At 60.6% G+C, this 101,729-nt stretch carries 95 protein-coding genes and 1 pseudogene (1 of these 96 only partly in view); 44 read left to right on the top strand and 52 right to left on the bottom strand.

Annotation, left to right across the window (positions count from 1 at the left end):
* Both C3Y91_RS05585 and C3Y91_RS05590 read left to right on the top strand, forming a co-directional pair.
* Window positions 1-56 carry the 3' end of an FGGY-family carbohydrate kinase gene (locus tag C3Y91_RS05585; protein ID WP_168575124.1) on the top strand. 1,324 nt of this gene lie to the left of the window's left edge, so 56 of the gene's 1,380 nt are visible here — the last part of the coding sequence; the start codon falls outside the window, past its left edge; its stop codon occupies window positions 54-56.
* Between the two features lie 79 nt (window positions 57-135).
* Entirely contained in the window at window positions 136-894 is a 759-nt protein-coding gene (locus C3Y91_RS05590) for a fumarylacetoacetate hydrolase family protein (protein ID WP_168575125.1), read from the top strand.
* Window positions 895-909: 15 nt separating this feature from the next.
* On the opposite strand, the gene mmsB is transcribed toward C3Y91_RS05590, so the two are convergent.
* The 18 genes and pseudogenes from mmsB to C3Y91_RS05680 all read right to left on the bottom strand — a co-directional run.
* A complete protein-coding gene (gene mmsB / locus C3Y91_RS05595) occupies window positions 910-1,791 on the bottom strand; it encodes a 3-hydroxyisobutyrate dehydrogenase (protein WP_130699176.1) in 882 nt (293 codons plus the stop codon).
* Window positions 1,792-1,800: 9 nt separating this feature from the next.
* Window positions 1,801-3,396, bottom strand: coding sequence for a GMC family oxidoreductase (locus C3Y91_RS05600; protein ID WP_168575126.1), 1,596 nt, complete (start codon window positions 3,394-3,396; stop codon window positions 1,801-1,803).
* Between the two features lie 66 nt (window positions 3,397-3,462).
* Window positions 3,463-4,452, bottom strand: a complete 990-nt coding sequence (locus C3Y91_RS05605) for a branched-chain amino acid ABC transporter permease (RefSeq protein ID WP_024320006.1) — start codon at window positions 4,450-4,452, stop codon at window positions 3,463-3,465.
* 1 nt (window position 4,453) lies between these two features.
* A complete protein-coding gene (locus C3Y91_RS05610) occupies window positions 4,454-5,341 on the bottom strand; it encodes a branched-chain amino acid ABC transporter permease (protein ID WP_003547797.1) in 888 nt (295 codons plus the stop codon).
* A gap of 4 nt (window positions 5,342-5,345) precedes the next feature.
* A complete protein-coding gene (locus tag C3Y91_RS05615; protein WP_020397477.1) occupies window positions 5,346-6,047 on the bottom strand; it encodes an ABC transporter ATP-binding protein in 702 nt (233 codons plus the stop codon).
* On the bottom strand, window positions 6,047-6,829 hold the full coding sequence (locus C3Y91_RS05620; RefSeq protein WP_130764212.1) for an ABC transporter ATP-binding protein: 783 nt from the start codon (window positions 6,827-6,829) through the stop codon (window positions 6,047-6,049). Before C3Y91_RS05620 ends, C3Y91_RS05615 begins: the two co-directional genes overlap by 1 nt.
* 5 nt (window positions 6,830-6,834) lie before the next feature.
* On the bottom strand, window positions 6,835-8,040 hold the full coding sequence (locus C3Y91_RS05625) for an ABC transporter substrate-binding protein (protein ID WP_130666301.1): 1,206 nt from the start codon (window positions 8,038-8,040) through the stop codon (window positions 6,835-6,837).
* Between the two features lie 473 nt (window positions 8,041-8,513).
* Window positions 8,514-9,017: a hypothetical protein gene (locus C3Y91_RS05630; RefSeq protein ID WP_020397476.1), complete on the bottom strand. Its 504-nt coding sequence runs from the start codon at window positions 9,015-9,017 to the stop codon at window positions 8,514-8,516.
* Window positions 9,018-9,482: 465 nt separating this feature from the next.
* Window positions 9,483-10,667: a glycoside hydrolase 5 family protein gene (locus C3Y91_RS05635; protein ID WP_168575127.1), complete on the bottom strand. Its 1,185-nt coding sequence runs from the start codon at window positions 10,665-10,667 to the stop codon at window positions 9,483-9,485.
* A 16-nt stretch (window positions 10,668-10,683) separates the two neighbouring features.
* Complete coding sequence (locus tag C3Y91_RS05640; RefSeq protein ID WP_168575128.1) at window positions 10,684-12,063, bottom strand: polysaccharide biosynthesis protein; 1,380 nt, start codon at window positions 12,061-12,063, stop codon at window positions 10,684-10,686.
* 2 nt (window positions 12,064-12,065) lie between these two features.
* On the bottom strand, window positions 12,066-13,067 hold the full coding sequence (locus tag C3Y91_RS05645) for a glycosyltransferase family 2 protein (RefSeq protein WP_168575129.1): 1,002 nt from the start codon (window positions 13,065-13,067) through the stop codon (window positions 12,066-12,068).
* Window positions 13,060-13,890 carry a hypothetical protein gene (locus tag C3Y91_RS05650; protein ID WP_168575130.1) on the bottom strand — a complete coding sequence of 277 codons (831 nt, stop codon included), beginning with the start codon at window positions 13,888-13,890 and terminating at the stop codon, window positions 13,060-13,062. The genes C3Y91_RS05645 and C3Y91_RS05650 overlap by 8 nt, the downstream gene beginning before the upstream one ends.
* Entirely contained in the window at window positions 13,887-14,774 is an 888-nt protein-coding gene (locus tag C3Y91_RS05655) for a DUF6492 family protein (RefSeq protein WP_168575131.1), read from the bottom strand. Before C3Y91_RS05655 ends, C3Y91_RS05650 begins: the two co-directional genes overlap by 4 nt.
* Window positions 14,771-16,867 carry a putative glycosyltransferase family protein gene (locus C3Y91_RS05660; protein WP_168575132.1) on the bottom strand — a complete coding sequence of 699 codons (2,097 nt, stop codon included), beginning with the start codon at window positions 16,865-16,867 and terminating at the stop codon, window positions 14,771-14,773. Before C3Y91_RS05660 ends, C3Y91_RS05655 begins: the two co-directional genes overlap by 4 nt.
* Window positions 16,854-18,014 (bottom strand): glycosyltransferase family 4 protein, encoded by a 1,161-nt coding sequence (locus tag C3Y91_RS05665; protein WP_130726363.1) that lies wholly within the window; start codon window positions 18,012-18,014, stop codon window positions 16,854-16,856. The genes C3Y91_RS05660 and C3Y91_RS05665 overlap by 14 nt, the downstream gene beginning before the upstream one ends.
* A 25-nt stretch (window positions 18,015-18,039) precedes the next feature.
* Complete coding sequence (locus C3Y91_RS05670) at window positions 18,040-18,813, bottom strand: glycosyltransferase (RefSeq protein ID WP_168575150.1); 774 nt, start codon at window positions 18,811-18,813, stop codon at window positions 18,040-18,042.
* Window positions 18,814-18,929: 116 nt separating this feature from the next.
* Window positions 18,930-20,270 carry a polysaccharide biosynthesis/export family protein gene (locus C3Y91_RS05675; protein ID WP_032491765.1) on the bottom strand — a complete coding sequence of 447 codons (1,341 nt, stop codon included), beginning with the start codon at window positions 20,268-20,270 and terminating at the stop codon, window positions 18,930-18,932.
* 138 nt (window positions 20,271-20,408) lie between these two features.
* Window positions 20,409-20,498 (bottom strand): annotated as a pseudogene (locus tag C3Y91_RS05680) (IS5/IS1182 family transposase); the annotation flags it as partial.
* 250 nt (window positions 20,499-20,748) lie between these two features.
* Between C3Y91_RS05680 and C3Y91_RS05685 the strand changes: the two are divergent.
* Window positions 20,749-21,702, top strand: a complete 954-nt coding sequence (locus C3Y91_RS05685; RefSeq protein WP_130699165.1) for a LysR family transcriptional regulator — start codon at window positions 20,749-20,751, stop codon at window positions 21,700-21,702.
* 22 nt (window positions 21,703-21,724) lie between these two features.
* Here C3Y91_RS05685 and C3Y91_RS05690 read toward each other — a convergent pair whose 3' ends face one another.
* On the bottom strand, window positions 21,725-22,063 hold the full coding sequence (locus C3Y91_RS05690) for a cupin domain-containing protein (protein ID WP_130699164.1): 339 nt from the start codon (window positions 22,061-22,063) through the stop codon (window positions 21,725-21,727).
* A 163-nt stretch (window positions 22,064-22,226) separates the two neighbouring features.
* Between C3Y91_RS05690 and C3Y91_RS05695 the strand changes: the two genes are divergently transcribed.
* The 4 genes from C3Y91_RS05695 (at window position 22,227) to C3Y91_RS05710 (ending at window position 25,933) form a co-directional block, all read left to right on the top strand.
* On the top strand, window positions 22,227-23,414 hold the full coding sequence (locus tag C3Y91_RS05695; RefSeq protein ID WP_018071113.1) for an acyl-CoA dehydrogenase: 1,188 nt from the start codon (window positions 22,227-22,229) through the stop codon (window positions 23,412-23,414).
* 90 nt (window positions 23,415-23,504) lie between these two features.
* Window positions 23,505-23,963 carry a DUF4126 domain-containing protein gene (locus C3Y91_RS05700; RefSeq protein WP_168575133.1) on the top strand — a complete coding sequence of 153 codons (459 nt, stop codon included), beginning with the start codon at window positions 23,505-23,507 and terminating at the stop codon, window positions 23,961-23,963.
* A complete protein-coding gene (locus C3Y91_RS05705; RefSeq protein ID WP_168575134.1) occupies window positions 23,960-25,321 on the top strand; it encodes an FAD-containing oxidoreductase in 1,362 nt (453 codons plus the stop codon). The genes C3Y91_RS05700 and C3Y91_RS05705 overlap by 4 nt, the downstream gene beginning before the upstream one ends.
* A 42-nt stretch (window positions 25,322-25,363) precedes the next feature.
* A complete protein-coding gene (locus tag C3Y91_RS05710) occupies window positions 25,364-25,933 on the top strand; it encodes a DedA family protein (RefSeq protein WP_027690227.1) in 570 nt (189 codons plus the stop codon).
* A 125-nt stretch (window positions 25,934-26,058) separates the two neighbouring features.
* Here C3Y91_RS05710 and C3Y91_RS05715 read toward each other — a convergent pair whose 3' ends face one another.
* A complete protein-coding gene (locus tag C3Y91_RS05715; protein ID WP_018071109.1) occupies window positions 26,059-27,102 on the bottom strand; it encodes an NAD(P)-dependent alcohol dehydrogenase in 1,044 nt (347 codons plus the stop codon).
* A 490-nt stretch (window positions 27,103-27,592) separates the two neighbouring features.
* Here C3Y91_RS05715 and C3Y91_RS05720 point away from each other — a divergent pair, with 490 nt between their 5' ends.
* The 8 genes from C3Y91_RS05720 to C3Y91_RS05755 all read left to right on the top strand — a co-directional run bounded on the left by C3Y91_RS05720 (window position 27,593) and on the right by C3Y91_RS05755 (window position 36,362).
* Window positions 27,593-27,682, top strand: a complete 90-nt coding sequence (locus tag C3Y91_RS05720; protein WP_003547774.1) for a K(+)-transporting ATPase subunit F — start codon at window positions 27,593-27,595, stop codon at window positions 27,680-27,682.
* A 69-nt stretch (window positions 27,683-27,751) separates the two neighbouring features.
* A complete protein-coding gene (kdpA, locus tag C3Y91_RS05725; RefSeq protein WP_168575135.1) occupies window positions 27,752-29,455 on the top strand; it encodes a potassium-transporting ATPase subunit KdpA in 1,704 nt (567 codons plus the stop codon).
* A gap of 9 nt (window positions 29,456-29,464) precedes the next feature.
* Complete coding sequence (locus C3Y91_RS05730) at window positions 29,465-29,620, top strand: hypothetical protein (protein ID WP_168575136.1); 156 nt, start codon at window positions 29,465-29,467, stop codon at window positions 29,618-29,620.
* 44 nt (window positions 29,621-29,664) lie between these two features.
* On the top strand, window positions 29,665-31,725 hold the full coding sequence (kdpB, locus tag C3Y91_RS05735) for a potassium-transporting ATPase subunit KdpB (RefSeq protein WP_018483394.1): 2,061 nt from the start codon (window positions 29,665-29,667) through the stop codon (window positions 31,723-31,725).
* 75 nt (window positions 31,726-31,800) lie between these two features.
* Window positions 31,801-32,370 carry a potassium-transporting ATPase subunit KdpC gene (kdpC, locus tag C3Y91_RS05740; protein WP_168575137.1) on the top strand — a complete coding sequence of 190 codons (570 nt, stop codon included), beginning with the start codon at window positions 31,801-31,803 and terminating at the stop codon, window positions 32,368-32,370.
* Window positions 32,371-32,451: 81 nt separating this feature from the next.
* Entirely contained in the window at window positions 32,452-35,160 is a 2,709-nt protein-coding gene (locus C3Y91_RS05745; RefSeq protein WP_168575138.1) for a DUF4118 domain-containing protein, read from the top strand.
* The gene (locus C3Y91_RS05750; RefSeq protein ID WP_075225511.1) at window positions 35,157-35,849 is read left to right on the top strand and encodes a response regulator transcription factor; all 693 of its coding nucleotides are present in this window, start codon (window positions 35,157-35,159) and stop codon (window positions 35,847-35,849) included. Before C3Y91_RS05745 ends, C3Y91_RS05750 begins: the two co-directional genes overlap by 4 nt.
* 57 nt (window positions 35,850-35,906) lie before the next feature.
* A complete protein-coding gene (locus C3Y91_RS05755) occupies window positions 35,907-36,362 on the top strand; it encodes a PTS sugar transporter subunit IIA (RefSeq protein WP_168575139.1) in 456 nt (151 codons plus the stop codon).
* A 68-nt stretch (window positions 36,363-36,430) separates the two neighbouring features.
* Here the strand turns inward: C3Y91_RS05755 and C3Y91_RS05760 are convergent, their stop codons facing one another.
* Complete coding sequence (locus tag C3Y91_RS05760; protein WP_168575140.1) at window positions 36,431-37,447, bottom strand: porin; 1,017 nt, start codon at window positions 37,445-37,447, stop codon at window positions 36,431-36,433.
* A gap of 363 nt (window positions 37,448-37,810) precedes the next feature.
* Here C3Y91_RS05760 and C3Y91_RS05765 point away from each other — a divergent pair, with 363 nt between their 5' ends.
* From C3Y91_RS05765 to C3Y91_RS05785, 5 genes are all read left to right on the top strand, one after another.
* Window positions 37,811-38,836 carry a sulfate ABC transporter substrate-binding protein gene (locus C3Y91_RS05765; RefSeq protein WP_168575141.1) on the top strand — a complete coding sequence of 342 codons (1,026 nt, stop codon included), beginning with the start codon at window positions 37,811-37,813 and terminating at the stop codon, window positions 38,834-38,836.
* Window positions 38,837-38,844: 8 nt separating this feature from the next.
* Complete coding sequence (cysT, locus tag C3Y91_RS05770; protein WP_018071099.1) at window positions 38,845-39,702, top strand: sulfate ABC transporter permease subunit CysT; 858 nt, start codon at window positions 38,845-38,847, stop codon at window positions 39,700-39,702.
* The gene (gene cysW, locus C3Y91_RS05775; protein WP_024319986.1) at window positions 39,692-40,564 is read left to right on the top strand and encodes a sulfate ABC transporter permease subunit CysW; all 873 of its coding nucleotides are present in this window, start codon (window positions 39,692-39,694) and stop codon (window positions 40,562-40,564) included. The genes cysT and cysW overlap by 11 nt, the downstream gene beginning before the upstream one ends.
* Before the next feature lie 10 nt (window positions 40,565-40,574).
* Window positions 40,575-41,615, top strand: coding sequence for a sulfate/molybdate ABC transporter ATP-binding protein (locus tag C3Y91_RS05780; protein ID WP_024319985.1), 1,041 nt, complete (start codon window positions 40,575-40,577; stop codon window positions 41,613-41,615).
* 266 nt (window positions 41,616-41,881) lie between these two features.
* Window positions 41,882-42,718, top strand: coding sequence for a cell wall hydrolase (locus C3Y91_RS05785; protein WP_018071096.1), 837 nt, complete (start codon window positions 41,882-41,884; stop codon window positions 42,716-42,718).
* 146 nt (window positions 42,719-42,864) lie between these two features.
* Here the strand turns inward: C3Y91_RS05785 and pepT are convergent, their stop codons facing one another.
* The 9 genes from pepT to C3Y91_RS05830 all read right to left on the bottom strand — a co-directional run bounded on the left by pepT (window position 42,865) and on the right by C3Y91_RS05830 (window position 52,367).
* Window positions 42,865-44,097, bottom strand: coding sequence for a peptidase T (gene pepT, locus C3Y91_RS05790; RefSeq protein WP_130666295.1), 1,233 nt, complete (start codon window positions 44,095-44,097; stop codon window positions 42,865-42,867).
* Window positions 44,098-44,201: 104 nt separating this feature from the next.
* Complete coding sequence (locus tag C3Y91_RS05795) at window positions 44,202-44,954, bottom strand: metallophosphoesterase (protein ID WP_024319983.1); 753 nt, start codon at window positions 44,952-44,954, stop codon at window positions 44,202-44,204.
* Between the two features lie 72 nt (window positions 44,955-45,026).
* Window positions 45,027-46,085: an ABC transporter ATP-binding protein gene (locus tag C3Y91_RS05800; RefSeq protein ID WP_168575142.1), complete on the bottom strand. Its 1,059-nt coding sequence runs from the start codon at window positions 46,083-46,085 to the stop codon at window positions 45,027-45,029.
* A gap of 4 nt (window positions 46,086-46,089) precedes the next feature.
* Complete coding sequence (locus C3Y91_RS05805) at window positions 46,090-46,920, bottom strand: carbohydrate ABC transporter permease (RefSeq protein ID WP_018071092.1); 831 nt, start codon at window positions 46,918-46,920, stop codon at window positions 46,090-46,092.
* A gap of 4 nt (window positions 46,921-46,924) precedes the next feature.
* Complete coding sequence (locus C3Y91_RS05810) at window positions 46,925-47,860, bottom strand: carbohydrate ABC transporter permease (protein WP_130666294.1); 936 nt, start codon at window positions 47,858-47,860, stop codon at window positions 46,925-46,927.
* Between the two features lie 99 nt (window positions 47,861-47,959).
* A complete protein-coding gene (locus tag C3Y91_RS05815; protein WP_018071090.1) occupies window positions 47,960-49,219 on the bottom strand; it encodes an ABC transporter substrate-binding protein in 1,260 nt (419 codons plus the stop codon).
* A 35-nt stretch (window positions 49,220-49,254) separates the two neighbouring features.
* Window positions 49,255-50,427: a PLP-dependent transferase gene (locus C3Y91_RS05820; protein WP_024319981.1), complete on the bottom strand. Its 1,173-nt coding sequence runs from the start codon at window positions 50,425-50,427 to the stop codon at window positions 49,255-49,257.
* A complete protein-coding gene (locus tag C3Y91_RS05825) occupies window positions 50,424-51,146 on the bottom strand; it encodes a FadR/GntR family transcriptional regulator (RefSeq protein WP_018071088.1) in 723 nt (240 codons plus the stop codon). Before C3Y91_RS05825 ends, C3Y91_RS05820 begins: the two co-directional genes overlap by 4 nt.
* 660 nt (window positions 51,147-51,806) lie before the next feature.
* A complete protein-coding gene (locus C3Y91_RS05830; protein WP_024319980.1) occupies window positions 51,807-52,367 on the bottom strand; it encodes a hypothetical protein in 561 nt (186 codons plus the stop codon).
* Window positions 52,368-52,576: 209 nt separating this feature from the next.
* Between C3Y91_RS05830 and C3Y91_RS05835 the strand changes: the two genes are divergently transcribed.
* Window positions 52,577-52,816, top strand: a complete 240-nt coding sequence (locus C3Y91_RS05835) for a hypothetical protein (protein WP_064246549.1) — start codon at window positions 52,577-52,579, stop codon at window positions 52,814-52,816.
* A 285-nt stretch (window positions 52,817-53,101) separates the two neighbouring features.
* Here C3Y91_RS05835 and C3Y91_RS05840 read toward each other — a convergent pair whose 3' ends face one another.
* The 3 genes from C3Y91_RS05840 to C3Y91_RS05850 form a co-directional block, all read right to left on the bottom strand.
* The gene (locus C3Y91_RS05840) at window positions 53,102-53,296 is read right to left on the bottom strand and encodes a hypothetical protein (RefSeq protein WP_003577126.1); all 195 of its coding nucleotides are present in this window, start codon (window positions 53,294-53,296) and stop codon (window positions 53,102-53,104) included.
* A gap of 1,496 nt (window positions 53,297-54,792) precedes the next feature.
* Window positions 54,793-55,398 (bottom strand): nucleotidyltransferase family protein, encoded by a 606-nt coding sequence (locus tag C3Y91_RS05845; protein WP_024319977.1) that lies wholly within the window; start codon window positions 55,396-55,398, stop codon window positions 54,793-54,795.
* A 51-nt stretch (window positions 55,399-55,449) separates the two neighbouring features.
* Window positions 55,450-56,001 (bottom strand): GrpB family protein, encoded by a 552-nt coding sequence (locus C3Y91_RS05850; RefSeq protein WP_245493632.1) that lies wholly within the window; start codon window positions 55,999-56,001, stop codon window positions 55,450-55,452.
* 399 nt (window positions 56,002-56,400) lie between these two features.
* Here C3Y91_RS05850 and C3Y91_RS05855 point away from each other — a divergent pair, with 399 nt between their 5' ends.
* The 3 genes from C3Y91_RS05855 (at window position 56,401) to C3Y91_RS05865 (ending at window position 61,211) form a co-directional block, all read left to right on the top strand.
* The gene (locus C3Y91_RS05855; RefSeq protein WP_024319975.1) at window positions 56,401-56,667 is read left to right on the top strand and encodes a DUF982 domain-containing protein; all 267 of its coding nucleotides are present in this window, start codon (window positions 56,401-56,403) and stop codon (window positions 56,665-56,667) included.
* A 781-nt stretch (window positions 56,668-57,448) separates the two neighbouring features.
* Window positions 57,449-57,715, top strand: a complete 267-nt coding sequence (locus C3Y91_RS05860; RefSeq protein WP_020397472.1) for a hypothetical protein — start codon at window positions 57,449-57,451, stop codon at window positions 57,713-57,715.
* A 1,324-nt stretch (window positions 57,716-59,039) separates the two neighbouring features.
* Window positions 59,040-61,211 (top strand): adenylate/guanylate cyclase domain-containing protein, encoded by a 2,172-nt coding sequence (locus C3Y91_RS05865; protein ID WP_130666291.1) that lies wholly within the window; start codon window positions 59,040-59,042, stop codon window positions 61,209-61,211.
* An 11-nt stretch (window positions 61,212-61,222) separates the two neighbouring features.
* Here the strand turns inward: C3Y91_RS05865 and C3Y91_RS05870 are convergent, their stop codons facing one another.
* From C3Y91_RS05870 to C3Y91_RS05880, 3 genes are all read right to left on the bottom strand, one after another.
* Window positions 61,223-61,732, bottom strand: a complete 510-nt coding sequence (locus tag C3Y91_RS05870; RefSeq protein WP_024319973.1) for a YHS domain-containing (seleno)protein — start codon at window positions 61,730-61,732, stop codon at window positions 61,223-61,225.
* A gap of 13 nt (window positions 61,733-61,745) precedes the next feature.
* The gene (locus tag C3Y91_RS05875; RefSeq protein ID WP_024319972.1) at window positions 61,746-62,339 is read right to left on the bottom strand and encodes an ankyrin repeat domain-containing protein; all 594 of its coding nucleotides are present in this window, start codon (window positions 62,337-62,339) and stop codon (window positions 61,746-61,748) included.
* A 210-nt stretch (window positions 62,340-62,549) separates the two neighbouring features.
* Entirely contained in the window at window positions 62,550-62,705 is a 156-nt protein-coding gene (locus C3Y91_RS05880) for a hypothetical protein (RefSeq protein ID WP_164034395.1), read from the bottom strand.
* A gap of 138 nt (window positions 62,706-62,843) precedes the next feature.
* On the opposite strand from C3Y91_RS05880, the gene C3Y91_RS05885 reads away from it, so the two are divergent.
* On the top strand, window positions 62,844-63,356 hold the full coding sequence (locus C3Y91_RS05885; protein ID WP_130666364.1) for a GNAT family N-acetyltransferase: 513 nt from the start codon (window positions 62,844-62,846) through the stop codon (window positions 63,354-63,356).
* Between the two features lie 104 nt (window positions 63,357-63,460).
* Here C3Y91_RS05885 and C3Y91_RS05890 read toward each other — a convergent pair whose 3' ends face one another.
* Complete coding sequence (locus C3Y91_RS05890; RefSeq protein ID WP_026170819.1) at window positions 63,461-63,856, bottom strand: hypothetical protein; 396 nt, start codon at window positions 63,854-63,856, stop codon at window positions 63,461-63,463.
* A 957-nt stretch (window positions 63,857-64,813) separates the two neighbouring features.
* Entirely contained in the window at window positions 64,814-65,644 is an 831-nt protein-coding gene (locus tag C3Y91_RS05895; RefSeq protein ID WP_168575143.1) for an SDR family oxidoreductase, read from the bottom strand.
* A gap of 109 nt (window positions 65,645-65,753) precedes the next feature.
* Here C3Y91_RS05895 and C3Y91_RS05900 point away from each other — a divergent pair, with 109 nt between their 5' ends.
* Entirely contained in the window at window positions 65,754-66,659 is a 906-nt protein-coding gene (locus C3Y91_RS05900) for a LysR family transcriptional regulator (RefSeq protein ID WP_018071073.1), read from the top strand.
* A gap of 20 nt (window positions 66,660-66,679) precedes the next feature.
* Here the strand turns inward: C3Y91_RS05900 and C3Y91_RS05905 are convergent, their stop codons facing one another.
* The 3 genes from C3Y91_RS05905 to C3Y91_RS05915 all read right to left on the bottom strand — a co-directional run bounded on the left by C3Y91_RS05905 (window position 66,680) and on the right by C3Y91_RS05915 (window position 70,153).
* On the bottom strand, window positions 66,680-67,570 hold the full coding sequence (locus C3Y91_RS05905; protein WP_130666289.1) for a LysR substrate-binding domain-containing protein: 891 nt from the start codon (window positions 67,568-67,570) through the stop codon (window positions 66,680-66,682).
* Between the two features lie 210 nt (window positions 67,571-67,780).
* Window positions 67,781-68,596: an endonuclease/exonuclease/phosphatase family protein gene (locus tag C3Y91_RS05910; protein ID WP_018071070.1), complete on the bottom strand. Its 816-nt coding sequence runs from the start codon at window positions 68,594-68,596 to the stop codon at window positions 67,781-67,783.
* A 93-nt stretch (window positions 68,597-68,689) separates the two neighbouring features.
* The gene (locus C3Y91_RS05915) at window positions 68,690-70,153 is read right to left on the bottom strand and encodes a phospholipase D-like domain-containing protein (RefSeq protein ID WP_130690590.1); all 1,464 of its coding nucleotides are present in this window, start codon (window positions 70,151-70,153) and stop codon (window positions 68,690-68,692) included.
* A 214-nt stretch (window positions 70,154-70,367) separates the two neighbouring features.
* On the opposite strand from C3Y91_RS05915, the gene C3Y91_RS05920 reads away from it, so the two are divergent.
* The 5 genes from C3Y91_RS05920 to C3Y91_RS05940 all read left to right on the top strand — a co-directional run bounded on the left by C3Y91_RS05920 (window position 70,368) and on the right by C3Y91_RS05940 (window position 74,788).
* Window positions 70,368-71,009 (top strand): UdgX family uracil-DNA binding protein, encoded by a 642-nt coding sequence (locus C3Y91_RS05920; protein WP_168575144.1) that lies wholly within the window; start codon window positions 70,368-70,370, stop codon window positions 71,007-71,009.
* A gap of 142 nt (window positions 71,010-71,151) precedes the next feature.
* Window positions 71,152-71,406 carry a DUF2934 domain-containing protein gene (locus C3Y91_RS05925; RefSeq protein ID WP_024319964.1) on the top strand — a complete coding sequence of 85 codons (255 nt, stop codon included), beginning with the start codon at window positions 71,152-71,154 and terminating at the stop codon, window positions 71,404-71,406.
* Between the two features lie 139 nt (window positions 71,407-71,545).
* Entirely contained in the window at window positions 71,546-71,716 is a 171-nt protein-coding gene (locus C3Y91_RS05930) for a hypothetical protein (protein WP_018071067.1), read from the top strand.
* A gap of 9 nt (window positions 71,717-71,725) precedes the next feature.
* Window positions 71,726-71,899 (top strand): hypothetical protein, encoded by a 174-nt coding sequence (locus C3Y91_RS05935; RefSeq protein ID WP_018071066.1) that lies wholly within the window; start codon window positions 71,726-71,728, stop codon window positions 71,897-71,899.
* Window positions 71,900-72,070: 171 nt separating this feature from the next.
* The gene (locus tag C3Y91_RS05940; RefSeq protein ID WP_130666287.1) at window positions 72,071-74,788 is read left to right on the top strand and encodes a response regulator; all 2,718 of its coding nucleotides are present in this window, start codon (window positions 72,071-72,073) and stop codon (window positions 74,786-74,788) included.
* Window positions 74,789-74,941: 153 nt separating this feature from the next.
* On the opposite strand, the gene C3Y91_RS05945 is transcribed toward C3Y91_RS05940, so the two are convergent.
* On the bottom strand, window positions 74,942-75,331 hold the full coding sequence (locus tag C3Y91_RS05945) for a hypothetical protein (RefSeq protein ID WP_130666285.1): 390 nt from the start codon (window positions 75,329-75,331) through the stop codon (window positions 74,942-74,944).
* A gap of 120 nt (window positions 75,332-75,451) precedes the next feature.
* On the opposite strand from C3Y91_RS05945, the gene C3Y91_RS05950 reads away from it, so the two are divergent.
* The 3 genes from C3Y91_RS05950 to C3Y91_RS05960 are packed head-to-tail and all read left to right on the top strand — an operon-like array spanning window position 75,452 to window position 76,846.
* A complete protein-coding gene (locus C3Y91_RS05950; RefSeq protein WP_011655053.1) occupies window positions 75,452-75,766 on the top strand; it encodes a hypothetical protein in 315 nt (104 codons plus the stop codon).
* 51 nt (window positions 75,767-75,817) lie between these two features.
* Window positions 75,818-76,108 carry a DUF3175 domain-containing protein gene (locus tag C3Y91_RS05955; RefSeq protein ID WP_064250271.1) on the top strand — a complete coding sequence of 97 codons (291 nt, stop codon included), beginning with the start codon at window positions 75,818-75,820 and terminating at the stop codon, window positions 76,106-76,108.
* A gap of 6 nt (window positions 76,109-76,114) precedes the next feature.
* Window positions 76,115-76,846 carry a glutathione S-transferase gene (locus C3Y91_RS05960; RefSeq protein WP_130666283.1) on the top strand — a complete coding sequence of 244 codons (732 nt, stop codon included), beginning with the start codon at window positions 76,115-76,117 and terminating at the stop codon, window positions 76,844-76,846.
* A gap of 12 nt (window positions 76,847-76,858) precedes the next feature.
* Here the strand turns inward: C3Y91_RS05960 and ligD are convergent, their stop codons facing one another.
* The 9 genes from ligD to C3Y91_RS06005 all read right to left on the bottom strand — a co-directional run bounded on the left by ligD (window position 76,859) and on the right by C3Y91_RS06005 (window position 86,550).
* Window positions 76,859-77,737, bottom strand: coding sequence for a non-homologous end-joining DNA ligase (gene ligD, locus C3Y91_RS05965; RefSeq protein WP_130784176.1), 879 nt, complete (start codon window positions 77,735-77,737; stop codon window positions 76,859-76,861).
* A complete protein-coding gene (locus tag C3Y91_RS05970) occupies window positions 77,734-78,741 on the bottom strand; it encodes a DNA topoisomerase IB (protein WP_168575145.1) in 1,008 nt (335 codons plus the stop codon). The genes ligD and C3Y91_RS05970 overlap by 4 nt, the downstream gene beginning before the upstream one ends.
* 15 nt (window positions 78,742-78,756) lie before the next feature.
* A complete protein-coding gene (gene glgX, locus C3Y91_RS05975) occupies window positions 78,757-80,913 on the bottom strand; it encodes a glycogen debranching protein GlgX (RefSeq protein ID WP_018497119.1) in 2,157 nt (718 codons plus the stop codon).
* A gap of 103 nt (window positions 80,914-81,016) precedes the next feature.
* Window positions 81,017-81,811, bottom strand: a complete 795-nt coding sequence (locus tag C3Y91_RS05980; protein ID WP_024319955.1) for an SDR family NAD(P)-dependent oxidoreductase — start codon at window positions 81,809-81,811, stop codon at window positions 81,017-81,019.
* Between the two features lie 199 nt (window positions 81,812-82,010).
* Window positions 82,011-83,225, bottom strand: coding sequence for an MFS transporter (locus C3Y91_RS05985; protein WP_168575146.1), 1,215 nt, complete (start codon window positions 83,223-83,225; stop codon window positions 82,011-82,013).
* 142 nt (window positions 83,226-83,367) lie between these two features.
* Window positions 83,368-83,850, bottom strand: a complete 483-nt coding sequence (locus C3Y91_RS05990; protein WP_024319953.1) for a GNAT family N-acetyltransferase — start codon at window positions 83,848-83,850, stop codon at window positions 83,368-83,370.
* A gap of 76 nt (window positions 83,851-83,926) precedes the next feature.
* Window positions 83,927-85,132, bottom strand: coding sequence for a 3-oxoadipyl-CoA thiolase (gene pcaF, locus C3Y91_RS05995; RefSeq protein ID WP_130724215.1), 1,206 nt, complete (start codon window positions 85,130-85,132; stop codon window positions 83,927-83,929).
* A 9-nt stretch (window positions 85,133-85,141) separates the two neighbouring features.
* Window positions 85,142-85,846 (bottom strand): CoA transferase subunit B, encoded by a 705-nt coding sequence (locus C3Y91_RS06000; RefSeq protein WP_168575147.1) that lies wholly within the window; start codon window positions 85,844-85,846, stop codon window positions 85,142-85,144.
* On the bottom strand, window positions 85,843-86,550 hold the full coding sequence (locus C3Y91_RS06005; protein WP_164034367.1) for a 3-oxoacid CoA-transferase subunit A: 708 nt from the start codon (window positions 86,548-86,550) through the stop codon (window positions 85,843-85,845). The genes C3Y91_RS06000 and C3Y91_RS06005 overlap by 4 nt, the downstream gene beginning before the upstream one ends.
* 159 nt (window positions 86,551-86,709) lie before the next feature.
* Between C3Y91_RS06005 and C3Y91_RS06010 the strand changes: the two genes are divergently transcribed.
* A complete protein-coding gene (locus C3Y91_RS06010; RefSeq protein ID WP_130726378.1) occupies window positions 86,710-87,468 on the top strand; it encodes an IclR family transcriptional regulator in 759 nt (252 codons plus the stop codon).
* A gap of 53 nt (window positions 87,469-87,521) precedes the next feature.
* On the opposite strand, the gene C3Y91_RS06015 is transcribed toward C3Y91_RS06010, so the two are convergent.
* Window positions 87,522-89,066, bottom strand: coding sequence for an acid phosphatase (locus tag C3Y91_RS06015; protein WP_168575148.1), 1,545 nt, complete (start codon window positions 89,064-89,066; stop codon window positions 87,522-87,524).
* 198 nt (window positions 89,067-89,264) lie between these two features.
* On the opposite strand from C3Y91_RS06015, the gene C3Y91_RS06020 reads away from it, so the two are divergent.
* The 9 genes from C3Y91_RS06020 (at window position 89,265) to C3Y91_RS06060 (ending at window position 101,601) form a co-directional block, all read left to right on the top strand.
* Complete coding sequence (locus tag C3Y91_RS06020) at window positions 89,265-90,554, top strand: cytochrome-c peroxidase (protein ID WP_164567644.1); 1,290 nt, start codon at window positions 89,265-89,267, stop codon at window positions 90,552-90,554.
* A 167-nt stretch (window positions 90,555-90,721) separates the two neighbouring features.
* The gene (locus C3Y91_RS06025) at window positions 90,722-91,648 is read left to right on the top strand and encodes an ArsR/SmtB family transcription factor (RefSeq protein WP_011655028.1); all 927 of its coding nucleotides are present in this window, start codon (window positions 90,722-90,724) and stop codon (window positions 91,646-91,648) included.
* Window positions 91,649-91,858: 210 nt separating this feature from the next.
* Entirely contained in the window at window positions 91,859-93,367 is a 1,509-nt protein-coding gene (arfA, locus tag C3Y91_RS06030) for an arabinosylfuranosidase ArfA (RefSeq protein WP_130690563.1), read from the top strand.
* A 200-nt stretch (window positions 93,368-93,567) separates the two neighbouring features.
* Entirely contained in the window at window positions 93,568-95,472 is a 1,905-nt protein-coding gene (locus C3Y91_RS06035) for an ABC transporter substrate-binding protein (RefSeq protein WP_018483352.1), read from the top strand.
* Window positions 95,473-95,585: 113 nt separating this feature from the next.
* Window positions 95,586-96,590 (top strand): ABC transporter permease, encoded by a 1,005-nt coding sequence (locus C3Y91_RS06040; RefSeq protein WP_018071046.1) that lies wholly within the window; start codon window positions 95,586-95,588, stop codon window positions 96,588-96,590.
* Between the two features lie 3 nt (window positions 96,591-96,593).
* Complete coding sequence (locus tag C3Y91_RS06045; RefSeq protein ID WP_018071045.1) at window positions 96,594-97,451, top strand: ABC transporter permease; 858 nt, start codon at window positions 96,594-96,596, stop codon at window positions 97,449-97,451.
* Between the two features lies 1 nt (window position 97,452).
* A complete protein-coding gene (locus C3Y91_RS06050; RefSeq protein ID WP_018071044.1) occupies window positions 97,453-98,442 on the top strand; it encodes an ABC transporter ATP-binding protein in 990 nt (329 codons plus the stop codon).
* Window positions 98,439-99,251, top strand: a complete 813-nt coding sequence (locus C3Y91_RS06055; protein ID WP_018071043.1) for an ABC transporter ATP-binding protein — start codon at window positions 98,439-98,441, stop codon at window positions 99,249-99,251. The genes C3Y91_RS06050 and C3Y91_RS06055 overlap by 4 nt, the downstream gene beginning before the upstream one ends.
* Window positions 99,252-99,357: 106 nt before the next feature.
* A complete protein-coding gene (locus C3Y91_RS06060) occupies window positions 99,358-101,601 on the top strand; it encodes a bifunctional diguanylate cyclase/phosphodiesterase (RefSeq protein WP_130663448.1) in 2,244 nt (747 codons plus the stop codon).
* Window positions 101,602-101,729: the final 128 nt, after the last annotated feature.

A 101,729-nucleotide genomic window follows, 5' to 3' on the forward strand; every position in this document is an offset into this window, starting at 1 on the left:
CCGATATCCCTGGACTGGCCGCCTATCGCACTCGCTGGTACGCGGCGATGGAATAGGAGTCTTTCCAAAAGCGACCTTGTTCGTCCCTGCCTTCTCGTTAGTGTGGCACCTCGAAAATCAGCTCGAGGAGATAACATGACAGAGACATTCGATCCGCGCGCCCTTGCAGCCGGGCTGCACAGCCTGCGCCAGGCCGGCAGGCAGGAGGCAACGGACACTTTCGCGCTCCCAGCCGATCTCCATCAGGCGATGGAGGCGCAGGATTTGCTTGCCGCCGCGGACGGTATTTCGAGGAACGCCTGGAAGGTGACGGTCTCGCCGCAGGGCCAGGCGGTCACCGCTCCGCTGCATCCCTATGTCGAAGTCATCTCGGGGGCTGACATTCCCTGGTATCCGGGCCTGAAATTCGAAACCGAGATCGCCGTCCGTCTTGGCAGTGACCTGCCGGTCCGCACGGGCGTTCCCTACAGCCGCACTGAGGTGGTCGAGGCGATCTCCGCTGTCCATCTCGGCGCCGAGCTGCTGGTGAGCGCTGTCAAGGAAAGCGGCAGCGTTTCGTTTCTGCTGTTCGTCGCCGACCGGCTCGGCAATAGCGGCTATGTGCTCGGCCCGAAGCTCGAAAAAAGCGTCGTCGACACCGTCGGCGGCACGCCGCTCAAGGTCACCCATGCCGCCCGCACGATCTATGATGGTCCAGCACAGCATCCGAAGGGCGACGTTCTCACCTGGCTTGTCGATTACGCCAATGACGGCTTGCGCCCCGAGACATCGCTGAAGGCAGGCGCGCTCATCACCACAGGCACGTTGAGCGGCGCGATCGAACTCACCGAACCCGGCGAGATCGACATCGAACTCGGCAATAGCAGGCTCAGCTTCTCGGTATCGAAGGGTTGATTGGCGCCGCGGTGCTCACGCCTTCTCGCGGAACATCTCGATGATGGCGGAAAAATCCCTTCCGCCATTGCCCTGTTTTTCGAAAAGCGCATAAAGCTGTGCTGCTTCCGCGCCGAGCGGGGTGGAGGCGCCGCTCGCCAGCGCCGCCTCCTGCGAAAGCCTGAGATCCTTCAGCATCAAGGCTGCGGCAAAACCCGGTCTGTAGTCATTATTCGCAGGCGAGGTCGGGACCGGTCCGGGCACCGGGCAATAGGTATTGATCGACCAGCACTGGCCAGACGAGGTCGAGGCGACGTCGAACAGCGCCTGATGCGAGAGACCAAGCTTTTCGGCGAGCACGAAGGCCTCGCAGACGCCCACCATCGAAATGCCGAGGATCATGTTGTTGCAGATCTTTGCTGCCTGGCCGGCGCCGGCCTCGCCGCAATGGACGATCTTCTTTCCCATCGCCTCGAGGATCGGTTTTGCCCTGGCGAAGGCGTCTTCCGAGCCACCGGCCATGAAGGTCAGCGTGCCCGCGGTCGCTCCGCCCGTGCCGCCGGAGACGGGGGCATCGAGCGACAGGCAGCTTGAGGCCTTGGCCATTTCATGCGCCTTGCGGCTGCTTTCGACATCGATGGTCGAGCAATCGATGACCAGCGTGCCCTGTGCCGCGGTCTGCAGGATATCGGTCCAGGCTGTCAGCACGTGTCTGCCCTGCGGCAGCATGGTGATGATGATCTCCGCGTCCTTGACCGCCTGGCTGGCATGGCTTGCCGGTTTGACGCCGCTCTCTTCGGCCGCCTTCAGTACCGAAGCCGCGAGGTCGAAGCCCAAGACCTCGTGGCCTGATTTGACCAGATTGGCGGCCATCGGCCCGCCCATGTTGCCAAGCCCGATGAATGCGATCCTTGCCATGCTCTTCTCCTATCGATTGTCTTCGAGGATCATCGCTGCCGCCTTTTCGGCGATCATGATCGTCGGCGAATTGGTATTGCCCGAGGTGATCGACGGCATCACCGAGGCGTCGGCGATCCTGAGCTTGCCGAGCGCCCGGAATCTCAGCCTCGGATCGACGACGCTGTCCCTGTCGACGCCCATGCGACAGGTGCCGACAGGATGGAAGATCGTCGTGCCGATGTCGCCCGCCGCCCGTTCCAGATCGGCCTCCGTCTGATAGGCAGGCCCCGGCTTGAATTCCTCCGGCCTGAAACGGGCAAATGAAGGCTGCGCGACGATCTTGCGCGTCAACCGTATTGAACGGACAGCTATGTCACGATCGCGCTGCGTCGAGAGGTATTTCGGGCTGATCGTCGGCTGGGCAGCAAAATCCGGGCTTGACAGGTGCACCGAACCCCGGCTTTCCGGCCTCAGATTGCAGACGCTCGCCGTGATCGCCGGGAAAGGATGGACGGGATCGCCGAACTTCTCCAGCGACACCGGCTGCACGTGATATTGCAGGTCCGGCGTTTCGCGGTCCGGGCCTGATCGGGTGAAGATGCCGAGCTGGCTCGGCGCCATCGCCATCGGCCCGGAGCGGCGGACGAGATATTCGAGCCCGATCGCCGCCTTGCCGATCAGCTTGGTCGCCTTCTCGTTCAGTGTCGGAACGCCTGTCACCTTATAGGCCAGACGCAGTTGCAGATGGTCCTGCAGGTTCTCGCCGACACCCTTCACCTCGGTGACGACATCGACGCCCGCTTGGCTGAGAACCTCGCCCCTGCCGATGCCTGACAGTTCGAGGATATGCGGCGAACCGATCGAACCGGCCGAAAGGACGGTTTCTTTCGCGGCATAGGCGCGTTTCGCCACGCCGCCGTGCTGGAACTCGACGCCGGCAACGGCGCCCTCTTCCACCAGCAGCCGCCGGACCTGTGCCTTGATCAGCACAGTCAGGTTGGAGCGTTTCATCGCCGGGCGCAGGAAGGCCTTCGAAGTGTTCCAGCGGATGCCGGAACGCTGATTGACGTCGAAATAGCCGGAACCCTCGTTGCTGCCGCGGTTGAAATCCGCGGTCTCCGGAATGCCGGCTTCCTTGGCCGCCTGTTGGAAGGCATCGAGCACGGCCCAGCGCACGCGCGCCTTCTCGATGCGCCATTCGCCGCCGGCACCATGCATCTCGTCTTCGCCGCGATAAAAATCCTCGGACTGGCGGAAGAAGGGCAGAACATCATCCCAGCCCCAGCCGGTGCAGCCCATCTGCCGCCAGAGATCGTAATCGCGTGCCTGGCCGCGCATGTAGATCATGCCGTTGATCGACGAGGAGCCACCGAGCACCTTGCCGCGCGGATAGCTCAGCGCCCGGCCGTTCAGCCCCGCTTCCGGCGCCGTGGTGAAGCACCAGTCGGTGCGCGGATTGTTGATGCAATAGAGATAACCGACCGGAATGTGGATCCAGTGATAATTATCGCTGCCGCCGGCTTCGAGCAGCAGCACCCGGCTCCTGCCATCGGCCGACAGCCGGTTGGCGAGCACGCAGCCGGCGCTGCCTGCCCCGATGATGATGTAGTCGTAACGATCCATGCCCCGACGAGACTCCAGATGCTTGCCGCTTCCCCCTCCCCGCAGCACGGGGAGAGGTCCGCCCGTTCAGCGGCGATAGACGAAGCCCAGTTTCCGCCCCAGCCGAGAGGCGTAGAATTCGCCGATGATGCCGCGGCGGAAGATCAGCACGCAGACCATGAAGACGATGCCGGTGATGATCGTCACCGGGAATTCCGACGTGGCGAGGTAGTTTTCCAGCGCCACCACCAGCCCGGCGCCGAAGAGCGGACCGATCAGCGTGCCGATGCCGCCAAGCAGCGTCATCAGGATCACCTCGCCCGACATCTGCCAGGCGACGTCGGTCAGCGTTGCAAACTGGAAAACGATCGATTTCACCGCGCCCGCAAGCCCGGCAAGGGCTGCCGACATGACGAAGGCGCCAAGCTTGTAACGCGCCACGGAATAACCGAGCGAGATTGCCCGCTGCTCGTTTTCGCGGATCGATTTCAGGATCATGCCGAAGGGCGAATTGATGAAGCGCCAGATGATCAGCACGCCGATGATGAACACGGCAAGCACGAAATAATACATGTTGGTAGAGCTGTTCAGATCGATGAAGCCGAAGAGATGGCCGCGCGGCACGGACTGGATGCCATCCTCGCCTTCGGTGAACTTCGCCTGCAGGCAGAAGAAGAAGAACATCTGCGACAGCGCCAGCGTGATCATCGCGAAATAGATGCCCTGGCGGCGGATGGCGAAGAAGCCCATGACCAGGCCGAGAAACGCCGCACCCACCACCCCGATCAGAATGCCGAGTTCCGGCGGCAGGCCCCATGCCTTCACCGTATAGGCAGTGAAATAGGCCGCCCCGCCGAAGAAGGTGGCATGGCCGAAGGAAAGCAGGCCGGTATAGCCGAGCAGCAGGTTGAAGGCGCAGGCAAAGAGCGCGAAGCAGAGCAGCTTCATCAGGAAGATCGGATAGAAGAAAAACGGCGCCAGCAGCAGAAGCAGCAGCCCCGCGAGCAGGAAGCCCGCCTGCACCGAAAGGGCGGTGCGGTTTTTTTCCGTTCCGATGGCGTCGGTGATGTCAGCCATGTCAGGCATCCCGTCCAAAGAGGCCCGCGGGCCTGATGAGAAGCACGATCGCCATGATGACGAAGATCACGATGTTGGAAGCCTCGGGATAGAAGACCTTGGTCAGGCCCTCGGCGATGCCGAGCACATAACCGGTGATGATCGCGCCCATGATCGATCCCATGCCGCCGACGACGACCACGGCGAAGACGACGATGATCATGTTCGATCCCATCAGCGGCGAGACCTGGTAGATCGGCGCCGCCAGCACGCCGGCAAAGGCGGCGAGACCGGCGCCCAGCGCATAGGTGAGCGTCAGGAGCACGGGCACGTTGACGCCGAAGACCTGAACCAGCACGGCGTTTTCCGTGGCGGCGCGGAGATAGGCGCCGAGCTTGGTCTTTTCGATCAGCAGCCAGGTGCCGAGGCAGACGACCAGCGAGACGACGACCACCCAGCCGCGATAGATCGGCAGGAACATGAAGCCGAGATTGGCTCCGCCGGCGAGCGCTGCCGGCGTCGCATAGGGCTGGCCGGAGGAGCCGTAGAGGTAGCGGAAGGTGCCCTCGACCGCGAGCGCCAGCCCGAAGGTGAAGAGCAGGCCGTAAAGCGGATCGAGATCATAGAGCCGGCGCAGGAACAGCCGCTCGATGATAGCGCCGGCGAGGCCGACGATAACGGGCGCCAGGATCAGTGATGGCCAGTAGCCGATGCCGGCATAGGTCAGCAGCAGGTAGGCGACGAAGGCGCCGAGCATATATTGCGCGCCATGGGCGAAGTTGATCACCCTAAGCAGGCCGAAGATGATGGCGAGGCCGAGGCTGAGCAGCGCGTAGAACGAGCCATTGATCAGACCGATCAGCAGCTGGCCGAACAGCGCCTGCAGGGGAATGCCGAAGATCATCGTCATCTGGTCACACTCCCAGAACCTTGTGCAGCGTGTCCATGCGCTGCGGCAGCTCACCAACCGGGAATTCCGCCACCATCTGCCCATGATCCATCAGATAGAAGCGATCGGCAATACGACTGGCGAAACGGAAATTCTGCTCGACGAGCAGGATCGTCATGCCGCGCTCCTTCAGCGTCTTCAGCACCTCGCCGATGCGCTGGACGATCACGGGGGCAAGCCCTTCCGTCGGTTCGTCGAGAATGAGCAGCCTGACGCCGGTGCGCAGGATTCGGGCGATCGCCAGCATCTGCTGTTCGCCGCCTGACAGTTTGGTGCCCGGGCTGCCGCGGCGCTCGTAGAGATTGGGGAAGAGCTCGTAGATTTCGTCGAGCGTCATGCCGCCTTCGGCTACGACAGGCGGCAGCAGCAGGTTTTCCGAAACGGTAAGCGTCGAGAAGATGCCGCGCTCCTCCGGCACGAAGCCGATGCCTCGACGCGCCGTCTTGTGCAGCGGCACCTGCATCATATCGCTGCCGGCAAAGCTGATCTTGCCCTTGCGGGTTCGCACGATGCCGGTGATGGTGCGCAGCGTCGTCGTCTTGCCGACGCCGTTGCGGCCGAGAATGGTGATCGTCTCGCCTTCGGCCACACGCATGTCGACGCCATGCAATATGTGGCTTTCGCCGTACCAGGCATTGAGCCCCTGGACTTCGAGGAGAGCGGCCATCAATGCTCCTCCGTGCCCATATAGGCCACACGCACGCGCTCGTCCTGGCTGACGGTGGCATAATCGCCCTCGGCGAGGATCTCGCCGCGCTGCAATACGGTGACATGCTGGCAGATATTGGCGACGACGGACAGATTGTGCTCGACCATCAGCACTGCCCGATCGCGGGCGACCTCGCGGATGATCGAGGAGACGACGCCGACATCCTCCTGCCCCATGCCGGCCATCGGCTCGTCGAGTAGCAGCACCTTCGGATCCAATGCCAGCGTGGTGGCGATCTCCAGCACGCGCTTGCGGCCGTAGGAAAGATCGGCGGCGATGTGATCGCGCTCCTTGGAAAGCCCGACACTGGCGAGCAGTTGCTCGGCGCGCTCGTTCAGCCGATCGAGTGCCGAAAGCGGCCGCCAGAACTGTGTGGAAAGACTGTTCGGCCGTTGCAGCGCCACGCGCACATTGTCGAGAACGGTCAGGTGCGGAAAGACCGCGGAGATCTGGAAAGAGCGCACAAGCCCCATGCGCGCCACTCTGTCAGGCGGTGTCTTGGTAATATCGGTGCCCATCAGCGTGATCGTGCCTGAGGTCGGCTGCAGGAACTTGGTCAGCAGGTTGAAGACCGTCGTCTTGCCGGCGCCGTTCGGGCCGATCAGCGCATGCACGCTTGCATCATGCACGTCGAGATCAACGTTCTTGACGGCCGTGAAGCCGCCGAAATCGCGGCGCAGGCCGCGGGCGGACAACACCACCCGCGGCTTTTCCTGAGTTTCAATTGCGGAAACCGCCATCGTGCTTACTTCACCAGATCGCAACCGCTCTTGGCGGGATCGATATAGGCTTCCTTGCCGGGAATGGTGGCGAGCACGTTGAAGTAATCCCACGGCTCCTTGCTTTCGGCAGGCTTCTTGACCTGCAGCAGGTACATGTCGTGGATCATGCGGCCATTGGCGCCGACCGTACCGCCGCGGCCGAAGACGTCGTCGACCGGCATTTCATGCAGCTGCTTGGCGACGGCTTCCGTCTCGTCGGTGCCGGCCTTCTGCACCGCTTTCAGATATTGCGTCACCGCCGAATAGGTGCCGGTATGGATCATGTTCGGCATCTTGCCGGTGCGGGCAAAGAACTTCTTGGCGAAGGCGCGGCTTTCGTCGTCGCGGTTCCAGTAATAGCCTTCCGTCAGCGTCAATCCCTGTGCCGCCTCGAGGCCGAGTCCGTGGACTTCGGCCAATGTGAAGAGCAGCGCCGCCAGATGCTGGCCGCCCTGGGTGATGCCGAATTCGGCCGCCTGCTTGATGGCGTTCGAGGTGTCGAGGCCGGCATTGGCAAGGCCGATCACCTTGGCGCCGGATGATTGCGCCTGCAGCAGGAAGGACGAGAAGTCCTGGGTCGACAGCGGATGGCGCACGGCGCCGACGACCGTGCCGCCGCTCGCCTTGACATAATCGCTGGTCTGCTGCTCCAGCGAATAGCCGAAGGCATAGTCTGCGGTCAGGAAGAACCAGCTGTCGCCGCCCTGCTTGACGAGCGCGCCGCCGGTGCCGACGGCCAATGCATGCGTGTCATAGGCCCAGTGGAAGCCGTAAGGCGAGCAGGCCTTGCCGGTCAGATCCGTCGTCGCCGCACCGGTGACGATGTCGATCTTCTTCTTCTCCTTGGCGATCGCTTGCACGGCAAGCGCCACCGACGAGGTCGTCAGCTCCATGATCGCATCCACCTGCTCGGTGTCATACCATTGGCGGGCGATGTTGGAGGCGATATCCGCCTTATTCTGGTGGTCGGCATCGACGATCTCGACCGGAACGCCGAGCACCTTGCCGCCGAAATCCTCGACCGCCATCTTGGCGGCTTCGACGGAAGACTTGCCGCCGAAATCGGCATAGACACCCGACTGGTCGTTCAGGATGCCGATCTTGACCTTGCCGTCGGTCGCGCTCTGCGCGAGCACCGCTGTGCTGCTTGCAAGCAGAAATGCAACTGATGCAATGAGATTCTTTCGCATATGATCTCCTCCCAGAGATTGGCCAGATTGCGGATCTGTTCAAATTTGGCCAGCCGCACTCCTCAGAACGGCGGACCCTCACCCTACGATCACGGAAATCCCGCCCTGAGGCAACGGGTGATTTACAACTAATTCCAAACAGCATCTGTGCATTTTTGAACAGAGGGTGAATTAGACAATTCTAGTCGGCGCTCCTAAAAAGCGCGAAATGGTAAGCATTTACCGTTATAACTAGGGCAGTTTCGAAGCTTCGGCAGGCCTGACAGCATTAGACAAAAGACCAATCGCATGAGATCGGGTCTTCCCGTCGTCGAGCGTTTTGCTCGCGTTCTGCGCGAGACCCCGCTCGCAATGGCGTCAAGCCAAGCGACGCAACGACCAGGCGAAGGTCAGATCAACCGCCGGAAGGCGATCGAGCGTGCGATTTGCGGCAGAGCTGATCTGCACCACACAAGCGAGGGTGCAAGCGACAATTATTTCGGCTTACGCAGATCGAGAGATCCAGTCGGAAGAGGAACCACGCTGGCAAGTCGTTTGCCTACCACAGTACCGATTGTCGGGGCCCCGGAAGTATTCCTGGATGCGGACTCGATTTGGCGAAGAAACAGTCCGCTATCATCTGCAAGAGATCCGATGGTAATCATCGGCTCATCGTCGACGAAAAGTATCAATCCAATGCCGGATCCAATCTTATCCTCCACCCTGCATGGCAGGACTCGCAGTACGGTCTCCGCCTTTGTCGAAAACAGGGATTTCACAAGGCCGCCAAGTGCTTCGATTTTATTGACGAACGGCCGCACGACAAGCGTGACCGCTTCTCCTTCAGATAGAGAGAGTTGGACGGAAAACTGAGCCGGCGCAGAACCGGTTGGCAGGCAAGCACTATACAGCTGAAAAATCGCGGCGCGGGCGAAATTCAACCGCGTATCATCGGATTCGGCTTCAGCGATTGATTGAAGAAAGCGTGAAGAGTTCACTGCCGCAATCCCTGTTTTGAATCGGGTAGCCCGATGATCATTCAATTTACAATATCGCATCTGGGAGCGAGCCGTCCGCATTATTCATATTACCAAATGCCGACCTGCGAAAATCTCCGGTTTGTCCCCGATATCCTGGATATACCGCGAATGTTTGGCGAAGCTGGAGACCCAGTTTAGATCGCAGGAAAATATGGAGGCATTTAGATCAATACTCTGACGTGTTGAGACCGCTCTCAGTCGTCAGTTAGTATGCGACGATGTTGCAGACAATGCCCCTGGGGGAAAGAACGCGTAACCATCCCGGTTCGCAGGCGCTTCCGCTCGTCGTTCACGCATATTTTCGTCTTGAGCAACATGCTACATGTTGTTGGCGGCCAGCAATTCGAATGACAACACCCCGTGCTGTACCCCGGTCCACGCCCGAGACGACGAGTGCTGGTCGGCGGAATGGCTCGGTCGGCCCTAATTTTGTAGCTTGAGGGCGGCGTCGCGCAGAGCCTGCCAAGCGGGGCTTCCATCATTATGGATGTCGAATTTGTCGTAGTCGTCCTGGGGATAGAGGCCCGAGTCCTGTGTGCTGACGAGCCGCCAGACCACCCAGCCTCCGCAATCCGACGTGGCGATCGTGTTCAGCCAAGTTCCATAGGCATTTGCCTGATCGGCATCGGATCGCGGAACTCCAAATTCCTCCAGGATTACGGGTTTCCCGACATCTCGTCCGATCGCGCAGTATTCGCGAATGCGGGCATCGAAATCGGAATGGCTCATTTTGGCGTAGGATGGGTAGCCATGCCACGTGCCGAAATCGACGCTCGGAATGTCCATATCCGACAGCTTCTGATCCATATTCCCGTGGCCGGTCGTTACGAGCTGTTTCGGTGCCAGGGATTTGACATAGGCTGACATTTCCGACACCCAGTCATGAAGGAGCGGTTTGGGATGGATGTCAGGTTCGTTGGCCAGATCCCAGGCAAATATGGTGGGGTCATCGGAATAGCGCACACCAGTAATCGTGTTGACGCGCGACAGAACATGCCGAACCCATTCCTTGTAATCGCGTCGGGTTCGCGGATCAGCGGCAAAAAAGGTGTATTTGTCCGAACTCCCGTACCAGGCATTCATCTGCTGGGCACCGCCCGTGTAGGCCCAGAAATCGACGAATGCGAGGATCAGCTTAAGCTTGCGCTTCGCCGCTTCCGCGATGAGGAAATCGACCTTTTGCAGGCCGTCAGGTCCGTCGTTGGGAACCATCTTGTTGGTTATCGGATCCCAACTCATCATGTAGATGCCCTTGGTTCCCAGATTGCTGGAATCGGCCGTGCTTTTTGAATTCCAGATCGTCGGCACCTGGCCGTCAAGCGACCCTATAACCGGTTGCAGGAAGGTGCGCACCACATTGGCACCCATTGCCGTGGCGTCGTCCAACACGCGGGTGACCTCGGCTGAAGAGCCAAATGTCAGATAATGGTTGTTTACGCCGGCCACGCGAAATGGCTTGCCGTCGAGCAGGAAGCTCCCCTCTTTCGTCGTGACGAAAGATTGCTGCGAAGATGACTGGGCGTCCGCAGATCCGAGTTGAGCAGACCAACAAAGCGCCAGCGCCACAGCGCCGACAGCGAAATTCCTAAAACGGTGAATACGTCTCATGCGAAGAAACTCCCTTTCAAGCCCGTGACGCAATTCCGATTTGGTCTGTCTCGTCGAGGGAATTGCCGCATGTCGAGACACCGGCAGCCGCTGGTGGCGCGGTGGTGGACGGCGTCGCAGTGTGCCGTGTGGCCCAATACAATGCCGGGCACAGAAGCAGGCCTTCCAGCGAAACAGCAATGACCCAGAAGTTGGCTGTGCCCGCCATCCCGAATTGCGCACCACCGGCGGCGGCCGCGATCTCCAGCACCGCACCGCCGATCAGAACGAGGGTGGCAAAACCCAGGCGCCGTCGGACACGTTGAACCGCCAGATAATGATACTTCAACGCCATTCCGAAAGCGGCAACGCCCAGAAACTGGAGGCCATTTCCTGCAATCGCAGCATAGGCCGGATTGAATATCCAGAGCATGAAGCGCGACAGGAAGAGGAACGCCAAGGCGGTCGCCGCGCAGACGAGCATCGACAAGCCGAGCGACAGGCGCAGGCGCGCGGAAAATAGCTCCGGCTCCCGCACAGCGATGGCAAACAACACCGAGGCGAGTGACGCAGGGACGAGAAGCGCGACGTTCAGCACCGTCCAGGCGGCATAGAAGGCGGCGTTGATCTCAGCCGACAGCATCACGGTGACGACGACGGGCAGCAGCAGCGCTGGCGCCTGAACAGCCATGCTGAGCGCATGATGGCCAAAAACCTGTCCGAGCACCGGTCGGAAGGCGTGGGTCTCCGGCCGGTGGAAAACGCGCCTGCCCGCATAAACAAGAAGCCCGGCCACGACGACCAGCGAGACAAGCTGCCCGGCAAACCAGGTGGTGAAGATCGCCAGTCCGCTGGTCGCCCGGCCAAGTGTCAGGCCGAGAGCGATCAGCAAAAGAAGCTTGCTGGCGGCAAAGACGACATTCCGGGTCAGTTGAAGGCCGCTGCGCAAAAGGCCAACCAGGGCTTGGTCGAGCACGAGGGTCACGGCCGTCAGAGCGCAACCAGCGACGAAGAAGAGATCGCTCGCGGAGGAACCGACGATCGAGCCAAGCTGCGTCGATGTACGGGCTGCGATAACAAGATAGATCAGCCCGACGACGATGGAGGCGCTGAACGAGGCCAGGAGGGCGCCCGTCAGAAAAGGGCCTGCTCTCTTCTGACGGCCTATCTCGCCCATCAGGAAGGGCCCGAGACCGACTTCACCGAGATTCGCGAGGAGATTCATCAATGATATGGCGGCGGCGGCGAGCCCGACAGCTTCGGCCGAGAAGGATCGCGCAGCAAACCACCAGTAGACGAAGCCGAGAATGGCCGTCATCAACGTTCCAAGGCCCAGCATGCCTGCATTGAGCAGCAAAACCGCCTGATTCATCAGGAGACTGCGGACCTTGGCAATGGCGGCGCTGACGGTCATCATGCCTATTCCACCGGTTCGAGAGCGCGAGCAGGAACGGAGGTGAAGGGTCGCTTAAGGGCAGCGCGGGTCCGCCCGAGAGCGAAGCCGGCTGCGGTGGCCGCCAGGCCGGCGCCCAGCGCCACGACCCGCAGAAGGCCGCTCGGCTGGCCAAGCAACACATCCGCGAATCCCCGCATAACCCCTTGGGGCAACGTCCTCGTCATATAGGTCTTTTCCGACGCCAGCGCCTCGCTGGAGCCTGCCATCAACGATAGGCTGGCCTTTGAAAGCCCTTCGGCCCAGCATCGGTGAAGGAAATATTTCCACGTCGCGCGAACGGCGGGTATGGCGTGATCGCTGCCGCTCGACGGCTCGAAGACGAAACGGCCATGCGGCAAGGCCTTGGTTGCACGGATGCAGAGTTCGGTTTCCTCGCATCCGAGCGGCAAAGCCTTGGCTGTTCGACCCAAGCCGGAATCGAAGCCGCCCGTATGATCGAAGACGGAGCGGCGGACGCACATCGACGCGCCGATAAGATTGCGCACCGGCCCGGGATGAAGGCCGCGATAGGTGCAGCCGAGGGTCCACAGGAATTCGTCGGGAAACCAGGACGGACGGTCTGTTTCCCACAACGGGCGGATCGCGGACACGGCGCCCAGAACCGAGGGATCCTCCAGTTGCCGCACCAAGGTCGCCAGCAAATCTTGATCCGACACGGCGTCGTCGTCGAGAAACAGGATGACCTCGCCGCGGCTGACAGAAATCCCCGTGTTGCGGGCACCGGAGAGACCGGGCGGATGAATATTCTCGACGATCCTGAGCGGGGTTTCGAAGCGCTTGGCGCGCAGACGCAGCGCGAGCGCCGGATTGTGATCGACGATGACGACGATCTCGTCCGCGGCCGGGACTTGGCGCGCTGCCGCCTCGATTGCTTTGTTGAGGATGTCCCAGCGCTTGTCGGAATAGCAGCAGATGACGATTGCCGTCGTGAGCTTGCCGGGCACGGGGTGCTGGAAATTATCCATTTTTCATCTCCGGATCAGCGAATTGCAGGCTTATTCCGGTGGATGCCGGGGACTGGAGCGGGTCGATGGTCATCCAGACTTTGCGGTAGATCGTTCCCCTGTCGCCGCCCTTGAAGAGCCAGGCTTCCAGCCGTGCGGGAGGGCGCGTTCTTGTCGGTACGGAGAATTCGAAAGTTTGGCTGGAGGAAGGCGCCAGTTCGAAGGTTGGCATCTTTCCAATCAGCGTGCCGCCCAGAACAAGGTCAAGACTGTAAACTGTCTTGACGTCTTCCGAATTGCGCACGCCGACCGTTACCACATTGTTCGTCCAGTTCCATTTTGGCACCATCCAAAGCTCGGTGAAATGAAACGGCTTGCGTTCGAGCGCGACCGGGCGCGCCACGAGGACGGAACTCGTCGCCAAGATCATGGAAGCTGCGAAGGTCAAAAAACGGCGGCCGGGCCAAGCCCAGGGAATGGCCGGAACCGGCCTTGCGAGCTGCAAAACGACATTCAGCCACCGAACGGCGAAAGTCGTCAGGCCCAGCGCGTATACCCAGCCTCGCGCATCGAGATGCCCGACGACATGCAGCAGAAGCCCACAAAAAATGCAGGCCGCGAAGCTCAGGAACACCGAGAGCGTCCCCCGCGTGACCATATCGCCCTCTATGCGCAGGGTATCCACCAGCATGCGACCCGGGAGATACAGTATCAGCGGCGCGCAGAGCGCCAGGCGGACCGCCTTCTCCCACGTCGAAAAGGTTTCGGGCAGCCACGTTACGGCCAAGGCAGCGGCAAGAACCCACAGCGGAAGGATTCCCAGAAAGACACGGCGGGCCATCATCGGGGACGAGCTCCTGCATCCGCCCATGCCGTTGCACCGATGATCTGAGCGGCGCCCGGGTTCACCTTCATGAGCTTCTGGCGGATCACGTTCGGGTCGAAGGATTTCTGGACGAGATGAACGATCTTGCTGTCCAGCCGGCTCAGAGTGAGGCCGAGGCGGCTATGGATCTGGGTCAGATAGGCCCCGCGCGCATCGCGCATCGTCGGCGACTGGTGCATCACATCAAGCAGAAAAACGGAATAGAGCGTCCATTCCCCGAACCGTGTCTGGTCTTTTGACGCGCTCAGACCCTTGAGCAGCTCGACGTAGGGTTTTGAGCCGTATTTCGACGCGATGTAGTCATTCAGCGCGATGAGCCATTCGCGCTTGAAGCAGAAGAAATCGTTGATGAAATCGACGTAGCGAAAAGACCGGGCCGGCTCGACGCCGAGGATCTTTGCAACATTGCGCAACCGTTTCTTCTCGAAACGGTAGTGCAGATCGGGAAGCCTGTGGCTGGAATAATAGAGAACCGGCTCGCGCTGGTCGATGAGATCGGTCGTCGCGATGGGCCGCAGCAGCAGTGTATCCGCACCGAGATTACAGAAATGCTCGGTCCGGCAGAATTCGAAGGCGCGCAGCTTGATGATCTGCTGCCGAAACCAGCCGGGAAGTTCCAGTTCGCTGGCCGAAAGCCAGTCGTTGTCGCCGGTGACGACGGCGCCAGGCACGAGACCCTTCGCGTCGAGGAAGGCTCTTAAAGCGGCCGGGTTGTCGGTGACCATGGTCAGGTTTCCCTTGTCGGGGAAATGCTGCTGGTAGGAGCGAAGGGACGCTTCGAGCAAATATTCGATGTCCCGCGAATGGACGCACATGAAAGCGTCGATACGGCTATCGATCATTGCAAATCTCCGTCTGTTCGTTCCAAGGATTGCACCGGCTCTCCGGCCCGCTTACCAGGGACGGCGGGCTGCCGTGCTTTCCCGAGCCGCCCGACGTCGAAAATGACCATGAAGCCGTTGTCGAAGGTGCGGTCGACATCGGGCTCGGAATTGAACTTGAGCAGCGACGATGACTGGAGGGGGACCGTGTGGTTTCGGTCCTGCGCGCCGCCGTCGAAATAGACGCCGACGCCGGGCAGGCCGGTGGTCAAGCGCAGGTCGACCATGACGAAACCGACGCCCGAGCCGATCAGCAGCTTGCGTTCCATCGGGCCGAGATCGGCTGCGGTGATGGCCATGCTTGTATCCTGCCCACTCTCAAGCGTGGTCGAGACCTTTTGCCGGCCATAGGTGGACAGGAGCAGGCGATTGATCCGGTCGGCTGCGAAATGCTGGCCGCCCAGCCATTCCCTGGTCCAGCTTGCGGCGCTGATCCCCATCGGTTCTATCGACGAGGAGTCGGCCGACACTTCATAGCCGGCGGGAACCAGGATACGTGGTCCCTCGGAGCTGATGACGCCAGCAATCAGCACCGTCGTTGCGGCAGCGGCAAGCGCCGTTGCGCGCAGCCAGCCACGCGACGTGCCGTGCCAGAACGCCGCGACGGCCACTGCGACGACAATTGCAACGCCGAGGAAGGATAGCGAGCCGATGCGGTTGCCAATCTCCCACCCACTGCGCGTCAGGCGGAAGATGATACTGACGGGATAGGCCAGCGTCACCAAAACGAGGATCTGGAGAAGGCTTGACCGCCATAGGCGCCATCTGGTCGGCGGCCAGAGGATGCTCGCATTCCGATGCTGCCCGTTGAAAACGAGCGAGCGGAGAAAGCCGGTGAGAAGTCCCAGGCAGATCAGCGCGACGCCGGCCATCGTCAGGTAACGTTGCCAGGCAGGCGCCAAGGCTCCCGTGTCCGACACGAAAAGCTTACGCGTCGAGGTCGAACTCGATACGAGTTGCGCTACCTCGTGTATGCCGCCCTCCAGGACGGGAAGGATGTAGCTGCCGGTGGGGTTTCCGACGATCCTCGACCAGGCGACCGGAGCAATCACGGCGATCGAGGCCAGCAGGATCGCCCGCCGCTTCTGCATGGCGGACGCGCCCTGTCTCAGGCATTCCATCGCCGCCGTGCCGCACAAAAGGGCCGTGCAAAAATAGGAGGTGAGATGATGAGTAGCCGCGAGCGCCAGGATCAGGACCACGGTGGCGACGACGGTCGGCCAGCCTGCCGCGTCGCCTGGCTCCATGCGTCGGCTTTCCGAAGCCAACAGCACCGCCGCAAGCATGGGGATCGCCAGGCTTTCATAGGAGTAGTGGACGTCGAACAGCAAAAACGTGGACGAGCCCATGTAAATCAGGCAGGCGATGGAGGCGATCCGTGCAGAATCCGTGATCTTCTCAAAGAGCAGGAATAGCGCAAGCATCAGCATCAACCGTGCCGTCGCCAACACGATGAGGCCTGCCGCGAAGACGGACAGTCCAGACAGGTTGACCAAGGCGGACGTTATGAGCTCTAGCCCAGGATAGAGGGGGCTGACCGGCAAAAGGGGATTGGGCAGGAACAGTCGCCCCGCCTCCAGAATGTCGTTCACCGTCGCCCAGTGCAGGAATTCGTCATGGTCTATGAAGGCGACGGGCGCGCGGATGACGCGCACCACGAAGAGGGCTGAGGTCACGATCACTATGAGCGCCAGGCGCTCCAGGCGGCTGGCGCGCGGATGGATGATTCGCGCCGCCGCGGGGAGAAAGATCACAGCGATTGCGCAATAAAACGTCGGAACCGCCCAGCCCTCTCCCAGCCGACTGGCATTTGCAGCAAGAGCGGCCACAACAAGGGCGCAGCTGCACAGGAAGGCAAAGACCGGCGACATCCCCAGCGACGAAGGATCGGCAACACCTCCGACCGCGCTGTCTTGCCTGCGCAGGCCCAGAAACGCGGCGATCCACAGATCGACACGTGGAATGGCAACGCTTCCTGCATAGCCATGACGATAAGCTCCGTCCTGGTAGGCCTTCTGCTCATCTGGACAAGTCCGCCCCTTAACAACGGTCATCGTGCTTCAAATCTCCAAGCAGTGCTGGACCGGTTCGCAGTTCAGGCTGCGGATGCGAAAGTACGCGCCTGTACACCATCAGCAGCCGGTCCGTGCAATCGTCCCAGTCCGGCAATCTCGTCTCAATTGAGATCGGCCCCGCGTCCATGGCGGCGAGCATTTCACGCGCGGTGAAGTCTGGCGAAGCGTTGAGCGGAATGGATCGCACGAGGCCCTCCTCAGCCAGCTCCCGAAAGCCGGATGTGTCGGTGGTCAGTACGGGAGCCTTGACCGAAAGCGCCTCCATAACCGCCACGGGATGAGCTTCATAATCGCTGAGGAGCACGACAAGAGCGGCCGAAGACAAAAGATCGGCCATTGCGGACCGGTCGGTCGGCGGAATTACCCCGATCTCGACACGGTTGCCGAGCCCGAGTTCGGCCACCTGCTGGCGCAGCTTCGCCTCATAGGGCCCTTCTCCCAGGATCCGAAGGCGCATATCGGGGAATTTTGTTGCTAGCACATTAAATGCAGCAAGCGCCCGATGATGACCTTTATAACGCTCCAGCCTACCGAGCGAGACAATCAGCGGCCTGTCGCGAGGTGAAGCCGGTCGCCGCCCGGACGTTTCCGGCAGGCGCGCGCCATTGGGGATAACGATGAACCGGTCTCTCGCGATTGCCATATTCTGGCTGAATAGATCCGCTTCGAATCGCGACACGCCAATGAGTTGCGCTGCCCTGGCAGCCAGAGGCGCAAGCATTCTATGTTGGAAGCGCCGGACCGAGGACCGAAATCGTGACGAATGGCCACCGCTGTGAAAGGTGACCACGAAAGGAAGCCCCTTACGCGATGCGGCGGCCATTCCCAGCGGTGCCAGGAAGGTGTGGTAGCCCTGAACATGCATCAGGTCCCAATCGCCTTCGGCGACCGCCCTGAAGACGCCGGGGGCGAAGCACCAATCCCGCCCGCGGGGAAACGTCTTCAGCCTGACAATCTGCACGCCGTCTCGGGTTTCCACTGCCGGAAGAAGGCCGTCGGGATTGCCCGTCAATACCGTCACCGTATGCCCCTTGCGCACGAGCCGGGTTGCGACCTCGCTTACATGGGTTTCCGTCCCTCCGGCAAAAGGCAGGTATCTCGCGCTGAGCATCAAGATGCGCATCATGCGGCCTCGCCAATTAATCCAGACCTCAGGAAATGCTCTGCTCGAGGACTTGGACGCCGGTCGGTGTACTGACGCGTTCTCGGAAGATCGTCTTCAGCACGCGCCAGCCATCCGGAAGCGCACGTAGATTGCTGACGCCGAAGACGCGCTCCGATTCAAAGCTCGCGACTTCCATGATTTTGAGCTTGTTCTTCAGGGCCCGCAAATTGATCAGCGTCTCGATTTCGAAGCCGTCGCAATCGGCACGCAGCAAGGGAACATGCCGTTTCCAAAAGCCCATATAGCCGTAGCACAGGTCGCTGAAAGAACTGCCATAGAGCATCCGGACCAGCAGGGTCAGACCCAGATTGCCGAAACGGCGGATGACCGTCATGTCGCTGGTGCCGCCACCCTGCATAAAGCGCGAACCCTTGACGAAATCCGCACCTGCAACAAGAGCCGCGACGAACAAGATGATTTCGTAAGGATCCATCGATCCGTCGGCATCAAGCATCACGATCATATCACCAGATGCGGCTTCGAAGCCCGTCCGCAAGGCGATACCTTTGCCCTTCTTGGGCTGAAGTACGATCTTGACATCCTCGCGCATGCTTCGCGCTATATCCGGCGTTCCGTCTGTCGATCGCCCATCGACGATGATGATTTCATGCACCCATGTCGGTATGCGGGGCAAAAGCAGCTTAATGTTTTCCGCTTCGTTCAAGGTTGGAATGACGAGTGAGGTCCTTGGCAAATTGAACATCGGACCTTGGACCGGCATTGAGGAATGCGAGGATTCTAAAGCTTCGATTGTAGACATAAGCTCTCCATGGCGTTTTGGACCGCGTGACAAATCGCAAATCGACGATGCCCCTGAGCTCTTTGGCCGAGAGGAGGACTAAACTCTCCCACTCGGGAAGAGTATCTGGTTAAGCCTCAATGTACTTTGATCAGATCGCCAGGCTGCAAGACCGTTTCTTCGGTCGCAGGTTCGACGATGACACCATTCGGTCCAGGCCGAACGATTTCGAATTCAACATCGGCGCTATCGTTCGACGACACCATGGACTGGAAAATTTCAAGATCGCTCTCGGTCGTCTGCAACGCCGTGGATAGGCCTCTTTCAGCATCCGCTGCCGACTTTTCGATCTCGATCTTGCGTTCGATACGATCGCGCTCAACGTCTTGTTTTGCTGCCGCCAGCCGTTGCTTTGCGCTCTCGACATCGATGACGGCTTGCTGCTTTCGATCTTCCGACTCGGTCAGTTCGCTTTGCGCCCGGGTCAACTCAATGCTGGTGACAAGTTTATTTTTGGCCAAATTCTCGATACTTGCCAGCCGATCCTGACGGACCCGAATGGTGGCATCATAATTGCCGACGCGTGCCTGACGCAGATCGAGATCGGTCTGAGCATCGGCAACAGATTTTACATAAGCACTGCTCTGCGCATCCTTGCTCGTCGTTACCAACTGGCGCTGCCATGTCTCATCATCCAGCAACCGTTGAGCATCGGGATCGGGACCGAGAACAGGTGTGCCAATGCTGGCAATTTGTACGGAATCGCGCTTCGCCCTGAGCACCTCGGTTCGCGACGCAAGCCGCTTCAGATCGGCCAGCCCAACTTTCAACCGCTCGATCTGGCGAGTAATTTCCACACTCTGCCATGGCTCAATAGTCTTCGCCGCCATGCCACCCGCTTGCGCAACGGCATGCAGAACAGTCATGCCATCAACATATCGAAACGAGCCAGGATTACGAACCGGGCCGGTAATATAAATAGGCTGGTGCTCAATCTTGACGATATTCACGAACCCCTTTCTGCCGACCAAACTTTCGTACGACGGCAGAATTATCGCCTCCACATCCGCGGGAGGAAGCCCCCGAACCGGGAAGCGTCCCAATAGCGGAACCGAAATCGTTCCGTCCGCTTCAACGACGTATTCTCCAGTGAGCTCGGGCCGCTGGTAAAAGTTCCAGGGAACCGTTCCCTGTGAGCCCGTCCAGCGATCTTCTACGGAGGCCAGGCTTTCGTAAAATGCGAGATTCAATTTATCGCCTGAGCGAAGAACATCACGCAACAATTGCGGCTGCCGGGCCAAAGTCTCACCAGATGTCACAACCGAGACCGGTTCCGTGGGCGCAGGTAACTCTTCTGCCGCCGGCGTCAATGGAACAATTGCCGCAAATACCACGCACAGTATTGTTTGATTCAGGCGAGAACCACTTCTCAGCCTATATTCAGACATAGCTGGAGATATTATTTGCGAAAGCTTCATGTTTCAAATTTCCGGCTTGAAAAGGTACTAATCGCCTCGGATCTCTTTAAGGTTAACATAATATTAACCATATTCAATAGTACTTAAGAAGAATTAATATATCCTCCAAGAAACCTCAGAGCCTGCATCGAAAAGAATTCAATGAATGTAGTATCTTGCCAGGCGTTGGGTGAGGATGCGGATGTAAGCGATGATGATCCAGGCTTCGGCCGAAGCGGTTGATTTTTCCTCAACGCTTGCCCCGGCACCAACCATGAAAACCGTACTATCCGCAAACATGGGGGCGAACTCCTTTTGGGCGTATTATCGAAGAAGTTCGCGGGGAAGTCTTAGCCGTGGTCTGTTAAGCCACGGGGGTTTTTACTGTGCGAGTTTGAACGGCGTCGCATCGGCCTTCTGCTCATAGCGATGATGACGGGATGGCAGGTGCGGAAAATTGCGCAATTCATTATTGGTTTTTGAACAGAGGGGGACCGCGATGAACAATCCACCGCAGTTTACGTGGGACGATCTGCAGTTTTTTCTAGCCGTCGCCCGCACTGGCCAGCTGTCGACGGCGGCCCGCCAGCTGCGCTCCAGCCATGCCACCGTCTCGCGCCGCATCGACCGGCTGGAGTTCACCCTCAAGGTCAAGCTGTTCGAGCGCAATCCGCGCGGCTACGTCCTGACCGCCATGGGCACGCGCTTCGTCGAGACGGCCGAGAAGATGGAGCAGGAGACCGAACGGCTGCGCGCCGACCTCGCCGACGGCTCAATGGCGCAGCGCGGCCTCGTGCGGCTGAGTGCGCCGGAGGGTTTTGCCAATTTCTTCTTCGCAACCGTCTTGCCGCAGTTTGCCGCCCAGCATCCGCATCTGGCGCTCGAACTGGTGACGATCCAGCAGATCATGTCGCTGTCGCGCAAGGAGGCCGATCTTTCCGTCGTGCTCGACGAACCGAAGGGCGGGGCGTATTTCGCCGAGAAGCTGACGGATTATCACCTGCAGGTCTACGGCTCGCGCGATTATCTGGCCAAGGCGCCCGACATCACCTCCCGCGAAGACCTGCTCAGCCATCCCTTCGTCAGCTATATCGAGGAAATGATCTTCGCGCCGGGCCTCGATTACCTTGGCGACGTGCACCCGCGCATCAAGCCGCAATTCCAGAGCTCGAGCATCTTTGCGCAGCTGACCGCCACGAGGAACGGCCTCGGCCTCTGCATCCTGCCCTATTTCTTCGCCAGCCGTTATCCCGAGCTCGTGCGCGTGCTGCCAGACGAGATCGACCTCAAGCGCCATTACTGGATCACCTGCCATCGCGACCTGAAACAGGCGCCGCGCGTGCGCGCCGTCATCGATTTCCTCCGCGAGGCGGTACGCGGCGAGGATGCGCGCTTCGTGCCGCCCTATGTCACTGCCGCCGGCCCGGCGCGCCGGACAAGAGCGGACGTTTAGATCATGAGTGGCATCATGCCAGCTATTTCAGGAATTCGGCCCGGTGCGGAGTGAATGCATCGATCAGCCGGCCCTTTTCCAGCGCCTTGACGCCATGCATGAGATTGGGGGGCACGATGAAGCTGCCGCCCTGCTTGAGCACCTCGGTCCGGCCATCGATCGTCACTTCGAAACTGCCTTCGGCGACATAGCTCGCCTGGATGTGCGGATGCGAATGGGCCGCACCCACGGCGCCGCTTTCGAAGGCCACTTCCACCATCATCATCTCGGGCAGATAGGTCATGATGCGCCTGACGACGCCGGGCTCGGGATTGACCCATTCGGCGCCTTCGGCCGATACGAACAGATCGCTTGACGACATTTCCGCCTCCTCGTTCCAGAATCGATCGCGGGCAAAGTGGATCATGCCGACGCTTTTGAAAAGATGGCGTGGCCCGTCTTTTCGGTGCGACCACCTTCTGTTGACGCGGTCGGCTGGCGGGTCTATGGCCAACTTGAGCGAGGCAAGCTGAGGAGACACCGCCATGCAGCATACGCGCGAAGTTTTCGACTGGGCCGATCCGTTCCGCCTGGTGGAGCAGCTGACCAGCGAAGAGCGCATGGTGCAGGACACCGCCCACGCCTATGCGCAGGAAAAGCTTGCCCCCCGCGTTCTCGACGCCTTCCGCAATGAAAAGACCGATCCTGAGATCTTCCGCGAAATGGGCGAACTCGGGCTGCTCGGCCCGACGATCTCGCCGGATTATGGCGGCGCCGGCCTCGGTTACGTCGCCTACGGCCTGATCGCCCGCGAGGTCGAAAAGGTCGACAGCGGTTACCGCTCGATGATGAGCGTGCAGTCCTCGCTTGTGATGGTGCCGATCGAAACCTTCGGGTCGCAGGCGCAGAAGCTGAAATACCTGCCGAAACTCGCCACCGGCGAATGGATCGGCTGCTTCGGTCTGACCGAACCGGATCACGGCTCCGACCCCGGCTCGATGGCGACACGTGCCAAAAAGGTCGACGGCGGCTACAGCCTGACCGGCTCGAAGACCTGGATCTCCAACGCACCGATCGCCGATGTCTTCGTCGTCTGGGCAAAGACCGAGGATGGCCTCATCCGCGGCTTCATCCTCGAAAAGGGCTGGAAAGGGCTTTCGGCTCCCGCCATCCACGGCAAGGTGGGACTGCGCGCCTCGATCACCGGCGAAGTGGTGATGGACGGGGTCTTTGTCCCTGAAGAAAACCTTCTGCCTGATGTGACAGGCCTCAAGGGACCGTTCACCTGCCTCAACTCGGCCCGCTTCGGCATCGCCTGGGGCGCACTCGGTGCTGCCGAGGATTGTTATGCGAGAGCCCGGCAATATACGCTGGAGCGCAAGCAGTTCGGCCGGCCGCTAGCCGCCAACCAGCTGATCCAGAAGAAGCTCGCCGACATGGCGGCGGAGATCGCGCTCGGCCTTCAGGGCTGCCTGCGGCTTGGCCGCATGAAGGAGGAAGGCCATCCGCCGGTGGAGCTGACCTCGATCCTCAAGCGCAACAGCTGCGGCAAGGCGCTGGAGATGGCGCGGGCGGCCCGCGACATGCTCGGCGGCAACGGCATCTCCGACGAATTTGGCATCGCCCGCCATCTCGTCAACCTCGAAGTGGTCAACACTTATGAGGGCACGCATGACATCCACGCGCTGATCATCGGCCGGGCGATCACAGGCATTGCCGCCTTTGCGAACTAGTCCCTTGGCGCGAAAGGGCGATTTGCCACGCGCCTGACAATGTGCAACCTTTCGACTGCGGCAGAGGAGCCTGCAAAAGAGGGATCGCATATGTTTCTGCTTCTTGCATTGCTGATCGGTGTCATATCAGGCCTTCGCGCCATGACCGCTCCGGCCGCCATCGCCTGGGGCGCCGCACTTGGCTCGTTCGATGTCTCGCAGACGCCGCTTGCGTTCATGGGTTACCAGTGGACGCCGTGGATCTTTACGATCCTCGCCGTCGTCGAACTGATCACCGATCAACTGCCATCCACGCCGTCGCGCAAGGTGCCGGTGCAGTTCGGCGCCCGCATCGTCATGGGTGCGCTGGCCGGCGCCACGATTGGCGCCGCCAGCAGCCTGCTCTTCGGCGGGCTGATTGCCGGCGTGATCGGCGCAGTCATCGGCACATATGGTGGCGCCGCCGTCCGCAGCAGGCTTGCCGGGTCCTTCGGCAAGGACCTGCCGGCCGCTCTCATCGAAGATGCCGTCGCCGTCATCGGCGCGCTGCTGATCGTGGTCGTGTCATGAAGAGCTTCGACGCCATCGTTATCGGGGGCGGCCAGGCCGGCCCTTTCCTCGCCGCCCGCATGGTCGAAAAGGGCATGAAGGTGGCGCTGATCGAGCGCAAGTTCCTCGGCGGCACCTGCGTCAATGCCGGCTGCATGCCGACGAAGACGCTGGTCGCCAGCGCCCGCGCCGCCCATGTCGCAAGAAGGGGCGCGGTTTACGGCGTCAATATCCCAGGCGAGATCGCCATCGACATGAAGGTGGTCAGGGCCCGTGCCGAAACCGTGACCATGAATGCCCGCAACGGCCTGATCGGCTGGTTCGCCGGCATGGACGGCATGACCGTAATCTACGGCCACGCCCGTTTCGAGGACCCGAAGACCGTCAGCGTCAACGGCGAGACGCTGACCGCACCGCGCATCTTCCTCAATGTCGGCGCGCGGCCGGTCATCCCCGACCTGCCCGGGATCAACGATATCGACTATCTCACCAGCACCTCGATCATCCATCTCGACACGCTGCCACGGCATCTGGCCGTCATCGGCGGCAGCTATATCGGGCTGGAGTTCGCGCAGATGTATCGCCGCTTCGGCGCCGAAGTCAGCGTCATCGAGCATGGCCCGAAGCTCGCATCGCGTGAGGATGAGGATATATCCGATGCGATCGCCGATGTCCTGCGCTCGGAGGGCATCGACATTCATACCGGCGCCAGCGACATCGCCTTTTCCAGGAACAGCGACGGAATAACGGTCGCCACCGATTCAGCGAGGATCGATGCGAGCCATGTGCTGATCGCCACCGGCCGCAAGCCGAACACCGACGATCTCGGCCTCGATGCCGCCGGCGTCGTCACCGACAAGCATGGCTATATCACCGTCGACGACAGGCTTGCCACCAATGTCGACGGCATCTGGGCGCTCGGCGACTGCAATGGCCACGGCGCCTTCACCCACACCTCCTACAATGATTTCGAGATCGCCGCCGCCAATCTGCTCGACGGCGACGACCGCAAGGTCTCAAGCCGCATCCTGGCCTATGCGCTTTATATCGACCCGCCGCTTGGCCGCGTCGGCATGACGGAAAAGCAGGCGCGCGCCTCGGGACGCAAGATCATGATCTCGACCCGGCCGATGAGCCGCGTCGGCCGCGCCAACGAGCGCGGCGAGACCAAGGGCTTCATGAAGGTGATCGCCGACGCCGAGACTAAAAAAATCCTCGGTGCGGCGATCCTCGGCATCGAAGGCGACGAGGTGATCCACGGCATCGTAGACGCGATGAATGCGGGAACGACGTATCCGGCATTGCAATGGTCGGTGCCGATCCATCCGACGGTGTCGGAGCTGATCCCGACGCTGCTTGGGGATTTGAAGCCGGTTTAGCGATGAATTGATGCTTGGAAAGCGACAGCTGGAGGCGGCTGAGTGTCTATCGAACTGCTGATCGAGCACTACGGCCTTTTGGCGATATTTCTGGGTGCAGCCTTCGAAGGCGAAACAGCCGCCTTCCTTGGCGGCGTCATTTCCCACCGCGGGCTGCTGACCTATTGGTCGGCGTCGCTTGCGGCAACGGCAGGATCCTTCGCCGGCGATCAGTTCTGGTTCTTCGCCGGCCGTTATGCGGCTCGATGGGGTCTCGTCCGCCGGCTGATGGAAACACCGGCGCTGGCGCGCGCAACCCGGCTCCTGGAACGATATCCCACAGGCTTCATCCTTGCGTTTCGTTTCCTGGTTGGGTTGCGGACGATCAGCCCGATCGTCATCGGGACAACGCGAATTGCGACCGGGAAATTCATCATCCTGAATGCCGTGGCCGCGCTGGTGTGGGGGCAGCTGTTCACGGCGCTCGGTTATGTGTTCGGGCACGGCATCGAACAGACATTGGGCCACCTTCCGCTTCACCGCCACCTGTTGATCGCAGTCGGAGCCGCGGCTGTCGTCGCAGCCGCGGCTCTTGCCTTTCGCAAGATGAAACTGAGCGCCAGGCACTCATAGCGGTATGGCGTCCTAGAACAGGATAATTTTAGGCCGGGTCGGCCTAAAATCTGAATCCTGTTCTAAATTATATAGTTGGAGCATGATGTCGTCCGAAAACCGATCACACTTTTCGGCATCATGCTCTAGTCCATCACGATCTGCAGCTTCACGTCGCTCGGCCGCGCCTCGACGGCGCGATCAAACGCCGTGATCGAGTCCTCGAATTTGAAGGTCTCTGATATCAGCGGCTTCAGATCGACGCGTCCCGAGCCGAGCAGCGCGATAGAGCGCTCATACTGGTGCGCATAGCGGAACACCGTCTCGATGCGGATTTCCTTGGTGGATGCCGTCGAGACGTCGAAGCCGATCGGGTTGACCGGCAGGCCGACGACGACGATGACGCCGCCCGGGCGCGGCAGCGCCATGATCGTCTCCCAGGCCTTCGGCGAACCGGAGCATTCGAAGACGACATCGGCGCCCCAGCCGTCGGTCAGCCGGCCGACCTCTTCGACCAGGTTCTTCTCGCGGATATTGACCGGAATGACACCCTGGTACTGTGCGGCGATATCGAGCTTCGGCTGGGCGAGATCGGCAACGATCGCGCGGGAGCAGCCGCCGGCAAGGGCCGCGATCGCCACCATCGTGCCGATCGGCCCGGCGCCGAGGATGACGGCAGTGTCGCCCGGCACAATTTTCGCCTTGCTCGCCGCCTGCATGCCGACGGCAAAGGGCTCGACCATGGCGCCTTCGGCAAAGCTGACATTGTCGGGCAGCTTGAAGGTGTAATTGGCGGGATGCACGACCTCCGGCGTCAGCACGCCGTGGATTGGCGGGGTCGCCCAGAAGGTGACGGCCGGGTCGATATTGTACATGCCGAGCCGGCTTGCCTTGGAATTCGGATCGGGAATGCCAGGCTCCATGCAGACGCGGTCGCCGACTTTCAGATGGGTGACGCCGGCGCCGACCTCGACCACCGTGCCCGCCGCCTCATGGCCGAGCACCATCGGCGCGTTGACGACGAAGGGGCCGATCTTGCCGTGCGTGTAATAATGCACGTCCGAACCGCAGACGCCGACCGTGTGGATCCTGATCTTCACCTCGCCGGGGCCGGTTTCGAGCGGCAGATCGATATCGCGGAGCGCAAGCTCATGCTGGCGCTCGAGGACAAGCGCGCGGACTTTGGTCATCGTCGGTTTCCTTCCCTAGTGGCTTGCCCATGACTCCATCGGGCAGTGTTGCAGCTGACTATAAAGCCCGAAGCCTTCCCAATTCAACCAGATTGCGAAGGCTTTTGCTCAACAAATGAAAAAATGCTCACTCGTACTTCCCGAGGCTCAGTGACGGCAGCGGCCCGTCCGAAACCTGCACCAGCCTGATCCGACGGCGAGCGGCCCCATAAGGGCATTTATAAGATTTTTATATAGATGGCCTGTCGTCCGTCTCGAACCTTTATGCGCTTCGGCTCCATATTCATGGCCGAGAGATCGAAAGATCATCTCCACGCCAGAAAGCATGAAAGGCGGCCTCCCAGCGCCCTTTGTCTTGTCTGACTCCAAGAAGAACAACAGGAGTCACGATCATGATGGATATCATTCTACTTGGCACGGCGATCATATTCTTTGCGCTGTGCTTTGCCTACACCCGAGCCTGCGACAGGCTTTGACAGGAGAAACGACGATGACCCTCGATTATGTCTTGAGCGGTGCCGTAACCGTGTTTCTCACCGTTTACCTCACCTACGCTCTCCTTCGCCCAGAACGCTTTTGAAGAGAACTGGCGCTTCTGAGGTCGCGCATCCGCGAGCGAGAAGCAGCCGGGAATTGAAAGTTACCCCAAATGACCCTCAACGGATGGCTTCAGATCCTGCTTTACTGCGGGATCGTCCTCGTGCTCGTCAAACCGCTCGGCGGTTACATGACGCGTGTCTACAATGGCGAGCGCACATTCCTCTCCCCGGTCCTCGTTCCGATCGAACGGGGGCTTTACGCCATTGCCGGCACCAGCGAGCGCGAGGAGCAGCATTGGACCTCCTATGCCTTCGCGATGCTGATGTTCAACCTGCTCGGTGTGCTTATCCTCTACGCGCTCCTGCGCTTCCAGGACATCCTGCCCTATAATCCGGCCGGCATGGCCGCCGTCCCGCCGGAGCTTTCGTTCAACACCGCCGTCAGCTTTCCCACCAACACCAACTGGCAGAATTACGGCGGCGAAAGCACCATGTCGTATCTGACCCAGATGGCCGGCTTCACGGTGCAGAACTTCCTGTCGGCCGCGACCGGCATGGCGATCGCTGTCGCCTTCATCCGTGCCTTCGCACGGGCGTCGGGCAAGGCGATCGGCAATTTCTGGGTCGATATGATCCGCGGCACGTTCTACATCCTGCTGCCGATCTGCATCGTGCTGACCATCGTCTACGTCTATCTCGGCGTACCGCAGACGCTTGGCGCCTATGTCAATGCGACCACGCTCGAAGGCGCGCAGCAGACGATTGCCGTCGGCCCCGTCGCCTCGCAGCTTGCGATCAAGATGCTCGGCACCAATGGCGGCGGCTTCTTCAACGCCAATTCGGCCCATCCGTTCGAAAATCCCGACGCGATCTCCAATCTCATCCAGATGGTCTCGATCTTCGCGATCGGCGCGGCTTTGACCAACGTCTTCGGCCGCATGGTCGGCAACCAGCGCCAGGGCTGGGCGATCCTTGCCACGATGGGCGTGCTGTTCGTCGCAGGCGTCATCGTGACCTATTGGGCTGAAGCTGCCGGCAACCCGCTGATGCATGCCTTCGGTCTTGGCGGCGGCAATATGGAAGGCAAGGAAGTCCGCTTCGGCGTCGCCCTGTCATCGCTGTTTGCGGTCATTACCACGGCCGCCTCCTGCGGCGCGGTCAATGCCATGCATGGCAGCTTTACCGCGCTTGGCGGCCTGATCCCGCTAATCAACATGCAGCTCGGCGAGATCATCGTCGGCGGTGTCGGCGCGGGCTTCTACGGCATCCTGCTCTTCATCATCGTCGCCGTCTTCGTCGCCGGCCTGATGGTCGGCCGCACGCCGGAATATCTCGGCAAGAAGATCGAGGCGAAGGAAATGAAAATGGCCGTTCTCGCCATCCTCTGCCTGCCGCTCGCCATGCTGGTCTTCACCGCGATCGCCACCGTGCTGCCTTCCGCCGTCGCCTCCGTCGGCACCGCCGGCCCGCACGGTTTCTCCGAGATTCTCTATGCCTATACGTCGGCTGCGGCCAACAACGGCTCGGCATTCGGCGGCCTGACCGGCAATACGCCCTGGTACAACATCACTCTCGGCATCGGCATGCTCGCTGGCCGCTTCCTGGTCATCATCCCGGCGCTTGCAATCGCCGGCTCGCTGATCGCCAAGAAGACGGTCCCAGCCTCGGCGGGCACCTTCCCGACGGACGGTCCGCTCTTCGTCGGCCTTCTCGTCGGCACGATCCTGATCGTCGGCGGTCTGACCTTCTTCCCGGCACTGGCGCTCGGCCCGATCGTCGAACACCTGGTTGCGATCGCGGGGCAGACCTTCTGAGGTGATGTCATGATCCTCCGTCACAGGCTCCGCAATGCCTTCCACCCTCGTTCCGGTGCGCCGGGACGACGAAATGGCCCGACGGCCCGCGCCTCCGACATCATCCTGGTGATGATGGCAGGCCTCCTCGTCATCGTCGCCGCATTCAAGATCCTACAGGGCTGACCGGCTCCCGGTTCGCCACCCTCGTTTCAAAGCTGGAGTCTCTTATGAGCCAGGCAAAATCCGCGAGTATCATGGATAGTCGCATCCTCATTCCGGCGGTGGGCGCCGCTTTCAAGAAGCTGAACCCCCGCGCGCTTGCCAGAAACCCGGTCATGTTCGTCGTGGCCACGGTCTCGGTGCTGACCACCGTCCTCTTCCTGCGCGATCTCGTAGCAGGCAACGGCAATCTCGGCTTCTCGTTCCAGATCAATCTCTGGCTCTGGTTCACCGTGCTCTTTGCCAATTTCGCCGAAGCCGTCGCCGAAGGCCGCGGCAAGGCGCAGGCGGATTCGCTGCGCAAGGCGCGCACCGAAACCCAGGCGAAGCTGCTCACCGCCAACAATGGCAGTGGCTACCGCATGGTGCCGGGCACCAGCCTCAAGGTCGGCGATCTCGTGCTCGTCGAGGCCGGCGACATCATCCCCTCGGACGGCGAGGTGATCGAAGGTGTGGCCTCCGTCAACGAAGCGGCGATAACAGGCGAATCCGCCCCTGTCATCCGCGAATCCGGCGGCGACCGCTCGGCCGTTACCGGCGGCACGCAGGTGCTGTCCGACTGGATCCGTGTCCGCATCACCGCGGCTGCCGGCTCGACCTTCATCGACCGGATGATTGCGCTCGTCGAAGGTGCGGAACGCCAGAAGACGCCGAACGAGATCGCGCTCAACATTCTGCTCGCCGGCATGACGCTGATCTTCGTGCTCGCCACCGCGACGATCCCGAGCTTTGCCATCTATGCCGGCGGCTCGATCCCGATCATCGTGCTCGTCGCCCTCTTCGTCACCCTGATCCCGACGACGATCGGCGCGCTGCTCTCGGCAATCGGCATCGCCGGCATGGACCGCCTCGTCCGCTTCAACGTGCTCGCCATGTCCGGCCGCGCGGTCGAAGCCGCCGGCGACGTCGACACACTGCTGCTCGACAAGACGGGCACGATCACGCTCGGCAATCGCCAGGCGACGACCTTCCGTCCGGTCCGCGGCGTTTCCGAACAGGATCTCGCCGATGCCGCCCAGCTCGCCTCGCTTGCCGACGAAACGCCGGAAGGCCGTTCCATCGTCGTGCTCGCCAAGGAGAAATACGCGATCCGCGGCCGCGACATGGCAAGCCTGAAAGCAACCTTCGTGCCCTTCACCGCCCAGACCCGCATGAGCGGCGTCGATCTCGAAGGAGCCTCGATCCGCAAGGGTGCGGTCGATGCCGTGCTGACCTATGTCAATGGCGATTCATCCTCGAAAAACGGCAGCGAGGTCGTGCGCGAACTGCAGTCGATCGCCGACGAAGTCGCCAAATCAGGCGGCACGCCGCTGGCCGTTGCCCGCGACGGCAGGCTGCTCGGCGTCATCCAGCTCAAGGATATCGTCAAGGGCGGCATCCGCGAGCGCTTCACCGAGCTGCGTCGCATGGGCATCCGCACCGTGATGATCACAGGCGATAACCCGCTGACGGCAGCCGCCATCGCAGCCGAAGCCGGCGTCGACGACTTCCTCGCCCAGGCGACGCCGGAGATGAAGCTGGCGCTGATGCGCGAGGAACAGTCGAAGGGCAAGCTTGTCGCCATGTGCGGCGACGGCACCAACGATGCGCCCGCACTTGCCCAGGCCGATGTCGGCGTCGCCATGAACACCGGCACCGTCGCCGCCCGCGAGGCCGGCAACATGGTCGATCTCGATAGCGATCCGACGAAGCTCATCGAGATCGTCGAGATCGGCAAGCAGCTCCTGATGACGCGCGGCGCGCTGACGACGTTTTCGATCGCCAACGACATTGCCAAGTACTTCGCCATCATCCCGGCGATGTTCCTGACCTTCTACCCGCAGCTCGGCGTGCTCAACATCATGGGATTGTCGACGCCGCAAAGCGCCATCCTCTCGGCGATCATCTTCAATGCGCTGATCATCATCGCACTGATCCCGCTGTCATTGAAGGGTGTCCGCTACCGTCCGATCGGCGCCGGCGCGCTGCTGTCGCGCAACCTGCTGATTTATGGTGCCGGCGGCATCATCGTCCCCTTCATCGGCATCAAGGCGATCGACATGGCTGTCGCAGCCCTCGGCCTCGCCTAAGGCCTGGAGCCATCCCGGTTCCGAGAGGATCGGAACCGGAGCTCTTCGCAAAAGAACACTCCAAGGAGTAAGACAATGCTGAAAGAACTTCGTCCGGCAATCGTCATGATCGTCGCCACCACCGCCATAACCGGCCTTCTCTACCCGCTCGCCATGACGGGTGCTGCCCAGGCCCTCTTCCCGACCCAGGCGAACGGCAGCCTGATCGAGAAGAACGGCCAGGTGATCGGCTCGACGCTGATCGGTCAGGCCTTCACCAGCGACAAGTATTTCCACGGCCGCCCTTCGGCCGCCGGCGACGGCTACAATGCGGCCGCCTCCACCGGCTCTAACCTCGGCCCGACCAGCCAGAAGCTGATCGACCGCGTCAAGGGTGATTACGAGGCAGCCAAGGCGGCGAACCCGACGGCCGAAGTCCCCGCCGACCTCGTCACCGCTTCGGGCAGCGGCCTCGACCCCCATATCTCGCCGGAAGCGGCCTATTTCCAGGTACCGCGCGTCGCCAAGGCACGCAGCATGGATGAAGCCAAGGTCAAGGCACTGGTCGACGGCGCCGTTCAAGCCCGCGAACTCGGCATTCTCGGCGAACCTACAGTCAATGTTCTGGCGTTGAACCAGACCCTTGATGCTTCTATGACTCAGTGACCCTGCCAGGCTGGGCGCACCCGTTCATTCCCATCCGCGGTAGCGCCCGCCCCGGCAGGCATTTGCAGAAAGACCATACGCATGCCAGACGACAATCGCGACCAGGCCGGCAGGCCCTCGCCCGATGCGCTTCTCGAAAAAGCCCGGGCTGAAACGCGCGGCCGTCTGAAGATCTTTCTGGGTGCCGCCCCCGGTGTCGGCAAGACCTATGAGATGCTCGTCTCCGGCCGCGCCAAGATCGCCGATGGTCTCGATGTCGTCATCGGCGTCGTCGAAACCCACGGCCGCAAGGAGACCGAGGCGCTCGTCGCCGGCTTCGAGATCATCCCCCGCGTCGAAATCAGCTACAAGGGCCGGCCGCTCGAGGAAATGGACCTCGACGGCATCCTCGCCCGCCGGCCGGATCTCGTGCTGGTCGACGAACTCGCCCACACCAATGCCGAGGGCAGCCGCCATCCGAAGCGCTACCTCGACGTCAAGGAATTGCTCGATCGCGGCGTCGACGTCTATACGACGCTGAACATTCAGCATGTCGAGAGCCTGAACGACGTCGTTTCACAGATTACCCGCATCCGCGTGCGCGAGACGGTGCCGGACTCGATCATCGACCTTGCCGACGACGTCGAGATCATCGATCTGACGCCGGATGATTTGATCAAGCGGCTGCATGACGGCAAGGTCTATATGGCGCGCACGGCCGAGCGGGCGCTCACCAACTACTTCACCCCCGGCAACCTGACGGCGCTGAGGGAACTCGCGCTGCGCAAAACTGCCCAGCGCGTCGACGATCAGTTGCTCACCCATATGCAGGCCCATGCCATATCCGGCCCCTGGGCGGCGAGCGAGCGCGTACTCGTCTCGGTCGACCACCATCCGCGCTCAGCGTCATTGGTGCGCTACGCCGCCCGCATGGCCTCGCGCCTGCGCGCGCCCTGGGCCGCCGTCTATATCGAGACCAACCGCTCGATCAATCTGAGCGAGGCCGAGCGTGACACGGTCGCATCGACGCTGCGCCTTGCCGAGCAGCTCGGCGGCGAGGCGATCACCCTTCCCGGCCGCGAGGTCGCCGAAGAGCTCGTCGGTCACGCCACCGCCAATAACGTCACCCACATCGTCATCGGCGCCCCGAAGAAGCCGACATGGCGCGACTGGTGGAGCCGCTCGATCACCGACGAGTTGATCCGCAGGGCCGGAGAGATCAGCGTCCACGTCATTTCAGGGAATGAGAAGGACGGCACCACCACGCGCGGCGTCAAGGCCGCCGTCACCGCGCCGCCACTGGATTTCAGGGCCTACCTGCTGGCAACCGGCTATGTCGCTATCGCGCTCGGCGTTAGCGTCGTGCTCGACCAGGTGCTCGACGTGCGCAACCTCGCTCTCGTCTTCCTGATGGCGGTGCTGACCTCCGCCGTCCTCCACGGCCTGCGGCCGGCCCTTTACAGCTGCATCCTCAGCGCGCTGTCCTTCAACTTCTTCTTCCTGCCGCCGCGCTACACGTTGACGATCAGCGATCCGGAAAGCGTGCTTGCCCTGTTCTTCTTCCTGGGCGTCGCCATCATCGCCAGCAACCTGACCGCAACCGTGCAGCGCCAGGCCGCCGCCGCCCGCCAGCGGGCGCGCACGACCGAAGACCTCTATCTCTTCTCGAAAAAGCTCGCCGGCACCGGCACGCTCGACGACGTGCTCTGGGCGACCGCCTTCCAGCTTGCCTCGATGCTGAAGGTCCGCGTCGTGCTGCTGCTGCCGGAAGAAGGCACCATTGCGGTCAAAGCCGGTTATCCGCCCGACGACACGCTCGACGATGCCGATATCGCCGCCGCCCGCTGGGCCTGGGAACACAATCACGCGGCCGGCCGTGGCGCCGACACCCTGCCCGGCGCCAAACGCCTTTACGTGCCGCTCAGAACCGGGCGCACCGCCGTCGGCGTCATCGGCCTCGACAGCGACCGCCGCGACGGGCCGCTGCTGACGCCGGAGCAGCAGCGGCTGCTCGATGCGCTGGCAGACCAGGCCGCCCTTGCCATCGAGCGCGTCCAGCTCGTCGCCGATGTCGACCGGGCAAGGCTTGGGGCCGAAGCCGACCGGCTGCGCTCAGCCCTGCTGACTTCGATCTCGCATGACCTGAAGACACCGCTGGCCGCCATCCTCGGCGCCGCCGGCACGCTGCGCGACTATTTCGCCTCGATGCCGGAGGAGGACCGCAGCGATCTGCTGTCGACCGTCGTCGACGAATCCGAACGCCTCAACCGCTTCATCGCCAACCTGCTCGACATGACCAAGATCGAATCCGGCGCGATGGAGCCGAACTCCGCGCTGCATTATGCCGGCGATATCGTCGGCAGCGCGCTTCGCCGTGCCGCAAAGATCCTCGACGGCCATAAGACCGAGATGAGCATTCCCGCCGACCTGCCGATGGTGCGCGTCGATCCTGTGCTCTTCGAGCAGGTGATCTTCAACCTGCTCGACAATGCGGCGAAATACGCGCCCGAGGGATCGGTCATCCACATCGAGGGCTGGGCCGATGCCGACAACGTCGTCGTGCAGGTCTCGGACGAAGGCCCGGGTATTCCGCCGGCCGATCTTAACCGCGTCTTCGACACCTTCTACCGCGTGCGCAAGGGCGATCAGGTGCGCGCCGGCACAGGGCTTGGCCTTTCCATCTGCCGTGGCTTCATCGAGGCGATGGGCGGCACGATCACCGCCGGCAACCGGACGGGCCGTCCGGGCGCCGTCTTCACCATCCGCCTGCCGAAACCCAACGACATTCCGAAACTGGATGAACTCCGATGACCGGTTCAGCCGTCAAAATCCTCGTCGTCGACGACGAGCCTCCGATCCGCAAGCTGCTTCGCGTCGGCCTGACCGCGCAGGGCTACGAGGTGCGCGAGGCGCCAAACGCCAGCGCCGCCCGGCAGTCGGTCGCCGATGACATGCCCGATCTCATCGTGCTTGACCTCGGCCTGCCCGACACGCCCGGGCATGACCTCTTGCAGGAGTGGCGCGACGAAGGGCTTTCCATGCCCGTCGTCATTCTGTCCAGCCGCACCGACGAGGCCGGTATCGTCAAGGCGCTGGAAAGCGGGGCCGACGATTACGTCACCAAGCCCTTCGGCATCAACGAGCTCGGCGCCCGCATCCGTGTGGCGCTGCGCCACCGCCTGCAGCAGCAGGGCGAAAAGGCGATCTTCCAGACCGGCGGACTGTCGATCGATCTTGTCAAGCGCATCGTCAAGATCGACGGCCAGGAAATAAAGCTGTCGCCGAAGGAATACGACATCCTGCGCGTGCTCGCCCAGCACGCCGGCAAGGTGCTGACACACCAGTTTCTTCTAAAGCAGGTATGGGGGCCGGCGGCTGACGTGCAGTATCTGCGCGTCTATATCAGGCAGCTGCGGCAAAAGGTCGAGCAGCTTCCGGACCAGCCGCACTATATCACCACCGAGACCGGCGTCGGCTACCGGCTCAGGGAACCGGACTGACCTCCCTTCCCTCCCGCTGCCCGAACAGTATCGAGCCCGAACAGCATCGAGAATGACATGAACCTTCCCAACATCATCCGGCCGGAACACACCTTCATCGGCGTGTCGGCGCCGACCAAATGGCGCGCGCTGCAGACCATCGCCGACAAGGCGGCCAAGGCTTTCTCCGTCGACGGCCAGACCATCCTGAAGGCGCTCGAAGCGCGTGAGAAGCTCGGCTCCACCGGCATCGGCAACGGTATCGCCATCCCGCATGCGGCAATCGACGGCATGACCAGCCCGCGCGGCCTTCTCCTCCGCTTCGCCCAGCCGCTGGATTTCGAGGCGATCGACGATATCCCGACCGACATCGCCTTCGTGCTGCTCTTTGGAGAGAACAATCGCGGCGAATATCTGAACGTGCTTTCCGCCATCGCCAGGCGGCTGCAATCGGATGGTGTGCTTGCCGCCATGCGCAAGGCAAGGACGGTCGACGAATTCCATTCCGATTTCATCGCCGATTCACGGGTGTGAGGGCATCGTTCTAAATTAAAAAAGGCGCGGCCCGAAGGTCGCGCCCACTCGTCTGCAATAAGACTATCTTAGAAGTCGCGCTGGAAGCGCAGGAAGCCGAACACGTCGTCGTCGCCTTCGTCCTCATCGTGATATTGCACGCTGAGCTTCGTACGCAGATCATCGACGATCTGGTAGTCGATGGTGACACCCGTGGTATAGGCGCTGCCGCCGGTGAAGCCGTTGCCGTCAGCCTCGAGAGCGATGTTTTCGAAGTACTGGAAGCCGGGAGTGACCTTCCACTTGTCGTTGATCTTCAAGGCATACTCTGCTGCGATCGTCCATTCGGACTCTTCGTAGTAGTAGTTGGCGCCGCTTGCCCATACGCCGGCAATGCCGAGCGTGCCCGGGCCGATGTCGGCATAGACGATACCGCGGACCGCGACTTCGCTGGTGTCGGTGTCATAACCGGCAAGCAGGTAAGCGCTGATGGCGCCGGCCTTGTAGGAGACCTGGCCTGCGACACCATAGTTGTTCGGGCCGTCGCCCGGCTTGGTGGCGTAGGCTTCTTCCAACTCGTCGACCGAGATGCCGGCTGCGAAAGCGCCATTCTCGTACTGATAACGGATCGAGTTGTGGTTCGTCTCGTTGCTGGCGAGCGTATCGGTCTCGCCGCTCATGTCGTCGTCCCACCAGCTATACAGCATACCGACGCGGAAACCGGCGATATCGATGTAGCCCTCATCCAGCAATGCTTCCTGGTCGGAGGCATCGTCGACATTGTAACGCAACGTGATGACGCCGGTGAGCGTGCCGTACTCGGTGTCGTTCTTGGCCTGGAAGGTGACCTGACCGCGAGTCCAGAAGTCTACGTCGGAGTCGCCGGAAATATGGTCACCGAAACGCACTTCGGTACGAATGTAACCGCCGATCGAAAGGCATGTTTCCGTCCCCGGAATATAAAAATAGCCGGTACCGTAGGCGTCGCAAACGCGAACATATTCCACGGGCTCGGGTTCCGCCGCCACGATGGCGTCGGCTGCGTGGGCTCCGGAGGCCGCGGCAAGGGCGGCAACGGAGGCAAAAAGGATAGTCCTGATATTCATTTGAATGGCCCTTAACAGGTTTGGAATGCGAGGCGCACTTCAAGGGTTGCCCCCGCGTTGGGTCGGCGAATACGACCGCAACGGAGGCCATATAGGAATCCGCAAGTGCCATCGCGGCAAAATCTTGGCAAAAATCAGCAGTACCATGTCGTTTTCGTGGAGGAACTGTGGCCAAAAAAACACGACTACTCTGTGGCGGTACGGCATGGCGGCCAATTGGCCGCGGCCAACTTCGGCACGTCCATTTCCAAATTGGCTGTTAAATGGAATGGCATTCTAACAGCCATGCCGGAACCGGAAGAACCTTTGTTTCATTATACGACTGACTTGATAGAGTTAAGACAGAAAACAGGAGGGTTCCCCATGCAGACACAACGGCTCACCCGGCTCCTCGCGGCGGCGGTCATGGCAGGCAGCTTCGCGATCGGAAGCATTGCTCCGGCATTCGCGGATCAGACGCTGCTTAACGTTTCCTACGATCCGACCCGCGAATTATATAAGGATTTCAATGCCGCCTTTGCCGCCAAGTGGCAAAAGGACAGCGGTGAAACGGTGACGATCCAGGCTTCGCATGGCGGTTCCGGCGCCCAGGCCCGCTCCGTCATCGACGGCCTCGACGCCGACGTCGTGACGCTTGCCCTCGAAGGCGATATCGACGCCATCGCCAAGGCGACCGGCAAGATCCCGGCCGACTGGAAGACCAAGTTCCCCAACAATTCGACGCCTTATACGTCGACGATCGTATTCCTCGTCCGCAAGGGCAATCCGAAGGGCATCAAGGATTGGGGCGACCTGGTCAAGGACGGCGTGCAGGTCATCACCCCGAACCCGAAGACCTCGGGCGGCGCCCGCTGGAACTTCCTTGCCGCCTGGGCCTGGGCCAAGCAGGCGAATGGCGGCGACGAAGCCAAGGCGCAGGATTACGTTTCCAAGCTGCTTCAGCACGTCCCGGTTCTCGACACCGGCGCTCGCGGCGCCACGACCACCTTCGTCCAGCGCGGCCTCGGCGATGTGCTGCTCGCCTGGGAAAACGAAGCCTATCTTTCGCTCAAAGAGCTCGGTCCCGACCAGTTCGAGATCGTGACCCCGGCTTTCTCCATCCGCGCCGACCCGCCAGTGGCCATCGTCGACGGCAACGTGGACAAGAAGGGCACGCGCAAGGTCGCCGAAGCCTATCTCAACTACCTTTATTCGGACGAAGGCCAGAAGATTGCCGCCAAGCACTACTATCGGCCGATCAAGCCGGAAGCTGCCGATCCGGCTGACATCGCCCGCTTCCCGAAGCTGACGCTGGCGACCATCGACGACTTCGGCGGCTGGAAGAGCGCACAGCCTAAATTCTTCGGCGACGGCGGCGTATTTGACCAAATCTACAAGCCGGCCCAATAATAGACTTCATGAAAGCACATAGCCCCACGCGGTGGCGGTTCAAACGGCCGAGCGTCATTCCGGGTTTCGGAATGGCGCTCGGCCTTACCTTGACCTGGCTCACCCTACTGATCCTCATCCCGCTCTCGGGCCTTGCCGTCCGGTCGAGCGCGCTCGGCTGGGAGAAATTCTGGTCGATCGCGCTCGATCAGCGCACGCTGAACGCACTGCGCATCAGCTTCGGCAGCGCCTTCATCGCCGCGATCGTCAATGCCGTGTTCGGCATCGTCCTCGCCTGGGTGCTGGTCCGTTACCGTTTCCCCGGCAAGCGCATCATCGATGCCATGGTCGACCTGCCCTTCGCGCTGCCGACCGCCGTTGCCGGCATCGCACTGGCGACGCTCTACGCGCCGAACGGCTGGATCGGCCAGTTCCTGACGCCGCTCGGCATCAAGATCGCCTTCACGCCTGCCGGTATCGTCGTGGCGCTGATCTTCGTCGGCCTGCCCTTCGTGGTGCGCACCGTGCAGCCCGTCATGGAGGAAATCGACAAGGAAGTGGAGGAGGCCGCGGCAACGCTCGGCGCCAACCGCTTCCAGACGATTTTCCGCGTGCTGCTGCCGGGGCTGGCGCCCGCCGTGCTCACCGGCTTCGCGCTCGCCTTTGCCCGCGGCGTCGGCGAATACGGCTCGGTCATCTTCATCGCCGGCAACCTGCCGTTCAAATCGGAGATCGCGCCGCTGCTGATCATCATCAAACTCGAAGAATATAATTACGCGGCAGCGACGGGCATTGCGGCGATCATGCTGGTCCTCTCGTTCGCCCTGCTGCTGGTCATCAATCTCATCCAGAGCTGGAGCAGGCGGAGGTACGGCTATGGCGCTTGATGCGACCGCTCAACCGGCGAAGCTGCGGTCGGTGACCACCGAAAACCGGATCGCGCGCTTCACCTTGATCATCCTCTCGCTGGTCTTCCTGCTGCTGATCCTGCTTCTTCCGCTCGCCGCCGTCTTCGTCGAGGCCTTCCGCAAGGGAGCCGGCCCTTTCTTCGAAGCGCTCGCAGACGCCGAGACCTTCTCGGCGATCCGCCTGACGCTGATCGTTGCCGGCGTCAGCGTGCCTCTTAACCTCGTCTTCGGGGTCGTCGCCGCCTGGGCGATCGCCAAATTCGAGTTCAAGGGCAAGGCTTTCCTGACGACGCTGATCGACCTGCCCTTCTCGGTCTCACCTGTCATATCGGGCCTGGTCTTCGTTCTGCTGTTCGGCGCCAATACCTGGCTCGGCCAGTGGTTCAGCGCTCACGACATCAAGATCCTGTTTGCCGTCCCGGGGTTGATCCTCGCCACCATGTTCGTCACCTTCCCCTTCGTCGCCCGCGAGCTGATCCCGCTGATGCAGGAACAGGGAACGGCCGACGAGGAGGCCGCCCTTTCGCTCGGCGCCAGCGGCTGGCAGACCTTCTGGCACGTGACGCTGCCGAATATCAAATGGGGCCTGCTCTATGGCGTGCTTCTCTGCAACGCCCGCGCCATGGGCGAATTCGGCGCCGTCTCGGTGGTGTCGGGCCACATCCGCGGCCAGACGAACACCATGCCGCTGCAGGTGGAAATTCTCTATAACGAGTATAATTTCACCGGCGCTTTTGCCGTCGCGACACTTTTGGCCTTGCTCGCGCTCGTGACTCTTGTTTTGAAGACGCTGCTTGAAATGCGCTATAGCGCGGAAATCGCCGCCAGCCGGCGGCACTGAAGGAATTGGAATGGAAGTACGCGTTCAAAACATTCGCAAGGAATTCGATCGTTTTCCGGCGCTGCACGATGTCTCGCTCGACATCCGCTCCGGCGAGCTGATCGCACTGCTCGGCCCTTCGGGCTCCGGCAAAACGACATTGCTGCGGCTGATCGCCGGCCTCGAAAGCCCGACGGAGGGGCTGATCTTCTTCGGCGACGAGGATGCCTCGAAGAAGACTGTGCAGCAGCGCAATATCGGCTTCGTCTTCCAGCATTATGCACTTTTCCGCTACATGACGGTGCTCGAAAACGTCTCCTTCGGCCTCAAGGTCAGAAACAGCGCGCGGCGGCCGCCGAAGGCCGATATCCGCAGGCGGGCGCTCGAACTGCTCGACCTCGTCCAGCTTTCCGGTCTCGAAAAACGCTACCCGGCCCAGCTTTCCGGCGGCCAGCGCCAGCGCGTGGCGCTCGCCCGCGCCATGGCCGTGGAGCCGAACGTGCTGCTGCTCGACGAGCCTTTCGGCGCGCTCGACGCCCAGGTGCGCAAGGATCTGCGCAAATGGCTGCGCGATATCCACGACCGTACCGGACACACCACCGTCTTCGTCACCCACGACCAGGATGAGGCGCTGGAGCTTGCCGACCGCGTCGTGGTCATGAGCCAGGGCGCGATCGAACAGGTCGGCACACCGGACCAAGTCTACGACAATCCGAATTCTCCCTTCGTCTTCGGCTTCATCGGCCAGTCGAACTGCCTGCAGGTCGAGATATCAGACGGCGACATTCGATTCGAAGGCCGCTCGCTCGGCCTCAATGCCGAGGGCGAACCGGATGGCACGGCGCAGCTCTACTTCCGCCCGCACGATGTCAGGCTCTGCGAATCAGCCGAAAACTGTATCGCCGGCCAGCCGGTCTCAAGCCGCCGCGTGGCAGGCACCCGCCATATCGAATTGGATATCGGCAACGACCGCCCGCATATCGAGATCGAATTGCCGCCGAGCGAAGCTGAAAGGCTTGACCGCAACAGGGTAGCCTTCAAGCCAACCCGCTGGAAACTGTTCCGCAGCTGATGGAGATTGGGCCTCCCGCCCACAGCGCCGCGACTTTTTGAGAGCCGCAAAAGACGCTGTAACACTTTGAATTGCTGGGATAATTTTATCCTTGGATCGATTCCGATCTCAAGAATTTTGCAATGGCTCGCCGCCGGAATCGTATTTGGCGAGAGTCTCTTAAGGTTTTTGTTATCTAAGGTTGTTTGTATTTCAGTCATATGACGAGTAAAACGTTTTCGCTTAATCATTAAGGGCTGGACTAATCCCATAGGAGGCACCTAGCGTTGAGGGCGGAGATTTCCTTTGGAAAATCCCTGATCGGGATTTTGTTCGTAGGACTGGCAGCAGCAAGCTGCACAACGACATCGAAACCGGCGGGAACGGCGGCGAATACCAAGACGAAGCAGGGCCAAGCGGCGAAAGTCACGTTCAATTATACGGCCAAAGACCGCGAGTGCCTGCAGCGCGCGATGTATTTCGAATCGCAGCATTCGGACGAAGACGGCTACATGGCTGTCGGGACCGTCGTCATGAACAGGCTCACCTCCGGCGCCTATCCCACATCGATCTGCGGCGTCGTGGCCCAGAAAAGGCAGTTCGCGCCCGGCGTGATGACGCGCGAAGTCAAGCCGCAGGCGGAAACTGAGCTTGCCAGCGCTGCCGATGCAATCCTTGTAAAAGGCGCACGCCATCCTGCGGTGAAGGATGCGATGTTCTTCCACACGGATGGGCTGAAATTCCCCTACGACAACATGCACTATGTGACGGTTGCCGGCGGCAACGCCTTCTACGAGAAGCGCGACTCCAACGGCATGCTTGAAACGCCGCCGCCGCTGCCCTCCTACGAGGTGGCGATGAACTATGTGCCCGGCGAAAGCATGCTGCCGCCGCAATTCGAGGCACTGATACCCTCGGCAGTTCCCGTTCCTCTGCCGGCTCCAGATCCCATGGCGACGGCGAGCACGGGGCAGATGCGGATAACGGCGCCGGTGACCGCGCCGGAAACATCACCGGTAACATCGGTCGAGCCCGAGCCGGGAATGCCCATCGCGATCCCTATTCCCCGCCCCGCCTATGACAGCGTTATGCTGCGTGAAAGCCTTCCGGCGAACGGCGGTTAAACCGCCCTTCCTGGTTATGTGGTGGAAGCATGTTTTTGTTTCCGCGCAATATCGGACGCGAAAGTGCGAAGCGGTTTCGGGATAACGACATGCATGAATCAATGACCTGAAGCGCGTCGCATGAATCCGGATTGCCGCGACGCGCTTTAGGCGCGCTCTTCCCAGACCCTCGCCAGTTCCACGATCGTCTTGACCGCCTTTTCCATGTCCTGGCGGCTCACCCATTCGAGCGGCGAGTGGAAGGCATGACCGCCGGCGAAAATGTTCGGGCAGGGCAATCCCATGAAGGAAAGGCGCGAGCCATCCGTGCCGCCGCGGATGTTGCCGCGCACCGGCGTCATGCCGGCCCGGCGCACCGCTTCGATAGCGTTGTCGACGATCTCCGGGTGACGATCGAGCACCACCTTCATGTTGCGATACTGCTCCTTCACCTCAAAACGATAGGTCGAGCCGGGATAGACAGCCATCACCTCCTTGACAATGGCTTCGAGCATCGTTTCCTTTTCCGTGAGACCCTTGTCGGTGAAGTCACGGATGATCAAGCTCAGCGACGCCTTCTCCATCGAACCGGTCACGCCGGTGGGATGGATGAAGCCCTGCTGGCCTTCCGTGGTCTCGGGGGCAATATCCCTTGGCAGCCGGTCGATGATGGCGCCGGCGATCTTGATGGCGTTTTCCATGCGGTCCTTGGCAAAGCCGGGATGGATCGCCACGCCTGATATGCTGATCTCGACGCCGTCGGCCGAAAACGTCTCATCCTCGATATGGCCGGCTGTCTCGCCGTCCATCGTATAGGCAAAGTCGGCACCGAGTTTCTTCAGGTCGACCTTGTTGACGCCGCGCCCGACTTCCTCGTCGGGCGTGAACAGGATCTTGATCGTCCCGTGCCTGATATCTGGATTGCCGACGAGCATCGCAGCCGCGGCCATGATTTCGGCCAGTCCCGCCTTGTCGTCGGCGCCGAGCAATGTCGTCCCATCGGTCGTGACGATGTCGTTGCCGATCTGGTTCTGCAGCTCGGGATGATCGCTGACGCGGATCACCCGGCCGGTGACGCCGGGAAGGCTGATGTCACCGCCGGCATAGTTCCTGACGATCTGCGGCTTGACGTCAGTGCCGCTGAAATCGGGCGCCGTATCCATGTGCGAGCAGAAACAGATGACCGGCACCGTCTTGTCGCTATTGGCCGGAATGGTCGCGTAGACATAGCCGTGCTCATCGAGATGCGCGTCGGCAAGACCGATCTTCAGCAGCTCATCGACCAGAACCCGTCCGAGATCCTTCTGCTTGCCGGTGGTCGGCTGCGTCGACGAGGCAGGGTCGGATTGCGTGTCGATAACGACATAACGGAGAAAGCGGTCAAGAACAGTGTCGGTCATGGCATCCAGTCCAGCAAGATCACACGGACGATATAGCCCTCCCGGGCGATGCGGCAAAAGATTTTTCCGCTCGCAGCACGTGAGGAATGACCGTTCAATCCTTTTCATGCACCTCTGTCGGATACCGGGACAGAGACCACATGTGAAACAAGCCTGCCATCGCTGACCTCATGCACGAGGAAGGACGGAGCATCGATCACCGAAAGATCCGCACGGCCTTCCAGCAGAAGCGGATTGGGCGGGCAGAGGGAGCCGCAGGTCTGGACAGGGATGAATCCCAACCGACCGAATGCAGGTCGGTGGACATGGCCGCAGAGAATCGCCAGCGGCAGCCTGTGCATCGTCTCCAGGGTGCCGAGAAGCGCACTGCCGTTCCTGCATCCGATCTGGTCCAGCGTCTCGATGCCGATCTTGAATGGCGGCTGATGCATGAACAGAAGAGCAGGCGTCGTCACGTCGGCAAGCGCGCTCATCAGCCACGGCAGATGCGGCAGGACGTCGCCGTAGCTCTGACCGGCGACGGTTACATCGACACCGAAGAGGGTCAGCCCATCGACGGCTGTCCGGAAATGCATCGGTCCCGTCGCATTGATCCATGGGCCGACGGCGGCAAGTTCGGAACGCATCAATTGCACATCGTCACCATTGCCCGGCAACAGGTGGACAGGGCAGCCCAGCGACCGCAGGCATTCGGCGACAAGGCGATAGCCGTGCCGCCATCCGTCGTCCACCAGATCTCCGGTGACAACAAGCACATCCGGGCGGAACGTCTTCAGCCACGCTATCGCCCGCTCCAGCGTCCGCAGCGACGAAAGGTCTGGCCCTGCATGGATATCGGATATCTGCGCAACGAGCATATTCTGCCTCCTCGCCTCTGCTGGAGACAATATGCCGAAACCGATAGCGTCAGGCTACCGGCCTCCGACCATTCAGTCGACGCGTTTTCCCTCGGCGTCGAACACATGCAGATACTGGGCCGGGAAGGCCACATTGACCTTCGGCCCCGCTTTCAGCGCGTCGCGGTTCAGCGTGAAGATCTTGAATGGCAGGCCATGCAGGGCAAGGTGCAGGATGATGCCGAAGCCTGTGGGTTCGACGAGTTCCACATCCGCCGCAAGCCCCGCCCCGCCGTCGCTCATCAGCACATGCTCCGGCCGGATGCCGAGCGTCACCTTTGCGCCGTCTGAAAGCGGCAAAGGCTTTGCAAGCGGCACGATCGTGCCGTCCTTCAGCTTCACGCCGCCGGCATCATAGCTGGCCTCGAGGAAATTCATCCCCGGCGAGCCGATAAAGCCGGCTACAAAGAGATTGGCGGGGCGGTCGTAGAGTTCCAGGGGACTGCCGACCTGCTGGACCACCCCGCCATGCATGGCAACGATCCGGTCCGCCAGCGTCATTGCCTCGATCTGGTCATGGGTCACGTAGATCGAGGTCGCCTTCAGATCGCCATGCAGTTTCTTGATTTCGGCGCGCATCTGTTCGCGCAGGCGCGCATCGAGGTTGGACAGTGGTTCGTCGAACAGGAAGGCCTTCGGCTGGCGCACGATGGCGCGACCCATGGCGACGCGCTGGCGCTGGCCGCCAGAAAGCGCCTTCGGCCTTCGTTCGAGCAAAGGATCGAGGCCGAGCTTGGCGGCGGCCGCGGCCACCGCGCTTGCAATCTTCTCCTTCGCCACCTTCCGGAGCCTAAGGCTGTAGCTCATATTGCCGGCGACGTTCATATGCGGGTAAAGCGCATAGGACTGGAACACCATGGCGATATCGCGGTCCTTGGGATGCAGTTCGTTCACCCTATTGCCGGCGATGCGGATCTCACCTGATGTGACCTCCTCCAGCCCGGCGATCATGCGCAGCAGCGTGGACTTGCCGCAGCCGGACGGGCCAACGAGCACGACGAATTCGCCGTCCCGGATTTCGAGGTCGACGCCGTGCAGCACCTGCACATGGCCATAGGCTTTGCGGATATTCCGGATATCGATCGATGCCATTTGTTTAACCCTTGACCGCGCCGGCCGTCAGGCCCTGGACGAGATAGCGCTGGATGAGCAGGAAGAAGAGGCCGGCCGGAATGAGCGCCATGACGCCCGCCGCCATCATCTGCCCGAAATCCACCGAGAATTTCGAAACGAAAGTGAGAAGGCCGACCGGGAAGGTCGCCGCGTCATTGCCGTTGATCAGCATCAGCGCGAAGAGCAGCTCGCTCCAGGCGGCCGTGAAAACGAAGCCGAGGGTGGCGGCAATCCCCGGCAGCGTCAGCGGCAGGATGATCTGGCGAAACGCCGTGAACTGCGTCGCCCCGTCGATCTTCGCCGCCTCTTCGAGATCCCTCGGAATGCCGTCGAAGAAGGACTGCATCAGGAAGGTGGCGAAAGGCACGTTGAAGGCGGTGTAGACGATGACGAGCCCGGTCAGGCTGTTGGTCAGATGCAGAGGCGAGAGGATCTTGAAGATCGGCGCCACCAGCATGACCAGCGGGAACATCTGGGTCAGCAGCATCAGGGCGACGATCCAGTATTTTGCCCGGAAGTTGAAACGCGACAGCGCATATCCCGACAGCGAAGCGCAGACCGTTACAGTCACCGCCGTCGAGGCCGAGACGATCAGGCTGTTCTTGAAGAAGGTCGGAAAGGCGCTGTGGCGCAGCACGAAGGCATAGTGATCCCATGTCGTGCGCGACGGCCACATCCGCACGCCTTCGCTATAGAGCAGGTCGTTCGGCGTCACCGAGACCTTGAGCAGCCAGAACAGCGGAAAGAGTGCGAAGGCGATATAGCAGAGGATCGCCAGACGGTGTGCGATGGTGGGAATGACGGATCGTCTCATGATCTCAATCCTTGTTCAGCAACGTCTGCCGGAGCAGGATGATCAGCATCGAATAGGCAAGCAGCAGTACGAGCAGCACCAGCGCGATCGCCGAGGCATAACCGAAATCGAGCCGCCTGAAGGCTGTCGTGAAGATATAGCTGGCGACGATCTGCGTGCGGTCGGCCGGCCCGCCACTGGTCATGACGACGATGAGATCGGCGAAATTGGAAATCCACACGGTGCGCAGCAGCACGGTGATGGCGATCGTGGGCGCCAGAAACGGCAGGGTGATCGAGCGGAAACGCTGGAACCAGCCGGCGCCGTCGATCGATGCCGCCTCATAGAGATCGCGCGGGATCGCCTGCAAGGCGGCCAGCAGCGTAATCGCGAAGAAGGGAATGCCCCACCAGACATTGGCGACGATCGGCCCCCACATCGCATAGTTGGGATCGGAGAGAATATTGCCCGGCTCATGCATCAGCCCGAGGGCGAAGAGCCAGTGCGGGATCGGGCCGATGACGGGATTGAACAGCCAGGCCCAGTTGAGGCCGGCGAGAAAAGACGGCACGGCCCAGGGCAGGAAGACCAGCGCCTGCGCGATTGCTCTGCCTTTAAACGGCTTGTCGAGCAGCAGCGCCAGGATCAGCCCGAAGACGAACTGCAGGACGACGGAGGCGCCTGTCCACCAGAGCGTGTTCCTCAGCGCGCCATAGAAGGCGGCATCGCCGGCAAGCTCGCGGAAATGGTCGAGCCCGATGAAGCCGCCGGAAAACGGATTGAGCAGCTGGATATCGCGGAAGGCGTAGGAGATGCCGACCGTCAGCGGCACCAGCATGACCGCAATGATCAGGATCAGCGACGGCGCGCTATAGAGGTAGGGCTCCGAAGCATCGGCAACGCGACGCAGCCATGTCCTGCGGTCGCGACGCATGTCGAGCGTATCGGCGGAAATGGTCATCGGCCAGAAGTTCCCATTCGCGGCGTTCATGCGCCGTCTGTGTCATCCAAGAAGCGACGGCGGCCCCGTCTCGAAGAGCCGCCGCCGTCAGTCCGTTGCTTATTTCTTGGCGAGGAACTTCTGCTGTGCCTTGGTGAGGTAGTCCGCCCACTGGTCGGCCAGATCCTTTGCCGAGATATCGCCGAGCAATGCCTGCTGCGAGGTCTTGATCGCCAGCGAATCCTTGAAGAAGGCGAATTCCTCGAGGTAGGTCGGCATGACGGTCGGTACCGTGTTCGGGTCCGCCAGTTCCTCGAACCAGCCCTTGAACTGGTCACCGGCATAGAAAGGATCCTTCTCGGCCGCCGTATAGGCCGGCAGGGCGCCGATGCGCTTGTTCCACTCGATATTGCCTTCCGGCCCTTCGAGGGTGGCAATCAGCTTCCAGGAGAGATCCTTGTTGCCGCTTGTCGTGAACATCGACCAACCGCCATAGCCGATCGTCGGGAAGGACTTGCCGTCAGGGCCCTTCGGCAGCGGCATGACGCCGAAATCGTCCTTGTTCATGCGTTCGGCGATGGCGATCAGCGCATCGGGATCCTGGTCGAGGAAAGCGCAGGTGCCGGAATAGAAGCCGGCGACGACTTCGTTGAAGCCCCAGTTGACGCTGTCCTTTGGCGCATAGCCCTTCTTGTAGAGATCGACCATCCATTCGATGCCCTTGGCCCAGCCGGGGCTGTTCATCGTCGAGGTGCCGTCATCGTTGAAATACTTGTTCGAGCCGGCCATCGAGGCGGCAAAGATCATCCAGCCATTGAGGCCGCCCGGGCCGCCACGCATGCAATAGCCGTATTTGCCGGACAGTTTGGAAACCTTCTCCGAAGCGGCGGTAAATTCTTCCAACGTCTTCGGCGGCGCGGCGACGCCGGCTTCCGAAAGCAGCTTCTTGTTGTAGAACATCGCCCTGAGATAGAAGCCGTAGGGCAGCATATAGGCGGTATTCTTGACGTCGCGGCCGAGCTCGAGCGCGCGCGGCGTCAGCTCCTTGGTGTGTTCCCACTTTTCGAGGTAGGGCTCCAAGCTCTCGAGCATGCCGTTATTGGCATAGAGCGACAGCCAGGTATCGGGCATTTCCATCACATCGGGCACGTCGCCGGCCGACACCATGGTCGCGAACTTCTGGAACGCTTCGTTCCAGGGCAGCGAGATGATGTCGACCTTGGTGCCGGGATTGGCGGCTTCGAACTTGCCGACGATCGATTTCAGCGTTTCGGTGCGCTCCGGGCTGGTGATGACTTCGACAAGCTTGAGCGTCGTATCGGCAAAGGCCGTACCCGCCATCATCGAAGCAAAGAGCGTCGAGATTATTAGTTTTTTCATGGCTCAGTTCCCCCTTATTAGGTTTCTCTCGGGTTTCAGGATTGTGAGGCGGCGGCGAGCGCCTCCTCCATGTCTCTCCACAGGGCCTCGGTTCCTTCGAGGCCGACATGGAGACGTACGGATCGCGCATGGATGCCGAAGGCATGTGCGGAATTTGGCTGTGCCTTCTGCTGGAGCACCACCTCGCCCGGTACGATCAGGCTTTCATGTCCACCCCAGCTTACACCCAGTTTGAAGAGCTTGAGGTGATCGGCGAAGGTTCGGATATCGACGCCTTCGCGGAATATGAAGGAAAACAGGCCCGAGGTGCCGTTGAGCCCGGCGGGCAAGCGGTTGGTAAGCCCCGGATGGCAGACTGTCTCCACCACGTCGAGCTTCTGCAGGCGCCTGGCGATTTCCAGCGCCGATGTCTCGTGGGCTCGCATGCGCAGCGGCAGCGTGCGCAACCCGCGGATCAGCAGCCAGGCGTCGAACGGCGAAAGCTTGCCGCCGAGATAGGGATAGGCCTCGGCCTTGACGCGCGCGATCATCGCCTTCGAGCCGGCGATGACGCCCGCCACCACATCGCTGTGGCCGCCGAGATATTTCGAGGCCGAATGGATGACGAGATCGACGCCGAGCGTCAGTGGCCGCTGGAAGAACGGGCTCGCCCAGCTGTTGTCGATCATCGAGACGATGCCGTGTTGCCTGGCGAGTGCCGCGAGCGCACCGACGTCATGGGCCTCCATCACCCAGCTCGTCGGGCTTTCCATGTAGAAGAGCTTGGCGCCGGGCAGCGCCTTGGCGACCGCTTCCTCGTCGCGCCCGTCGACATAGGTCACCTCGATCTTCATCCGCTTCAGGATAGTGCCGAACAGGCGAAAGGCATCGGGATAGACGTGCTTGACCGCAACGATGCGGTCGCCCGGCTCTACGAAGCTTAAGACCGCCGACGAGATCGCCGCCATGCCGCTTGCAAAACCCAACGCATCCTCCGCCCCTTCGAGCTTGGCGAGCATTTCTTCGAAGGCACGCACTGTGGGGTTCAGGCCGCGCGTATAGATCGGCCGCACCTTCTCGCCGCGATAAGAGGCGATCATGTCGTCGTAATCGGAAAAGGTGAAAAGCGAGGTCTGGAAAATCGGCGGCACGACGGCGTCTGCGAAGTTGCCTTCGTCATGCGCCGTGATGAGGGAAGCAAGATCGAACGGTTCAGAGCCGTTGCTCATTTGGACATTTCCTTGATGTCTTCCTCGACGATATCGAGAATTTTCAATGTTTCGGCGCGCGCCGCCTCGGGATCCCCGGCAGCGATCGCGTTGAAAAGCGTGCGGTGAAAGGGAAAGGACCGGCGCGCGAAATCCTGCCGGTCGAACGGATGTTCCCAGAAGCGTTCGAAGGTCTCGCGCATCTGTTCGAGAAGCTGGCGAAACAGCGGATTGTGGGTGGCGTCGTAGACGGCGAGATGGAAGGCAAGATCCTCCGGCCCGGAGGTGCCCTTCTCCAAGTGCACCCGTTCCATCGCGTCCAGCTTTTCCTCGATGACAACGAGATCCGTGCTCGTGCGCCGCCGGGCCGCAACCATGCCCGCCTCGCATTCGATGCCGCGGCGAACCTCCAGCGTCTGCAGCAGCGCGTCGCGCAAATGGACCGTGTCGAGCGACAGCGGCATGTGGATCGTCGCCCTGGAAACCGGCTTCAGCAGATAGGTGCCGCTGCCCTTGCGCGTCTCGATGACGCCGAGCGCCTGGAAGTGGCGGATCGCCTCGCGAATGGTCGAGCGGCCGACGGCAAGGGCTGTCATCAGCTCGCGCTCGGCCGGCAGCCGATCGCCCGCCTTCAACCGCGCTTCCTCCACATAATCCGCCAGTGCATCGGTCACCTGACGCGCGCGGTCCATGACCGGAAGCGGCCGGATCACCGGCCTGTCGCTACGATTTGCCTTCATGGTTCCCCATTTTCTTATCAGGCAGTCAGGCCCCGAAATTGGTCTGACATCTTAGCATTTCTCAAAGAGCGACAGACGTCAAGTCGTGTTTGAGTGTGTAAGGCGCTCTCGCATGGCCCAGACCGCGGGGTTGGTGTCCCAAAAGGAGGTCTGGCGTGGCCAAGAGGGTTTTCGGCACCTTGAAAGGGCGATTGGAGGGGTTGAATTCAGCGGGAGCGTTGTGAGGATTTTGCCGTTTCGTCTCTTGCAAGCTCGTGGAGCATTGTCTGTGAAACGAGGAAACCACGCGATGAAACATGGCAGGCCAGACAATCACTCAGAACGATTCCGCGAACTTTCGATCAAGATGAGGCTGCGGATGCACAAAGCGTCTCACGAGATAATGCGAGCAAAGTCCCACAGGCTGAGGCGGATCAGATTGTTTATGGTGAGTATGGCACACTCGATCTGTCGCTTCTGTCTGAGCGAATGGAGCGTGCGGAAGAAGTTGCCAAGACTGTGGCCAGATGGCAGCAGAGCGACAGCAAACTCCACGATGTCTCCCGGCTGCTGTCCACGGTGGCGGAAGGTTTGACCCCCGCCATTCCCGATATGCCATCAGCCCGCGTCTAGGTGGTGGATCCGGCATTGGCCTCGCAAATCGCTGAATCGGCATTGCCCCTACCAGATCACCTTGGACAGTTCGGAGAGGACAGCGTTGCCATAGCTCTCGTCCTTGATGCTGAGCTCCGCCTCACCGGACACGAGATTGAAGTTAAAGTAGACCTCGGCTTGATCTTCCCCGAAGAAAATCTTGGTAGTGTACCAGTCTCCGGGGCCGCCGCCGAAACCGCCTCCCGAGGAGCGGACGGTCGGTGGTCCGAGAAATGCTATATCGAATGCTAGCGTGTCCTGTTTGGCGTTTGAAAGGCGAAGATCGCTCGCTTCCAGGGCTTTGCCCAGTTCGGAAATGAAATGCGTGGGTCGCGCGCCGCCTGCAACATGGAGAAACCTACCACGCGATTCGCTCTGCAGTTCGATAGCGAATTTCGTTTGGTAGTCGCCATCACCATACGACGCCATCAAGGCGAGGTCATCGGTGTCCGATTTAACGGGCAGCTGGGTGATCTTGAAGGCAAGCGACCCTGGAGACCGGCCGTCGGTAACCTGATCCTGTGCGTCTACGCCGCCGGAGAACACAGCGCTCGCAAATACTATCAGGGCGGAGCGTCGAGTGATCATGTCATTCTCCTGAGAAAGAAGCTGCCGCCACGGACCTAGCACACCTCCTTGGCACCGTCGCGGACACGGGTATGGAGATTCATTCCAGGCTTGTCCACGGGTAACCCGCGGTTCACCATCTCACCGAAATATGTGTGAAGCAATCCGCCGCCCCAGTTGATTTCAAAGGGATTTCAGGCTGACGTGGACGCTTACACCAGGGCTTCAATATGCAGCGCTTCGAAATACAAGCACTTGAGAACGGGATGTGGTCGGTCATGGATCGCCAGACCGGCAAGCCGATCGCTGACCGTGAGGGGGCAAGCGATAGGACCAGGTTGGAAGCCCAAGCCCTGGCTGATTTCCGCAACGGCATGTTGATTCCTCCCGCAAAGGAGCGGATTTCCTCCAGGCTCGAGAAGATACGTCGTGCTTGGGAACTGCTCTCTGGGAAGCGTCCGCCACGGTAACCCGTCCGCGCAGTCACGCCAAACGGGCCGATATCGGTCCTCGGCACGTCACAAGCTCGATCGGGATTGTGGTCGAGCTTCTTTCCACTTCGACGACAATCGCGTCACGGCACGATAAGCCGCATCGCGCTAAGCATCAGGATGCAGAGGGTGGTGGGGCAAGCGCGATATTCACCTTTGAGTTCTCGCAAACGCGCAGCGTTGTGAAGCGGCAGCTTTGCAGGGTTTCATAAACGAGCCTGCAATCCCAGTCCTGCCGTGGCGTTGAAGAATATCTCCTGACAGTCAGTGCGAGGTGATCGCACGACCGCTGGACGCGAGATGCTCGGTAATGGCGCGCCGGATTTCGGTAACCGTGTCGAAGAGCCTGTTGTCCAAGTCGATGACATTGAAGCGGACAGCGATGAATTTGAGGCGGTTTTCGACAGGGACCGCGATCCCGACTTCCTGACCGTTGAATACGACAGCTTGCTTTTGCATAACAAACCTCGGGCGCGCCACACGGGAGCACCATCTTAGAAAAGTGGAACAAAGGGTTTACGACGCGTCAGATTGCCGTCGTAGGTCGGTATCGGATCGAGACGAGATCACGCACTCGCTGCACCATTGCGAAGAAACGAAGTCCGACAAACAAAGTCATCATCCTCCCTCAAGCGAGTCAAACGACCACTGAGTATCGCCGGCGAGGGCCGGTTATTTCGGAACTCTTCTGTAAAAAACGTAGTCGAGAAACTTCGAGTAAGCAACTGATTTTTGTTATTATTTAGCGTTTTGAATCGTATGACAATTACCGCAGGTGCGAAGTAATAAATGATGTACGTTCGTCCGACCCCATAGTCGAAGGCCAAGGCGACGACGGAGAGCATACGGTCCGGACGGCAATCGGATTTGGGAAATGGTTTCAACTTCGCCGCCGCCGCTTTCAAAGCGCCCCTTGTGCGCTTCTGGTAGACAACAATCTTCGACACAGCTCATCGCGGCCGAATAACGTGTAGACTGCTCTTCTTCTGTAAGTGGAAATCTTCGCGGCCAAGCAGTCCCCTCACATATTCTTAAAATTCAACGTATAAAATGTGCAGTTATACTGCAGGCAGGAAACGCCGTGCCTGTGCCTTAGGGCGGGAACATGTGCTGGAATACATCGTCGGCAGAAGAGTGTAAGAGCGCGACGACCGCACCTGCCGTCACCGGTTCGCAGATAGACCACGATCCTCATGGTCGAAGAGCTATCTGGCGATGACACGGGCGGGCAACTTGAGCCCTGTGAGTGTCAAAGACCCTGCGCGCAGCCTCCTTAGATGATCGGCTCCGGCCACTCGCACTCTGGGATCAGTTCGCGAAGCGTCTTGGTCCGCCGCCGTCAAGGTCCTCATGGATTAATGGCGGCATGTTTCTGCCCACGGTCAGGGAGACTCGCGAACTCCGTCCTAAGGCTTCGAAGGATTTCCTCCCGGGAGTGACCTTGGAAGCGCAGGTCTACAACCCGTGCCACGAAGCCCTGATGGTCTGGAGGAATCTTCAGCTCATTGCATGCGTCGACGAGTATCTCCTGGAGGAATTCGAGATCGTCAATGTCAATCGCGAAATCAGAAAGCAGGCCCAATTCCCACCCCCGCAGACAGAGGCAGAGAGCGTAAACATCTCCCAAGCTGGCACCCAAATACCAACCGACTCATCATAGCGCGAATACGTCCGCATTCCAGCGAAATTCTGATCGTCTCGAATTTAGCTGAAGGTTATCACTTACGCGAGAAAGGGTAGATTCGTTCACGCGCCCCCATCGGATGGAGATAACGACCGGGTTGAAAACCCTCTTGAGAACCCACCGTCATTCGACAAATGTACTTCCGCCGCCGGTGGATTATTCCGTGGAATTGGCAGCCGCACTAGGCTCAACGATCAAGCGGCCGAACCTGCGGCCTCAACGGAGGCTTACGACACTCGACTCAAATACAAGCTGAAATCGTTCAGTCTCTTCACCAGTGATGGACGCGTACCTCCGGCCACAGTGTTTTTGCCCTCGCAGCCTTCTCCTCGTGAGTGTTTCGGTTATCCAATGCATAGTTTGGCACGACCCGGAATGAAAACATGTCATTTAGACCGAAGGGGGCTTCGATATGCAATTGGTCGTCGTCCGCCAATCGCACGGCGACAGAATGCGTCTTTGTCGAGTATCGAAGGAGAGCGTCTTTCGAACACGTTAGTGGCTCCACCGAAAAACCAAATCGCTCCTCGAACCAGAGGTGGACACGCGCCTGGTTTCTGATCTGAATCGGGATCGGCAAGTCCCTTGCGACAGGGAGTACCGCACGGATAACACGGTCTTCGGCCTCGTAGCACAGGTCGCTATCGTCGAAATAGATGACATCGATATCCTTGACGCCATACCAGCGGGGCCGTCCTGTCAGCGCGTTCCAAACCGTCTGGTAGATTGCGCCTCCCCCAACAAGGTAGTCCGGCAGTCTCATCGCCTCCAGGTGCCGGAGAACCTTCACCAGTTCTGGAACCTGCAATATCAGGGAGGCCAAACGAGAGCGTTGCTGGTTGTCATCAATATCTGCGTAACGAAGATGTTCTTCCATATCATCTCTCGAAGTTTGCCAAGGCTTCAGGAAATCAAGTTTTTCTCTCGACTAGGCGTCGGAAACACGCGACATCCACCCGGTCGCAGCCGCCCAACGGTCCGCACGGCGAATAATCTGCCAAAGGTGATCCTCTTTGCCTGTAGTGTAAGCCACCCGGTCGTTTTGGAACCGCGGAGCCAGTCTGCGCTTCAGGTCGACGTACGGTTCGTGCTCCTCGACATGGATGCGCATATAGTCTCGAAACAGCAGCGGCCACTGCTCGTGCCAACTCCCTAGACGCCGGACATGAATATGTGTCCGTTCCTGGCCTGGGCTCTCCCGAAAATATCGCTTTGCCAGCTCCGGATTGGAAGATCGCCAAACATAACCAATGGCTTTCAAGGGTTCGATCAGGCTGTCCAAAGGGTCAAAGTCAACGACCGATACTTGAATGTCGATGATCGGCTTGGCCGCGAGGCCGTTAATGGCAGTCGATCCGATATGATCGATGCGCTTCGCGCGAGCACCGAGCGCGGTGCGGATCACGGCCGCCATCACGCGGAATTTCTCCGCCCATTCGGCAGACCAGTCACATATCTCGATCGGCTCATTCGATTTCACTGGCTGCTTCAACGATACAATAGAACGGCTAACCAATGGTCGTGCCAAAAACTTTGTTGGCTCGGGTTCAAAGAGGCGGACGGTCGCGACGCGAGATCGACCAAGCTGCGGCCACATAGGCAGCGGTCCGCAGGTCTTTCCTCGACATCGGATTTGTCTCTCGCAGCATCAACGATGATCCATCAACCATCCGGACGCAAGCCTTGCTGTCACCCAAGATTGAGACGAGCCCGATGCAGCTTGGGGCGCTCCGATTCGACGTCGTAGAGCGCCCACTCCTTTTCAGCGGCATGCCTTCACACCCCGTCACTCCGGGTAACCAATCGTCAATTACGATTTTGGAATACACGCGTATATTACCCCTCGGGGATAGCGATCCCTGACCTGAGGTCGACGACAATGGACTGGGACGCAACGTCTGCATTCACACCCGTTGGGCTGGCTCTGCGCGGTCAGCCAGCTCATAGGATCGTACGCACCCTCCGCGACGCCGCATATATGCTGCTCAAGGACTGGCCTTCCGATGACGGCGAAGAATATGTCACTGCGGTGAAGGCTTGCGTCGACGTGATCAGTGGTCAGATCGCTCCGGAGCAATTTTGGGACGCGTTTCTGCGTGCGGCCGATGAGGCAGGTATCGCCGCGCTGACTGTCGTTCAGCGATGACAACGAGTAAAAGTAGCGGGTGCAGGGCCCCAATTGATGCCTATGGCACGCTCAACGTCGCTCTGGTGCGCCTCGGCATTCTCAATGGTAGGCCTGCGAAATCCGCTTATGGGCGCACCCGAGAGCGGATGGTTCACCACGCTCAGCCGATGCACAGGTGTCAAGATCACGCGATAGGATAACTCCCCGGAACCCGAGCGCAATCAGTGACCAGACCATCCATTGATGTTGACCGCCGACCTTGACGCCTCTGCTCCAAAAAACAAAAGTTCGGCGACGTAGCCTGGGAAAGCTCGGTGGCCAATGCTGGGCTCGTGGGTTGGCCGCCTATCTGGAACAATTGCAAGGGCCACGAGTTGATGGTTCAGTCGGGCGTAAGCGTAATCGGAGCGCGGCGCTCTCCCCATCCCTCGGGTATCCGAGGTTGCTTCCAGCCTTCGAGCTGTGACGCGGGGTTCGAATCCCTGCCCCGACCCCCAATTTCGATATCAACGAACACAGCCCGGCGACTTCTCGTCGGGCTGTGTTCCAAGTCGCGGCGATCTTCAGTCAATCGTGTAAACGGCGGCCTGTCCTGGCGCTCGCGCAAGGCCTTGTACGAGGCGTGTCGCAGGTTCCCATCGTGTGCGAGGCGCGGTACTCAATCTCGGCGATGCAATGGTTCAATCGAGCTGATCGAGAGTGGTTGCCCCCCGGAACAAGGATTTCTTAAACGGGTTTTCCTAGCAGTGACTCGGTCAGGTCGAGGTGAGCTAACCGGGTTTCCGGTAGAGGCACGCTCATGGTCGAGGACAGAAATATCATACGAAAGCGAAAATGGCTTGCCACGGTGCGGGGTATTGTCACGCATAGCGTCGGCGGCCCTGAAGTAGAACATGCTCCATGTGATATGCTGCTTGGCAACGCCATTCTTCGTGTCGCCAGGTTGGATCAGTCTGTTTGCAGCACGGCGGCTGCGACAGTCACACTGGACGGCATCGAGCTTGATTGCGAAGATTGCAGGCGGCTCGCCCTGAAATACGGAGACAGTCTCGAAGTTCGCGAGTAACGACCTCTCGCAGTGTTCGTCTCGATTGGTGCTGGGCTTTCCAGTCCACCTCTTGCACAAGTGCGACGACTGCCGCCACAATCCCAGCAGGTAGGAGCAACCTCACCAACGCCCTGAGGTATGGAGTTGCTGCCAACGTGACGAACGATCGAAGTAATCCATGATGAACGGCTGTCTCCCAATCTCCACCACTTTCGGTGTCGCCAGATAGCTATCCGCTCAACCTGAACCCGGGGTAAAAATGCCGTCCTCAAATTTTAATTGCGCGTTCGGCATCGCCGACCAGAGGCGCTCTCCACGCACAACTGTCCCAAATTAACCCATTCTTTAGCATTCGATTGCATGCGCTGGCTGCGATGCTACCGTCGCCTACAGCCGATGCACAGGTGTCACGATCACGCGACCCATGGGCATGAACTTCAGCCGCCAAAGGACTCCCGTCGAAGGAAGCCAAGGCAAAGAAATGTCGGAATCGCCGAAATCCAGGAACACGGGACGGCTCCCTCCTCTTCACCGCTCGATGATCGCGGAGGCACGATCCGACAGGAGCCACGCGCGGGCCTCGGTTTCCGCCGATGGAGCGTCGATCAGCATAGCTGTTCTCGTCGGCCGTAACGGCGTTGGCAAAACTCGACTGCTCAAGGCTATGGTGGACGGTCTTGTCCGCGATGAAGAGCAGTTGGAAGACCATTATGATCCGCGGTACCCCAGTAGGCGGCGTCTTGGTCTTTTCCTCCGTTCCCACCGACCCCTTCCCTCGTTCGATAGCCGCTTGGAAGGGCATCGACTATGAGTATTTTCCTATCAACGCTGTTGTCGATGAGGACGATGACCCACTGTTAGTCGCACTGGTAGCATGTGAATTCGAGAAGCGCCGCTTCGACCTTGGAGAGGATCTTGTCGCAAGAAGGACTCGATGTTGAGATCGCCGAGTGTGGTTCGGCATGCCATTCGCCGCTCCGACCGGCGTCAAAGCTGACCCGCTTCTTGCCTCTCAGGCCGGTAGAAAGTCCAACAGCCCGCAAGGGGCGGCAAAAACTGGCTCATCGCCCGTCTCGAATGCGCCATGTGGGACGGCTCCGGGTTGGCAGGATGTTTTTGACTTTTGCATGCTGCTGGCCGGAGGTGCCGTACTTAGATCGTCAGCAGCCGCAGCGGCAACTTCGCGTTGTCCCCGGTCGCCTTACTGAAAGGGCTTTCGGCTGAGGGTACAGCCACGAAAGCTTCGTTAGAACTTCACGAAAACTGAGGCTGCAGTGCCTGCGCGCCTTCGACGTGGTAAGATATCCGGCTCGCTTACGAGATCGAAAGGGTGGGCAGGGACATGGAGAGGCGGCTCACCGCTATACTTTCCGCCGATGTGGTTGGCTATAGCCGCCTCATGGGAGAGGATGAGGGCGGCACACTGGAGCGGTTGAAGGCATGTCGCAGGAACTTGGTCGATCCCGCCATTGCGGAGTTTCACGGCCGCATCATCAAGCTCATGGGCGATGGTGCACTGGTTGAGTTCGCGAGCGTGGTAGACGCGGTCCAATGTGCCGCGATCATCCAACGGAAAATGGCCAGCCACGACCCGAACACCTCCGACGAAAAGAGAATTCAGTTTCGCATCGGCGTCAACCTTGGCGACATCATTGTCGAAGGCGATGACATCTACGGCGACGGCGTCAACATAGCCGCGCGCCTGGAGGGTCTAGCCCAGCCGGGCGGAATCTGCATATCCGGCACCGCTTTCGACCACGCGGTGCACAAGGCCGATGTCGGCTTTTCATCTCTCGGTGAGCAGAGGCTGAAGAACATTGCCGATCCGGTTCGCGCCTATAGTGTTCTGCTCGACCCCTCCCAGGCGGGCAAGGTCGTCGCGGCCCCTCGGGCCGGACGTCGGGCTATGATCCTGACAACACTCGCAACGCTCATAATCGCGGCCATCTTGATTGTCGTCGTATGGCAACGGCCGTTTGCACCGCAACGCCCATCGATCGCGGTGCTGCCATTCACAAATTTGAGTGGCGACCCAAGCCAAGACTATTTTACCGATGGCATCACCGACAACCTGATCTCCGATCTCGCCAGACTTTCTGACCTTGACGTCATCTCCCAGAATTCGGTGTTTGCCTACAAGGGCAAACCCCACGTTTTGGCCGACATCAAACGCGATCTCGGCGTGCGCTTTGTCGTTGAGGGCAGCGTGCAGCGGACCGGCGATCAAATCCGCGTCACTGCGCAATTGATGGATGCGGCAAGCGGCGACCATCTGTGGGCCTCTCGATTTAGTCGCGGCGCGGCGGATGTTTTTGCTGTGCAGGACGAGATGAGCCAGCAGATCGCCGAAGCGCTCGGCCTGAGGTTGACTCGGTCCGAGACTAAGCGGATTGCCCGTCCGCCGACCGCCAATCTCGAGGCGTACGACTACTACCTGCGTGCCGAGCAAGCGGCGCGCACCGGCCGCCGTTCCCAAATGCTGGAGGCACTGGCGCTCTTTGACAAGGCGGAGGCGCTCGACCCCAGTTTTGCAGAGGCCTTCGCGGCCGACGCGCGCGCTACCGCCTATGTCTGGCAAAGCGTCTACGACGATGTTCTCCAGAGCGCCTTGGCGCGAAAACAGGCCTACGACAAGGCAAGTCGCGCTCTGGCCCTCGACCCCGACCTTTCATCGCCGTACGCCGTTCTTGCCATCATCCAGGGCGTCGACCGCCGCTACGAGCAGGCGATCGCCTCGGCGCAGCAGGCAGTGTCGCTCGGCCCCACCGACGCCGAAGCCTATATGGCGCTCGCATACGTTCAGTTGATCTCGGGCAATCATGCCGAAGCCGCTGCGGCCGTCGAGACGGCGCTGAGGTACGACCCGACCTTATCGGCTATCGACCGATATACTGCCGGCCTGGTTTTTTATCTGCAGCGCGACTACGCGAAGGCGCTCGCCAATTTCGAACGCGCGCGCGACAGTTCTCCAGATAACGGCGGGTTCGTCATTCCCCTCGCCATGGCCTATGTCCGAGCCGGCCGCCTTGAGGATGCCCGTGCGGCTGTCGCCGAAGGAAATCGCCTTCTCGCGGGGCTCGATTGCCTGGCGGGTTGGCGTATGGGCTATGCCCACTTCCGCAACGAGCAGGATTTGGCGTTTATCCTCGATGCGCTGCGCGAGGCCGGCCTGCCGGAATGGCCCTTCGGTTTCAAGGGCGACGACAACGATCGGCTGAAGGGTGACGAAATCGCGAGCACCGTCATGGGCAAACTCCTGCAGGGCAAGACCGAACCCTTGGGAAGCCCGGCACTCATGCAAATCGGCTTCGATGGCAAGTCGGCATTCCGCTCGGCGACGCAGATGATGACCGAGACGGTTTCCGTCGATGGCGACCTGCTCTGCGAACAGAGTGAAAACGCGTTTGGTCGAGCCGATTGTGGCCCGGTCTACAGACGTGCAAACTCGCCCGATAAAACCAACTATGCTTACGTGAACTCGAGCAAGGTCTTCTATTTCTCGCCCGTCAAATAGACACGTTGCGGTCAGTGATACTGATCCAGTTCGAGATCGGCTGCGACCTTCGGCCACTTGCTATCTGCCTGAGGAACGGCGTCCGCCGCATGGGCGGCGAACCATTCCGCATCGCCCTTGTCGTAAATCAGGTAAAGCTTGCCGTCGATGATCTTGAATGCTTCTGGATCGTTATTGAGGGTGACCGATCCGTTCCCTACCTCGCCCGCGCAGTAGCCGCCGTACTGAGGGGCATATTTGAGCGGCTCACTCATGAACATTTCACGGTGTTTGGCATTGGCGAAATGCCACGGCGTCCCCAGCCATTCGTAGGAGAATTCCTCGGAGCCTTTCACTGCTTTGCCTTCGGTGAAATAGGCGACCGTGTCGTATCCCATGATCGCTACACCGCCGAAGTACCCCGTGTTTACCGAGTCGTCGGCAAATGCCGACGATCCGCCGATAGCCGCTGCCACAGCCAAACCGAACACCGCCACAGAGCGACCAATCGCTCGTGCACCGCTTCTGGTCACTACATCCATCTCCGCCTCCTGTTTAATCGTGGATTTCCATGCACTTCGCATAATCTTGGTCGCCCAGGAAGCTCGCCGGCGGGCAGGTCGCGCCATGCCGCTTGAACAGCCGGACGATGTCAGTGTTGCGCTTCAAGAATGCCCGCGTGATCGGCGTGTAGCCGTGAACCTCCACATGACCGACGTCGGCCCCCTCAGCGAGCAGAAACGTGGCGAGAGCGACGTGATTTTCCTCGCCGGCCACCATCAGCGGGGTCACACCCGCTTTATTGGCTGCGTCATCGAGCGTCGCGCCGTGGGCGAGCAGCAGTCTGCTGATCGGCACGCTGCCGGAAAAGGCGGCAGCATGAAGCGGCGTAAAGCCACCGGAGTTACGCGCCATGACGTCAGCACCTTTGCCGATCAACAATTCGGCTACGGCGAAGTGGTCTGCGAGCGAGGCGTTTATGAGAGGTGTTGCCTGATCGCGGGCCCGGCTGTTCACACTGACACCCGAGGCCAAAGCCTGCTCGACGGCTGTGCGATCTCCAGCCGCAACGGCATCGAACAAGGGTTCCCCCGCGGCCGCCATTGTCGCCGCGAAAATCAACACAGCCGATGCAAGCAGCCGGCGCATAGTTTCACCTTAGCGATTTCTAATACAAATAGCACAACGCCAGGACTTTGGATAGGCAATGGGCGCTGGTAGAGGCGCTGCGATGGCATGGCGCGAGGACACCCGCCGGCTATCGAATGACGAGAAGTTTCTTCCATGCAGTGCAGCACGACGGCAATCTTGGGAGCGAAAGGTCGCCATCCACGGTTTCGTTGCTGAAGTAGCGGACAACTACTCGTGTTCACCGCTGCCCAAGCCCAGGGTCGAAACGCAGGACTCATAAGAAGCCTTGATCACTTCACGAAGGATCGAGCCATGGCGCTGTACAAACATGGACAGGCCTGGACGCTCCATCGGTGTGTCGGCCCCGTGTCCGGTCATGGTCATGCCGGCCTCAATGGCACGGTGAGTGTCCTCTTTCGGGCCCGAAGCGGCCAACTCCTATGCCAGGACATACCTTACTCGGCTATCGTGAAGCCGGAATGCGAACAACAGGCAAGGATGATCGCAGTGACAGGTTTCGAAATGCGGGCGACCTCCAACGCAGCAACGCGCAAAACTGCGCGGTTATCTTTGAGACTGCCAGAAGCCCAGGATATCAATTTCACTGCCGACCTCTTCTCAAGAAAGGAACTCGTCGCGCATCGTCCCGATCCTCACCCAGACGCACCAGAAGAGAGCGCCGCTCGCCTTGCGCGAGACATGGCCCATTGGAAAGATCACGGCTTCGGGCGATGGACAGCGTTAGCTGATGGAAATCTAGTCGGCTTCGGCGGAGTCACGGTCTCAAAGGAATTTGATGGCCTCAACCTCTCGTACCACCTTCACCCTGATTACTGGGGGCATGGCTTTGCCACAGAGTTGGTGACGGAAGCGGTGCGATTTGCATTCGAAGATGTCGGCATTCGTCGCGTTATCGGGCTGGTACGCCCTGCCAACCCAGCCGCTCGACGAGTTTTGGAGAGATGCGGCTTCTCGTTCGAACGAGAGGTTATGCTGCACGGCGCTCCGACTAATTTGTATGTCCGAGAACGATGACCGGTATTGTGCGATCCGGCGGAGGGTGTAGTCGCATGTCGGCCGAAAACGCCCACCCAACGATGGGCAGCGAGTGCGACTGACACGAACCCCAGCCGGCAGATTTACCCGACCGTCGAGACAGCGTGCACCTTCATGTCATCTCGAACTTCATAGAATTTGTCCCCATCGATATAGATAGAGTGGCAATTTGGCTTCTCGCCTTTTCCGTTCGAGCAAGCTTTGCCGTCCTTGAAGGTGAGCTTGATTTTCACGTCCATCATTTTGCCGTCGACGTTAGCCTTACCCGTGATCGTGCCCTTCTTCCAACTCCATACGAGATCGGCGGTCACGGGCTTCTCCAGATCGAAAATCTCGACTTTCACATGCTTGCCATCAGCAAAGGCTTTGAACTCTTCCATCGTGACCTTTTTGGCACCCGCTGGAAGGTCCACGGCATATGCGTTTATACCTGATAGTAAGAACGCCAGTGCACCAATGCTTGAAAGAATCTTTCTCATGGCGTAGGTCCCCACCCCAAAATTAGGGTGCGCTAAGCTACCGCCCGTGGGTTGGTGCTGCAACGTGACCACCATCATCATTTTGATGGAGGCGGCGAAGTCGCCGTGTCTGCTTGCGGCTCAAGTGGTCAGGCCCAACACACACACTCGATAAGATACGAGCAGTTGCATACAGGAAATTTTAGGGGTCTGGAGAAAGACCAGCGAGAAGCTCTGCTTTCGTGGAACCTCCGTGGAGCTTCAATGTCTCCGGCGAGAATGTCGAACCGGATATCATGGGACAACTGAAAACATTCAGATCAGAAAGTGGAGCGGTGGCGTAGAAGTGCTTCTGCCAACTCGCGCTTCCGCGCATCAAAGGCGTCCATTTTTGACTTCACCGACGACAGGTCTATGGTTCAGCGATCAGGGCGAGCAACTTGTACTGATCGGCAATGAGGGGGTTGATGACTTCGTCCTTCGCGTCGGCCGCGTTCCAGCTGCGAGAACTGCGCCAACCGGAAAGACGCCATGATCCAAGGCGATGCGAGCCTCGGCTAATGCGTGGTCCATCATGTGTACGTCATCGATCAACGGCATGCTGGTTGGGTCCGAACCGACTCTTGGTTGCATTGAGAATAATCGATGCAGCGCTTTGGGGCGCGCGCCGAATTGCCGGGATAGTAATCGTTTGCTGCCATTCCACTTGGAAGCCCATCCAAACCTGCTGCCGGGTTGAAGGGCAATCATGGCATTGAGGTCGACTCTGTTCACGAGGTCGAAGCGTAATCGGCGGACTTCGACAGAACAACGGATCGTTTCATGTTCCATGCCACAACCAGACTTGCTCCCACCAACATCGCTGTGTTGAAAAAGGCGCTGCGGAGTGCGGGCAAAAAGGCGCCTCAGGTCTCGAACAGTTTAGCTTCCGACATGCCAATCAAACCGGTGCCAACAGCTGTACCTTGCTGGTCGCGCTCAGCCATCGACATCCGCGGCGATCGTCACCTCCTTGAAGGCGTCGAGAGTAGCCAGCCGCTCGACCAGCGCCTTGCGGATCGAGGCATAGCTGCCGGCGCCGAGCGCAAGTCGCTTCGGTGCCGCGTGTTGCTCGGCAGCCTCGATCATCGCCTGCGCCATCTTGACGGGGTCACCCTTGGCTTCGAACGTGCCGTCGGCGATGGCGCGGCGAATTTCGCCGGCCGGCGTCGCGTCATAGGCTTCCATCGGCTGCGGCGCGACCAAGCCGCGCCCGAAATCGGTCCGCGCCGGACCTGGCTCGGCGATGATGAAGTCGATGCCGAAGGGGGCGACCTCCTGCGAAACGGCTTCGATGAAGCCTTCGATGCCCCATTTGGTCGCATGGTAGAGGCTGAAATTCGGATAGGCGATCTGCCCGCCTTCCGAAGACACCTGCAGGATGCGGCCGCCGCCCTGTGCGCGCATATGCGGCAGCGCTGCCCGGATCACCTGGATCGAGCCGATCAGATTGGTGTCGATCTGATGGCGGATCTGTTTGTCGCTGACCTCCTCCGCAGCACCGAACAGGCCGTAGCCGGCATTGCTGACGACGACGTCGATCCGGCCCACCGCTCCAAAAGCGGCGTCAACGACCGGGCGCACCGCCCCGTCATCGCTGACGTCAAGCGTCGCGATCCAGAGGTTCTCGCCGTAATGCGACTTCAGATCGTCGAGGGCTTCCGGCCTTCGCACCGTCGCCGCGACGCGATCGCCGCGCGCCAGCAGTTTTTTGGTCATGATGCGCCCGAAACCGGAGGAGGTGCCTGTTATCATCCATGTCTTTGCCATTGTCTTACCTTTCATGCCGCCGGATTGCGGCTGCTCTTGAAGGTAAAGATAGATGAGCCTATTCCTGCTTCCATCCGTTGAATGTTGCATGAGTTGGTGAATTTTAGCCATGAATTACAGGCCGACCCTTGCCGATCTGAGAGCCTTGTCTGCCATCGTCACCCATCGCAGCTTCCGCAAAGCCGCCGACGAGTTGGGTCTGTCACCTTCGACGCTCAGCCATCTGATGCGTTCGCTCGAAGCAAATATGGGCGTTCGGCTTCTCAACCGGACGACCCGCAGCGTCGCGGCGACGGAAGCCGGCGAGCGCCTCGTTGCCCGTCTGACACCACTGTTCAGGGATTTCGATCTGGCGCTCGAGGAGGTCAACGAATTCCGCGGCCACCCCAGCGGGACGCTGAAGATCAATACCAGCGAGATCGCCGCGCGGGTGCTGCTCGATGCCGCAGTCCCGACCTTTCTCATCCGCTATCCCGACATGTCGCTCGATCTTGTCACCGACAATCGGCTCGTCGATGTCGTTGCCGACGGTTTCGATGCAGGCATAAGGCTTCGCGAGTCGGTGCCGCTCGACATGATCGCGGTGGAATTCGGCGGCGATACCCGCTTTGTTGCCGTCGCTTCGCCGGCCTATCTCGCAGCGCATCCGGCACCGCCGACACCGGACGCATTAAAGTCCCACGCCTGCATCCGCTTCCGGCTGCCAAGCGGCAAGCTCTTTCGCTGGGAGTTCGAAAAACACGGCCACGAGCTTGTCGTCGACGTTCCCGGCGTGCTGACACTCGACCATGTCGAACTGATGGCGCAGGCCGCAACAAAGGGGCTCGGCATCGCCTATGTCTCGGATCGCACCGCCCGGCCTTTTCTCGAAAGCGGCGCGCTCGTCACCGTGCTTGACGACTGGTGTCCCGCCATTCCGGGCCTCTGTCTCTATTATCCCGGCCACCGTCACGTGCCGCAGGGTTTGCGAGCCTTCATCACGGTGCTGACCGAGGTCGAGCGTCACAGACAATAGATCGCCCTCGCCCACCCCCTTCAGAATCCCCCGATCCGGGACCCGATCCAGTGGACGAAGAGCGAGGCAGACGGGCTGAGCCGTTCGAAACTGCGCGCAACGAGCCAGTAGGCGCCGTGAGGAATGGCAAGATCGAAGAGGCGAAGCAGCCGGCCTGCCTTGATCTCTTCCTCGGCGAAGATCTCGTCCATCAGCGCTACGCCCTGCCCGCGCAGGACCGCCTGCATCACCAGGCCGCCATCGGCATAGATCGGTCCCCGCGCCGTCTGCGGCATGGCGACATCAGCCGTCTCGAACCATCTCGACCACACATCCCGGTTTTCCTCATGCAGCAGCGTATGGCGCAGAATGTCCTCCGGCCGCTTAATCGCCGGCCCCATCTTGAGCAAGGCAGGCGCTGCGACCGCTATCATCCTGACATCGGCGAGATTCTCGCTCTCGGTCCTCGGCCAGGCGGTGGCGACCGCGCCGTGGCGGATGGCGATTTCGGCCTGACCACTGCGGAACTCGGCGAGGCGTGGATCGGAGTCGATCGTCACCTCGATCTCGGGATGCCGCTCGCGAAACTCCGGCAGGCGGGGAACGAGCCAGCATGCCGCGAAGGAAGGTTCCGCGCTGATCGTGACCGCGGCATCCGTCGACCGGCCGCGGATCTCCTCCAGGCATTCATCGATCCGGTCGAAGGATAACGTCAGGATCGCCAGCAGCTTGTTGCCCGAGGCGGTCAGGTGGACGCCGCGATGGCGGCGCTCGAAGAGCGCTTCGCCCAGCGACGTCTCCAGCTCGCGGATCTGCCGGCTGACCGCTGCCTGCGAGATGAACAGCTCCTGCGCCGCCAGCGTGAAGCTTTCGAGGCGGCCGGCAACCTCGAAACTCCGCAAAGCCGTCAGTGGCAGGCGCCCGCGTTTCATCCATAACCTCAAGTCATTCGAGGCCGACGATAAACTCGTTTGAAGGCGCCAGGCAAGAGGCGGCATATGATCGCGAAGGAGAGATATCGATGCGCAAGCGGATATTCGAGATCATATTGAACGTCATCCGGCTGGTGACGTTTCAGCCATGCTTGAGTGAAAGCGCCGGGCGAAGTGACAAAGGCGACGGCACCCGCTGTCGCCATGACATCAGCCAGGCACCGGTTCCAGATCGACAAGCGCCTTGATCGGCAGGTGGTCGGAGGCGATGCGCGCCAGTGGCGTGTCATGCGCTTCCACCTCCGAAATGATCCCCTTGCGGTTGGCGATGATCCGGTCGAGGGCCAGAAGCGGCAGGCCGGCGGGGAAACTCGGGACAGCGGGCGGCAGCGGTCCGAAGGCGGATTGGAACGTGTTGAGCGAAGACCGGTCGCCGAGCCGCCATTCGTTGAGGTCGCCAAGCAGGATGGTCGGCATCTCGTGCCTGTCGTTGATCAGTTCGACGAGCGTGCGCGCCTGCTGGGCTCTGCTATGCCGCAGCAATCCGAAATGCGCGGCGATGATGCGCAGCACCCCGCCCTGCTCGAGCTCGATTTCGGCAACCAGCGCCCCGCGCGGCTCCAGCCCCGGCAGCTTGACCTGATGCACGTCATGCACCAGCCCCTTCTTGAAGAGCACGACATTGCCGTGCCAGCCATGCGCCTTCGCCATGCCGGCAATCGGCACCGGGATCAGTCCCGTCTCCCGCTCCAGCCGGCCGAGATCGAGAATGCCGGTGCGTTCGCCGAAGCGGGTGTCGGCCTCCTGCAGCGCGATCACGTCGGCGCCGATTTCATGGATCACCCGGCTGGTGCGCTCCGGATCGAAGCGGCGGTCGGTGCCGATGCACTTGTGCACGTTGTAGGAGGCGATCAGCGTTCCCGCACTGCGCGGCCTTGCCTCCGTATAGGCTGCATCGAGCCGTTTTTTCCTGCTCCGGATCGAGGCAAGAATGCTGGCGGGAAGGCTGTCTTTTCTGGCGTGCATCGGCAGGCGCACTTGTTCCGTTGATCGAAGAGGCTTGTCTCAGCAGTATAGGCAGGCAAGCCGGACTTGCCACGTCCGATCACAAAAAATCCTTCAGAGATAAGGCGACCCCAGCCATAGTACCTTTTCGATCAACCGCACTGCGAAGGGTCGCGCCTGCAGCCCCTCAAGCGTCACCGGCACTGCCGTTTTCAGGCTTTCCTCGATATGCTCGTCGATCTCGGCGGCAAAGCCCTCGTTCAGCACTTCGAGATCAACCTCGAAATTCAGCCGCAGCGAACGCGGGTCGAGATTGGAAGAGCCGACATAGGCCCAGGTGCCGTCGATCGTCAGCAGCTTCGAATGGCTGAAACTGCCGGTGGAGCGCCAGATGCGGCAGTAATTCTTGAGGATCTGATCGAATTGCGCCGTCATCGCCCGGTCGACCAACACGAGGTTGTTGACCGCAGGCACGACGATATCGACTTCGACGCCGCGCCGCGCTGCCGTCACCAGGGCGCTGATGAGTTCGCGGTCCGGCAGGAAATAGGGCGACATGATGCGGATCGATTGGCGCGCTACGGAAAAGGCGCCCATCAGCATCTTATGGTTGGTCTCGACGCTGCGGTCCGGGCCGGAGGCGACAACACGCATCAGGATGGGATCACCGGGGCTGCGCTCTGGCGGTTCGATGCGCCAGGGCTCGTCGTTCAACAACTCCTGCGTCGAGAAGCGCCAGTCTTCGGCGGCGAGGTCGAAGAGGTCGGCAACGACAGGGCCGGTGACGCTGAAATGCGTGTCGTGGGCAAAGCTCTCGCCTGTCGCCTCCTCGCTGAAGCCCGCCCTGATGTTCATCCCGCCGGTCAGCGCAATTTTCCCGTCGACAATCAGGATCTTGCGGTGGGTGCGCAGATTGGCATAGGGCAGCCGCAAGCCCATGATGACATTGCCGTTGAAGACGGCGACCGTGACGCCGTTCTCCCTGAAATGGCCGAGAATGCTCGGCACCGAATAACGTGCCCCGACCGCGTCGATCAGCACCCGGACCTCCACACCACGCCTGACCGCCGCAATCAGCGCATCGGCAATGCGAAGGCCAACCGCATCGCGGTCGAAAATATAGGTTTCAAGCAGGATGCTGCGCGTCGCCGCGTCGATGATTGATTTCATCGCCGCATAGGCATCGTCGCCGGTCTCCAGCATGTCGATCGTATTGCCTGTCGTCAGCGGATTGCGCGTCACCCGGTCGCCCAGCGTCTGCAGCGCCGCAAAGCGGCGGCCGAACTGGCTGATCACCGTCTCGGCCTCGGCATCGAATGTCTCCAGTTCGTCGAATTCGGCCGCCAGCAGCAGCGCGTCGCGGCGGACACTCAACGATTTGCGGCGGATGCGGTTGATGCCGGCAATCGCATAGAGCAGCGCACCAATGATCGGAGAGAGCATGATGACGCCGACCCAGCCGGTCGCGGCACGCACCTCTTCCTTGGTCATGGCGGCATGGATCGCCGCCGCGGCCCCCATGGCGATCGAAACGACAAAGAGGATATGCGGCCAGTAGGTCGACAGGAGATAGAACATCGCTGGCGAATATAGCCCCGAAACGGCGGCGTTCAATCGCGCCGCCGCTCTCCCATGACGCGAAATTTTTCACCGTGACCATTTTGCCGGCCCGGGGACCGATCGCGAAAGGTTCCGGAATGGGCCCGCAGATTTCAAAAGCGCGCTGCCCATTCCCGACGGGAACAATGCCGGCACAGATCGATTGACCCCAAGAAGACTGAGGATCACCATCATGAACATAGCTGCAAATGTCGGCCCTGCCTTGGCGCTCGAAGTCGCCGATGCCGACAGCATTGCCGAACTCCGGCATCAGGCCGAAGGCTGTACCCGTTGTGACCTCTACAGGAATGCCACGCAAATCGTCTTCGGCGAAGGTTCTGTCAAAGCCGAGATCGTGCTTATCGGCGAGCAGCCGGGCGACCAGGAGGATCTGACCGGCAGGCCCTTTGTCGGCCCCGCCGGCCGGCTGCTCGATCACTGCCTCGATGAGGCCGGCCTCGACCGTCAGCGCTGCTATGTCACCAATGCCGTCAAGCACTTCAAGTTCACGCCGCGCGGCAAACGGCGGCTGCATTCAAAACCGAATGCCGGCGAGATCAGGCGTTGCGCCTGGTGGCTCGGCGCAGAGCTCAACATCCTGCAGCCGAAACTCGTCGTGACGCTCGGCGCAAGCGCGCTTTATGCGTTGCTCGGGCCGAAGGCGAAGCTGACGCCAGAGCGCGGCCATATTCTGTATCCGGCAAACCGTCCGCCCGTTCTGGTCACCATCCACCCCTCCTATCTCTTGCGCATCCGAGACAAAGAAGAGCAGCAACGGCAGCGCCGGGAGTTCGTATCAGATCTGCACAAGGCGGCGGCATTTCGGCCTTCATGAGTGCCGATTCTCAACCCTAATATGCTGCGATGCGAAATATTTCCGGTTGCGGCGCGATTTCGCTTGAAAGAGCCCCACTCCTCTGGAACCATCAAAGCAGTATCGCGTTCGAACGACGGCATCATGTGACTGGAGATCAGCGATGGCAGAAACCCGGGAAGAGTGGATCAAAAAACGTGCATACGCCCTCTGGGAAGAAGAGGGTTATCCGACGGGGCGAGATTCCATCCATTGGGAACAGGCACGGCACGAGCGCGAAACGCTCGAGGGCTCTGCTGCGTCTTCCGACGGCAAGGAAGTCAAGCCCAAGGCGAAACGCAGCGTCACGGGCAGCAAGACGAACGGCGTCGTGACACCGGCACCGAAGCGCACCGCGAGCCGTAAGACGGCGTCCTGAATACCGGAATACCGAGCACGTCGATTAAAAAGGGCGTCGTCGCGACGCCCTTCGCTCCTTCTTTGTCATATCTCTGAATTAGTTATGCTTTATGGAATTTCAGAGGTGGGGCTTCCATGCGGGGGTGAACAGAGGCCGGATGACGCTGCAAGCTTTGAGGCTTCCAAAAAAAATCGTACCTTCGCCCGATAACCGGGAACAAGAAGATACGATGACGGTTTATGGCGGAACAGGGGAAGTTGCCATGAACGCCGGTCATACCGAAATCCTCTTTTTAGCCAGCAACCGCGCTTCGATCGCGATCGTGTGAGGGATGGAGATGTCGCTCCTCATCATCGCCGCGCTGCTTTACCTCGGTCTCGCGCTCGGGTTCATCCTTGTCGTCGATAACCTCGTCGGACTGGTTTTTCGCGATCCGCGCGCGCCGGTGCAGTTGGTCTCCGTCTACATCGGCCGCGCCTTCGCCGCATCGCAAAAACTCTATCGAAAATAACCTCCTGGTGATCCTGGCAAACTGTTAAAAGTGTTCAACACCCGGCAGTTAAGGATATTTCGACCACGCCCTTTCCCTCCCATCGGAAGCCTCTATGTTGAGGTTTGGAAGGTTCGAACCCCGAGGCGACCAATGACACTGGTGCGGCGGACGACTAGGAAGCGATTTTGAATGGGAAGCGTCGGGGACGGCTGGCCGAGAGGTGGCGGCGAAATCGGCGAATTGTTACGGCATCCGGCTTTCCACGCCGTCGGCCTCGGTCCGGTCGAAAGCTGGCCTGCCTCTCTCAAGCATATCGCCGAAATGGTATTGAATTCCCGCCAGCCCAAATTCGTCGCCTGGGGTCCGGATCTCGCCTTTCTCTACAATGACGCCTATGTGCCTGTTTTCCCGGAGCGGCATCCGGATGCGCTCGGAAGACCCTTCCGCGAGGTCTGGGGGGATATCTGGGAACAGTTCTCGCCGATCATCGCCACCACGCTCCAAGGCAGTTCGCAGCTCTTCAAAGAGCTGCTCATCCCGATGCGCCGCGACGGCCGCACCGAGGACACCTGGTTCACCTTCTCCTACACCCCGCTGCGCGACGATGACGGCATGGTCGCCGGCATCCTCTGTGCGACCCTTGATGTCACCGACCAGGTGACGGCCAAGCGCGGCGAAGAGACGGCGCTGGAAGAGCTGCGAGCCAAATCGGAAGCGCTTGCGGTCGTCAACCAGGCGGGTGCCGCGATCACCGCCGAGCCCAGTGTCGATCGCCTCACCCAGATTGTCGTCGATGCCGGCGTGACGCTGACCGGCGCAGAATTCGGCGCCTTCTTCTACAATGTCGATGACGGCGAGCGCGGCAGCTACATGCTCTATGCGCTCTCCGGCGTCGATCGGAAGAACTTCGAGAAATTCCCGATGCCACGCAATACCAAGGTCTTCGCGCCGACCTTCAACGGCGAAGGCATCGTGCGCTCCGACGACATCCTGCGGGACCCGCGCTACGGGCAGAATGCGCCGCATGCAGGCATGCCGAAGGGGCATCTGCCGGTCAGGAGCTATCTTGCCGTGCCGGTGAAATCACGCGACGGCAGCGTCATCGGCGGCTTGTTCTTCGGCCACGGCCAGCCCGGCCGTTTTTCCCAAGCGGCGGAGGCAAGCCTCGTCAGCCTTGCTGGCCAATCAGCCGTCGCGATCGACAATATCCGGCTCTTCCGTGCCGCCAAAGTCGAAATCGACCAGCGCCGCGATATGGAAGATCAGCTGCGGAAACTCAATGAAATGCTAGAGGTCCGCGTCGCGGCCGAGATTGCCGAGCGCCAGCAGGCCGAAGCAGCACTCCAGCAGTCGCAGAAGATGGAATCGATCGGCAAGCTTACCGGCGGCGTCGCCCATGACTTCAATAATCTGTTGCAGGTGATCTCCGGCAACCTGCAGCTTCTCGGCAAGGACGTGGCTGATAACGGCCGGGCCAAGGAACGCATATCCAACGCGCTTGCTGCCGTCGGACGCGGCTCGCGGCTGGCAAGCCAGTTGCTCGCCTTCGGCCGCCGCCAACCGCTGGAACCGAAGGTCGTCAATATCGGCCGTCTCGTCACCGGCATGGACGACATGCTTCGCCGCGCGCTCGGCGAAGAGATCGAAGTCGAGACCATGGTTTCCGGTGGCCTCTGGAACAGCTTTGCCGATCCGACGCAGATCGAGAACGCCCTGCTCAACCTTGCGATCAACTCCCGGGACGCGATGGATGGCGCCGGCAAGTTGACGATCGAGGTCGGCAACGCTTTCCTCGACGATTCCTACAGCCGTACCCATCCTGAAGTTACCGCCGGCCAATATGTCGTGCTGGCAGTCACCGATACCGGCTCCGGCATGATGCAGGAGATAATAGAACAGGCATTCGAGCCCTTTTTCTCGACCAAGCCGGAAGGCAAGGGTACCGGTCTTGGCCTGTCGATGGTCTATGGCTTTGTCAAGCAGTCCGGCGGCCACGTGAAGATCTACAGTGAGATCGGTGAAGGCACGACCGTCAAGCTCTACCTGCCCCGCTCGTTCCAGAGCGAGGATCGCATCACCAATGTCGACGGCGTGCCGGCAACAGGGGGCACGGAAACCATCCTTGTCGCTGAGGATGACGAGGGTGTGCGCACGACTGTCGTCGAGATGTTGACGGATCTCGGCTACTACGTGCTCAAGTCCAAGGATGCGCAAAGCGCGCTCACCGTTATCGAAAGCGGCGCCCATATCGATCTGCTCTTTACTGATGTCGTCATGCCCGGCCCGTTGAGGAGCCCGGAGCTTGCGCGCTTGGCGCGCGAGCGCCTGCCTGATATCGCCGTGCTCTACACATCGGGCTATACCGAAAATTCGATCGTCCATGGCGGCAGGCTCGACCCCGGTCTCGAACTGCTCTCGAAGCCCTATACGCGCGAGGAACTCGCTCGCAAGATCCGCCATGTGCTTGCCAACCGGACGCGACGCGACCAGGGGGCAAACGATGCCGTAGCGCCTGTTCCCAAACACCACGAGATCGCCCGCGAAAAGCTGAAGCTGCTGCTTGTGGAAGACGACGCCTTCATCCGCATGGATACTGTCGAGATTCTGCAGGATCTCGGCTATGACGTCATCGAGGCTGATAGCGGCGAACGGGGCGTGGAAATCATCGGACACACCATCGTCGACATCATCGTTGCCGATGTCGGCCTGCCCGGCATGTCGGGTCAGGCCTTCGCCGCCAAGGCCCGCGAGGCCTTTCCGTCGGTCGGCCTGGTCTTTGCCACCGGCAACAGCAGCCTGCCGGAGGCAAACCGTCTCCCCGGTTCGGTGCTGCTGTCAAAACCTTTCAGCAGCACGGCGCTCGACCAGGCGGTCAAGACCGCCGTCCAGCAGCGACCTGTCGGCTAGAGCGCTGCGCGTTTTTTCAGACGCGCTAAGGACGCTCTATCACTTTGAATCTGCCCATAACGCGCAAAACTGTGCAGCGGTTTTGCGCTAACGACATGCGTAAAAACAAAGAGCTAAAGCGCAAAGAGCCAATCTAAAAGATTGCGACGCGCTTTAGAGCCTTTCCGTCCTTCGTGAATCAGCGCCGTCGAATTCGGGAAATTTGCGCATCAGATCCACTTCACTGGTGCAGCTGTCGTCGCGCGCCGTCAGTTCGATCGAGATCGTGTCGGCAGCATCGAGACGGCCATCGTAATGATTGCCATCGTCGTGACGCCTGCCATCGTGGTGATAGATGGGAATGCGCGCGCCGCTCTGGCTGACCAGCACCGCATCCCGCTCGAAACCCCTTTGCAGCAGCCAGTCGCGCGGCGCCATCAGGCGGATGTCGACCTCGTAGGAACGCCCCGTCCCTTGCTTGAGGCTGACGGTATAGGCAACCGGCGATACCTGGCCGTTCACGTCGATCGCGCCGTTTCCATCGGCTGTATCAGGCTTTCCCATCGGAAACCTGATAAAACCGGCTTTTGTTCCGAATCCCGAGCCTGCAGACTATGACCGTATGACCGGAACTTTTGGCCTCCCTAGCGGTTCAATTCTTTTGAAAAACCAGAGGAGGCAAAAATGCCGAGAGGTGACAAGTCCGACTATACCGATAAGCAGAAACGCAAGGCCGAGCATATCGAGGAGGGCTACGAGGATCGCGGCGTCTCCGAGAAAGAAGCCGAACGGCGTGCCTGGGCGACCGTCAACAAGGAAAGCGGCGGCGGCAACAAATCCGGTTCCGGCCGCGGCAAGAAGGACACGCATGAATCCTCCGAAAAGGGCGGCCGCATCGGCGGCGCGGCCTCCGCCGCACGCTCGAAAGAGGAACGCTCCGCTTCCGCAAAAAAGGCAGCTGCGACGCGCAAGCGCAATGAACACCACAGCCATCATTAACTGGCAGGCGGTGGCTTGCCGCCGGCCGCATCCGGCAAAAGGATTTTCGACATGGCCAAATCGAAGAAGAAATGGTCGCAGGACGTCACCGAACACAGCGATGCGATGGACCTGAAGCAAGGCGTGTTCAAATCGGACGATCCGAAGAAGATTGCCCGTTCCGTCAAGCACTCCGCCGAGGAGAGCGATCGCCGCAAGTCGAGCCCCTTTCGCGCCGCCATGTCAATGCTGACCTTCTACATCAACCGCGCCGGCGACCAGCTGACGAAAAAGCGGCGTGGCACCCTTGAAAAGGCCAAGGACGAACTGCGAAAAGACTTCGGTCGTCAACCGAAGGATTGAGCAGCCATGGCATACGAGCTTTATTATTGGGACGGCATTCAAGGCCGCGGCGAATTCGTGCGGTTGGCGCTGGAAGAAGCCGGCGCCGACTATGTCGACATCACCCGCCTGTCCGGCCGTGGGCGTGGTACCGGCGCCATGATCGACATCATGGAGAGTGAAAGCGAACCGCACATTCCTTTCGCACCACCCTTCCTGAAGGACGGCGATCTCATCATCCCGCATGTCGCCAACATACTATTTTACGTTGGTCCGAAGCTTGGCCTTGCGCCCGAGGATGAAGGCATTCGCCACGTCGTCAACGGCCTGCAGCTGACCGTCACCGATTTCGTCGCCGAAGTACACGATACCCATCACCCGATCGACATGTCGCTCTACTACGAGGACCAGAAGCCAGAGGCAAAAGCCCGCTCTGCCGCCTTCATCCGCGAACGCATTCCGAAATTCCTCGGCTATTTCGAGCGTGTGCTGCGACAGAACCCGAAAGGCCCCAACCATCTGGTCGGCGATGCGCTCACCTATGTCGACCTCTCGCTCTTCCAGGTGATCGAGGGCCTGACCTATGCCTTTCCGAAAGCCATGTCGAAAAGGAAGGCGGAATACCCGGCCCTGCTGGCTCTGCATGATGCGGTGGCGAACCGTCCGAACATTGCCCGCTATCTCGCCTCTCCCCGCCGCCTCGCCTTCAACGAGGAAGGGATTTTCAGGCACTATCCTGAGCTCGACAGTGCGGGCTGAGGCAAGAGCCGTTCATTCCAGCGGCACGGCCGCTTCGAAGAAATTTCCCCACGGGTCCTTCGGTCGCGTCTCCAATCGCCGCGGCACGTTGCCGAGCGTGAAAGCGGCGGGACCGCTCACCTCGTTCAATTCTGACCAATCCAGCGGCATCGAAACCGGCGCACCCGATCGCGCCCGCGTCGAATAGGCCGCGACCGCCGTGTTGCCGCGGCCGTTGCGGAGATAATCGATGTAGATATGTCCACCGCGTTTTGCCTTCGTCGCGGTTGCCAGATATTTTTCCGGCGCGTCGGCCGACATGCTTTCGGCCAGTGAATGGGCGAAATCCTTCACCTCGGCCCAGCCGGCCTTCCGCGCAAGCGGCGTCACCACATGCAGCCCCTTGCCGCCTGACGTCTTGACGAAGGCGGCCAGCCCACGTGCTTCCAGCCGCGCCTTCAATTCAAGCGCTGCTGAAATCACAGCGCTCCAGGCCACGTCCTCCCCGGGATCGAGGTCCATGGTGATCATATCGGGTCGTTCCCAATCGTCGGTCGTGACGCCCCAGGGATGAATTTCGAGCGCGGCCGACTGCGCCAGCGCCACGAGGCCGTTGAAATCGGCGATGCGCAGCAGCTTTTCGCCGTCCGGATCCTCTGGATCGGCAATCTCCTCGATATGCGGATTCATGCCCTTCCAGGCATGTTTCTGGAAAAACCGCTGGTGACTTTTTATCCCGTCCGGCAGGCGCAGCAGTGCTAAGGGCCGATTGACGACATAAGGCGCCATGAATGGCCAGACCGCGGTGTAGTAATCCGCCAGCGCCTGTTTGGTCACGCCCTCGTCGGGCCAGTAGAGCCGGTCGGGATGGGTCAGCGATACATCAGATGCCGGCGGGTGTCTGGGGCTCATTCTTCGATCTCGCTTGTGAGGAAATCAAGTAGCCTGTTTTCCTCGGCCCGCAAGCCCCGCAATGGTTCGTTGCCGCTCTCGATCAGCGGATGATCGTTGCCGGCGAGCGCGATGATCGCGGGATGGATATAGCTCGAGCGCGAGATTGCCGGTGTGTTGTGCAGCGCCTCTGCCGCGGCCTCCGACATCTGCTTTACCGTCGGCCGGCTACCGCCGACAATCGCCTCGCGCGCCGCTCCAAAGGCCGCCAGCGAGCCTGCCCAGGTGCGGAAGGTCTTCGCCGAAATGGGAATCCCCGATATCTCGGCCAGATAGGCGTTCAACCGGCCGGAATCGATTGGCTTCAGCGCCCCGCTTTCATCCTTCCAGACGAAGAGTTGGCGCCCAGGCAAGTCTGCTATCTCCTCCAGGATCTTCTGCAGCCTGGGATGCTTGAGACTGCGCTGGACGCGCTTGCCGCCCTTGGCGCGGAATTTCAGCTCTATCTGCCCGTCGACGATCTTCAGGTGGCGCTTCAGCAGCGTCGTTGCGCCATAGGTGCCGTTCTCCCTGACATAGGCCTGGTTGCCGACGCGTAAGTGCGCCTCGTCAAGCAGCGTGGTCAAAGCCGCAAGCACGCCGTTGACATCCTCCGCACCGGTGTCGAGATGTCGCAACACGGTACGGCGTATCCGAGGCAGCGCCCGGCCGAACTCGATCAGCTGATGGAATTTTCCCGCACTTCGGAAGGATTGCCATTCCTTGTGGTAGCGGTATTGCTTGCGCCCGCGCGCATCGAAGCCCGTCGCCTGCAGGTGGCCGTTTTCGTAGAGGCAGATCCAGACATTCTCGTAGGCCGGCGGCAGGCCGAGCGCGCCGATGCGCGCCCGCTGCAACTCGTCGGCCAGCGTCGTGCCGTCGGGCATCACATAGCTGAAGCCCTTGCCTTTCCTTCGTCTGCGGATGCCTGGTTCAGTATCGCTGACATAGACGAGACCAAGGTCGGTGATGGCTTCGGCATTCATGTTCTCTGCGACCCGTTACTTGCTCCTGCGGCCGAACTGAAACCACCACCGGCGCCCGGCCTTGGTCATGTCCTTCAGCGGCTCGGTCTGCCCCTCCGGTGCAAAGACGGCCACGCTCTGGGCATAGACCATGACCGGATTATCCTGATCGCGAACCTTAAAGGCATCCCTCTCCGCCCCGGTGTCGGCAATCCGCGACCATTTCGTCAATCCATTTACCTCCGGCACGTGGAATTCGCAGTCGCCGCCGGCATTAAAGATGAGGAAGAGGTCATCCATCGTCTCGGTCTCGGGCGCATTCGCGCTCTTCGAGAGATAGACGCCGAGCACCCGCAGCTCATCATCGTTCCAGGCACCGTCATCCATGAAGCCGCCGTCCGGTCTGTACCAGGCGATCTCGATGCGGCCGTCCTCGCCGGTTTCGCCGGTCAGGAACCGCTCCTGCCGCAGAACGGGATGGGCCTTGCGGAAGGCGACTGCCTGCCGGCAGAAATCGAGGAAAGGATCGTCGAGCCCTGCCCAATCGGTCCAGCCGATTTCGTTGTCCTGGCAATAGGCGTTGTTGTTACCGTCCTGGCTGTTGCCGAGCTCGTCGCCGGCCAGGATCATCGGCACGCCCTGGGAGAGCATCAGCGTCGCCATCATGTTGCGCCGCCGCCGTGCCCGCGCGGCGTTGATATCGGCATTATCGGTCGCACCCTCGGCGCCCATATTGTCGGAATGATTATCCGAATGGCCGTCCCGGTTATCCTCGCCATTCGCCTCGTTGTGCTTGTCGTTGAAGGAGACCGTGTCCATCAGCGTGAAGCCGTCATGGGCCGACAGAAGATTGATCGAGGAGGTCGCTCCCCGGTCGGAATGGTTGAACTGCGGCGCCGAGCCGGTGACGCGCGCCGCCAGTTCCGACACCATGCCGCCGTCACCCTTCCAGAAGCGGCGGACGTCGTCGCGGAACTTGTCGTTCCATTCGCGGAAGGGATGCGGGAAGCCGCCGACCTGATAACCGCCCTCGCCGATATCCCAGGGTTCGGCGATCAACTTGACGCCCGACAGCATCGGATCCTGCCGGATGGCGCCGAAGAAGCCGCCTTGGCGATCGAATTCCAGATCCTGCCGCCCGAGCGTGCTGGCGAGATCGAAACGGAAGCCGTCGATGTGCATGACGCCCACCCAGTAGCGCAGGCTGTCGAGCACCATGCGCATGACCATCGGGTTGGCGACATTCAGCGTATTGCCGGTACCCGTCGTATCGAAGGTATGGCGCGGATCATCGGGGGAGAGAATGTAATAGCTCGCATTGTCGAGCCCGCGGAAGGACAGTGTCGGGCCTTTTTCGCTGCCTTCGGCGGTGTGGTTATAGACCACGTCCATGATGACTTCGATGCCGGCGGCATGAAACTTCTTCACCATGGTCTTGATCTCGGTGATCTTGTCGCCGGACATGTAGCGCGATTGCGGTGCGAAGAAGCCGAGGGTCTGGTAGCCCCAATAGTTGCTGAGGTTGTTTTCCAGGAGATAGCGATCGTCGAGGAAATACTGGATCGGCAGCAGCTCGATCGCCGAGATGCCGAGCTTGACGAGATGGTCGATGATCGGATCGCTGCACATGCCGAGGAAGGTGCCGCGCAGCCGGTCGGGCACCTTTGGATGCGTCATCGTCAGGCCGCGCACATGCGCTTCGTAGATGATGGTGTCGGGCCAGGGACGGCGGATCGCCTCTTCCCCCGCCCAGTCGAAATCCGGATCCTGCACCACGCCCTTGACCATGAAGGGCGCGCTGTCGCGCTCGTCGAAGGAAAGGTCGTCCTCGCCGATCTGATAACCGAACAGCGCATCGTCCCACATCAGCTCGCCCGTCACCTGTTTGGCATAGGGATCGAGCAGCAGCTTGTTCGGATTGAAGCGATGGCCGGCGGCAGGATCGTAGGGACCATGAGCGCGATAGCCGTAGACCGTGCCCGGTCCGACGCCGGCAATATATCCGGACCAGATGTCGCCTTCGCGCTTTGGCAGCGGCAACCGGGCGACCTCCTTCTTTCCATCAGGCGAGAAGAGGCAGAGTTCAATCTGCTCCGCATGGGCCGAGAAGATGGCGAAATGGGTGCCCGAGCCAATATATTCCGCCCCGAGCTCCGGCTTGAGGAAGTCGAGTTCCGAAAATGAGTAGCTCATAATGCCCCGCTTGGTAAAAAGACCAAGCAGATAACGTAACGGCGGTTCGAAAGTTCCCTCATGAAAGGCAAAAGGGAAGGATGTTGCGCGCCGCAGGAAGGTCCTACGGCATCAGCTGGCCGCCATTGACCTCGATGATCTGGCCGGTGATGTAGCCCGACAGCGTCGGCGAAGCCAGAAAGAGATAGGCGCCGACGCAATCCTCTGATGTGCCGACGAAACCCATCGGGATCGATTTGCGCTGCAGCTCCATCTGCTCGTCATTGGTATAACGCTCGTGGAAGGGTGTCGCGATAACGCCCGGCGCTACCGCGTTGACGCGTATCCTGTCGGCGACGAATTCCTTGGCATGGCCGCGGGTGATCGTCGAGACGAAGCCCTTGGACGCCGCATAAAGGATCGCCCCATTGCCGCCGCCATTGCGCGCGGCGATCGAGGTGGTGTTGATGATGAAGCCACCCTGCTTCTTCAGCCACGGATGCGCCGCACGCGTTGCCGCCAGTACCGAGCGGGCGTTGAGGTCCATGACCGCGGCATAATGCGCGTCGGTATACTCCGAGGTCGGCTTGCGCCCCAGCATGCCGCCGGCATTGTTGATGAGGCCGTCGAGATGACCGAAGGTCTTCGCCGTCTCCTCGACCACACGCTCGGTCTCACCTTCCCTCGACACGTCGCCCTGGATCAGATGCACGGTGCCGCCGGCAGCCCGGATCTCGTCGGCAAGCTTCTCCGCCGGTTCGCGGCTGGCATTGTAATGCACACCGACCTTGGCCCCCTGAGCCGCAAAGGCGCGGGCGAGTGCCGCGCCGATCCCGGTCGAGGCGCCAGTGATCAGCACGGCTTTGCCGGACAGGTCCGGCAGCTTGATGGATGCGAGCGATTGCGCAAGTTCGACCATGGCGACGATTGCCTCCCGAAAAACCAAGGACATAGGTGATGAAACGAATAGGAGAAGTCTTATCAGGGGAAATCGACGAAGGGCAATGCACGAAAGCGGGAGATTGCATCGCCATAGGAGCGTTAGGCGCTCTTCATGCAAACGGCCATCGTCACCGACGGCCGCCTGCGGTTGCCTGCGAGAACCGAAAAGGGTCTCGTTACGGAGCCACGCCAAAGGCCGGCTGCGGCTTTTGCCGGGCGAGAGGCGGGAATGCCAGCGCTATCGCCGCAGCCCCCAGCCCGACCATGGCGGAACCGATGAACAGCCAGGAATAATTGGCGAAAGTGTCGAATATCCAACCGCCGATCAGAGGGCCGAAGGCCATGCCGAGGCTGGAGAGCATCGTCGCCGCACCGAAGACTGTACCGATGATGCGTGGCCCGAAATATTCCCGCGCCAGCACGGCATAGAGCGGCATTACACCGCCATAGGCGCTGCCGAAGACGATGGCGAGCGCGTAGAATTCGCCGAGCTGGCTGACCAAGAGATAGGTCGCCAGTGCTGCCGCCTGTACCAGCAGCCCGGCGACCAGCACCGGCTTCACCCCGATCCTGTCGGCAAGGCTGCCATAGAGCAGCCGGCCGCCCAGTCCCGCCAGGCCCTCGACGCTGTAGATGCTGACAGCGGCCATAGGTGCTACGCCGCAGATTGTCGCATAGTTCACCATGTGGAAGATCGGCCCGGAATGTGCTGCGCAGCAAGCTGCGAAGGTCAGGCCAAGGACGATGAATTGCGGCGATTGAAATACTTTCGACAGTTGCGGCCGGGCGCCGTCGGCCGCGAACTCGGTTCCGGTATCGGCGGTCTCGGCAGGCGGGCGCCTGACGAGAAGTGCGGCCGGCACCAGCAGCACCCAGGCCGCAACGCCGATGATCAGCATGGCCGGCCGCCATTCATAGGTTGAGATCAGCCAACGCGCGAAAGGTGAGATCGTCATCGGCGCGACGCCCATGCCGGCGGAGACGAGCGACACCGCGAGCCCGCGATTTTCGTCGAACCAGGCGGTTGTTGCCGCGATCATCGGCGCGAAAAACGTGCTGGCGGCCAGTCCGACGAGGATGCCGTAGGTCAGTTGAAACTGCAGCAGCGTCTCGGCCCGGCTCGCCAGGACCAGCGCCAGGCCGAGCAGAACGGAGCCTATCAGCACGACCACGCGCGGGCCGAACCGGTCGCTTGCTGCACCCCAGAGGAAGCCACCGAAGCCCATGACGATGAAATTCAGCGTCATTGCGCTCGCTATGCCGACATGCGACCAGCCGGTCGCCGTGGCGATCGGCTCCTGGAAAATCGCCAGCGAGAACATCGCGCCGAGCGCAACACATGTCATCAATGCGCCCACAGCGACGATGACCCAACGATAGGAAACACTCATGGCTTCATAACCTCCATGCCGACAGAATGATCGCGAGGCATGCGGCAAGCCTACCGCATTTCGCGCCTGCGATCTAAAGACGTTTGGGCGATTGCGATTTCGACAGCGCGCTCACATCTTTTTTCGCCGCACGATGTGGCCGCTAAAGCGTGCGAAACATCACAAATGCGTCGACGTAACCCTCGGTGGGATGAAGGAAGACACCAGGAAGCCGGCCGATGATATCGAAGCCGAGAGATTGCCACAGCGCCACCGCACGCTCATTGCTGCTGACGACGAAATTGAACTGCATCGCCCGAAAGCCCCGCAAGCGGGCATGGTCCAGGGAATGCTCATGCATCAGCCGGGCGACGCCACGGCCGCTTGCCGCAGCATCGGTCATGTAACCGCAATTGCAGACATGCCGGCCGCCGCCTGCCTGATTGGCCTTGATGTAATATGTGCCGAGGATCACGCCATCCTCTTCGGCGACGAAGGTCTCGCGGTCCGGTCCCATCCAGTAGGCCAGCGCATCGGCTTCGCTCAGATCGCGATCGAGCGCATAGGTTTCGCCGGCGCGGATCGTCGGACCGATGATCCTCCAGATGGCGCCTTGATCATTCTTGTCTGCGGGTCGGATCAGCATGTCCGATTTCTAGCGAAACCGGGCGCGCCGAGCAACGGGTCGAAAGCCTCCGGCAAAAGCTGGAAACGTCCCGACCTCAAACCCTTTCAAGTGCTATCGCAATCCCCTGCCCGACGCCGATGCACATGGTCGACAGCGAGTATTTTCCGCCGGTCTCCAGAAGCTCGAGTGCTGCCGTGCCGGTGATGCGTGCGCCCGACATGCCAAGCGGATGGCCGAGCGCGATCGCGCCGCCATTGCGGTTCACCCGCGCGTCATCATCGGCAATGCCCAGCGCGCGCAGCACCGCCAGCCCCTGGCTGGCGAAGGCCTCGTTGAGTTCGATCACGTCGAACTGCTCCGCGGTCATGCCGAGCCGAGCCATCAGCTTGCGCGAGGCCGGGATTGGCCCGACACCCATCACCCTTGGCGGAACCGCGGCAGCCGCGCCGCCGAGGATGCGCGCGATCGGCGTCAGGCCGTATTTCCGCGCCGCCGCTTCGGAGGCGACGATCAGCGCCGCCGCCCCGTCATTGACGCCGGAGGCATTGCCTGCCGTCACCGTGCCGCCTTCCTTCTTGAAAGGTGTCGCGAGTTTCGCCAGCGTTTCGATCGTCGTGGCACGCGGATGCTCGTCCTTGTCGACGACAACGGGATCACCCTTGCGCTGCGGAATGCTCACCGGGGTGATCTCCTTCGCCAGCCGTCCGTTCGCCTGGGCGGCGGCTGCCTTCGCCTGGCTTCGCACGGCAAACGCATCCTGATCCTCGCGGCTGACATGATAGTCCTCAGCGACATTCTCGCCGGTCTCCGGCATGGAATCGACGCCGTACTGCTTCTTCATCAGCGGGTTGACGAAACGCCAGCCGATCGTCGTGTCATGGATTTCGGCCGCACGTGAAAAGGCCGTCTCGGCCTTCGGCATGACGAAGGGCGCGCGCGACATGCTCTCGACGCCGCCAGCGACCATCAGTTCGGCCTCGCCGGCGCGGATGGCGCGCGCCGCGGTGATCACCGCATCCATGCCGGAGCCGCAGAGCCGGTTGATCGTCGTGCCGGGGACGGCGATCGGCAGGCCGGCCAGCAGGGCCGACATGCGCGCGACATTGCGGTTATCCTCGCCCGCCTGGTTGGCGCAGCCGAAGATCACATCGTCGACGGCGTCCCAATCGACGGCGGCATTTCGTTGCATCAGCACCTTCAGCGGGATTGCGCCGAGATCGTCGGCGCGCACCTGGGACAGCGAGCCGGCGAAACGGCCGATCGGCGTTCTGACATAGTCGCAGATAAAGGCTTCGGTCATGGCTTTTCCTCAGAGTTTGGGGACGACGAGATCGCCGACCGGCCCGTCGACATGCAGCGGCGCGCCGGTCATCGCCTGCAATTCCTCTTGCGACATCGCAGCAAGCTTCTCGCGCAGGACGAAGCGTCCCTTGACGATGTCGATGACGGCATGGCTGGTATAGATGCGGGTGATGCAGGCGACGCCGGTCAGCGGGAAGGTGCATGTCTCCACCAGCTTAGGCTCGCCTGTCTTGGTGACGTGCTCGGTGATGACGCAGACCTGCTTGGCGCCGTGCACCAGGTCCATTGCGCCGCCGACGGCCGGCACGCCCTTGGTGCCCACCCGCCAGTTGGCAAGGTCGCCATTCTGGGCGACCTGATAGGCGCCGAGGATTGCGACGTCGAGATGGCCGCCGCGCACCATGGCGAAGCTGTCGGCGTGATGGAAGAAGGAAGCGCCCGGCTTCAGCGTCACCGCCTTCTTGCCGGCGTTGATCAGGTCCCAGTCTTCCTCGCCTGCCGCCGGCGGCTCGCCGAAATTCAGGATGCCGTTTTCGGTGTGGAAGATCGCCTGACGGCCAGGCGGCTGATAACGGGCGACCATTTCGGGAAAGCCGATGCCGAGGTTGACATAGGCGCCGTCGGCAATGTCCTGCGCGGCGCGCCAGGCGATCTGCGCATTGGAAAGCTTGATGTCTTCCCGGGTGTTGATGGAGCTGTGATCGATGGTCATACGTAGGCCACTCCGGCTCGAATGAGCTCTTCTTCCTGCTGGGGATTGGGAACAGTGACGACGCGGTCGACGAAGATGCCTGGTGTCACCACCTGCTCGGGATCGATGCCGCCGGCCGGCACGATGGATGAGACCTGGACGATGGTCTTTGCCGCCGCCATGCACATCAGCGGATTGAAGTTGCGGCCGGCCTTGTTGTAGGTGAGATTGCCCTGGATGTCGCCGATCGCAGCCTTGACGATCGCGAAGTCGGCCTTCAGCCAGCGCTCCTGCACGTAATGACGGCCATCGAATTCGGCGATGACCTTGCCGTGGGCAAGTTCCGTGCCGTAGGCCGTCGGCGTATAAAAGGCCGGGATGCCGGCCCCGCCGGCGCGGATGCGCTCGGCAAGCGTTCCCTGCGGCACCAGCTCGAGCTCGATTTCGCCGGCCAGATATTTATCGGTAAAGGCGCGCGGATCCGACGAACGTGGGAAAGAGCAGATCATCTTTCTGACCATGCCGGCATCGATCATCGCGGCGATACCGATGCGCCCGTTGCCGGCATTGTTGTTGATCACAGTGAGGCCCTTGGAGCCCTTGTCGATCAAGGCATGAATAAGCTCGATCGGCGCGCCCGAGCCACCAAAACCACCGATCATGACGGTCGCGCCATCCCCGATCTCAGAGACGGCTTCCGCCGTGCTCCCGACTGTCTTGTCCATGCGGGATCTCTCCTTGGCTAGATGCGGCCGGGAACTCTCCATCCCGTCCTTTCCCCTAGACATAAAGGGCGGCGGGCCAGCCGGCAATGTATTTGTGCGATATTTGACATTTGTTCATATATCGCACAAAATGAAGTGAATCCATTGGAGACTGGACCCATGCGCGAAACGGATTTCGTCAGCGGCTTCGCCCGCGGCCTGAAGGTTATCGAAGCCTTCGGCGAAACGCGGCAGCGGCTTTCCATCGCCGAGGCCGCCAAGCTGACGGAGCTTGACCGCGCCACGGTGCGCCGCTCGTTGCTGACGCTCGCCGAGCTCGGTTATGCCGATTATGACGGCAAGTTTTTCACGCTGACGCCGAAGATCCTGCGTCTTGGTCATGCCTATCTCGCGGCGACGCCGCTGCCGGCGCTGTTGCAGCCGCATCTCGATCATCTCTCGGAGAAGGCCGGCCAGAGCGCCTCGGCTTCGGTGCTCGACGGCACAGATATCGTCTATATCGCCCGCGCCTCGCAGCGCCGTGTCATGTCGATCAACTTGACCCCCGGCAGCCGCCTGCCCGCCTATTGCGCCTCGATGGGCCGCGTGCTGCTCGCAGCCCTTCCAGAGAGTGAAGCGCGCGCCATCCTTGCCCGCAGCGAGCTGAAGCAAAACACAGCGAATACGAAGACTGATCCGGACGAGCTGATCGCCGAATTCCGCCGGGTCCGCGCCGAGGGTTACGCCATCATCGATCAGGAGCTGGAGATCGGCCTCTGCTCCATTGCCGTACCCGTCGACAGCGACCGCGGCGAAACGGTCGCGGCGATCAACATCGGCGCGCCGGCCGCCCTCGTCCCGGCGGCGGAAATGAAGGAACGCTATCTGCCACTGCTGAAGGAAACGCAGGCCGCGTTGCGTCCGCTGCTGCGGCGCTGACAGCAAATTGGGACAGAGCGGCCCCAGTCAGCGCCGGGGCCGCTCGTAATCGGTCAATGCGTCAGGTCGAGCGCAGCTGTGAGGTCGCCCATCGGCGGCCGGTCGTTATTGCGGAGCGCCTTGTCGCGGGCGAGGATGCCGGGCAGCACCGGCAGATCGTAGCGCGCGGTGATGAAGCGGATGATAGACGTCGTGTCGTACTGGGTGTGATCGACCATGCCGCCCTTGGCGAAGGGCGAGATGATGAAGGCCGGAATGCGGTTGCCCGGACCCCAGCGATCGGCCTTCGGCGGCGCGACGTGATCCCAGAAACCGCCATTCTCGTCATAGGTAACGATAACGAGCATATGGCCCCATTGCGGGCTCTTCTCGAGGTGGGAGACGATATCGGCGAGATGCTGGTCGCCGCTCGAAACATCGGCGTAGCCGCCATGTTCGTTGAGGTTGCCCTGCGGTTTGTAGAAGGAAACCGCCGGCAGCTTGCCATCGTCGATATCCCTAAGGAAGGCTTCGCCGGCAAGGCCGCCATCCTTCAGATGCTCGGCACGCGCAGGCGTGCCGGGCGCGAAATTGACGAAATAATTGAACGGCTGGTGATGGAACTGGAAATTCGGTACCGGGGTGGCATTCTTGCCATCCAGGGCTGCCTGCCAGGCGCCGCTATACCAGGCCCAGCTGACGCCCTTCAGCGACATGAGATCGCCGATGGTGATTTCATGCTGCGGCGGCAGCGTCGTTGCGGCGGCGGGATCGGCATAGGCCGGATCGCCGTCCTTGGCCGGCGGATTGGCGCTCGGCTGGTAGGGCGGCTGCATGGTGTTGACGGCGTAGAAGTCAGGCGTCAGCGTGCCGTCGGAGACGAATTTCGGTGCGCCCTCCAGCGCCGACTTCGGGGCGTTTTCCGCCACGGTCAGCGACGTGCCGTCCGCGTCGACCTTGGCGATGGTGGGCTTGGCCGGGCTCTTGTCGGCATCCGGATAATAGGGCGCGCAGGCGCAGACCAGCGCGAAGTGGTTGAGGAACGAACCGCCGAAGGCGCCCTGGAAGAAGTTGTCGGCCATGACGTATTTCTTGGCAACCTGCCACATCGGCAGGATGGAGCCGTCGTAATGGCCCATGACGAGGCTGCCGGAATCGGCCCAGGCGACGAACTTGTCGTTCTTGCCGCCGTCGATCTGCATCTGCTCCTGGTAGAAGCGATGCCAGAGGTCGCGGGTGATGACCGAAGGCGCCTCTGCGAAACCCTTCGGATCGTCGATCGCGAAGGAGGCGTTGGCAAGATGGGCCGACTGTGCCTCGGTGACGGCAGGCGAGACACCCTTGGCGGTCAGCCCGCCCCAGGCCGGCGGCAGTTCGGACAGCGGCTGGCCGTCGCGGTCGAGCTGGCGGGCGCGATCGGCGGTCGCGTTCGAGAGCCCATCGGCGCCGGGAAAGCTGCCGTAGAGATTATCGAAGCTGCGGTTTTCGGCATAGATGACGACGACATTGTCGATCTTGTCGTAACCGGCGGGCGCCGCATGGGCTGCCGTCGCCATGGCAAACGGCACGATGGCCGATCCGGCGAGACAGATGGAATGGAGGAGTTTCAGTCTTTTCACGGGGAGTACCTCATGGCTAGGGGCGTTGGCTAGAGGGAGCGGAGAACGCTCGGGGGCGCGCTGACGCTATTCCCGCCGTCTATCAACTTTGTGACATCAGGACTTGCCGTGATGCCGCAGGAGGATGGCCGTCATCAATTTGTTGCAGCGGGGTTCGATCATAGCGCAAACCGGCCCCAACTTATTGGAATCCTTATCATGACGACGAAGACCATCTGGCTTGTGCGGTCCGGCCTGGCCGTCAGCATGGGTGCCGTGGCGCTTGGTCTTGCCCTTCTTCCCCTGCGGCAAAGCAGCGCGGCGGCTGCCGCCGGCGTTCATCCCGGGCCGATGTCGCGCACCGAGGCCTTTGCCCGGGCCGAAACGCTCGGCGCGCTCGGCCGCAAGATATTCTCAGATCCCTCGCTGTCGGCCTCGGGGCTCCAGGCCTGCGCGTCCTGCCATGATCCGGCTCACGCCTTCAGCCCGGCATCGGCCATGCCGGTCGAAATGGGCGGCGAGCATCGGGACCAGCCGGGGCTGCGGGCCGTTCCGACGCTGCGTTACCTGCAATCGGTGCCGTCCTTCACCGAGCACTATTACGATTCCGAGGACGAGGGCGACGAGAGCGTCGACAATGGCCCGACGGGCGGCCTGACCTGGGACGGCCGGGTCGATCACGGCGCCGATCAGGCGAAGATCCCGCTGCTCTCACCCTTCGAGATGGGCAACAAGGATGCAGCCGAGGTGGCGGCGAAGCTGCAGAAGGCTGCCTATGCCGGCGATATCAAGGCTGCCTTCGGCGAGACGGTGTTCGACAATCCTGAGGACGCCTTCGATGCCGCCGCCGAGGCGCTCGCCACGTTCGAACAGAGCGGCCTGGATTTCTATCCCTATTCCAGCCGCTACGACGCCTTTCTCGCCGGCAAGGCAACGCTGACGGCGCAGGAGCTGCACGGACGACAACTGTTCGAGGATCCCGCCAAGGGCAACTGTTCGAGCTGTCACTTAAGCGAGCCCGCCAATGACGGCGAGCCGCCGCAATTTTCCGATTTCGGCTTCCTCGGGCTCGCCGCACCCCGCAACATGGCGATACCGGCCAACAGTGACCCCACCTATCACGATCTCGGTCTTTGCGGCCCCCAGCGCACCGACTTTGCCGGACGCCGCGAATATTGCGGCCTGTTCCGCACCCCGACGCTGCGCAATGTCGCGCTGAGGAAGAGCTTCTTCCACAACGGCTATTTCCACTCGCTGCGCGACGTCGTCTCCTTCTATGCGACGCGCGACAGCGATCCCGGCCGTTGGTACCCGAAAAATTCAGACGGCACGATCCGGAAATATGACGACCTGCCGCAGGCTTATTGGGACAACGTCAACCAGGATCCGCCCTTCGGCAGGAAGCCGGGCGATGCACCCGCCCTCGCCGATCCCGAGATCGACGACATCGTCGCGTTCCTGGGGACCCTGACCGATGCCGATCTGGAGGCCGAGGCGACCGGGCACTAGGACATCTGGAGTTTTAAGAAATGCCCGCCGCGAGACTGAGCGGGGCATCTGCCGCGCTCAGGGACCAATGACGTCTTTCTCAACAATAACAATCAAACGGGCGAAGTATTCCCACTTGATGTATCATAATTTCCGATATACATCATTTCATCGGAAATAGTGGGGGAATGATGGAACGCTCGTTTTTGACGATTGCCGCCGGCGAGAATAATGATGCGATACGTGCGCTTTCCGCACCGGCCCGGCTCGAGATGCTCAAGCTGCTTTGCGCCAAAGGGCCGATGAATATCAACGACATCGCGCGTGCTCTTTCTCTTCCTCAATCGACCGTCGCCACCGGGATCCAGATCTTGGAAGACGCCCGGCTTGTGGATTCCCAGCTGACGAAGGCGCGCAAGGGAAACCAGAAGATCTGCTCTGCGATCTACAGCGAAATTCTGATCAGCTTTGAGGAAAGTGCCGCCCAAAGGGCCAATAATATTATCGAAGTCGAGATGCCGGTCGGGCTCTACACCAGTTGTGACGTCCATGCGCCATGCGGTCTTTGCTCCACCGAGAGCGTCATCGGCCCGCTCGATGTCCCTGACTATTTCCTGGATCCGCAGCGCATGCAGGCCGGGCTCGTCTGGTTCGGCAGGGGATATGTGGAATATAAATTCCCCAACAACGCCAAGGTGTTGAACAAGGATATCCGCGCCATCGAGTTTTCGCTGGAGCTGTCGTCCGAGGTGCCGGGCACCAATCCGGACTGGCCCTCGGACATAACGCTCTGGGTCAATGGAATGGCCATTGGAACCTGGACGTCTCCTGGCGACTACGGCGACAAGCGCGGCGCCTTCACGCCGGCATGGTGGAAGCTCGAGGGCTCGCAATATGGGATGATGAAGACCTGGCGCATCTCCACGCGCGGAACCTTCATCGACGGTATCGCCGCATCGAATGTCACGCTCAGCGATCTCGCGCTTGCCCAGCATTCCTCCATCCGGCTCCGGGTCGGTATCGCCGAGAATGCCGGCCATACCGGCGGCGTCAATATTTTCGGCCGCGGCTTCGGAAATCACGGACGCGATATCATCATGCGGCTGCACGTCTGAAAAATCAAAATCGGAAATCTTGATTTAAATATCACGCTTCTTTCCAGTTCTGATGATCGAAAAAATACGCCAACATACTGAAAAAAAACAATTTTCTCACAAATCCTCATTAGTATGATTAAAAACGCAACTCAGTTGACAGAACAACATTCCTGATATCAAGTTAGAGGCAAGAAAACAAAAAATCTGATATATAAACGGGAGGATCCGTTGAAGACGAACGTCGTTGTCCACCGCGATTTCCGCATCGCGACCATTGACTCCAGGCTCTACAGCTCATTTCTCGAGCATCTCGGCAGGGCGATCTACGGGGGCATCTATGAGCCCGGGCACCCGACGGCCGATGAGGACGGATTCCGCCAGGATGTCCTTGATCTGGTCCGTGAGCTCGACACGCCATATTGCCGCTATCCCGGCGGCAATTTTGTCTCGGCCTATAATTGGGAAGACGGCGTCGGCCCCCGTGCGGAGCGCCCGGTTCGCCTCGACCTTGCCTGGCGCACCCGCGAAGCCAACCAGATCGGCGTCAATGAATTCGTCGACTGGTGCAAGAAGGCCAACACCAAGCCGATGCTTGCCGTCAATCTCGGATCACGCGGCCTGGATGCGGCCCGCAATTTCCTGGAATACTGCAATCATCCGGGCGGCACCTACTGGTCGGATCTGCGCCGCAAGCACGGCTGGTCCAATCCGCACGACGTCAAATTGTGGTGCCTCGGCAACGAGATGGATGGTCCCTGGCAGGTCGGCCACAAGTCGGCCTATGAATATGGCCGGCTGGCGGATGAGACGGCGAAGGCCATGCGCGGCTTCGACAAGTCGCTCGAACTCGTGGTCTGCGGCTCATCCAATTCCGACATGAAGACCTATCCCGAGTGGGAAGCCCAGGTTCTCGAGCAGTGCTATGACAGCGCCGACCATATCTCGCTGCATATGTATTTTGCCAACCGCGAGAAAAATACGCTCAACTATCTCGCCCGCGCAACGAAGCTCGACCGCTACATCACCACGATCGGCGGCGTGATCGACTACATCAAGGCGAAAAAGCGCTCGAAGAAGACGATCGGCATTTCCTTCGACGAATGGAATGTCTGGTATCATTCCAACCAGCAGGACAAGGAGATCCTGGCGCGCGACGAATGGCCGGATGCGCCGCATCTCTTGGAAGATATCTACAATTTCGAGGACGTGCTGCAGGTCGGCGGCATCTTGAACACCTTCATCCGTCGCTCCGACCGCGTGCGCATCGCCTGCATCGCGCAGCTCGTCAACGTCATCGCCCCGATCATGACCGAGGACGGCGGTGCGGCCTGGCGCCAGACTATTTATTACCCGTTCTATTACGCCTCCAGATATGGTCGCGGCTCGGCATTACAGCTGGTCGTCGATGGCCCGACCTATGACAGCGACGAAGAGAACGACGTCCCCTATCTCGACGTATCGGCGGTCCATTCCGAGGACGGCAAGACGCTGACCTTCTTTGCGGTCAACCGCCATCCGAGCACGGCGCTCGATCTCGATGTGCGGCTGGAAGGGTTCGGAAATGCCCGGGTGGTCGAGCAGGTGGAGATGACCCATGGCGATCTGGAAGCCGTCAATACGGCTGCGCGGCCGACAGCGGTCGTTCCGGTCAATGCCGAGAGTGCAAAGATCGAGGATGGACGGCTGAGGGCGGCGTTGAAACCGTTCTCCTACAACGTCATCCGGCTGTCAGTGTGACAGCTACCGCCGGGTAGCCCATTGGGGCGCCCCGGCTGAAGATATTCGGCTCGCTGCGAGGAGGCAGGGAGCAGGAGAGATGGTTCTCCGAAGCTCTGGATCTGACTGTTCAAGTCCTGAGGCCTCTGCGAACCGACAACCGCGACGTGCCCATGCGTGCCTTTGCGGCCGCCGTATCGTCGCTTTCTAGGGAGGAGTTCATGCAACAGTGGAAGAGGCTCGCATTTGGCGTCGCGCTGGCCGCACTCGGCCTGACTGCGGCGGCCAAAGCCGATGACTACACCTCCTTGCCGCGCAAGGAGACGCTCATCGTCGAAAATCCGGAAGGGACGATCAAAAATCCCGGCTGGTTCAACATCTGGGTCAATGGCGGGGGCGGCGTATCGACCGGCCTGCAGCAACTGACCATGGATACGCTCTGGTATATCGACCCCGAACAAGGACTTGGCGGCGCGACCTGGGACAATTCGCTGGCTGCCGACAAGCCGCAATATAATGCCGACTTCACCGAGATGACCGTGAAACTGCGCAAAGGGCTCTTCTGGAGCGACGGCGTGGAGTTCACGGCAGACGACGTGGTCTACACCGTCAAGACGCAGATGGATCACCCCGGCATGGTCTGGAGTGCTGCCTTCTCGGTGCAGGTGGCAAGCGTCGAGGCGACCGACCCCTCGACTGTCGTGTTCAAGCTGAAGAAGCCCAATTCGCGCTTCCACGCCATCTTCACCGTTCGCTGGAACGGCGCCTGGATCATGCCCAAGCATGTCTTCGAGAAAGTCGAAGATCCGCTGCGTTATGATTTCGCCAATCCCGTCTCGCTCGGCGCCTACAAGCTCAAGGCGTTTGACCCCCAGGGCAAATGGTATACCTGGGAGAAGCGCGACGACTGGCAGCGGACATCGCTTGCCCGCTTCGGCGAGCCGGCCCCGAAATATGTAACCTATACCGATCCCGGCCCGCCGGATAAGCGGACGATCGCCCAACTCGAGCATAACCTCGATATCATCCACGACAACACGCCGGAGGGCATGTTCACCCTCAAGGAGAAATCCAAGTCGATCGAAACCTGGTTCCCGGGCTTCCCCTTCGCCCATCCGGACCCGACGCTTCCAGCCGTGATCTTCAACACCCAGAATCCGCCGTTCGACAACGCCGATGTACGCTGGGCGCTTGCCCTGCTGATCGACATCAAGGCGGTTGATATGGCGAGCTATCGCGGGGCAGCGACGCTTTCGGCGCTCGGCGTGCCGCCGACGGCGGCCACGATGGAGGACTATCAGGCGCCGATGCAGGATTGGCTGAAGAATTTCGAGATCGATACCGGCAAGAGCAAGATCAAGCCTTATGACCCGACGGTCGGGCAACAGATCGCCGATATCCTGCGCAAGCAGCCGAAGTTCAAGGACCAGATCCCGACCGACCCGCAGGCAATCAGCGGTGCCTTCGGCTATGGCTGGTGGAAACCGGATCCGAAGGCTGCCGGCGAACTGCTGGAGAAGGCAGGCTTCAAGAAATCCGGCGGCAAATGGCTGACCCCTGATGGACAGCCCTTCAAGATCCGGATGACGGTGGAAGGCGACACACGCTCGGTCTTCACCCGCGCCGGGACGCTGATCGCACAGCAATGGGCCGCATTCGGCATCGACGCCAAAGCCGTGCCGGCCGCGAAACTTTGGCAGACGGCGCTCCAGCCCGGCGATTTCCAGGTGGCGATTGCCTGGAGCGTCGAGACCTGGGGCGGCGATCCCGATCTGTCGTTTTTCCTCGACAGCTGGCACTCGCAGTTCGTGGCGAAGAAGGGTGACAATCAGCCGCCGCGCAACTGGCAGCGCTGGAGCAATCCGGACCTCGACAAGATCATCGAAAGCATCCGCGGCATCAGTGCCGACGATCCCAAGGGCGTCGAGCTCGGCAAGGATTATCTGAAGCTGGTCGCCCGCGAAATGCCCACGATCCCGCTGATGTCGTATAACGTCTTCACCTCGATGGATACGACCTATTGGACCGGTTATCCGACGATATCAGATCCCTATACCGATCCAGTGCCGAATTGGGCCAACTCCAGGCTGATGATGGTCAAGCTGAAGCCGGCACAACCGAAATAATCCTCCCAACGCCGGCGCGAGTGTTGCGCGCCGGCCTCCTAGTCGACGGGCATGTGGCATGTCCGTCGATCCTTTCCACTTGATGAAGGGAACCAGAGAGGAACCACCGCCCTATGACGTCCTATCTGATCTTTGTGCTGAAGCGGTTCGGTCAGTTTCTGCTCGTTGTATTTCTCGGCGTGACGATAACATTCTTCGTCACCCACCTGACCCCGATCGATCCGGTCGAAGAAAGCATAGGCGCCATCACCCAGATGGGGCAGTCCGATCCGAATGCGATCGAACTGATGCGTCAGTCGCTTCGCGAGCTTTACGGCATGGAGGGTTCGATCTGGCAGCAATATCTGCATTTCTGGCTTCGGCTTGCGACCGGTGATCTCGGTCCGTCGCTGTCGGCATTTCCGACGCCCGTTTCCACCATCATCCTGCGGTCCCTGCCCTGGACCATCGGGTTGATGACGGTGTCGACCATCATCACCTTTGTGCTCGGCAATGCGATCGGCGCGCTCGCCGGCTATTACCGCAAGGACATGGTGCTGAAGGCCGTCAGCCTCGTCTTCATCGCCCTGCTTCCCATTCCCTATTACATCCTGGCCTTCGTGCTTCTGATTGTGTTCGGCTATCTCTGGCCGGTGCTGCCGATCAATGGCGGCTACGAGATGAACGCCAATCTGGACCTCTCCTTCGCCTTGGTCTTCGATATCCTGAAACACTCGATCCTGCCGGCCTTGTCGCTGATCATGGTCGGCGCCGGCAGCTGGCTGATCGGGATGCGCGCGCTCGTTTCCAACATCATCACCGAGGATTATGTCGTCTTCGCCGAGCTTGGTGGCGTTCCGAAGCGAAAGATCCTGCGCTCCTATATCGCCCGCAATGCCATGGTGCCGCAGTTCACCGGGCTTGCCATGTCGCTCGGCGCGATCTTCAACGGCACGGTCATCACCGAAATCGTCTTCGGCTATCCGGGCATCGGCAACCTGCTGATCGAAGCGGTGCATGCCGGCGACTACAGCCTGGTGCTCGGCCTCAGCGCATTGTCGATCGTCGGCGTTGCTGCCGCCGTGTTCATCATCGACATTCTGAGCCCGCTGATCGATCCGCGCATCAAGGTGGAATAGAGCATGTTTACGATTGTCCGCGACCTCGCGCGCCAGAATATGGAATTCCTCTGCGGCCTGCTGCTCTTTGCCGTCATCGTCGGATTGATAGTGGTGTCCTATTTCTCGCCTTACGGCGCGACCGACATCTATCTTCTGCCACCCGATATGCCGCCCGATGGCGAATATTGGCTGGGCACGACATCGCGCGGCCAGGACGTTTTCTGGCAATTGACGACCGCGCTTAGGAACACCCTGTTTTTCGGCATCGGCGTCGCCTTCATTTCACGCATCATCTCGCTGGTCGTCGGTCTCGTCGCCGGTTATGCCGGCGGCGCGGTCGACCGGGTGCTGATGGCCATCAACGACAGCGTCATGGTCATTCCGCAATTTCCGCTGCTGATCCTTTTCTACTTCGTGCTGAAGGACAGCATGACCTGGACGGCGCTGATCCTCATCATGGCCTCGCTCGGCTGGTCCTATGATGCACGCCTCATCCGTTCGGTGGCGATCAGCCTGAAGACGAGATCCTTCACCACCCAGAGCGTCTATTCCGGCATGAGCATGCGCAAGATCCTCGTCGAGGAGCACCTGCCCTACGTTCTGCCGATCGTCTTTGCCACCACGATGAACAACATGATCTGGTCGATCGGCATGGAGATCACCCTGTCGGTGCTCGGCTTCACAGATATCGAGACGCCGACCATGGGCATGATGATCTATTGGGCCAATGCGCATTCGGCGCTGATATCAGGCATTTGGTGGTGGGTGGCCGCCCCCGTCGCCGTCATCGTCGTCCTCTTCCTGGCGCTCTTCCTGCTGTCCATGTCGATGAACGAATACAATGATCCGCGCAGCCGGCTGAACCGGATGGGAAGTTAGTATGGATCCTTTGGTCGAAATTGAGAATCTGAAAGCCTATTACCGTGCCTTCCTCTTCGGCGTCGATCGCGAGGTGCGCGCCGTCGACGATATCAGCCTGACCATCGCCCGCGGCGAGGTCTATGGCGTTGCCGGTGAATCGAGCAGCGGCAAGACGACGTTGATCAAGACAATTGCCGGCGCGATCCGGCCGCCGCTGCGGGTCGTGTCGGGGAAAGTGACATTCCATTTCGACGGCGGCACCCAGGATATCTATGCGATGAAGCCGGAAGAGCGCCTGGCGCTGCGCTGGCGGCATCTGTCCTACATCATGCAGGGCTCGATGAATGTGCTCAATCCGGTGCGCCGAATCCGTCATTCATTCACCGATTTCGCCTTTCGCCACATGAAGGTCAGCGGCCCAGTCTTTTTCGAAAGGGTCGCCACCCATCTGCAGCGGCTGAAGCTCGATCCGCATCTGCTCGATGCCTATCCCCACGAGCTCTCAGGCGGCATGCGCCAGCGCATGACCATCGCGCTGGCGACGATCCTGACGCCGGAATTCATCATCGCCGACGAACCGACGACCGCGCTCGACGTGATCGTTCAGCGCGACGTGCTGTCGATGATCCGCGAAATCCAGCGCGAGATGGGCTCGTCCTTCCTGTTCGTCACCCATGATATGGGGGTTCACGCGACCGTCTCCGACCGCATCGGCATTGTCTATGCCGGGCGTCTTGTCGAGGAGGCGCCAACCGCCAAACTCTTCAGCATGCCGCTCCACCCCTATACGCAGCACCTCGTCGGCAGCCTGCCGCGCATCGGCGATGCGACGGCCCGCCCTTCGCTGGAGGGTCGTCCGCCGAACCTCGCCATGCCGCCGGAAGGCTGCCGGTTTCACCCGCGCTGTCCGAAGCGCATGGAGATTTGCTCGCAGAAGGTTCCGCCGCTCGTCACCGTCGAGCCGCAGCGGCGCGTGGCGTGTTTTGCCGTTACGGGAGATCAGGTTTGAGCGCTCTTCTTCGCCTCTCGCATGTCACGAAAGTCTACCGGCAGGGCGGTATGCTCGGCCGGCGTCTGATTACGGCGGTCAAGGATGTCAGCTTCGAACTGGGAGAGAAGCCGGAGATTCTCTCGATCGTTGGAGAATCGGGCTCAGGAAAATCGACGATCGCGGCGATGATCCTCGGTCAGACCGAACCGACGGAAGGCGAGCTTCAATTTAGCGGCAGGACCGTCGCCATCCATAGCAGATCCGAACGCAAGGCTTTCATGAAAGAGGTCCAGCCGGTTCTGCAGAACCCCTTCGAAGCCTTCAATCCGCTGAAACGTGTCGATCGTTATCTCTTCGAGACCGCCCGCAATTTTTCGTTCTCGGGAAAAAGGCCGGACCGGCAGCAGGCGGAGCGGATGGCGGATGCCGCATTGGTCCATGTTGGCCTGACCCTGGAAGAAGTGAAAGGACGGTTCCCTCACGAACTATCGGGCGGCCAGCTTCAGCGTGTCGCCATCGCCCGCGCGCTGATCCCGCAACCCCGCCTGCTGGTGGCCGATGAACCGGTCTCCATGGTCGACGCATCGCTGCGCATGGCGATCGTCAATCTCTTCGGCCGCTTGAAAAACGAGCTCGGGCTCTCGATCGTCTACATCACCCACGACCTCGCCACAGCCTATTATATCAGCGACAACATCATCATCATGCGCAAAGGCGAAATCGTCGAGCGAGGCCAGGCGCGCAGTGTCCTGGACAATCCGCAGCATCCCTATTCGCGGGCGCTCAAGGATGCGGTGCTTGCCGCCGATTTCAGCCCAGCGACGTAAGCGCTGCAACGAACAGGCAGCTTTCCTTTATGAGGGTTGTCAGGTTTAGCGTTGCCTTAAAGAAACTGTGCAAGGATGAGGGCTTATCATCCACGCTGGCAACCTGATGAACCTTCGAAGAAATCTCGCTCGCTCTGTAATAAGCCATACCAGCGCATTTGCTCCGGCAATATTTGCGGCCATTATTGCGGCAATCGTCGTCTGGGTGGCAACGAACTGGCGGCTGGAGCGATCGCTGGCCGATGAACGCGCGATCGTTGCCGGCGAGCTTGCCACCATATCCTCCCGCCTTCAGACGAACCTCAACAGCAATGTGAAGCTGTTGCAGGGGCTGGCGGCCGGCATCGCAGTCAATCCGGCGATGGACCAAAGCGGATTTTCCAGGCTTGCCGCGCAGATTCTGAAGCCAGATTCACAATTAAGAAGTTTCGCCGCCGCGCCCGGCATGGTGGTCAGGTGGGTTTATCCGGAGAAAGGAAACGAAAAGGCCATCGGGCTCGACTACCGAACCAACGAGAAGCAACGGGCTGCCGCGATGCTGGCGCGCAACACGCACAATATCGTTCTGACAGGCCCGGTGGAGCTTGTCCAAGGTGGCACCGCTTTTGTGGTCAGGTGCCCAATCTACATCAATGACGGATCAAGCCAGATTTTTTGGGGCCTGCTTTCCGGAATAGTCGACATACCGAAGCTTTACCAGGAAAGTGGCCTTGGTTCGACCGAGCTTGAGATCGCCATCAGCACCGTACCGGAGCCGAACACGCCCAAACAGGTTTTTTTCGGCAGCCTGGCAACTTTTTCCAGGAAACCGGTCCAGACATCCGTTGATATGGTTTATGGCCGATGGACCCTCGCCGCACTGCCAAAGCAGGGTTGGGGCCAAAATAGCGGGATCGGCACTTTTGAGTTCTACGCGAGCCTGTTGGCATTCTGTGTCGTTGCACCGATTGTCTGGATCGGCTTTCTGACCAAATCACGCCAAACAACGATCGAAAAGCTTCGCCTTCACAAGAAAAAGCTCGTTCGAGCACGACAGAGGCTGGAGTACCTGTCATTGCATGACGCATTGACGGGGCTTCCCAATCGACGATTTGTCGACCAGTTGATCTCGCAACCGCCGAGACCGCGTCCTCAAGATTGTCTGATCCTCATTCATATCGACCTGGATCGATTTAAAGAGATCAACGACACAAAAGGGCACGCCGGAGGTGACGTGGTCTTGCAAGCAACGGCTTCGCGCCTTGCCGATTTGGCTGGTCCCAACGACGTAGCGGCTCGGATCGGCGGAGATGAGTTCATCTTCGCCAGCTGGAGTGCCGATCCGGAGCCGAAGGCAAACGCATTGGCTCAGCAGATTGTCGACGCGCTCGAGCAACCCCTCTTCATCGAGGGCGTGGCGTGTGTTGTCGGGGCAAGCGTCGGCGTCGCGTGGGAGACTGAAGGTGCTCTCGGGCGGGACCTCGGCCAATTGCTTCTCAATGCCGATTTGGCTCTCTACGAGGCGAAGAAGGCGGGCCGCGGCCGCGCGGCGGTTTTTACAGAAGAGCTTCGCAGCGCCGCGATCCATTCGAAGGAATTGGCGGACGAATTCAATCATGCGCTCGATCGTGATGAACTCGTCGCATTCTTTCAACCGCAGTTCAATGCAGACACATTGGATATTGTCGGCGTCGAGACACTTGCTCGTTGGGATCACCCGCAAAAGGGTCTGCTTGCCCCGAACAAATTTCTTGAAGTCGCGGAAAAACTAGGGCGCACTGGCGACATGGATAGGCTGATCCTGCAAAAGGCCCTGTTCGAGCTGACAAGATGGGACAGCCTGGGAATGCAAATTCCACGTGTCTCGGTCAACATTTCAGCGCGTCGACTGGCGCAGGCAAATCTGCTTGCGGAGCTGTCCGAGCTTCCCATAGCGAAGGGTCGCCTGTGTTTCGAGCTGCTCGAGACAATCTCCTTCAATGATCTTCAACCTGTTCTCAAGGAGATCATTCCAGCCGTCAAAAAGCTTGGCATCGAAATCGAGATCGATGACTTCGGCACCGAACATGCCAGTATCGTCAGTTTGCTTCGATTTGAGCCGCGACGGCTTAAGATCGATCGAGAAATTATCAAGCCGATCATTGCGTCTCCATCTCAGCGTCGTCTGGTCTCCTCCATTATCGAAATCGGCCGATCGCAGAACATCGACATCGTTGCAGAGGGCGTGGAGACAATGGAGCATGCGAAGATCCTGAAAGATCTCGGTTGCCATATACTGCAAGGTTACGCTCTGGCACGACCAATGACCTCGGAGCAGTTGATTGAATTTTGCCGTATAAAGGACAAAGGAATGGCAGAGGCAGGCCGATAGCCAAATTCGCATTCCCTGTGTGACTACCTTCCGTCGGTCCTAGACTCATCGCCGCCAATCTCTTGTGGTCCGTGCCAAACATCTACATCCCAAGCCCCAAGGTCCTGCCCCGCTTCAGCGAGCGCTGC

Origin of the sequence: Rhizobium ruizarguesonis (assembly GCF_012349115.1) — a bacterium.
In the GTDB taxonomy this organism is placed as follows: Bacteria; Pseudomonadota; Alphaproteobacteria; order Rhizobiales; family Rhizobiaceae; genus Rhizobium; species Rhizobium ruizarguesonis.

Excerpts from the sequence above, each read along its gene's own strand:
- C3Y91_RS05940 (WP_130666287.1), top strand. The coding sequence starts at position 72,071 with ATGGGAAGCGTCGGGGACGGCTGGCCGAGAGGTGGCGGCGAAATCGGC.
- C3Y91_RS05810 (WP_130666294.1), bottom strand. The coding sequence starts at position 47,860 with ATGACCATTTCCGCCGATACGCTCGACATGCGTCGCGACCGCAGGACA.
- C3Y91_RS06035 (WP_018483352.1), top strand. The coding sequence starts at position 93,568 with ATGCAACAGTGGAAGAGGCTCGCATTTGGCGTCGCGCTGGCCGCACTC.
- C3Y91_RS05805 (WP_018071092.1), bottom strand. The coding sequence starts at position 46,920 with ATGAGACGATCCGTCATTCCCACCATCGCACACCGTCTGGCGATCCTC.
- C3Y91_RS05915 (WP_130690590.1), bottom strand. The coding sequence starts at position 70,153 with ATGTTCTATCTCCTGTCGACCTACTGGCCGCATATCCTCTTTGTCGTT.
- C3Y91_RS05670 (WP_168575150.1), bottom strand. The coding sequence starts at position 18,813 with ATGTCTACAATCGAAGCTTTAGAATCCTCGCATTCCTCAATGCCGGTC.
- C3Y91_RS06025 (WP_011655028.1), top strand. The coding sequence starts at position 90,722 with ATGATGGAACGCTCGTTTTTGACGATTGCCGCCGGCGAGAATAATGAT.
- pepT (WP_130666295.1), bottom strand. The coding sequence starts at position 44,097 with ATGACCGACACTGTTCTTGACCGCTTTCTCCGTTATGTCGTTATCGAC.
- C3Y91_RS05905 (WP_130666289.1), bottom strand. The coding sequence starts at position 67,570 with ATGAAACGCGGGCGCCTGCCACTGACGGCTTTGCGGAGTTTCGAGGTT.
- glgX (WP_018497119.1), bottom strand. The coding sequence starts at position 80,913 with ATGAGCTACTCATTTTCGGAACTCGACTTCCTCAAGCCGGAGCTCGGG.
- C3Y91_RS06045 (WP_018071045.1), top strand. The coding sequence starts at position 96,594 with ATGTTTACGATTGTCCGCGACCTCGCGCGCCAGAATATGGAATTCCTC.
- C3Y91_RS05955 (WP_064250271.1), top strand. The coding sequence starts at position 75,818 with ATGGCCAAATCGAAGAAGAAATGGTCGCAGGACGTCACCGAACACAGC.
- C3Y91_RS05875 (WP_024319972.1), bottom strand. The coding sequence starts at position 62,339 with ATGCGCCGGCTGCTTGCATCGGCTGTGTTGATTTTCGCGGCGACAATG.
- C3Y91_RS06050 (WP_018071044.1), top strand. The coding sequence starts at position 97,453 with ATGGATCCTTTGGTCGAAATTGAGAATCTGAAAGCCTATTACCGTGCC.
- C3Y91_RS05935 (WP_018071066.1), top strand. The coding sequence starts at position 71,726 with ATGTCGCTCCTCATCATCGCCGCGCTGCTTTACCTCGGTCTCGCGCTC.
- cysT (WP_018071099.1), top strand. The coding sequence starts at position 38,845 with ATGAAAGCACATAGCCCCACGCGGTGGCGGTTCAAACGGCCGAGCGTC.
- C3Y91_RS05690 (WP_130699164.1), bottom strand. The coding sequence starts at position 22,063 with ATGTCGTCAAGCGATCTGTTCGTATCGGCCGAAGGCGCCGAATGGGTC.
- C3Y91_RS06010 (WP_130726378.1), top strand. The coding sequence starts at position 86,710 with ATGCGCGAAACGGATTTCGTCAGCGGCTTCGCCCGCGGCCTGAAGGTT.
- C3Y91_RS05835 (WP_064246549.1), top strand. The coding sequence starts at position 52,577 with ATGCAGCGCTTCGAAATACAAGCACTTGAGAACGGGATGTGGTCGGTC.
- C3Y91_RS05960 (WP_130666283.1), top strand. The coding sequence starts at position 76,115 with ATGGCATACGAGCTTTATTATTGGGACGGCATTCAAGGCCGCGGCGAA.
- C3Y91_RS05715 (WP_018071109.1), bottom strand. The coding sequence starts at position 27,102 with ATGACCAAAGTCCGCGCGCTTGTCCTCGAGCGCCAGCATGAGCTTGCG.
- C3Y91_RS05945 (WP_130666285.1), bottom strand. The coding sequence starts at position 75,331 with ATGGGAAAGCCTGATACAGCCGATGGAAACGGCGCGATCGACGTGAAC.
- kdpA (WP_168575135.1), top strand. The coding sequence starts at position 27,752 with ATGACCCTCAACGGATGGCTTCAGATCCTGCTTTACTGCGGGATCGTC.
- kdpC (WP_168575137.1), top strand. The coding sequence starts at position 31,801 with ATGCTGAAAGAACTTCGTCCGGCAATCGTCATGATCGTCGCCACCACC.
- C3Y91_RS05840 (WP_003577126.1), bottom strand. The coding sequence starts at position 53,296 with ATGCAAAAGCAAGCTGTCGTATTCAACGGTCAGGAAGTCGGGATCGCG.
- C3Y91_RS05830 (WP_024319980.1), bottom strand. The coding sequence starts at position 52,367 with ATGATCACTCGACGCTCCGCCCTGATAGTATTTGCGAGCGCTGTGTTC.
- C3Y91_RS05615 (WP_020397477.1), bottom strand. The coding sequence starts at position 6,047 with ATGGCCGCTCTCCTCGAAGTCCAGGGGCTCAATGCCTGGTACGGCGAA.
- C3Y91_RS05650 (WP_168575130.1), bottom strand. The coding sequence starts at position 13,890 with ATGATGGCCCGCCGTGTCTTTCTGGGAATCCTTCCGCTGTGGGTTCTT.
- C3Y91_RS05675 (WP_032491765.1), bottom strand. The coding sequence starts at position 20,270 with ATGAAGCTTTCGCAAATAATATCTCCAGCTATGTCTGAATATAGGCTG.
- C3Y91_RS05950 (WP_011655053.1), top strand. The coding sequence starts at position 75,452 with ATGCCGAGAGGTGACAAGTCCGACTATACCGATAAGCAGAAACGCAAG.
- C3Y91_RS05765 (WP_168575141.1), top strand. The coding sequence starts at position 37,811 with ATGCAGACACAACGGCTCACCCGGCTCCTCGCGGCGGCGGTCATGGCA.
- C3Y91_RS05815 (WP_018071090.1), bottom strand. The coding sequence starts at position 49,219 with ATGAAAAAACTAATAATCTCGACGCTCTTTGCTTCGATGATGGCGGGT.
- ligD (WP_130784176.1), bottom strand. The coding sequence starts at position 77,737 with ATGAGCCCCAGACACCCGCCGGCATCTGATGTATCGCTGACCCATCCC.
- C3Y91_RS05855 (WP_024319975.1), top strand. The coding sequence starts at position 56,401 with ATGGACTGGGACGCAACGTCTGCATTCACACCCGTTGGGCTGGCTCTG.
- C3Y91_RS05880 (WP_164034395.1), bottom strand. The coding sequence starts at position 62,705 with ATGACCATGACCGGACACGGGGCCGACACACCGATGGAGCGTCCAGGC.
- C3Y91_RS05870 (WP_024319973.1), bottom strand. The coding sequence starts at position 61,732 with ATGGATGTAGTGACCAGAAGCGGTGCACGAGCGATTGGTCGCTCTGTG.
- C3Y91_RS05600 (WP_168575126.1), bottom strand. The coding sequence starts at position 3,396 with ATGGATCGTTACGACTACATCATCATCGGGGCAGGCAGCGCCGGCTGC.
- cysW (WP_024319986.1), top strand. The coding sequence starts at position 39,692 with ATGGCGCTTGATGCGACCGCTCAACCGGCGAAGCTGCGGTCGGTGACC.
- C3Y91_RS05665 (WP_130726363.1), bottom strand. The coding sequence starts at position 18,014 with ATGATGCGCATCTTGATGCTCAGCGCGAGATACCTGCCTTTTGCCGGA.
- C3Y91_RS05860 (WP_020397472.1), top strand. The coding sequence starts at position 57,449 with ATGGTCGAGGACAGAAATATCATACGAAAGCGAAAATGGCTTGCCACG.
- pcaF (WP_130724215.1), bottom strand. The coding sequence starts at position 85,132 with ATGACCGAAGCCTTTATCTGCGACTATGTCAGAACGCCGATCGGCCGT.
- C3Y91_RS05890 (WP_026170819.1), bottom strand. The coding sequence starts at position 63,856 with ATGAGAAAGATTCTTTCAAGCATTGGTGCACTGGCGTTCTTACTATCA.
- C3Y91_RS05590 (WP_168575125.1), top strand. The coding sequence starts at position 136 with ATGACAGAGACATTCGATCCGCGCGCCCTTGCAGCCGGGCTGCACAGC.
- C3Y91_RS05885 (WP_130666364.1), top strand. The coding sequence starts at position 62,844 with ATGCGGGCGACCTCCAACGCAGCAACGCGCAAAACTGCGCGGTTATCT.
- C3Y91_RS05970 (WP_168575145.1), bottom strand. The coding sequence starts at position 78,741 with ATGAATGCCGAAGCCATCACCGACCTTGGTCTCGTCTATGTCAGCGAT.
- C3Y91_RS05610 (WP_003547797.1), bottom strand. The coding sequence starts at position 5,341 with ATGACGATGATCTTCGGCATTCCCCTGCAGGCGCTGTTCGGCCAGCTG.
- mmsB (WP_130699176.1), bottom strand. The coding sequence starts at position 1,791 with ATGGCAAGGATCGCATTCATCGGGCTTGGCAACATGGGCGGGCCGATG.
- C3Y91_RS05900 (WP_018071073.1), top strand. The coding sequence starts at position 65,754 with ATGAATTACAGGCCGACCCTTGCCGATCTGAGAGCCTTGTCTGCCATC.
- C3Y91_RS05620 (WP_130764212.1), bottom strand. The coding sequence starts at position 6,829 with ATGGCGGTTTCCGCAATTGAAACTCAGGAAAAGCCGCGGGTGGTGTTG.
- C3Y91_RS06000 (WP_168575147.1), bottom strand. The coding sequence starts at position 85,846 with ATGACCATCGATCACAGCTCCATCAACACCCGGGAAGACATCAAGCTT.
- C3Y91_RS05930 (WP_018071067.1), top strand. The coding sequence starts at position 71,546 with ATGACGCTGCAAGCTTTGAGGCTTCCAAAAAAAATCGTACCTTCGCCC.
- C3Y91_RS05865 (WP_130666291.1), top strand. The coding sequence starts at position 59,040 with ATGGAGAGGCGGCTCACCGCTATACTTTCCGCCGATGTGGTTGGCTAT.
- C3Y91_RS06040 (WP_018071046.1), top strand. The coding sequence starts at position 95,586 with ATGACGTCCTATCTGATCTTTGTGCTGAAGCGGTTCGGTCAGTTTCTG.
- C3Y91_RS05695 (WP_018071113.1), top strand. The coding sequence starts at position 22,227 with ATGCAGCATACGCGCGAAGTTTTCGACTGGGCCGATCCGTTCCGCCTG.
- C3Y91_RS05910 (WP_018071070.1), bottom strand. The coding sequence starts at position 68,596 with ATGCACGCCAGAAAAGACAGCCTTCCCGCCAGCATTCTTGCCTCGATC.
- C3Y91_RS05660 (WP_168575132.1), bottom strand. The coding sequence starts at position 16,867 with ATGACCGTTGTTAAGGGGCGGACTTGTCCAGATGAGCAGAAGGCCTAC.
- C3Y91_RS05685 (WP_130699165.1), top strand. The coding sequence starts at position 20,749 with ATGAACAATCCACCGCAGTTTACGTGGGACGATCTGCAGTTTTTTCTA.
- C3Y91_RS05745 (WP_168575138.1), top strand. The coding sequence starts at position 32,452 with ATGCCAGACGACAATCGCGACCAGGCCGGCAGGCCCTCGCCCGATGCG.
- C3Y91_RS05755 (WP_168575139.1), top strand. The coding sequence starts at position 35,907 with ATGAACCTTCCCAACATCATCCGGCCGGAACACACCTTCATCGGCGTG.
- C3Y91_RS05645 (WP_168575129.1), bottom strand. The coding sequence starts at position 13,067 with ATGGATAATTTCCAGCACCCCGTGCCCGGCAAGCTCACGACGGCAATC.
- C3Y91_RS06005 (WP_164034367.1), bottom strand. The coding sequence starts at position 86,550 with ATGGACAAGACAGTCGGGAGCACGGCGGAAGCCGTCTCTGAGATCGGG.
- kdpB (WP_018483394.1), top strand. The coding sequence starts at position 29,665 with ATGAGCCAGGCAAAATCCGCGAGTATCATGGATAGTCGCATCCTCATT.
- C3Y91_RS06020 (WP_164567644.1), top strand. The coding sequence starts at position 89,265 with ATGACGACGAAGACCATCTGGCTTGTGCGGTCCGGCCTGGCCGTCAGC.
- C3Y91_RS05605 (WP_024320006.1), bottom strand. The coding sequence starts at position 4,452 with ATGGCTGACATCACCGACGCCATCGGAACGGAAAAAAACCGCACCGCC.
- C3Y91_RS05750 (WP_075225511.1), top strand. The coding sequence starts at position 35,157 with ATGACCGGTTCAGCCGTCAAAATCCTCGTCGTCGACGACGAGCCTCCG.
- C3Y91_RS05845 (WP_024319977.1), bottom strand. The coding sequence starts at position 55,398 with ATGGAAGAACATCTTCGTTACGCAGATATTGATGACAACCAGCAACGC.
- C3Y91_RS05920 (WP_168575144.1), top strand. The coding sequence starts at position 70,368 with ATGAACATAGCTGCAAATGTCGGCCCTGCCTTGGCGCTCGAAGTCGCC.
- C3Y91_RS05980 (WP_024319955.1), bottom strand. The coding sequence starts at position 81,811 with ATGGTCGAACTTGCGCAATCGCTCGCATCCATCAAGCTGCCGGACCTG.
- C3Y91_RS05730 (WP_168575136.1), top strand. The coding sequence starts at position 29,465 with ATGATCCTCCGTCACAGGCTCCGCAATGCCTTCCACCCTCGTTCCGGT.
- C3Y91_RS05625 (WP_130666301.1), bottom strand. The coding sequence starts at position 8,040 with ATGCGAAAGAATCTCATTGCATCAGTTGCATTTCTGCTTGCAAGCAGC.
- C3Y91_RS05705 (WP_168575134.1), top strand. The coding sequence starts at position 23,960 with ATGAAGAGCTTCGACGCCATCGTTATCGGGGGCGGCCAGGCCGGCCCT.
- C3Y91_RS05820 (WP_024319981.1), bottom strand. The coding sequence starts at position 50,427 with ATGAGCAACGGCTCTGAACCGTTCGATCTTGCTTCCCTCATCACGGCG.
- C3Y91_RS06060 (WP_130663448.1), top strand. The coding sequence starts at position 99,358 with ATGAACCTTCGAAGAAATCTCGCTCGCTCTGTAATAAGCCATACCAGC.
- C3Y91_RS05985 (WP_168575146.1), bottom strand. The coding sequence starts at position 83,225 with ATGAGTGTTTCCTATCGTTGGGTCATCGTCGCTGTGGGCGCATTGATG.
- C3Y91_RS05700 (WP_168575133.1), top strand. The coding sequence starts at position 23,505 with ATGTTTCTGCTTCTTGCATTGCTGATCGGTGTCATATCAGGCCTTCGC.
- C3Y91_RS05640 (WP_168575128.1), bottom strand. The coding sequence starts at position 12,063 with ATGATGACCGTCAGCGCCGCCATTGCCAAGGTCCGCAGTCTCCTGATG.
- C3Y91_RS05780 (WP_024319985.1), top strand. The coding sequence starts at position 40,575 with ATGGAAGTACGCGTTCAAAACATTCGCAAGGAATTCGATCGTTTTCCG.
- C3Y91_RS05655 (WP_168575131.1), bottom strand. The coding sequence starts at position 14,774 with ATGATCGATAGCCGTATCGACGCTTTCATGTGCGTCCATTCGCGGGAC.
- C3Y91_RS05895 (WP_168575143.1), bottom strand. The coding sequence starts at position 65,644 with ATGGCAAAGACATGGATGATAACAGGCACCTCCTCCGGTTTCGGGCGC.
- C3Y91_RS05925 (WP_024319964.1), top strand. The coding sequence starts at position 71,152 with ATGGCAGAAACCCGGGAAGAGTGGATCAAAAAACGTGCATACGCCCTC.
- C3Y91_RS05800 (WP_168575142.1), bottom strand. The coding sequence starts at position 46,085 with ATGGCATCGATCGATATCCGGAATATCCGCAAAGCCTATGGCCATGTG.
- C3Y91_RS05635 (WP_168575127.1), bottom strand. The coding sequence starts at position 10,667 with ATGAGACGTATTCACCGTTTTAGGAATTTCGCTGTCGGCGCTGTGGCG.
- C3Y91_RS05795 (WP_024319983.1), bottom strand. The coding sequence starts at position 44,954 with ATGCTCGTTGCGCAGATATCCGATATCCATGCAGGGCCAGACCTTTCG.
- C3Y91_RS05760 (WP_168575140.1), bottom strand. The coding sequence starts at position 37,447 with ATGAATATCAGGACTATCCTTTTTGCCTCCGTTGCCGCCCTTGCCGCG.
- C3Y91_RS05825 (WP_018071088.1), bottom strand. The coding sequence starts at position 51,146 with ATGAAGGCAAATCGTAGCGACAGGCCGGTGATCCGGCCGCTTCCGGTC.
- C3Y91_RS05990 (WP_024319953.1), bottom strand. The coding sequence starts at position 83,850 with ATGCTGATCCGACCCGCAGACAAGAATGATCAAGGCGCCATCTGGAGG.
- C3Y91_RS05720 (WP_003547774.1), top strand. The coding sequence starts at position 27,593 with ATGACCCTCGATTATGTCTTGAGCGGTGCCGTAACCGTGTTTCTCACC.